The sequence below is a fragment of the Rhizobium zaerense genome, from assembly GCF_051810725.1.
GTDB classification, from domain to species: Bacteria; Pseudomonadota; Alphaproteobacteria; order Rhizobiales; family Rhizobiaceae; genus Rhizobium; species Rhizobium leguminosarum_I.
This window is the reverse complement of record NZ_CM132690.1, coordinates 3,002,382-3,115,920: the sequence shown is the minus strand read 5'-3', so window position 1 is coordinate 3,115,920 and position 113,539 is coordinate 3,002,382. Positions and strand designations below refer to the sequence as shown.

General features: G+C 60.6%; 103 protein-coding genes and 4 pseudogenes (1 of these 107 running past the window's edge). 64 read left to right on the top strand and 43 right to left on the bottom strand.

From position 1 onward, the window contains the following. Together ACS4RR_RS15080 and ACS4RR_RS15075 are read right to left on the bottom strand one after the other, a co-directional pair. On the bottom strand, positions 1-534 hold the 5' portion of the coding sequence (locus ACS4RR_RS15080; RefSeq protein ID WP_456188974.1) for an oxidoreductase. 282 nt of this gene lie to the left of the window's left edge; 534 of the gene's 816 nt are visible here — the first part of the coding sequence; the start codon lies at positions 532-534; its stop codon lies off the left edge, out of view. A 222-nt stretch (positions 535-756) separates the two neighbouring features. Further along, positions 757-1,350, bottom strand: coding sequence for a TetR/AcrR family transcriptional regulator (locus tag ACS4RR_RS15075; RefSeq protein ID WP_017964199.1), 594 nt, complete (start codon positions 1,348-1,350; stop codon positions 757-759). Positions 1,351-1,449: 99 nt separating this feature from the next. On the opposite strand from ACS4RR_RS15075, the gene ACS4RR_RS15070 reads away from it, so the two are divergent. From ACS4RR_RS15070 to ACS4RR_RS15060, 3 genes are read left to right on the top strand one after another with little or no spacing between them, the layout of a single operon-like run. Then, positions 1,450-2,565: an efflux RND transporter periplasmic adaptor subunit gene (locus ACS4RR_RS15070; protein WP_017964200.1), complete on the top strand. Its 1,116-nt coding sequence runs from the start codon at positions 1,450-1,452 to the stop codon at positions 2,563-2,565. Continuing rightward, positions 2,565-5,675, top strand: coding sequence for an efflux RND transporter permease subunit (locus tag ACS4RR_RS15065; protein WP_456188973.1), 3,111 nt, complete (start codon positions 2,565-2,567; stop codon positions 5,673-5,675). Before ACS4RR_RS15070 ends, ACS4RR_RS15065 begins: the two co-directional genes overlap by 1 nt. A gap of 8 nt (positions 5,676-5,683) precedes the next feature. Then, positions 5,684-6,415 (top strand): TetR/AcrR family transcriptional regulator, encoded by a 732-nt coding sequence (locus tag ACS4RR_RS15060; RefSeq protein WP_456188972.1) that lies wholly within the window; start codon positions 5,684-5,686, stop codon positions 6,413-6,415. A gap of 285 nt (positions 6,416-6,700) precedes the next feature. On the opposite strand, the gene ACS4RR_RS15055 is transcribed toward ACS4RR_RS15060, so the two are convergent. Continuing rightward, entirely contained in the window at positions 6,701-6,901 is a 201-nt protein-coding gene (locus ACS4RR_RS15055) for a hypothetical protein (protein ID WP_017964203.1), read from the bottom strand. A gap of 91 nt (positions 6,902-6,992) precedes the next feature. After that, positions 6,993-7,229, bottom strand: coding sequence for a hypothetical protein (locus tag ACS4RR_RS15050; protein WP_085991555.1), 237 nt, complete (start codon positions 7,227-7,229; stop codon positions 6,993-6,995). 103 nt (positions 7,230-7,332) lie between these two features. Between ACS4RR_RS15050 and ACS4RR_RS15045 the strand changes: the two genes are divergently transcribed. After that, positions 7,333-7,560, top strand: a complete 228-nt coding sequence (locus ACS4RR_RS15045; RefSeq protein WP_017964205.1) for a hypothetical protein — start codon at positions 7,333-7,335, stop codon at positions 7,558-7,560. A gap of 416 nt (positions 7,561-7,976) precedes the next feature. On the opposite strand, the gene ACS4RR_RS15040 is transcribed toward ACS4RR_RS15045, so the two are convergent. After that, on the bottom strand, positions 7,977-8,195 hold the full coding sequence (locus ACS4RR_RS15040; protein WP_017964206.1) for a hypothetical protein: 219 nt from the start codon (positions 8,193-8,195) through the stop codon (positions 7,977-7,979). Between the two features lie 24 nt (positions 8,196-8,219). Then, complete coding sequence (locus ACS4RR_RS15035; RefSeq protein ID WP_020486083.1) at positions 8,220-10,151, bottom strand: membrane protein; 1,932 nt, start codon at positions 10,149-10,151, stop codon at positions 8,220-8,222. 685 nt (positions 10,152-10,836) lie between these two features. On the opposite strand from ACS4RR_RS15035, the gene ACS4RR_RS15030 reads away from it, so the two are divergent. Further along, complete coding sequence (locus ACS4RR_RS15030) at positions 10,837-11,040, top strand: CsbD family protein (RefSeq protein ID WP_026154138.1); 204 nt, start codon at positions 10,837-10,839, stop codon at positions 11,038-11,040. A gap of 74 nt (positions 11,041-11,114) precedes the next feature. Here ACS4RR_RS15030 and ACS4RR_RS15025 read toward each other — a convergent pair whose 3' ends face one another. Next, positions 11,115-11,342 (bottom strand): hypothetical protein, encoded by a 228-nt coding sequence (locus ACS4RR_RS15025; protein WP_017964209.1) that lies wholly within the window; start codon positions 11,340-11,342, stop codon positions 11,115-11,117. A gap of 658 nt (positions 11,343-12,000) precedes the next feature. On the opposite strand from ACS4RR_RS15025, the gene ACS4RR_RS15020 reads away from it, so the two are divergent. Then, on the top strand, positions 12,001-13,494 hold the full coding sequence (locus ACS4RR_RS15020) for an FAD-dependent monooxygenase (protein WP_456188971.1): 1,494 nt from the start codon (positions 12,001-12,003) through the stop codon (positions 13,492-13,494). An 18-nt stretch (positions 13,495-13,512) separates the two neighbouring features. On the opposite strand, the gene ACS4RR_RS15015 is transcribed toward ACS4RR_RS15020, so the two are convergent. After that, the gene (locus tag ACS4RR_RS15015) at positions 13,513-14,250 is read right to left on the bottom strand and encodes a hypothetical protein (protein WP_456188970.1); all 738 of its coding nucleotides are present in this window, start codon (positions 14,248-14,250) and stop codon (positions 13,513-13,515) included. Positions 14,251-14,525: 275 nt separating this feature from the next. Between ACS4RR_RS15015 and ACS4RR_RS15010 the strand changes: the two genes are divergently transcribed. After that, positions 14,526-15,005 (top strand): LBP/BPI/CETP family protein, encoded by a 480-nt coding sequence (locus tag ACS4RR_RS15010; protein ID WP_026154139.1) that lies wholly within the window; start codon positions 14,526-14,528, stop codon positions 15,003-15,005. Positions 15,006-15,864: 859 nt separating this feature from the next. After that, positions 15,865-16,155, top strand: a complete 291-nt coding sequence (locus ACS4RR_RS15005) for a DUF982 domain-containing protein (protein WP_017964215.1) — start codon at positions 15,865-15,867, stop codon at positions 16,153-16,155. 282 nt (positions 16,156-16,437) lie between these two features. On the opposite strand, the gene ACS4RR_RS15000 is transcribed toward ACS4RR_RS15005, so the two are convergent. Further along, complete coding sequence (locus ACS4RR_RS15000) at positions 16,438-17,265, bottom strand: nickel-binding protein (RefSeq protein WP_162118661.1); 828 nt, start codon at positions 17,263-17,265, stop codon at positions 16,438-16,440. Positions 17,266-17,705: 440 nt separating this feature from the next. Between ACS4RR_RS15000 and ACS4RR_RS14995 the strand changes: the two genes are divergently transcribed. From ACS4RR_RS14995 to ACS4RR_RS14985, 3 genes are all read left to right on the top strand, one after another. Then, positions 17,706-17,963: a DUF982 domain-containing protein gene (locus ACS4RR_RS14995; protein ID WP_017964218.1), complete on the top strand. Its 258-nt coding sequence runs from the start codon at positions 17,706-17,708 to the stop codon at positions 17,961-17,963. A 127-nt stretch (positions 17,964-18,090) separates the two neighbouring features. Beyond that, entirely contained in the window at positions 18,091-18,261 is a 171-nt protein-coding gene (locus ACS4RR_RS14990; protein WP_162039352.1) for a hypothetical protein, read from the top strand. Next, on the top strand, positions 18,261-18,527 hold the full coding sequence (locus ACS4RR_RS14985) for a hypothetical protein (RefSeq protein WP_017964219.1): 267 nt from the start codon (positions 18,261-18,263) through the stop codon (positions 18,525-18,527). Before ACS4RR_RS14990 ends, ACS4RR_RS14985 begins: the two co-directional genes overlap by 1 nt. A 97-nt stretch (positions 18,528-18,624) precedes the next feature. Here ACS4RR_RS14985 and ACS4RR_RS14980 read toward each other — a convergent pair. After that, positions 18,625-18,959 (bottom strand): annotated as a pseudogene (locus ACS4RR_RS14980) (FAD-dependent monooxygenase); the annotation flags it as partial. Between ACS4RR_RS14980 and ACS4RR_RS14975 the strand changes: the two are divergent. Both ACS4RR_RS14975 and ACS4RR_RS14970 read left to right on the top strand, forming a co-directional pair. Beyond that, positions 18,948-19,037 (top strand): annotated as a pseudogene (locus tag ACS4RR_RS14975) (MarR family transcriptional regulator); the annotation flags it as partial. The pseudogenes ACS4RR_RS14980 and ACS4RR_RS14975 sit on opposite strands and share 12 nt — an antisense overlap. 135 nt (positions 19,038-19,172) lie before the next feature. Then, a complete protein-coding gene (locus ACS4RR_RS14970) occupies positions 19,173-19,649 on the top strand; it encodes a DUF2938 domain-containing protein (RefSeq protein WP_222383912.1) in 477 nt (158 codons plus the stop codon). A 186-nt stretch (positions 19,650-19,835) separates the two neighbouring features. Here the strand turns inward: ACS4RR_RS14970 and ACS4RR_RS14965 are convergent, their stop codons facing one another. From ACS4RR_RS14965 to ACS4RR_RS14955, 3 genes are read right to left on the bottom strand one after another with little or no spacing between them, the layout of a single operon-like run. After that, positions 19,836-20,477 carry a ThuA domain-containing protein gene (locus ACS4RR_RS14965; RefSeq protein WP_017964223.1) on the bottom strand — a complete coding sequence of 214 codons (642 nt, stop codon included), beginning with the start codon at positions 20,475-20,477 and terminating at the stop codon, positions 19,836-19,838. A gap of 18 nt (positions 20,478-20,495) precedes the next feature. Next, entirely contained in the window at positions 20,496-21,596 is a 1,101-nt protein-coding gene (locus tag ACS4RR_RS14960) for a Gfo/Idh/MocA family protein (protein ID WP_456188969.1), read from the bottom strand. Positions 21,597-21,629: 33 nt separating this feature from the next. Then, positions 21,630-22,829 carry an ROK family transcriptional regulator gene (locus tag ACS4RR_RS14955; protein WP_017964225.1) on the bottom strand — a complete coding sequence of 400 codons (1,200 nt, stop codon included), beginning with the start codon at positions 22,827-22,829 and terminating at the stop codon, positions 21,630-21,632. A gap of 198 nt (positions 22,830-23,027) precedes the next feature. On the opposite strand from ACS4RR_RS14955, the gene ACS4RR_RS14950 reads away from it, so the two are divergent. The 6 genes from ACS4RR_RS14950 to ACS4RR_RS14925 all read left to right on the top strand — a co-directional run bounded on the left by ACS4RR_RS14950 (position 23,028) and on the right by ACS4RR_RS14925 (position 28,954). After that, positions 23,028-24,332 (top strand): ABC transporter substrate-binding protein, encoded by a 1,305-nt coding sequence (locus ACS4RR_RS14950; protein ID WP_170258051.1) that lies wholly within the window; start codon positions 23,028-23,030, stop codon positions 24,330-24,332. 79 nt (positions 24,333-24,411) lie between these two features. Further along, a complete protein-coding gene (locus tag ACS4RR_RS14945; RefSeq protein ID WP_162118655.1) occupies positions 24,412-25,350 on the top strand; it encodes a carbohydrate ABC transporter permease in 939 nt (312 codons plus the stop codon). Beyond that, a complete protein-coding gene (locus ACS4RR_RS14940) occupies positions 25,343-26,191 on the top strand; it encodes a carbohydrate ABC transporter permease (RefSeq protein ID WP_018241950.1) in 849 nt (282 codons plus the stop codon). The genes ACS4RR_RS14945 and ACS4RR_RS14940 overlap by 8 nt, the downstream gene beginning before the upstream one ends. Before the next feature lie 22 nt (positions 26,192-26,213). Continuing rightward, positions 26,214-27,287 carry an ABC transporter ATP-binding protein gene (locus tag ACS4RR_RS14935; RefSeq protein ID WP_456188968.1) on the top strand — a complete coding sequence of 358 codons (1,074 nt, stop codon included), beginning with the start codon at positions 26,214-26,216 and terminating at the stop codon, positions 27,285-27,287. 321 nt (positions 27,288-27,608) lie between these two features. Then, entirely contained in the window at positions 27,609-28,367 is a 759-nt protein-coding gene (locus ACS4RR_RS14930) for an alpha/beta hydrolase family protein (RefSeq protein ID WP_222383915.1), read from the top strand. An 86-nt stretch (positions 28,368-28,453) separates the two neighbouring features. Then, positions 28,454-28,954 carry a GFA family protein gene (locus ACS4RR_RS14925; protein WP_130688225.1) on the top strand — a complete coding sequence of 167 codons (501 nt, stop codon included), beginning with the start codon at positions 28,454-28,456 and terminating at the stop codon, positions 28,952-28,954. A gap of 270 nt (positions 28,955-29,224) precedes the next feature. Here ACS4RR_RS14925 and kdgD read toward each other — a convergent pair whose 3' ends face one another. The 3 genes from kdgD to ACS4RR_RS14910 all read right to left on the bottom strand — a co-directional run bounded on the left by kdgD (position 29,225) and on the right by ACS4RR_RS14910 (position 31,934). Beyond that, positions 29,225-30,151, bottom strand: a complete 927-nt coding sequence (kdgD, locus tag ACS4RR_RS14920; protein ID WP_456188967.1) for a 5-dehydro-4-deoxyglucarate dehydratase — start codon at positions 30,149-30,151, stop codon at positions 29,225-29,227. 32 nt (positions 30,152-30,183) lie between these two features. Beyond that, positions 30,184-31,158 carry a mannonate dehydratase gene (locus ACS4RR_RS14915; RefSeq protein ID WP_260110799.1) on the bottom strand — a complete coding sequence of 325 codons (975 nt, stop codon included), beginning with the start codon at positions 31,156-31,158 and terminating at the stop codon, positions 30,184-30,186. 65 nt (positions 31,159-31,223) lie between these two features. After that, positions 31,224-31,934 (bottom strand): FadR/GntR family transcriptional regulator, encoded by a 711-nt coding sequence (locus ACS4RR_RS14910; RefSeq protein WP_260110800.1) that lies wholly within the window; start codon positions 31,932-31,934, stop codon positions 31,224-31,226. A gap of 134 nt (positions 31,935-32,068) precedes the next feature. On the opposite strand from ACS4RR_RS14910, the gene ACS4RR_RS14905 reads away from it, so the two are divergent. From ACS4RR_RS14905 to ACS4RR_RS14885, 5 genes are read left to right on the top strand one after another with little or no spacing between them, the layout of a single operon-like run. Then, a complete protein-coding gene (locus tag ACS4RR_RS14905; protein WP_260110801.1) occupies positions 32,069-33,664 on the top strand; it encodes an ABC transporter substrate-binding protein in 1,596 nt (531 codons plus the stop codon). A gap of 20 nt (positions 33,665-33,684) precedes the next feature. Then, the gene (locus ACS4RR_RS14900) at positions 33,685-34,713 is read left to right on the top strand and encodes an ABC transporter permease (RefSeq protein ID WP_260110802.1); all 1,029 of its coding nucleotides are present in this window, start codon (positions 33,685-33,687) and stop codon (positions 34,711-34,713) included. Continuing rightward, positions 34,710-35,612: an ABC transporter permease gene (locus ACS4RR_RS14895; RefSeq protein ID WP_170258059.1), complete on the top strand. Its 903-nt coding sequence runs from the start codon at positions 34,710-34,712 to the stop codon at positions 35,610-35,612. Before ACS4RR_RS14900 ends, ACS4RR_RS14895 begins: the two co-directional genes overlap by 4 nt. Continuing rightward, complete coding sequence (locus ACS4RR_RS14890; RefSeq protein WP_260110803.1) at positions 35,599-36,444, top strand: ABC transporter ATP-binding protein; 846 nt, start codon at positions 35,599-35,601, stop codon at positions 36,442-36,444. The genes ACS4RR_RS14895 and ACS4RR_RS14890 overlap by 14 nt, the downstream gene beginning before the upstream one ends. Beyond that, positions 36,441-37,184, top strand: a complete 744-nt coding sequence (locus tag ACS4RR_RS14885) for an ABC transporter ATP-binding protein (RefSeq protein WP_017964236.1) — start codon at positions 36,441-36,443, stop codon at positions 37,182-37,184. Before ACS4RR_RS14890 ends, ACS4RR_RS14885 begins: the two co-directional genes overlap by 4 nt. Positions 37,185-37,454: 270 nt before the next feature. On the opposite strand, the gene ACS4RR_RS14880 is transcribed toward ACS4RR_RS14885, so the two are convergent. Further along, entirely contained in the window at positions 37,455-38,510 is a 1,056-nt protein-coding gene (locus tag ACS4RR_RS14880) for a LacI family DNA-binding transcriptional regulator (protein ID WP_260110804.1), read from the bottom strand. A 186-nt stretch (positions 38,511-38,696) separates the two neighbouring features. On the opposite strand from ACS4RR_RS14880, the gene ACS4RR_RS14875 reads away from it, so the two are divergent. The 5 genes from ACS4RR_RS14875 (at position 38,697) to ACS4RR_RS14855 (ending at position 45,767) form a co-directional block, all read left to right on the top strand. Then, entirely contained in the window at positions 38,697-41,219 is a 2,523-nt protein-coding gene (locus ACS4RR_RS14875; RefSeq protein ID WP_456188966.1) for a hypothetical protein, read from the top strand. 65 nt (positions 41,220-41,284) lie between these two features. After that, complete coding sequence (locus ACS4RR_RS14870; protein WP_260110806.1) at positions 41,285-42,544, top strand: ABC transporter substrate-binding protein; 1,260 nt, start codon at positions 41,285-41,287, stop codon at positions 42,542-42,544. Positions 42,545-42,555: 11 nt separating this feature from the next. Then, on the top strand, positions 42,556-43,593 hold the full coding sequence (locus ACS4RR_RS14865) for a carbohydrate ABC transporter permease (protein ID WP_017964240.1): 1,038 nt from the start codon (positions 42,556-42,558) through the stop codon (positions 43,591-43,593). Then, on the top strand, positions 43,590-44,639 hold the full coding sequence (locus ACS4RR_RS14860; protein ID WP_017964241.1) for a carbohydrate ABC transporter permease: 1,050 nt from the start codon (positions 43,590-43,592) through the stop codon (positions 44,637-44,639). Before ACS4RR_RS14865 ends, ACS4RR_RS14860 begins: the two co-directional genes overlap by 4 nt. Positions 44,640-44,687: 48 nt before the next feature. Beyond that, positions 44,688-45,767 carry an ABC transporter ATP-binding protein gene (locus ACS4RR_RS14855; protein WP_260110807.1) on the top strand — a complete coding sequence of 360 codons (1,080 nt, stop codon included), beginning with the start codon at positions 44,688-44,690 and terminating at the stop codon, positions 45,765-45,767. A gap of 115 nt (positions 45,768-45,882) precedes the next feature. On the opposite strand, the gene ACS4RR_RS14850 is transcribed toward ACS4RR_RS14855, so the two are convergent. Then, the gene (locus tag ACS4RR_RS14850) at positions 45,883-46,065 is read right to left on the bottom strand and encodes a hypothetical protein (protein ID WP_017964243.1); all 183 of its coding nucleotides are present in this window, start codon (positions 46,063-46,065) and stop codon (positions 45,883-45,885) included. 378 nt (positions 46,066-46,443) lie between these two features. On the opposite strand from ACS4RR_RS14850, the gene ACS4RR_RS14845 reads away from it, so the two are divergent. The 5 genes from ACS4RR_RS14845 to ACS4RR_RS14825 all read left to right on the top strand — a co-directional run bounded on the left by ACS4RR_RS14845 (position 46,444) and on the right by ACS4RR_RS14825 (position 50,435). Then, positions 46,444-46,653 carry a hypothetical protein gene (locus tag ACS4RR_RS14845; RefSeq protein ID WP_260110808.1) on the top strand — a complete coding sequence of 70 codons (210 nt, stop codon included), beginning with the start codon at positions 46,444-46,446 and terminating at the stop codon, positions 46,651-46,653. Between the two features lie 9 nt (positions 46,654-46,662). Then, complete coding sequence (locus tag ACS4RR_RS14840; protein ID WP_170262558.1) at positions 46,663-47,037, top strand: GFA family protein; 375 nt, start codon at positions 46,663-46,665, stop codon at positions 47,035-47,037. Positions 47,038-47,221: 184 nt separating this feature from the next. Next, on the top strand, positions 47,222-48,514 hold the full coding sequence (locus ACS4RR_RS14835; protein WP_260110809.1) for an efflux RND transporter periplasmic adaptor subunit: 1,293 nt from the start codon (positions 47,222-47,224) through the stop codon (positions 48,512-48,514). 12 nt (positions 48,515-48,526) lie between these two features. Further along, a complete protein-coding gene (locus ACS4RR_RS14830; RefSeq protein WP_456188965.1) occupies positions 48,527-49,243 on the top strand; it encodes an ABC transporter ATP-binding protein in 717 nt (238 codons plus the stop codon). After that, positions 49,233-50,435 carry an ABC transporter permease gene (locus tag ACS4RR_RS14825; RefSeq protein WP_222383927.1) on the top strand — a complete coding sequence of 401 codons (1,203 nt, stop codon included), beginning with the start codon at positions 49,233-49,235 and terminating at the stop codon, positions 50,433-50,435. Before ACS4RR_RS14830 ends, ACS4RR_RS14825 begins: the two co-directional genes overlap by 11 nt. Before the next feature lie 15 nt (positions 50,436-50,450). On the opposite strand, the gene ACS4RR_RS14820 is transcribed toward ACS4RR_RS14825, so the two are convergent. The 5 genes from ACS4RR_RS14820 to ACS4RR_RS14800 all read right to left on the bottom strand — a co-directional run bounded on the left by ACS4RR_RS14820 (position 50,451) and on the right by ACS4RR_RS14800 (position 56,331). After that, positions 50,451-51,677, bottom strand: a complete 1,227-nt coding sequence (locus ACS4RR_RS14820; RefSeq protein ID WP_260110810.1) for a MalY/PatB family protein — start codon at positions 51,675-51,677, stop codon at positions 50,451-50,453. A 143-nt stretch (positions 51,678-51,820) separates the two neighbouring features. After that, on the bottom strand, positions 51,821-52,960 hold the full coding sequence (locus ACS4RR_RS14815) for an amino acid ABC transporter permease (protein WP_222383929.1): 1,140 nt from the start codon (positions 52,958-52,960) through the stop codon (positions 51,821-51,823). Position 52,961: 1 nt separating this feature from the next. Next, complete coding sequence (locus tag ACS4RR_RS14810) at positions 52,962-54,149, bottom strand: amino acid ABC transporter permease (RefSeq protein ID WP_222383930.1); 1,188 nt, start codon at positions 54,147-54,149, stop codon at positions 52,962-52,964. A 50-nt stretch (positions 54,150-54,199) separates the two neighbouring features. Continuing rightward, the gene (locus ACS4RR_RS14805; protein WP_222383990.1) at positions 54,200-55,213 is read right to left on the bottom strand and encodes an amino acid ABC transporter substrate-binding protein; all 1,014 of its coding nucleotides are present in this window, start codon (positions 55,211-55,213) and stop codon (positions 54,200-54,202) included. A 164-nt stretch (positions 55,214-55,377) separates the two neighbouring features. Then, positions 55,378-56,331 (bottom strand): LysR family transcriptional regulator, encoded by a 954-nt coding sequence (locus ACS4RR_RS14800; protein ID WP_260110812.1) that lies wholly within the window; start codon positions 56,329-56,331, stop codon positions 55,378-55,380. Between the two features lie 252 nt (positions 56,332-56,583). On the opposite strand from ACS4RR_RS14800, the gene ACS4RR_RS14795 reads away from it, so the two are divergent. Then, positions 56,584-57,198 carry a GntR family transcriptional regulator gene (locus ACS4RR_RS14795; protein WP_260110813.1) on the top strand — a complete coding sequence of 205 codons (615 nt, stop codon included), beginning with the start codon at positions 56,584-56,586 and terminating at the stop codon, positions 57,196-57,198. Positions 57,199-57,248: 50 nt separating this feature from the next. Here ACS4RR_RS14795 and ACS4RR_RS14790 read toward each other — a convergent pair whose 3' ends face one another. Beyond that, entirely contained in the window at positions 57,249-58,061 is an 813-nt protein-coding gene (locus tag ACS4RR_RS14790; RefSeq protein ID WP_017964255.1) for a ferredoxin--NADP reductase, read from the bottom strand. Between the two features lie 352 nt (positions 58,062-58,413). Here ACS4RR_RS14790 and pcsA point away from each other — a divergent pair, with 352 nt between their 5' ends. From pcsA to ACS4RR_RS14720, 14 genes and pseudogenes are all read left to right on the top strand, one after another. Beyond that, complete coding sequence (gene pcsA / locus ACS4RR_RS14785) at positions 58,414-59,142, top strand: phosphatidylcholine synthase (RefSeq protein WP_222383931.1); 729 nt, start codon at positions 58,414-58,416, stop codon at positions 59,140-59,142. A 10-nt stretch (positions 59,143-59,152) separates the two neighbouring features. Continuing rightward, the gene (locus tag ACS4RR_RS14780; RefSeq protein WP_456188964.1) at positions 59,153-60,133 is read left to right on the top strand and encodes a quinone oxidoreductase family protein; all 981 of its coding nucleotides are present in this window, start codon (positions 59,153-59,155) and stop codon (positions 60,131-60,133) included. 39 nt (positions 60,134-60,172) lie between these two features. After that, a pseudogene (locus tag ACS4RR_RS14775) lies at positions 60,173-61,740 on the top strand (ABC transporter ATP-binding protein). Continuing rightward, entirely contained in the window at positions 61,730-62,815 is a 1,086-nt protein-coding gene (locus tag ACS4RR_RS14770; RefSeq protein ID WP_260110816.1) for an ABC transporter permease, read from the top strand. Before ACS4RR_RS14775 ends, ACS4RR_RS14770 begins: the two are co-directional and overlap by 11 nt. Continuing rightward, complete coding sequence (locus ACS4RR_RS14765) at positions 62,812-63,732, top strand: ABC transporter permease (protein ID WP_017964260.1); 921 nt, start codon at positions 62,812-62,814, stop codon at positions 63,730-63,732. The genes ACS4RR_RS14770 and ACS4RR_RS14765 overlap by 4 nt, the downstream gene beginning before the upstream one ends. Before the next feature lie 52 nt (positions 63,733-63,784). Continuing rightward, positions 63,785-64,861 (top strand): BMP family ABC transporter substrate-binding protein, encoded by a 1,077-nt coding sequence (locus ACS4RR_RS14760; RefSeq protein WP_170262549.1) that lies wholly within the window; start codon positions 63,785-63,787, stop codon positions 64,859-64,861. A gap of 144 nt (positions 64,862-65,005) precedes the next feature. After that, on the top strand, positions 65,006-65,968 hold the full coding sequence (gene ytfQ / locus ACS4RR_RS14755; protein WP_162118623.1) for a galactofuranose ABC transporter, galactofuranose-binding protein YtfQ: 963 nt from the start codon (positions 65,006-65,008) through the stop codon (positions 65,966-65,968). Positions 65,969-66,192: 224 nt separating this feature from the next. Beyond that, entirely contained in the window at positions 66,193-67,716 is a 1,524-nt protein-coding gene (gene ytfR, locus ACS4RR_RS14750) for a galactofuranose ABC transporter, ATP-binding protein YtfR (RefSeq protein ID WP_222279571.1), read from the top strand. Next, a complete protein-coding gene (locus ACS4RR_RS14745) occupies positions 67,713-68,717 on the top strand; it encodes an ABC transporter permease (protein WP_456188963.1) in 1,005 nt (334 codons plus the stop codon). Before ytfR ends, ACS4RR_RS14745 begins: the two co-directional genes overlap by 4 nt. Positions 68,718-68,722: 5 nt before the next feature. Continuing rightward, entirely contained in the window at positions 68,723-69,691 is a 969-nt protein-coding gene (gene yjfF, locus ACS4RR_RS14740; protein WP_162118620.1) for a galactofuranose ABC transporter, permease protein YjfF, read from the top strand. Between the two features lie 16 nt (positions 69,692-69,707). Next, entirely contained in the window at positions 69,708-70,493 is a 786-nt protein-coding gene (locus ACS4RR_RS14735; protein WP_170258081.1) for a FadR/GntR family transcriptional regulator, read from the top strand. Positions 70,494-70,657: 164 nt separating this feature from the next. Continuing rightward, positions 70,658-72,019, top strand: coding sequence for a bifunctional UDP-N-acetylglucosamine diphosphorylase/glucosamine-1-phosphate N-acetyltransferase GlmU (gene glmU / locus ACS4RR_RS14730; RefSeq protein ID WP_456188962.1), 1,362 nt, complete (start codon positions 70,658-70,660; stop codon positions 72,017-72,019). Positions 72,020-72,128: 109 nt separating this feature from the next. Next, a complete protein-coding gene (gene glmS / locus ACS4RR_RS14725) occupies positions 72,129-73,955 on the top strand; it encodes a glutamine--fructose-6-phosphate transaminase (isomerizing) (protein WP_456188961.1) in 1,827 nt (608 codons plus the stop codon). Between the two features lie 135 nt (positions 73,956-74,090). Further along, positions 74,091-74,798 carry a DUF502 domain-containing protein gene (locus tag ACS4RR_RS14720; protein WP_456188960.1) on the top strand — a complete coding sequence of 236 codons (708 nt, stop codon included), beginning with the start codon at positions 74,091-74,093 and terminating at the stop codon, positions 74,796-74,798. A gap of 81 nt (positions 74,799-74,879) precedes the next feature. Here ACS4RR_RS14720 and recG read toward each other — a convergent pair whose 3' ends face one another. Next, positions 74,880-76,985: an ATP-dependent DNA helicase RecG gene (gene recG, locus ACS4RR_RS14715; protein ID WP_456188959.1), complete on the bottom strand. Its 2,106-nt coding sequence runs from the start codon at positions 76,983-76,985 to the stop codon at positions 74,880-74,882. Between the two features lie 92 nt (positions 76,986-77,077). On the opposite strand from recG, the gene ACS4RR_RS14710 reads away from it, so the two are divergent. From ACS4RR_RS14710 to ACS4RR_RS14695, 4 genes are all read left to right on the top strand, one after another. After that, complete coding sequence (locus ACS4RR_RS14710) at positions 77,078-77,383, top strand: FAD assembly factor SdhE (protein WP_012757428.1); 306 nt, start codon at positions 77,078-77,080, stop codon at positions 77,381-77,383. Continuing rightward, positions 77,380-80,880: a transcription-repair coupling factor gene (gene mfd, locus ACS4RR_RS14705; protein ID WP_456188958.1), complete on the top strand. Its 3,501-nt coding sequence runs from the start codon at positions 77,380-77,382 to the stop codon at positions 80,878-80,880. The genes ACS4RR_RS14710 and mfd overlap by 4 nt, the downstream gene beginning before the upstream one ends. Before the next feature lie 50 nt (positions 80,881-80,930). Continuing rightward, the gene (locus ACS4RR_RS14700; RefSeq protein WP_456188957.1) at positions 80,931-81,398 is read left to right on the top strand and encodes an OsmC family protein; all 468 of its coding nucleotides are present in this window, start codon (positions 80,931-80,933) and stop codon (positions 81,396-81,398) included. Between the two features lie 71 nt (positions 81,399-81,469). Continuing rightward, on the top strand, positions 81,470-81,706 hold the full coding sequence (locus ACS4RR_RS14695; protein ID WP_456188956.1) for a DUF6881 domain-containing protein: 237 nt from the start codon (positions 81,470-81,472) through the stop codon (positions 81,704-81,706). A gap of 95 nt (positions 81,707-81,801) precedes the next feature. Here the strand turns inward: ACS4RR_RS14695 and ACS4RR_RS14690 are convergent, their stop codons facing one another. Together ACS4RR_RS14690 and ACS4RR_RS14685 are read right to left on the bottom strand one after the other, a co-directional pair. Beyond that, on the bottom strand, positions 81,802-82,473 hold the full coding sequence (locus ACS4RR_RS14690) for a DsbA family oxidoreductase (RefSeq protein WP_162118611.1): 672 nt from the start codon (positions 82,471-82,473) through the stop codon (positions 81,802-81,804). Between the two features lie 64 nt (positions 82,474-82,537). Further along, positions 82,538-84,340, bottom strand: a complete 1,803-nt coding sequence (locus ACS4RR_RS14685) for an extracellular solute-binding protein (protein ID WP_456188955.1) — start codon at positions 84,338-84,340, stop codon at positions 82,538-82,540. Between the two features lie 285 nt (positions 84,341-84,625). Between ACS4RR_RS14685 and ACS4RR_RS14680 the strand changes: the two genes are divergently transcribed. After that, positions 84,626-85,288 (top strand): invasion associated locus B family protein, encoded by a 663-nt coding sequence (locus ACS4RR_RS14680; protein ID WP_222383945.1) that lies wholly within the window; start codon positions 84,626-84,628, stop codon positions 85,286-85,288. A gap of 114 nt (positions 85,289-85,402) precedes the next feature. Here ACS4RR_RS14680 and hspQ read toward each other — a convergent pair whose 3' ends face one another. The 3 genes from hspQ to ACS4RR_RS14665 all read right to left on the bottom strand — a co-directional run bounded on the left by hspQ (position 85,403) and on the right by ACS4RR_RS14665 (position 87,719). Then, entirely contained in the window at positions 85,403-85,732 is a 330-nt protein-coding gene (gene hspQ, locus ACS4RR_RS14675; protein ID WP_222383946.1) for a heat shock protein HspQ, read from the bottom strand. A 160-nt stretch (positions 85,733-85,892) separates the two neighbouring features. Beyond that, positions 85,893-87,302: a type I glutamate--ammonia ligase gene (gene glnA / locus ACS4RR_RS14670; protein WP_017964276.1), complete on the bottom strand. Its 1,410-nt coding sequence runs from the start codon at positions 87,300-87,302 to the stop codon at positions 85,893-85,895. 78 nt (positions 87,303-87,380) lie between these two features. Next, positions 87,381-87,719 (bottom strand): P-II family nitrogen regulator, encoded by a 339-nt coding sequence (locus ACS4RR_RS14665; protein ID WP_015339877.1) that lies wholly within the window; start codon positions 87,717-87,719, stop codon positions 87,381-87,383. 343 nt (positions 87,720-88,062) lie between these two features. Between ACS4RR_RS14665 and ACS4RR_RS14660 the strand changes: the two genes are divergently transcribed. Next, positions 88,063-89,535 carry an NAD(P)H-hydrate dehydratase gene (locus ACS4RR_RS14660; protein ID WP_222383947.1) on the top strand — a complete coding sequence of 491 codons (1,473 nt, stop codon included), beginning with the start codon at positions 88,063-88,065 and terminating at the stop codon, positions 89,533-89,535. Between the two features lie 256 nt (positions 89,536-89,791). Next, positions 89,792-90,814, top strand: a complete 1,023-nt coding sequence (locus ACS4RR_RS14655) for a DUF808 domain-containing protein (RefSeq protein WP_456188954.1) — start codon at positions 89,792-89,794, stop codon at positions 90,812-90,814. Positions 90,815-90,844: 30 nt separating this feature from the next. Here ACS4RR_RS14655 and ACS4RR_RS14650 read toward each other — a convergent pair whose 3' ends face one another. From ACS4RR_RS14650 to uvrA, 3 genes are read right to left on the bottom strand one after another with little or no spacing between them, the layout of a single operon-like run. After that, positions 90,845-91,651, bottom strand: a complete 807-nt coding sequence (locus tag ACS4RR_RS14650; protein WP_222383949.1) for a DUF72 domain-containing protein — start codon at positions 91,649-91,651, stop codon at positions 90,845-90,847. A gap of 24 nt (positions 91,652-91,675) precedes the next feature. Beyond that, positions 91,676-92,137: a GNAT family N-acetyltransferase gene (locus ACS4RR_RS14645; RefSeq protein ID WP_260110827.1), complete on the bottom strand. Its 462-nt coding sequence runs from the start codon at positions 92,135-92,137 to the stop codon at positions 91,676-91,678. Then, positions 92,134-95,055: an excinuclease ABC subunit UvrA gene (gene uvrA / locus ACS4RR_RS14640; protein ID WP_222383951.1), complete on the bottom strand. Its 2,922-nt coding sequence runs from the start codon at positions 95,053-95,055 to the stop codon at positions 92,134-92,136. Before uvrA ends, ACS4RR_RS14645 begins: the two co-directional genes overlap by 4 nt. A 283-nt stretch (positions 95,056-95,338) precedes the next feature. Between uvrA and ACS4RR_RS14635 the strand changes: the two genes are divergently transcribed. After that, on the top strand, positions 95,339-95,848 hold the full coding sequence (locus ACS4RR_RS14635; protein ID WP_222383952.1) for a single-stranded DNA-binding protein: 510 nt from the start codon (positions 95,339-95,341) through the stop codon (positions 95,846-95,848). A gap of 120 nt (positions 95,849-95,968) precedes the next feature. Here the strand turns inward: ACS4RR_RS14635 and ACS4RR_RS14630 are convergent, their stop codons facing one another. Continuing rightward, positions 95,969-96,616: a MarC family protein gene (locus ACS4RR_RS14630; protein ID WP_017964283.1), complete on the bottom strand. Its 648-nt coding sequence runs from the start codon at positions 96,614-96,616 to the stop codon at positions 95,969-95,971. A gap of 236 nt (positions 96,617-96,852) precedes the next feature. Between ACS4RR_RS14630 and gyrA the strand changes: the two are divergent. Further along, positions 96,853-99,689: pseudogene (gyrA, locus tag ACS4RR_RS14625) on the top strand (DNA gyrase subunit A). 174 nt (positions 99,690-99,863) lie between these two features. Here gyrA and ACS4RR_RS14620 read toward each other — a convergent pair. From ACS4RR_RS14620 to ACS4RR_RS14610, 3 genes are all read right to left on the bottom strand, one after another. After that, positions 99,864-99,998 carry a hypothetical protein gene (locus tag ACS4RR_RS14620; protein WP_260298902.1) on the bottom strand — a complete coding sequence of 45 codons (135 nt, stop codon included), beginning with the start codon at positions 99,996-99,998 and terminating at the stop codon, positions 99,864-99,866. 36 nt (positions 99,999-100,034) lie between these two features. Beyond that, entirely contained in the window at positions 100,035-100,190 is a 156-nt protein-coding gene (locus ACS4RR_RS14615; RefSeq protein WP_003539654.1) for a hypothetical protein, read from the bottom strand. A 123-nt stretch (positions 100,191-100,313) separates the two neighbouring features. Next, positions 100,314-100,595 (bottom strand): hypothetical protein, encoded by a 282-nt coding sequence (locus tag ACS4RR_RS14610; RefSeq protein ID WP_222383953.1) that lies wholly within the window; start codon positions 100,593-100,595, stop codon positions 100,314-100,316. Positions 100,596-100,685: 90 nt separating this feature from the next. On the opposite strand from ACS4RR_RS14610, the gene coaD reads away from it, so the two are divergent. The 5 genes from coaD to tgt all read left to right on the top strand — a co-directional run bounded on the left by coaD (position 100,686) and on the right by tgt (position 104,628). Beyond that, a complete protein-coding gene (coaD, locus tag ACS4RR_RS14605) occupies positions 100,686-101,180 on the top strand; it encodes a pantetheine-phosphate adenylyltransferase (RefSeq protein ID WP_017964286.1) in 495 nt (164 codons plus the stop codon). Positions 101,181-101,227: 47 nt separating this feature from the next. After that, positions 101,228-101,800, top strand: a complete 573-nt coding sequence (locus ACS4RR_RS14600) for a peptidylprolyl isomerase (protein WP_017964287.1) — start codon at positions 101,228-101,230, stop codon at positions 101,798-101,800. Between the two features lie 29 nt (positions 101,801-101,829). Further along, on the top strand, positions 101,830-102,339 hold the full coding sequence (locus ACS4RR_RS14595) for a peptidylprolyl isomerase (RefSeq protein WP_003559389.1): 510 nt from the start codon (positions 101,830-101,832) through the stop codon (positions 102,337-102,339). Between the two features lie 75 nt (positions 102,340-102,414). Then, positions 102,415-103,497, top strand: a complete 1,083-nt coding sequence (gene queA / locus ACS4RR_RS14590; RefSeq protein ID WP_017964288.1) for a tRNA preQ1(34) S-adenosylmethionine ribosyltransferase-isomerase QueA — start codon at positions 102,415-102,417, stop codon at positions 103,495-103,497. After that, positions 103,498-104,628 (top strand): tRNA guanosine(34) transglycosylase Tgt, encoded by a 1,131-nt coding sequence (gene tgt / locus ACS4RR_RS14585; protein ID WP_222335200.1) that lies wholly within the window; start codon positions 103,498-103,500, stop codon positions 104,626-104,628. A gap of 1 nt (position 104,629) precedes the next feature. Here the strand turns inward: tgt and ACS4RR_RS14580 are convergent, their stop codons facing one another. From ACS4RR_RS14580 to ACS4RR_RS14555, 6 genes are all read right to left on the bottom strand, one after another. Further along, positions 104,630-105,715, bottom strand: coding sequence for an acyltransferase family protein (locus ACS4RR_RS14580; RefSeq protein WP_222383955.1), 1,086 nt, complete (start codon positions 105,713-105,715; stop codon positions 104,630-104,632). Positions 105,716-105,823: 108 nt separating this feature from the next. Then, a complete protein-coding gene (locus tag ACS4RR_RS14575) occupies positions 105,824-106,252 on the bottom strand; it encodes a DUF4864 domain-containing protein (protein ID WP_222383956.1) in 429 nt (142 codons plus the stop codon). 82 nt (positions 106,253-106,334) lie between these two features. Continuing rightward, a complete protein-coding gene (gene fabF / locus ACS4RR_RS14570; RefSeq protein ID WP_017964292.1) occupies positions 106,335-107,600 on the bottom strand; it encodes a beta-ketoacyl-ACP synthase II in 1,266 nt (421 codons plus the stop codon). Between the two features lie 13 nt (positions 107,601-107,613). Continuing rightward, positions 107,614-108,120: a winged helix-turn-helix transcriptional regulator gene (locus ACS4RR_RS14565; RefSeq protein ID WP_407768272.1), complete on the bottom strand. Its 507-nt coding sequence runs from the start codon at positions 108,118-108,120 to the stop codon at positions 107,614-107,616. 105 nt (positions 108,121-108,225) lie between these two features. Then, complete coding sequence (locus tag ACS4RR_RS14560; protein ID WP_456188953.1) at positions 108,226-108,528, bottom strand: hypothetical protein; 303 nt, start codon at positions 108,526-108,528, stop codon at positions 108,226-108,228. Between the two features lie 232 nt (positions 108,529-108,760). Continuing rightward, on the bottom strand, positions 108,761-110,887 hold the full coding sequence (locus ACS4RR_RS14555; protein WP_407766416.1) for a calcium-binding protein: 2,127 nt from the start codon (positions 110,885-110,887) through the stop codon (positions 108,761-108,763). A 261-nt stretch (positions 110,888-111,148) separates the two neighbouring features. Here ACS4RR_RS14555 and ACS4RR_RS14550 point away from each other — a divergent pair, with 261 nt between their 5' ends. After that, positions 111,149-113,521: an alpha-amylase family glycosyl hydrolase gene (locus ACS4RR_RS14550; protein ID WP_456188952.1), complete on the top strand. Its 2,373-nt coding sequence runs from the start codon at positions 111,149-111,151 to the stop codon at positions 113,519-113,521. The last annotated feature ends 18 nt before the right edge of the window (positions 113,522-113,539 follow it).

Sequence of the window (113,539 nt, the reverse complement as noted above, 5' to 3'; positions counted from 1 at the left end):
GTAGGCTGGCTCGACCAGCGAAACGCGAATGCCGAAGGCGCGCAATTCGTGATCGAGTGATTCGGAATAACCCTCGATGGCATGTTTGGTCGACGAGTAGAGCGCGAAATAGGGAGCGGGGATGAACCCCTGTACCGAGCTCAAATTCACGATTCTGCCCTTCCCTTGGCGTCGCATTACCGGCAACACCGCATTGGTCACACGGAAAACGCCGAAGACGTTCACGTCGAACAACGACTTGGCCTGGGCCATTGAGGACTCCTCCGCGCCACCAAGCAGCCCCACGCCAGCATTATTGACAAGAAGATCGATGCGGCCGGCCTCTGCGAGCACGTAGTCAACCAGTTTCGCCACCGACGCGTCGTCGGTCACGTCGCATGTCAGCATGGATACACCGTCGCTCCTTTGGGTTGCGGGGCGGCGGCTGGTTCCGAACACGCGAAAGCCCGCGTTCTGCAGGGCTGCGGCCGTTGCATACCCGATGCCGGTGGATGCCCCAGTCACCAAGGCTACGCCAAGATTGTTCTCGTTCATGGAAATCACTTCTTTCTGTGTGATGAACTGCTGCTTGTAAAACTCGGGTAGGCTGTCTGCGACTGACGTGCAAAAGGGAGGTATCCGTCTCAGGCAGTCGACGGATACCGCTTTGGCCTGTTCTCTAAACTTGCGGCTTATGCAGGAGCCTTAGGACACACTCACCTTGCCGGGCGGGAGCTAAACTTCGGCACTTTTCGGCGCCAGCTCATTGAACCCGGCTTAGCCTTCAGCGACATCGTCGCCGCGCGCAATGCGCCTGACTTCGCCAGCCGCTGCGTTAAGGATGCCTCGTGAAAGGTCCTCGTCTTCCATGATCCGCGACAGCGTAACGGCGCCCACCATGAGAGACAGTATGGCCATCGCCCCGCCGCTGGGACTAGAGCTCGTGTCGCTGGCCATCAGTTCATCCAGAACCTCGAAGTGAGCCCGGATCCCGTCTTCAAATGGGCGCCTGACCTCTTTGCTCTGGCGAGCCGCGTCCGATCCCAGCGCCACAAGTGGGCAGCCTTCTGACTTTTCACCTCTGTGGTCCGATGAAAGATAGAACGCCATGACTGCCTCAAGGGGATCGGAGCTGTTTGCCGCCGCTGCAGACCATCTCCGTGTGGCGCTTTCCATCGCACGCCGCGATGCTAGTGCGGCAAGGTCGTCCTTCGACGCGAACTGCTTGTAGAAACCGCCCTGGGTCAGGCCGGCCCCTTTCATCAGATCTTTTAGCCCAATTCCATCGAAGCCATGTTCTCGGAACAGACGGCTTGCGACGTTGATCACAGTTTCGCGATTCTCTTCAGCCTGTGCCCGGCTCACTCTCATATCGACCTCCGGTTAGATTTTGTTTGACATCTATAACAAAAATAGATTTAGATCGCAATCTAAATTATCCGTGTCGTCCGTCAAGAAGAGAAACTCAAAATGAAACGCAAACTTGTCCTGACTTTCGTAGGTCTCGTGGCAGCGGCCGGCGCAGCCGGGGCCTTTTTCGTGGTTTTTGAACCCAGCAAGCAGGAAGCGGTGGCCGCTGATCCAAGAACAGCGTCACCGCTCGTAAGAGTGGTGGAGGCAACGACCACCGGTGCGGCTGAGCGCTCTTTCACAGGCACTGTCGCTTCCCGGGTGCAAAGCAACCTTGGTTTTCGTGTTCCCGGCAAAATCGTCGAGCGGATGGTCGACGTCGGGCAGCAGGTGAGGCAAGGCCAGGCGCTGATGCGCATTGACGAGACCGATCTCCAACTCGCGCTGACAGCAAAGCGTAATACCGTTACCGCAGCACGTGCTGTCTTGGTTCAGGCGCAAGCAGACGAAAAGCGCTATGCGGCGTTGGTAAAAAATGGCTTGGCAGCTACTCCGCAGCGTTATGAACAGGCAAAAGCAGCACTCGACACAGCCTCTGCTCAGCTTGCTGCGGCAGAAGCCGACGCCAAGGTGGCCGAAAATGGGACTGCATACACGCTTCTTGTTGCCGACGCTGATGGAACCATAACCCAGACCCTTGGAGATCCGGGACAAGTCGTGGCAGCGGGCCAGACGGTCGTCCAACTGGCGCAGGCGGGCCCGCGCGAGGCTGTTATCTGGCTTCCGGAGACCCTGCGGCCCAAGATTGGCTCCGAAGCGCAGACCAGCGTCTATGCAGGCGGAAGTTTAAGCGGAAAGGCCAAACTTCGGCAGATCTCGGATTCCGCCGATCCGCAAACCCGTACCTACGAGGCGCGTTATGTTCTCGAAGGCGATGCGGCTTCCGCCCCGCTTGGCTCGACAGTGACGATTGGAATTCTCGATGCTGACCGCCAGTCGGAGGTTGCTATACCAGTGGGCGCAATTCTGGATGACGGTAGTCGCACTGGAGTGTGGGTCGTCAACGGCACAACATCAACGGTGAAGTTCACTCCGGTCAAAGTTCAGCAGATTGGCGAGGAGATGGCATTCGTCACGGGAATTGGAACTGGAGAGCAAGTTGTCGCGCTGGGCGCGCATCTCCTCGCCGACGGCGCGGTCATCAGGATTGCCTCGCAGCAAGAGGTAAAAAAGTAATGAACTTCAATCTGTCAGCCATCGCCGTTCGCGAACGTGCCATCACCCTGTTCTTTATTGTGCTGCTGGCCGCCGCTGGCGCCTACGCCTTCGTCAAGCTGGGGCGCGCCGAAGATCCGTCTTTTACAATCAAGACCCTAACTGTTACTTCGGTCTGGCCAGGTGCCACTGCCCGTGAAATGCAGGACCTTGTCGCCGAGCCGCTTGAAAAGCGCATTCAGGAACTCACATGGTACGACCGCGTCGAGACGACAACCCGACCGGGCTACGCTTTCCTGACGGTCACCCTCAAGGATAACACCCCGGCAAGTGCCGTGGCAGAAGAATTCTATCAGGCGCGCAAGAAGCTTAGTGACGAAGCCCGCAATCTCCCTCCGGGCGTCATCGGGCCATTTGTCAACGATGAATACTCCGATGTGAGTTTCGGTCTCTATGCATTGAAGGCAAAGGGACTGCCAATGCGCGATCTCGTGCGGCAGGCAGAGGTCATCCGGCAGGACCTGCTGCATGTTCCTGGTATCAAGAAAATCAACATCGTCGGGGAACGTCCCGAACAGATTTTCGTCGAGTTCTCCTACGCGAAGCTCGCGACACTCGGCATATCGGCGCAAGATATCGCTGCTGCTTTGCAGCGACAGAACACGGTCACACCCGCCGGCTCGATCGACACCAGGGGGCCACAGGTATTCATCCGGTTCGACGGAGCTTACAACAGTGTGCAGGCCGTTGCCGACACGCCGATCGTGGCCGCTGGCCGTACTTTGAAACTCTCCGATATCGCGGATGTACGGCGCGGTTATCAAGATCCTGCCACCTACCTTATCCGCCATGAAGGCGAGCCGACAATTATGTTGGGTGCCGTAATGCAGGCGGGATGGAACGGACTCGATCTCGGAAAAGCGCTTGAGGCTCGATCCGCCACGATCGCGGAGACACTGCCGCTGGGGATGACGCTCACCAAGGTCAGCGATCAGGCTGTCAACATCGAGGAGGCCGTCGGCGAGTTCATGCTCAAGTTCGCCATGGCGCTTGGCGTCGTGCTGTTCGTAAGTCTAGTCGCACTCGGCTGGCGCGTTGGCATTGTCGTCGCGCTTGCCGTGCCGCTCACACTTGCCGTGGTCTTTCTCATCATGCTGGAAACCGGGCGCTTCTTCGACCGCATCACGCTCGGCGCTTTGATCCTTGCGCTGGGCCTTCTTGTGGACGATGCCATCATCGCCATTGAGGTGATGGTCGTGAAGATGGAAGAGGGCATGGACCGCATCAAGGCGGCCGCCTATGCCTGGAGCCATACTGCGGCGCCAATGCTGTCGGGCACGCTGGTGACGATCATCGGGCTGATGCCCGTGGGGTTCGCAAAATCAACGGCCGGCGAGTATGCCGGTAACATCTTCTGGGTCGTCGGTTTTGCCCTGACCGTATCCTGGATCGTGGCTGTTACCTTCACGCCCTACCTTGGCGTCAAGATGCTGCCGAACATCAAGCCGGTCGAGGGCGGTCATCACGCCATCTACGACACGCCGAACTACCGTCGTCTGCGTTCCGGCATCGAGTTCGCTGTCCGCCATAAGTTCATGGTCTGCGCCGTGGTAGGCATCACCATGGCCGTTTCGGTTGTTGGGATGGGCGGCGTGAAGCAGCAATTCTTCCCGACATCGGATCGCCCGGAGGTCCTGGTTGAAGTGCGCATGCCCGAGGGCACCAGCATCGAGGCGACGACATCCGCGGTGAAGAAGGTTGAAGACTGGCTACAGACCCAGCCGGAGACCAATATCGTCACAAGTTACGTAGGGCAGGGCGCACCCCGGTTCTTCTTTGCTATGGCACCGGAATTGCCGGATCCCGCCTTCGCCAAGGTCGTCGTTCTCACGCCCGACGCCCATGCGCGCGAAGAACTGAAACACCGCCTTCGTGCCGCTATTTCGGAGGGTCTTGTTCCCGAAGCTTCTGTGCGCGTCACTCAACTCGTGTTTGGTCCGTACACGCCGTTCCCGGTCGAGTTCCGGATCATGGGGCCTGATCAGGATGAACTCTATAAGATTTCCGAGCAGGCTCTGGCGATCATGAAGACCGTTCCCGATGTCCGCCAAGCCAACCGTGACTGGGGCAACCGAACACCTGTTCTGCGATTTGTCCCCGACCAGGAGAGGCTCAATCTGATTGGTCTTTCTCCATCGGAGGCTGCCCAGCAGCTGCAGATGCTGCTCACGGGCATCCCTGTCACGCAGGTGCGCGACAACATCCGCAACGTGCCTGTCGTTGCTCGAAGTGCTGGCGAAAACCGCCTCGACCCGTCACGACTTGCCGACTTTTCGCTGATGAGCCGGGATGGCCGCCAGGTTCCCCTCGATCAGATCGGGCATTCCGAGATCAGGTTCGAAGAGCCGATCTTGAAGCGTCGTGACCGGACCCCGGTCATCACTATAAGGTCTGATATCAACGAGGCGACGCAGCCACCGGAGGTGTCGCAACAGGTAATGAAGGCCCTCCAGCCGCTGATCGCATCGCTTCCCGTTGGATACCGTATCGAGATGGGCGGCAACATCGAGGAGTCATTGAAAGCCAATGTTGCGCTTGCGCAGGTTTTCCCGCTGATGATTGCTGCCATGTTGATCATCATCATCCTGCAGGTTCGCAGTCTCTCGACAATGACAATGGTGATGCTGACCGCACCGCTTGGTCTTGCCGGGGTGGTTCCGACCTTGCTGCTGTTCAATCAACCCTTCGGTTTCAACGCCATCCTCGGCTTGATCGGGCTCGCAGGCATACTGATGCGAAACACGCTTATCCTGACAGAGCAGATCAAGGAGAACCAGGCGGCAGGGCTCGACGACTACCATGCCGTGATCGAAGCGACCGTCCAGCGAACAAGACCTGTTATCCTGACTGCACTCGCGGCGATCCTGGCATTCATACCTCTAACCCACTCAGTGTTCTGGGGGTCGATGGCCTATACCCTGATCGGCGGAACGGCGGCAGGCACCGTGATGATCCTGCTCTTCCTTCCGGCCCTCTATGCTGTGTGGTTTCGGATCAAACCACCCAAAGCAGTTGAGAAAGAGGAAGCGGCCGAACATCAGGCGCGGCCGATAGCGCTGGCGGCAGAATAGGGGCGTCCGTGCCACGTATCGTGATCCCACAGGGCCGCTCGGGCACTGAAGTCGAAATGTGGCGCGAGCGTATCCTCGATGTGGCGGAAGAGCATTTTCGCCGCATCGGTTACCAGAAGACATCTGTCGCAGATATCGCATCTTGCCTCGGGATGAGCAGTGCCAACATCTACCGGTTCTTCCCGTCGAGGGCAGCGATCAACAAGTCGATCTGCGGCCGGTTCATCGAGAAAGCTGCTCGGTTGGCGGATGCAGTCGCCCGGCAAGAGGCGCCGGCTCACGAGAAGCTCGAAAGTCTTTTCAAGCTGCTCCATGAGGAGAGAAGAAAGAACTTCGTTGAAGAGAAGCCGGTCCATGACTTGATCGTCGCTGCAACGGTGGAGAGCTGGCCAGTTATTAGCGCCCATAGCGCTCGTCTTGTGGCGATCATCGAAAATATTATCGAAGAAGGGGCAGACGCCGGCAATTTTAATGTCATCGATGCAGCCATAGCTGCCCGAAGTGCGATGAATGCGTTCGTGCCTTTTTACCACCCGGTCCTCGTCGAGGAGCGGGTTCGAAACGCCGGGAATGCTGAAGAGGGCCTTGGTGAACAGATCTCGTTTATCCTGCAAGCACTTGGTGGGAATGACGAAAGTCGCTGCTCGCGCGACCAACAAAGGCGACCTACATGCGCAGCATCGCACGAGGGAATACGTCGCTCAGGCGATGTGCCTGGTGGGACTGCACACCTCGTTTGAAGCAATCGCCAATGGCGAACGCATCACCTTGAATACACCTGCCACTGGCGATATCGAGCACCCCACGACCAAGCCGAGGCATCCGCGGTCAAGTCGAGAGTATGAACCGAACCATCAAGGCCTCACCCCTACGAGTTCATTTGCAAAGCACGGGCTTCACAACTCCAGCGCTTCACCTTCGATCCGCGCCATCAAATGCCGGGACACTAAACATCTAGGAAATTTTTTGGGGTTCGAACCCCGACGCTTCCACCTTTTCTAGTCATCAAGATAGTTGCCGCAATCTCAGATTAACAGTCGTAGCAACGCGCCCTCGTCCTTCACCCCATGCTGGTACGAATGGATCACCCGCCGAGCCAGATCTTCGCGCTCGGTATCCGTTGTGATTTGTCGCACCGAGCTGATGTGGTCAAATACTCTCTGGCAGAGGGCTATTTCTTCGTCGCTCAACACGGTTTGTGCGTCGGCTATCTGGGATCGGATCATGATCGCTCTCACTTCTTTCGGAACGATAATGGGATGGAACATCTCCTTTTAAAGGGCATGAAGGGAGACACAAGCTCGTGAGGTCTCATCTCTATTTTCCGGATAGGTCTTTGTTCCCATCCGACAACCAGTGTTCGTTCGGGCCGCTCCACACATATGCAGAAGCCGGCTTTCTCCAGGCATTCCAGATCACTTCGTACCCTATCATCTCAAGCGAGAGTAACGCGCCAAGGCCTTCTTCATCCGACAGGCTCCGCAGAGAAACGTTAAGCGGGTCCAGGCCGTGGGTATTTTTGACGTGGGCAGCGGCCTTGCGTCTTTGCCGCAGCAATTGAGCTTCCCTCTGTCCTATACCGCACATTGAAGTCTCCGGAAGTTGGCATAAAATCAGTTCGTTGTTACGTGTCACGTCAGCATCTGGGAGGATTGCGATGTTTCAAGGTATGCACGGCTCCAAGTCGGCGCTGGGTCCAGAAGACCTCGCAATGATCGAGGACATCTATGACGAATGGTGCGCCGCACGCTGCTGCCCCAAGGATAGCCTAAGTGCGATCAAAGCAGCTCAAGAGTTGATCTCCATGTTCGAACATGGAGTACGATCAAAAGATGATCTCCGCATTATGGTCGGCACCATAGGTACCCATTTGCTCAAACACTGAAGTGGAGGAGGCTGAAAGGCATCTCAGGGGAAGACCAGTGAAGGATCGATGATCAGTCACACCAGTTGTCCCGCTGCTTCGGAAGGCCCTCGGAAGAGATTGAAGCCGCCGGCGATCAGCCGCTGGCGAGCGCTTGCGAGCATGGCCTGGAATGTCGTTTACGTGCGTCGGTGCAGGATAACGCGACGCTTGATGAAGTCGGCTAAGACACAGGAACCAACTTCCACGTGGCAATGCCTGAACAAAAACCCGGTGAAAGCCGGGTTTTTGTTGTCGAAGAAACTAAGGCGCTTCCAGCCACCTCGGGTGCTCCTGGTACGGCCAAGCGCCGTCGGATGCCATGAATATCGACCACTTGAAGCCTCGTTCCAGCGTGCTGCCGCCCTCCAGCCTCACGCCGCTAAGGTTATCGGCGTTCAGCCATCATAATGGCCCGAAAGTGCTGCCTCCGCAGATTTGACAACCACGGCGATATTCACGCCCTTCGTCAAGGTTGTCCCGGTCGCGCGAAGATCGGTCACCACTTTCAGGCCGCCTGATTTGGGCTCCGGGAGCGGCACGACGGTGCCGTTGTCCAGATCAGCGATCCAGAGTTCGTCTCGGCCGTCAACACTAATAATAACAACTGTAGCCATGGTTTTCCCTCCAACGATTGATGTTTAAAATCCAGCTTTCTTCAGGCCTTCACGATAAAGATCTTTATGCCACTGCTCTTTACTTGGAACAGCAGACAACCACTTGTCCACATCGAAGGCCGGGTTGCCTTCGCGAAACCTCCTGACGAAGACCCGCGCCTTGTCCTGACGGCCCAGCATAGCCCAGCTTGCGGCAGATAGCCTATCCGCGAGACTCGGATCGGCCATCTGCCCGATGTAATCCAGGGACTCTTCAAAAGCTCCGAGGGCGTAGTTCGCTCCCGCGGCGGTCCAAAAATAAGTGTCGGGAGCAAGCGGGTTCAACTCGATTGCCCGCTCGATCTTTCGCAAGGCCATCGCGGGGAGCGAACAATGAACCAAGGTGTCTGCATAGTCGGCAATCACGTCGGCATAGTGTGGAGCAAGGCTCTCGGCCACTTCCATTGCCTCGGCGCTTTCGTCAAATGCCCCCTGTAACAGTTTGGCGACCCCGAACTCGCGATATCCATCAGCGAAGTCCGGACGCGTTTCGGTGGCCTGCTTTGCCAAAATCTCCGCCGATTGCAAAAGATCGGCATCACCCCTGGCCGTCAACAACCATTCCTTCGAGTAGGTCCGGGCCATCGAACTCAGCGCCGGCGCGAAATCGGGGCTGACGCTGAGTGCGGCTTTCATTTCCTTGCGCGCACGCCGCAGATTCGGAAGCGTCAATCGCGCCAGGTGCCGCCTGCCGACAAGATATCGATGGTAAGCGATCGGGTTCAGATCTTCGCGCAACGTCTCATGGCGCTCGATTTCACTGGACACCGAGAGAGCGATCCGTCGGGCGACAGTTCTCCGATCTTTGACGAGATCCATATGATCAAGGCTGAATCTTTCCGCCCAAACTATTTGATTTTGGTCGAAAAAGATCAGTTGGGCGAACAGGGTGACGTCATCGTCCGTGTTGCTGATCCGGGTATCGAGAATATAATTGACGCGATGCCGTTCAAAGAAGGCTTTCTGCGTCTCCATGTGGTGGCCGATTTGAACCGCCGAATAGGGGGCTATGACCTCCAGGCTGTTGAAGGCGCAAAATCCGATTGTGATATCTTCCACCAAAGATGCGGCTAAAAAACCGGCTTGGGGTCGCGCGGATTGGTTCTTGGGCGGAAGCAGCACCAGGCGGGGAATTGCAATCCGGATATCTTCGGGCTCAACGGGAAGAGCGGCCTCGAGTTTCGGCTTTGCAGGCGCTGATGTCGGACGGAGGGATTTTGCGTCATCGTCACCGGATCTGGCGCGCGCGGCGATTCCTCGCAAAATCGAATTCCGCCGCTGTTCAAAATGGTTCCGAAGGGACGCAACTTCCTCTTCCGCCTGGAATATCTGTATGAGCATTTGCAGTGTATCGGGATCCTTCGGCTCCGTCCGAAAGAGGATAACTGCAGCCTTCCTCAGGAGTTCGGATTCCTTCTGCGACTGCGGCAGTCGGGACGCCGTTCTCAATGTATTACCGAGAAGCTCGATATGGCAAATTTCTCGCTCGGCGAGCCACCGTTGAAACTGACGGCTATGACTGTGAACCGGCCCCAGAAAAGGCTGGTTCATGAGCTTCACGAGATGCTTGAGCCGGGAGAACGGTTCAACCTCTTCCTCTGTCCCGGATAGCAGAATGTCGGAAGACAGAGACTCCCGGTCGAGGGTGACCATGTTGCCCTGGGATGAAAGGATATTTATCCCGAGTTCAATTTGACGGGCCTTCATTCTCGAAATCAACTTACGCAAAGTCGCAAGCGTATCGTCCCTATCGGCGTCGCCCCACAGAAAGCTCACTAATGTTGTTCGATCCGCCGAACCTTGGTCGGTGGTGAGCAAATAGGCGAGAAGCAGCAGGCCCTTCTCCGGAAACGCGACCCCATTCCCGTCCTCGTCAACGAGCTGCAACCTACCGAAGGTCTTCAGAACAAGCGCCATTTTGCCCTTCAAGTCATCACATCTCTGCGTCTGCACGAAAGCGCAGTGTGTGTATTGCGCCAGCAGAAGTCGCACTCGCGGCGGACGTTTTCCCAATGCGCCATGAAATTCAATAGTACCTGGAAAACGTATGCTACGTTTTCCAAGTTAACGGCAGAAACGAATTTCGCAATCGGCTTGGCCAAATTATCTTTAAAGAGAATTCCATATAAGATGATGATTATAGATGCACTCACTGGCACCGCGATGGCTGGAAAACGCGAATCGGAGGGCTCCTGCGCTGGGCCCCTGGATTGCCCAATGGCGGGTCAAAGCGACAGCCTGAGCCGAGGGACTTTCTTGCCTGCTACGGCTTTCGCCGCCGCGGTCAAAAGATGATCTCCGCATTAGAGTCGGCACGATAGGTCCCATTTGCTCAAACGCCGAAGTGCAACAGGATAAAAGGCGTCGCAGGGCGGCGGCAAGTGAAGGATCTATAATCAGTTAGGCAGTCGTCCCGCTGCTTCGGGAGGCTCTCGGAATAGATTGAGGCCGATGGCGATCAACTGTTGGCGAGCATGGCCTTGGATGTCGTCTACGAGCGTCGATGCAGATAGCGCGATGGTTTATGAAATCGACTATGACACAGGAACCAAATTCCGCTGCGCTCCGTTTTCTCCTCATCAACAGACGGGAGAAATCGACCATGGATTGGAATCGTGTCGAAGGAAACTGGAAGCAGGCGAAGGGCAAGATCAAGGAGCAGTGGGGCAAACTCACTGACGATGATCTCGACCAGATCGCGGGCAAGCGCGAGCAGCTGGAAGGCAAGATCCAGGAGCGGTATGGCCTCCAAAAGGATCGTGTCAGACGCGACATCGATGACTGGACCAGTCGCCAGACTTGGTAGTGCCTGAACAAAAACCCGGTGAAAGCCGGGTTTTTGCTGTGGAAGGAGCTAGTGCCGTCAAGGGTTGTCGGATGTCATGAATATCCGCCAAAAGCCAGAAGAAGTGCGCCGATCGCGATTATGGCCAGCGCTGGCCAGTTTTGCGACACGCCGAGGAATCTGAGGCCCTGGCGTCGTGGTTCCAGCGTGGTGCCGCCTTGCGGCATTTGATGCGGATTACTCGGTCTTCGACCAAGCGCCGACGTAAAGAGAAAAAGAAGTCCGCCGATGATGAGTGCGGCTCCGGTCAGGATTGCCCACATGATGGCCTCCGCTAGCGATGAGCATATTGGTTAAACCAGATCCGGACCTGATCGTTCCGTGAGTGGCTACTCACCTGAACAACCTCCACCTCGGAACCAACAGCGCCCGCATTGAATTTGACCGTTGAGTAATCCTGGAGATCCCCAATGGACGAGACACCAAAGACGGCAATCCGTAGCATGATGTTGTACGTAGCCGCGCTCCTCCTTTTGGGGGTGCTGGCGGGGGCCGTGTACACAATCTATGGCCATCCCGCTGATCCGTCTGAGCGACCAGCGGCCGATACGATTCCGCAAAAAGCTCCGGCTCCGCAGTAAGATACGTCGTTCCGCAATTGATTGATCCCCTTCGAGAGGAACGACCCCGGGTGGGCGCCTGCCAGATCCGGCGCCCACCCGGTCAGGTCGTATTGAAAAGCTCAAGCTCCACAGCAAGAGACCTGCAAGTGGCAAAGAACATGGCTTTAGAGAGCAAGCCAGGAATCCTGTCGCAAGTCCTTCCAACCAGTATGAGGTTTATAATTATAGGTAGAACAACCTGCGACAGAGAAAATCGCCAGCTGCGCAGGACCGATGAGATCGGGGTGGTGCAGTGAGATGAGGTCTCATTAGACCCTGAGAGATCGCATTGGAACAATTGAAATAAGGGAGTCTGCGGATGAGGGAACATGCAGTCGTGGTATCAGGGGCAGGGCCGACGGGCCTGATGCTGGCAGGCGAGCTTGCCTTGGCAGGCGTCGACGTCGCCATTGTCGAGCGCCGACCCAACCAGGAGCTTGCCGGTACGCGTGCCGGCGGTCTGAGTGCGCGCACGCTCGAGGTTCTCGATCAGCGTGGCGTTGTCGACCGGTTCCTTGCGGAAGGGCAGATAGCCCAGGTCACGGGGTTCGCGGTCACACGTCTGGACATCAGCGATTTTCCGACCCGGCACAATTACGGGCTGGCGTTGAGGCAGAAGCATATCGAGCGCATTCTGGCCGGCTGGGTCGGCGAGCTCGAGGTGCCGATCCATCGCGGCCTTGAGGTAACGGGTTTTGCGCAGCACGACACCAGCGTCACCATTGAGCTATCCAATGGCGCTTCGCTCAAGGCACGCTATCTCGTCGGCTGCGATGGGGGCCGCAGTCTAGTTCGCAAGGCTGCCGGCATTGCGTTTGAAGGATGGGATCCGACGACCAGCAACATTCTCGCCGAAGTGGAGATGGAAGAGGAGCCGCCATTGGGCATCCATCGCACGGCCCTTGGCATTTATGCCTTTGGCAGGGAGGAGTATGAAATCCACGACGGCAAGATCATCTTTGCCAAGGAAGGTCCGGTCGGCGTGATGGTGCCGGAGAAGAATGCCGGCGCCAGGACCGAGCCGACCCTCGGGGATCTCAGGGACGCACTTATCGCCGCCTTCGGAACGGATTACGGACTCCATCGCGTCAACTGGATTTCCAGGTTCACCGACATGTCCAGGCAGGCAACGGCCTACCGCAAGGGCCGGGTACTCCTCGCCGGCGATGCCGCCCATGTGCATTCTCCGGTCGGCGGACAAGGCCTGAATACCGGTGTGCAGGATGCCGTCAATCTCGGTTGGAAGTTGGCCCAGGTGGTAAAAGGCACGTCGCCCGAAGCCTTGCTCGACACCTATCACGCCGAGCGGCATCCGGTTGCCGCCCGCCTGTTGCGCACGACGATGGCGCAGGTCGCGTTGCAGCGGACCGACGATCGCACCGAAGCCTTGCGAGACATCGTGACGGAGCTGCTTGGCATGGAGGAACCGCGCAAACGGATCGCGGCCGAAATGTCGGGACTTGGTATCCATTACGACCTCGGTGAGGGGCATCCGCTGCTCGGCCGCCGCATGCCTGACCTTGACCTCACCACACCTGATGGTCCTCTGCGTCTCTTTACGCTGCTCCAAGATGCGCGGCCTGTGTTCTTGAACCTCGACGCGCCCGGCAGCTTCGACATCGCGCCGTGGTCTGACCGCATCAAGCTGGTCGACGCCGGATATGACGGTGCATGGGAGCTGCCTGCGCTGGGTGCGGTCTCCGCGCCCACCGCAGTGTTGATCCGGCCCGATGGATATGTGGCGTGGGCGGGTAACGGGATGCAGGATGGATTGCAAGAGGCTGTGAATAGCTGGTTCGGACCACCCTGCTAAAGGCCGAGAAGCTCCGACCTAGGCGGCGAGCGAGATCGAACCGCAATCCGATATCGTCGCAGGATCCGGCATCGGTTTGCCGCGACGTTCCCACGTCCGGCGGCTGATGCCGAAAGCCTCCCCGGGGCGCGCTGCACTCAAAGAATGGGCGAGATAATCGGCTCTGGAACGCGCGCCGACGGCACGGCGCTGCTCCTCTTTCCGGCTTCGGTCTCGCTGCCGCCGCTTTTCCTTTTGCAATTTTTCTCGCTTCCGCTTCGGCACATCGAAGGCACCGATGGTGCGGATATTGAGGGCGCTCCGTTCTACGTAGCTTAGGTGCAGAGCATGACCGAGAGCGTCGGCGGACAACGGGGAAAAGCGCACCTTTGTCCGCTCGTAGATGACCTCCTCAATGTCGCCTTTCCCAGCCCAGGGAAGCCATCGGGCCGCCCAGCCGAGCACGACGTCGACGAATTCTTCCTTGAATTCGACGAGGGCGAGCCCGGCGATCACCTCGACATAGATCAATGCGTCGTCGGCCTCGGGCACAATGTCTCCGTGACGATGCCTGATCAGTTTTTCGATCTCGCGCATCCGGCCGCGGAAATGGTTCCAACGGCTGGCCCGCATGCGGCGCTGGACGGCCTTGTAACCCAGCAGACAGTCGCCGATCTTGATGGCCGCAACATCCCGCGCCAAGCCCTCCGGCCGATCCGCTTTCTCAGCCCGCTTCTCCGATTGCGTCGCTTCATCTGTGCCAACAAGGCGATCCATCGATTTTCCTTCACGATCTGCCTCGGGAGGCCGAAACGACTAATGATAAAGGAAGGCCGCGGGGGTGATCATCTACTTTTGGCGCTGCTTACACGTCATTCTGTGGATTTTCGAAATGGCGGTTCGTCGCGGGTTGCGCCGGCCGTGTCGGTCAATTTGCCAGGGGTGTCGGGTGTGTCGCGGCGACCGGCATTGCTTTGCCGATGGCCTGTTCCACGCTTATGATGCGGTGCGTCCGCGGACTGCTCATCGGACTATACGGAACGGAGAAAGAGATGCGTAATTGGCTGGGCCTGCTTGCGGCAGGTGCTCTTGTCTTGCAACCGCTCACAGTCTCACAAGCGCAAGCAGCAAATGCGCTGGAGCGGGCGATCGCAGAAGCGCAACCTTGCAGGTCGCTCAAGGCGAAGGTCTCGAGTTTTGGGATTACCGTGCAGGTCGGCGTCGACAAGCTCGATTCCGTGAAGATCGAAAACCTCCAGGTGTCGGTGAATGGCGACGCTGCGGAGGCCAGTGCCCGAGGCACGCTGGCCTGCAAGACATCGGACGAAGCTCTCGTCAAAGGCGGGTTCTCGGCGACCGCGGAAGTCCATCTGCAGGTCGACCTTGCGACTTGCAAGACCGCCGAGAGTTCGATCGAGATCGTGCAGACTGGCGGTCGCTTCGGCGATGTTGTCAAAGGACTCCAGACCGAGATTTCCGACGCGCTGCGCCGAAGTCTCGAGAAGAACATCGCGAAGATCTGCGAGAGGTAATCGACGACTTTGACGCCGCTCAAGCCTTCCGCGGTTTGAGGCGCTCCCACTCCCTGTCGATCATCGGCGCGGAGGAGTTCGTCGTCCATCCGATCGCCGGGTAGGGAAGGCGCGGTTCAGTCGCCACATTCCATCAGCACGTCTGCATTTAGCGGAATCCGAAGAAACTCAAAATCGCGAGCACGATAACGACAGCGCCGACGAGCCAGATCAAATTGTTCATGGGAAACCGTTCTCCTGTTTGAGATCGGGCCAACTGTGGCCCGATCACATAACGGTGAAGCAGGTTAGGAGTTCCCGAACGGCCCATTGCTGTCGCGTGCCGCCCCTGGTGCAAAACCAATTTCGGTTCTAAATCTTTCAATAGCTGCACGAGCGAGCATTGCCGGGTCTGAACCCATCCGCGCATGCCGGGTTTACCGATGTATTCCGCTGATATTGATAATCCTGGTGATCCTGCCTTGCAGGCGACGTACAGGAAGACGTGATCGCGGATACGCCGATCAGCACTCCCGCTACCAACGTAAAAAATTGGTTCATCTGAACGTCTCCTCGCAAGGTTGTCATGGTGGCAATCTACCATGCCAACACGAGCCTATGCGAAAACTTCTGGGGCGCTAGACGCACGCTCAGCTGAGCCGAAACATTCGTATGATTGATCAACCAATCTCAAATCGTGATGGGTCGAACCTCAGCCGATGATCAACTTCGCTTCAGTCTAGTCTGATCGGGCTATTCTGCCGTTATGGAAGTAGTTGCGTGGCCGTTAATAGTCAGGCGAATTTGATTTTGACTTGAATAAATCGGGGTTCTTCAGTAGAATTACGCCATAAAATAGTAATATAAATGGGAGGATACTATGTCGTCAACTCGGTTTGATCCGATTCTGCTGCATCGTCAACATTTCATCGATGAGGTCACGTGCCTCGATGAAATCTTCGATGTTCTGGAGGAGTGGCCGGAGGACAAACGGGGTTTGGCATATGAAACGCTGTTGAAGGCGTGCAGAGATACCGCCAACGGGCGTTTCCCGCTGAGCGCTGCACGCGAGAATTTCCGTCGGTTCCTCAAGATGTCGGGCGTGCTGGCGAAGGTCGAGGGTGGCCCCAAATTCGAGCGGCTGATGAACGAGCATATGGGCAATGCTTAGCAAGACAGGCTTTTGACGAGGCTATCCGATAGCAGACGAGAACGCGCCGCCACTTTGCGGTGCGTTCTCGTCTCAACGTCTGCTGGCCTGAAGTGGTCGCAAACTCCAGATTCGCTCTTCGTCTTCAGCTCTTTGTTTTCACGCATGTCGCTGTCGCAAAATCGCGGCACAGTTTTGCGCCCTGTGCTTTGATGATCGCCTATTTCTTCGCCACCAAGCGCGCGGCGCGGCAAGCCCTGCCAAGAGGCAGATGCCTGTTCGGGTGTTGGATCTCGACAAATCTTAGCCAAGGCCGGCGCTGGCCCAATCGCATCGGAAGACCAGCATGGGCTTCGAAAACCCCTTGAACCGTCGGCGAGCTACGTGAGCGAAGAGATCGGCGGCGCCGTATTCGCGAAAAATGTTCTCCGAGACGAGGATCTGGTCGCTGGAGGCTGCCGCACAGAGACGCGCGGCAAGTTGCACGGTCGAGCCGAAGAGGTCGTTGCTGTCCTCGACCGGTTCGCCGCAGTCCAGTCCAATGCGGATGTGGATCGGTTCGGTGTTACCGCCGTTGTAACGCTTGAATTCCCGCTGGATCGCCATTGCGCATTCGACGGCTGCTGTTGTCGCGGCGAAGGCCGCCATGATGCCGTCGCCGGTGTGTTTCACTTCGCGGCCCGAATTCTGGCTGAGGCATCGGCGCACGATGGCATCATGGGCTCTGACCATTTCGGTCGCAATCCGGTCGCCGAGGCGCGATGTCATCGCTGTCGATCCGACGATGTCGGTAAAGAGGATTGCTCGGTGGCCGGGATCGACGTCGCTGGACGACTGACCGGGTGCCGGCTCAGGATCGTGAATTCGGCCGAGAAAAGCCTCGACCGCCGACAAGGCAACCTCGACGATCTCGGCGGCGACGAAGCCGTGCGCTTCGCGATGCACACATTGCGCGGTTTCGGCATCCGGTGCATCCACGAGGCAAAAGGCGGTCCCGCGCCGCTGATCGAACCAGTAGGTCAGGAATTTGACGCCGTACTTGTCCTGGATATCGAGATCCATGCGATGCGCCCTGGCAACGTCGGCGGCTGACGTTCCTTCAAGAAAGTGCCGGTCCATGAAGATAGGCATCGCGCGCTCCTCCCAGATCCGCCGCGTGCAGGATAGATGGCATTGTACGACCCGGATGAAACTCCGTCCACCTCTGGGACAATCCATGAATGATTATAGGGGTTTTTGCTTCCGGCAATGCATATGAGTTGCTGTAATCCTTGTAGAGTATAAAAGGAAAGACTGAGTTTTAATCAGCAGGCCTGGGAGGGGAAGCCCGATATTTACCATAATCAGTCGCTTAATGACTGATCGCAGGATCCCAGTTCAGGCTCCATGTTCTCAAAAGCAGCGGCTGCAGGGGATCTGGAGGGGACGAAAGGAACGCCTACACTGCGAGCATCGCTGACCAAGATCAAATCCCGTGAAGCCACCCTTCGGCTGGTGACGCGGCCTACCAACGGCACGCAACTTGCATCGTACCCATGAGCTCCACTGAAATTGGGAAAAGCTGTAGCAAAGTGAGACAGACGGCACATTTTCGACCGGTTGGCTTGGCCTCAATGGGGATCGGCCATTATGCCGTTATTAACTCCGTGTGGGACGCCGCGCGCACGCTGCTGCGCGACTGGCCGGTAGACGACGGTGAAGAGTATTTCGAGGCCGTCAAGTCGTGCCTAGATGCGATCATCGGCGATCTCCCACCGGAACACGTGCGGGCGGCCTTCATCAGGGCAGCACAGGAGGCCGGCATCGCCGTCATAGAAGCGGCCGACTGAGTATCTGGCTCGCCTCGACCCCAGCCTCCGCCTGACCACACCCGTCCTCAAAGCCATATCATCCAAACGCTTGACTTTTCCTGCCGAAGTTCTAACGTAGAACAAAACAGGAACATTGGAGATGATCATGACGCACACGGAACAGGTGATCGCCAACGCCCTCGCGCTCGTCGAAGCGTCCCGCGCAGCCCGCGAGCGGGATCAACAGCGGCGCGCCGCCTGGCAGAGAAAGGTCGAACTCAGCCGGCCGCTGCCGCCATTGCCGCGCCCTGTGCAATTGCCGTTGGCGCTGAACTGATGCAGCCGGCAAAAGTCTTGGAACCCCATCGGCCTCGACCCGAACAAACTGGACCTGATCAAACCTGGCCCGATCAAGCCTGGCCAGATCAAGCTTGGGAAGTCGAAGCCGTGCTTGCCTGGCATGACGACAATGCCAAGGCGGCGATACGCTCGCTGCTCGATGACTGCAAACATCTCCGCCAGCAATTGGCGCTGGCGGAAAGCGTGATGAGCCGCGGGATGGCCCGCGGATGGGCGCCGCGATACGAGCGGGATGCCCTCTAAAGATCCGTGTGCCCCGTTTATAGCGCGGCACCTCTAACGCTCCTCATCCTTATACGTTGCCCATCGGGCGGAGCCTCGAAGGATCTGCCGCAACGCTTTCGAACGGACGCGTCGGCTGGCCGGCGACAGCTTTGAGCGGCGCATCGGGCGCACGGTCGCCCGCAAGCAGGCCGGCGTTCCGCTCCGGCTTTTCCAGCGCGAGGGAGGAATTGGGATAGCCGATATCGAGTTGATGCACATCACGGCCGCGCCCGCATATTGCCGCGCTTCATGGCGTCGAGAAGATTGGTCGCCAGACCGAGCACGGCGGCGGCGCTCTTCCTCATAGCTGTCGAGCAGCGCGTCAGGGGCGCTGGCAGCAACCGCCGCCAGTTTCCATCCGAGATTATAGGCGTCCTGAACGCTGGTATTCAGGCCCTGTCCGCCGACCGCCGCGTGCGCGAGGCGGTCATCAGCCCGAAGGGCAAGGCAATGACCGATCGCATCGATATCGCCCGCGAGCGGATGGGCGAGGGCGAACCGCAGGCGGATTAGCCTCTGAATCACTCCGGAATGTGGCCTTTGAATTCATCGGAGCCATTGCGCCGGCGCGTCGGCGATGATCTTGTAGCGTCGTGCAATCGCAACGTTTTCCGGTGATTCCCAATGTTCGACATTCTGTGGCGCGGCCTGGTGATCGGCGCCGGCGCAACCATCCTGATGGACCTCTGGGCGATCCTGCTCACCCGGTTCGGCCAGGCGGCGCCCAACTGGGCACCTGTGGGACGCTGGTTCTGGCACCTTGGCCGCGGCAAGGTCTTTCACGAGAGCATTGCCGATGCCGAGCCCTATGCCCAAGAACTGGCGCTCGGCTGGATCAGCCACTACGCCGTCGGCATCCTCTATGGGGTGATCTTCGCCATCATCATGGGCTCGGCCTGGCTGGCCGCCCCGGCATTTCTACCCGCCTGGATCTTCGGCATTATCACCGTCGGGGCAGGGTGGTTCCTATTGCAGCCGGGCCTGGGCATCGGCTGGGCCGCTTCCAAACATCCGACCCCGAACAAGGTCCGGTGCTTCAATCTGCTGGCTCACACTGTTTTCGCGCTGGGGCTTTATGGGACGGCGTTGATCATCGGCTGAGATCAGCCAAAACCCCTCCCCAACCCCTCCCCACAAGGGGGAGGGGCTAAGACTGCCGCACCCGCTTTCTAGATCTGCGACGTTTCAAGAAGAACGAGGTGGGCGCTCCGGGTTAGTCCCTCCCCCTTGTGGGGAGGGGTTGGGGAGGGGCCTTTCTTGGATACCCACGAACCGAACAGCCTCGCCTCACCGCGCCGCCCAGTTGGCGCCGCGGCGGAAGATGGTCTTCATCTGGGGAACGTCGAATTCCTTGGCCTGATGGCCGAGCGAGGAATAGAAGACCCGGCCCTTGCCGTATTTCCGCTTCCAGACGACGGGCATGACGACGCCGTCGATCCAGTAGGCATGTTCGCCGGTGAACTTCGTCGTCGCCAGAACCTCATTCGAGGGGTCGACATGCATGTAATATTGCTCTGATGTATAGGGGAAATCGGCGATACCCTCCATCAGCGGATCGTCAGCCCGGGTGATGTTGACGGTATAGTCGATGATGTTGCCGGGGTGAGCCACCCACTGGCCGCCGATGATGAACTGGTAGTCGACGGAATCGCGGAAGGCATCGCCCGCGCCGCCGTGATAGCCGGCGATGCCGACGCCGCTTTCGATCGCCGTGGCGAGGTTCTTGACCTCCTCCTTCTCGATCTTCGACATCGTCATGATCGGCACGACGAGGCTGAGATCATGGACGGAAGGGTCGGCAAGCGCCTCGGTGCCGTGTTCGAGATAGACCTTGAAACCGTCTTCCTCGAGCATGGTCTTGATGATTTCGGCGCACTCCTGCGGCTCATGCCCGCTCCAGCCGCCCCAGACGATCAGTGCTTCACGCATAGTCTTTCCTCCTGAAACTTATTTCGCCAGCCGTCCGTCGACGATGGAATCGGACAGCGGGGCAGGGCGCTCCGTCGCCGTGGTGATCGCGACCGTTCGGCCGGTCGCGGCGGCGATGTGGAACGCTTCCATGACTTCGAGCACATGCAGCGCCAGGTCGCCATTGGCGCGGTGCGGCCGGTTGGAGCGGATCGCATGCGCCATGTCGGCGACGCCGAGCGAGCGGTAGTTGCCGTCGGCATAGGGCGCGGTGACCGGTTGGTCCTCGAACGGCCCACCCTTCTTCAGATATTCCACCGGGCCGGCGAACTTGTTGGGATCGGGAACGATCAGCGTGCCTTCGGTGCCGTAGACCTCAAGCGGCACATGCTTGTGGCCGGCGACATCGAAGCTCATGGCGATCTGGACGACGGCGCCGTTGGCAAAGGCCATCATGCCGGCGACATGGGTCGGCACATGCACGGGAATGCGCTCGCCATTGCGCGGTTCGCTGGTGATCAGCCGTTCGGCGCGCGGCGTCGTCGCAAAACCCGCAACTTGCGAAACCGGTCCGAGAAGATTGACGAGATCGGTGATGTAATAGGGACCCATGTCGAGCATCGGCCCGCCGCCGACTTCGTAATAGAAGTCCGGGTTCGGATGCCAGCGCTCATGGCCCGGGCACATGAAGCTCGCCGAGCCGCCGACCGGCTGGCCGATGACGCCCTGGTCGATCAGCGCGCGGGCCGTCTGGTGGCCACCGCCGAGGAAGGTGTCGGGGGCAGCACCAATGCGCAGATTCCTCGCCTTGGCGGCATCCGCCAATTTTTTCCCTTCCGCGAAATTAATCCCGAGCGGCTTTTCCGAATAGGTATGTTTGCCGGCCTCGAGCGCCTGCAGCGCGACCGCGACATGGGCTTTCGGGATCGTCAGATTGACGATGATCTCGACCTTCGGATCGGCGAAAAGCTCTTCGATCGATCGGGCGGGAACGTTGAATTCCTTAGCCTTCGCCTCGGCCAGCTCCCGATTGAGATCGGCAACGCCGCGAATATCGAGAATGGGAAAGGATGCCATCGCCGTGAGATAGGCGCCTGAAATATTGCCGCATCCGACGATGCCGATACCGACTCTCTCCATGAATTCCTCCATTGATTGTGATTGTGGCGCCCGTCAGAGCGCCGGCCCGGTCGTGCTCCAGGGCGATTCGTAAAGCTCGTAGAGCGCCACGGCAGCCGCGCCCTGCGCCCAGAAATCATCGCTCGAATCGTCGAAGACGAGTTCGCTCACCCCCTTCAGCGACGGCGGAATGGCGAGCGCATAGGCATCGCGCAGGCTGTTCAGAAAGGGTTCGCCAAGCGCCAGGCTCGAGCCCACAAGGATGACGCGGGGCGGCGCAAACAGCGTGACGATGTTGGCGATGGTCAATCCCACCGCTTCGCCGGCGCGGATGGCGGCGCTTATCAGCCGGTCGTCATCGGCCTTGATCAGCGCCTGCGCATGGTTCATGCCGCGGCCGAGCCGGATCGCTTCGGCAAAACGCCCGTCGGCTGGTTGTTCGCCGAGGATGGCGCTTTCGCCGGCCTGGCTGAAAAGCCGGATGACGCCGTTCGGCCCCATGCCGAGCACGAGGTCGCCGAGATTGTGGCTGAGGCCGCCGGCGCCGCGAAACAGGCCGTTGCCGTGCAGCACGCCGAGCCCCAACGTTTGTTCCAGCGAAATCAATACCATATCCTCGAGATCACGCGCCTTTCCGAACCAGTGATGGCCAAGCGTGATGGCGTGCGCATCACTTTCGACGATGGTCGGCGTTGCCAGCCGCGTCGACATCTCGGCGGCGAAATCGACGTTGGTGTCGCGAAAGATCGGGCTGCTTCTGATATAGCCGGTGCGGTGCTCGATGACGCCGGGAAAGCCGAGGCAGACGCTGTCGACATCCTCGAGCGACAGCCCGGCATCGACGACGCAACGCCTGACGCCGTCCTCGACGAGATCGGCGATGACGCCGATCGGCTGCCGGTCGATGCGGATCGGCAAGGCGAGCTTCGACAGCACGTCGCCGCGGAAATTGGTGACGACGAAGACCATCCTGTTGGCGGCGATCTTGGCGCCCACCACGCGGGCGGCATCCGGATTGAGCTCCAGCGCCACGCGCGGCCTGCCGCGCACCGCCTCGTTGCGGATGTCGCCTTCATGGCGCGGCAGGATCAGCCCGTCGTCGAGCAGCGACGCGGTGATGGCGGAAACGGTGGTGGTGGAAAGCTCGGTGCGTTCGCTGATCTCGATGCGCGAGATCGGACCATGGCGCCGGATGGTATCGAGCACGTTCAAGCGATTGATCGCGCGCATCAATTCTGGATCTGCGGTCTTCATAAAAACTAGCCGGCATCGTTTGTTGGGCGGAACCCAATATTTTTAACGGGTTACGAAATAAATAGCAGGCAATCCCGTGGGCCTGTCAAGCGTATTTGGTAAAAATAGCAGCGATTGGGTTGACATCCGGGCAAAGCTCCGCTGAATTAATCCGCATAGGGGAAAAATTGTGAGGATAGACCCCTGGGAGGAAAATCAATGAATTTTATGCTGAAGAACGCCGCTTTCGGCGGCAGGCGCATTGTATCCATGGCTGCGGCAGCCGGCCTGTTGTTGGCGGGAGCGGGCGCCGCCTCGGCGACGACGGTGGTGAAATGGCTGCATCTCGAGCTCGACCCGAAAAACGTCGCGGCCTGGGAAGACATCGTCAAGAAATACGAAGCCCAGCATCCCGACGTCGACATCCAGATGCAGTTCCTCGAAAACGAGGCCTTCAAGGCCAAGCTTCCGACATTGCTCCAGTCCGACGACGTGCCGGATTTCTTTTTCAGCTGGGGCGGCGGCGTGTTGAAGCAGCAGTCCGAGACCGGCGCGCTCCAGGATGTGACGGCAGCGCTTGATGGCGATGGCGGCAAGCTGCGCAGCGCCTATACCCCGTCTTCGGTCGATGGCCTGACTTTCGACGGCAAGACCTGGGCCATTCCCTACAAGGTCGGTCTCGTCAGCTTCTTCTACAACAAGACGCTGTTTGCCAAGGCGGGCGTCAAAGCCGAAGACATCAAGACCTGGAGCGATTTTCTCGCCACGGTTCAGAAGATCAAGGCGGCCGGCATCGTGCCGATCGCCGGCGGCGGTGGTGAGAAATGGCCTATCCATTTCTACTGGAGCTATCTCGTCATGCGCGAGGGCGGCCAGAAGGTGTTCGAAGCGGCCAAGAACGGCGAGGGCGAAGGTTTCCTTGATCCGGCTATCATCAAGGCCGGCGACGACCTCGCCGAACTCGGCAAGCTCGAGCCGTTCCAGCCCGGCTATCTCGGTGCGACCTGGCCGCAAACGCTCGGCGTTTTCGGCGACGGCAAGGCTGCGATGATCCTCGGCTTTGAAGCGACCGAGGCCAACCAGCGCAAGAATGCCGGCGACGGCAAGGGGCTTTCATCAGACAATATCGGCCGTTTCGTCTTCCCGACGGTCGAAGGCGGCGCCGGCAAACCGACCGATACGCTTGGCGGCCTGAACGGCTGGGCCGTCACCAAGAAGGCCTCCAAGGAAGCGCTCGATTTCCTCGCCTTCCTCACCAATGCGGAAAACGAGCGGGCAATGGCCAAGGCCGGCATGTTGCTTCCCGTTGCCGTCGGCGCCGATGACGGCGTCGTCAATCCGCTGCTGGCCGAATCGGCCAAACAGCTTGCCGGTTCGACCTGGCATCAGAACTTCTTCGACCAGGATCTCGGCGCGGCCGTCGGCCGTGTCGTCAACGACGTCTCCGTGGAAATCGTCTCCGGCCAGATGAATTCCAAGGACGGTGCCCAGATGATCCAGGACGCTTTCGAGCTGGAACAATAACCAGCGCCCGCAGAGCCTTCCCGGCGCTCTCGATCAAGTGGAGCGCCGGCATTGCTGCCGACGAACGAAAGCAGGACCCATGGCCAATATTTCAGTACCCTCGGTAACATCGGCCGCGAGGCCGGCAAGACGGGCCGCAAACCGGAAAAGCTCGGTCGCCCACGACCGGCTGACGGTGCTGCTCATCTTTCTGCCGCCAGCGCTGCTGCTCTTCACGCTCTTCGTCATCATGCCGATGGGCGAGGCGGCCTGGTATAGCCTGTACAAGTGGAACGGCTATGGCACGCCGACCGAGTTCATCGCGCTGCGTAATTTCCAAGTTCTGTTCCGCAATGCGGCCTTCACCCAGGCGCTGGTCAATAACGGCCTGATCATCGTGATCTCGATCTGCATCCAGGTGCCGCTCGCCATCTGGCTGGCCACCATGCTGGCGCACCGCATTCCGGGTGTCGTCGGTTACCGCCTGATCTTCTTCCTGCCCTATGTGCTGGCGGACGTTGCCGCGGGCCTCATCTGGCGCTTTGTCTATGATGGCGACTATGGCCTGTTTGCCGCCGTTTCCAACTTCTTCGGCTTCGCCAACCCTTACGTGCTCGCCGACAAGGACGTGGCGATCTATGCCGTGCTTGGCGTTATCGTCTGGAAATATTTCGGTTTCCACATGATGCTGTTCATCGCCGGCCTGCAATCCGTCGACAAGAGCGTGCTGGAGGCAGCCGAAATCGACGGCGCCACCGGCTGGCAGAAGTTCCGTTATGTCACCCTGCCGCTGCTCGGCTCGACCTTGCGTCTTTCGATCTTCTTTGCCGTCGTCGGCTCGCTGCAGCTCTTCGACATGATCATGCCGCTGACCGGCGGCGGGCCGTCCAACTCCACCCAGACGATGGTCACCTTCCTCTACACCTACGGCGTCATGCGCATGCAGGTCGGCCTCGGCAGCGCCGTCGGCGTGGTGCTCTTCATCATCTGCGTGACGCTCGCCTTCGGTTACAAAAGGATATTCATGCGCCATGACTGATATGAGCTCCTCCATCCGCATGAGCACGTCAACACGCGTCTATCTCTACGCGTCGCTGAGCCTGATTGCCGCGATCGTGCTCGTACCGCTGCTGACGACCGCACTCGGTGGCTTCAAGACGCTGGGCGACCTGCGCACCAATCCCTTCGGCCTGCCGACGGAGTGGCAATGGGCGAACTACACAGATATTCTCTTCGGTGAACGCTACTGGCTGCAGATCGGCAATTCGCTGGTGATCGCGTCGCTCACCGTCCTCCTGACGCTGATCGTCTCGTCGATGGCGGCTTTCGCCTTTGCCCATGTCCGCTTTTTCGGATCGTCCTTCCTGCTCAATTATTTCCTGCTCGGCCTGATGTTTCCGGCGGCGACCGCGATCCTGCCGCTGTTCATTCGCATCCGCGATCTCGGCCTGCTCGATACCTATTGGGGCGTGGTGCTGCCGCAGGTGGCTTTCGGTCTCGGCATGAGCATCCTGCTGTTTCGAAACTATTTCCGCAATCTTCCGGAAGAATTGTTTCAGGCGGCCTTCGTCGACGGCTGCGGTTATCTCCGCTTCTTCTGGCATATCTCGCTGCCGCTCTCCCGCCCGATCGTCGCCACCGTCAGCATCATTTCCTTCGTCGGCAGCTGGAACAGCTACATCCTGCCGCTGATCATGCTGAACTCGGAATCGAAATATCCCTGGCCGCTCGGCATCATGGTCTATCGCGGCGAGTACGGCACGGAATGGCAGCTGGTGCTGGCCTTCATCACGCTGACCATCCTTCCCACCATCATCGTCTTTTTCGTCGCCCAGAGACACATCATCGCCGGTCTGACCGCCGGCGCCGTGAAGTCCTGAGCCGAACCGTTGGAGTGCAATCATGGCATCCGTTGAACTCACCGATATCAGCAAGACCTATGGCGCCGTCGACGTTATTCACGGCATCTCGCTTCATATTGAGGATGGCGAATTCGTCGCCCTCGTCGGGCCGTCCGGTTGCGGAAAATCGACACTGCTCAGAATGATCGCCGGCCTTGGGGAGATCACCGATGGTGAGATCGCCATCGGCGGCAAGGTCGTCAACGCCATGACGCCGCGGGAACGCAACATCGCCATGGTCTTCCAATCCTACGCGCTCTATCCGCACATGACGGTGGCGGAAAACATGGGCTTCAATCTGAAGCTCGCCGGCGTTGCCAAACCGCAGATCGAAGCCCGGGTGGCCGAAGCCGCCCGCATGCTGGATCTCGGCAATCTGCTCGACCGCAAGCCGGCCCAGCTCTCCGGCGGCCAGCGCCAGCGCGTCGCCATGGGCCGTGCCGTCGTGCGCAATCCCGCCGTCTTCCTGTTCGACGAGCCGCTGTCCAACCTCGATGCCAAGCTGCGCGTACAGATGCGCTCGGAAATCAAGACGCTGCACCAGAAGGTCAGGACGACCTCGATCTATGTCACCCACGACCAGATCGAAGCGATGACGCTTGCGGACCGCATCGTCGTGCTCAATCAGGGCAGGGTGGAGCAAGAGGGAACACCGCTCGAACTCTACAGGAAACCCGCCAATCTCTTCGTCGCCGCCTTCATCGGATCGCCGGCGATGAACATGCTCGAAGGCACGGTCGACGGCGAAAATGGTGAACCCGCCGCCCGCCTCGGGGACGGTACGGCAATCCGCATCGCGCCCGACCGCAAGGTCAAGGCCGGCCAGGCCATCACCATCGGCCTGCGCCCCGAACATCTCGTTCCCGGTGTTGCCGCCGGCACGGCGCTTGCCGGCCGGACGATGCTGGTGGAACCGACAGGCGCCCAGACCCATGTCGTCTTCGACCTCGCCGGACAGCAGGTGACCGCCATCGTCGACGGCGAATACCCCGCCCGTTACGGCGCCGTCTTCGAGGCAAGCATCACCAGCGATCAGGTGCACGTCTTCGACCGCGGTACTGGTGTGGCGCTTTAGGCACAAGAACCGCTAGGGCATGCGAATCCTCGGTCCAGGAGATCGTCGACACCAGTCCCTCATCCGGTTTGCTGCCACCTTTGCCGTGGGTGATCGCGACCATTTCTGGGATGAACAAATCCGATGGTTTCGCGCATACAGGTGATGCCGATAGGGCCGCCGGGGGAATCGGCCGCGTTGCTCCCTACTGGGGCCAATGAATAGGGCGGATAGCCAGCACCTACCTGCTCAAAAGACCGAAACAGCCGCCGCCGCCGGACGTTGCCAATGCCACAAGTTGCACTATTGTCTGTCCGGCACGCGAAAACCTGATGGTGGTTAATGCCGGTAGTAACTCGACATCTCATTGACCGGGGGGACGGAGCCACGGTCGAGCTTTTTCAAGCTCAAGCCGCAAGCGAAACGCCCGCAGGAGCAATCCTATTTGTCCACGGCAATCAGGGTGGCCGTCTGCTTGGAGGGATAGAGACGGTCAACAGCGGCGCGTTGCTTCGGTTCTGTTCTGGTTTGAATATTACTGCTGCGGCAGTCTCGCAGCCCGGTTTTGGGGCGTCAGATGGCCCTTCAGATTTCTGCGGTCCCAAAACCCAGCAAGCGATCATAGCTGCTCTCGCCTTCCTGCGGGACCAGCCTTCCGTCGATCCTAACCGAATTGTTCTCTGTGGAAACAGTCGTGGTGCCGTTGCATCGGCAATGGTCGCCACCCAGGTTTCTGATCTGCGAGCAGTCATTCTATCCAGCGGCGTCTACGATCTTGAAGTCGCTTATCACGAGAGTTCAGACGGTTTGCGGTGGGCTATCGAGAAAGAGGCGGGCCTATCGAGAGAGGCCTTTCTGGCTCGCTCTGCTTTGCATTGTGCGCCCGAAGTTCGGTCTGAGACGCTATTGCTGCATGGAAAGCATGACGACCGTGCTCCGGTTGCCCATGCCGAACTCTTCTCAAAAGCTCTGTCCAATGCCGGAGTCCTGGCGACGCTTCACGTCTTTGAGTGTGGACATCAAATTCCGAGGAACCACATGCAGGCAGCTCTCAGGCCCTTCCTGCAAAGGGTGTTCAATCCCGTCGTGACGTACCACTAAGGCCGCAAGACAGCTTCGGGCAGCGGGAAAGTGACGAAAACCTAAAAGAGGTAAGCCCAAACCCGCCTCTTGAAGGAGGAGAAAAAATGAAACGCATCGAGATGGAGGTGAGCGGCGGCTGCCAGTGTGGTGCCGTGCGCTACCACGCAACCGCTATGCTTGACAATTCGCATCTCTGCCATTGCCGCATGTGCCAGAAAGCCTCGGGCAACATCTTTGCCGCGCTCGTCGCCGCGCCCGATGATGCGCTCAGCTGGACACGCGGCAAGCCAAGCATCTGGAAGAGTTCGGAGATTGTCGAGCGCGGCTTCTGCGCCAATTGCGGCACGCCATTGTTCTTCCACCACCTCGAAAACGGTCGCACCAACCTGATGATCGGTTCGCTTGACGATCCGCACGCCTTCGCGCCGCTTGCCAGTACCTGCACCGAGAACATGGTGGCATGGTTCGATACGATCACGGGCATAGAAAATACCGGTGCGACCGAAAACAACGGCGCCGACTGGGCCGCGGCGATCAAGGAGAGCAACAACCAGCACCCCGATCATGATACCGCCTCATGGGCGGTGAGGGGGCGTGATGGCTGAGTCCTGATCCGGCGGTCGCCAGTGCGGCGCTGTCCCTTGCCGCTATTTCGAAAGGCCCTCGTGCCGGAAACCAACGACAGCGGCAACAGCTTACTTTCAAGATTATGCACGCAGGGCGCCTAAAGATTTGCTCTTTAGCTATTTCGGGCCTCGACGCAGCCCGTCAGTTCCGGCCCTGTAGCGGTCGTCCATCCGAGCCGAGCCGATGTCCGTTGTTGGTGCGAACGGGACAGCCGCCGGGCCATCCCGGCGGCCGATTGCCGCGATATATTATTCCGCCGCGACACGTGTGACGCCGTTGGCCTGGATGATCTTTTCCAGCAGCGCCAGTTCTTCCTGGGTAAGATCCGTCAAAGGCGGGCGCACGGGGCCGGGATTCTGCCCGAGGACGCGAAGGCCGGCCTTGATGATCGAGACGGCATATCCCTTCTTGCGGTTGCGCAAGGCGACGAAGGGGAAGAAGAAGCCTTTGAGGATCTCATCGACGGTTGCCTGATCGCCGGTGCGTAGGGCACCGTAAAAGCGCTGGGCAAGCGCGGGCACGAAGTTGAACACGGCCGATGAATAGGTCGTCACGCCGGCGGCAAAATAGGCCTGGGCATAAACCTCATGGGTCGGCATGCCGCCGACATAGACGAGACGATCGCCAAGCAGGGTGGTGATCTCGATCACCTTGTCGACATCGCCGACGCCGTCCTTGAAGCCGATCAGGTTCGGGCATTCCTCCGCCAGGCGCGCGATGCTGTCGGCGGTCAGGACGGCGTTGTCGCGGTTATAGACGATGACGCCGATGCCGACCGATTGGCAGACCGCCTTGACGTGGGCGATGAGACCCGCCTGCTCGGCAAACATCAGATAGGGCGGCAGCAGCAGCAGCCCGTCCGCGCCGGCCTTCTCGGCCGCGACTGCGATCTCGATGGCGAGCGAGGTGCCGTAGCCGGTTCCCGAAATGATCGGCGTCTTGCCCGCCGACGCCTTGGCCGCCCGGATCACCTGCGGAATCTCGGCAGGATTAAGCGAGAAGAATTCACCGGTGCCGCCGGCGGCAAACAGTGCAGCAGCGTCATAACCGGAAAGCCACTCGACATGACGGCGGTACTTCGCTTCGTCAAATTTCAGTTGGTCGTCGAAATGCGTAATGGGGAACGACAGGAGACCACTACCGACGGCCTTCTTCAATTCAATCGGGTTCATCATGAAGTCCTATTCTTGACGTGTTGAAAACCGGCTCACTCGCTGTCGAGCACTTGCAGAAGTGCGGCGATATAGCCGTAGCAGAAGGCAAATGCGGTGGCGGTTGGATCCTTGCCGCTGACGGTCGGCACATGGTCGGGCATCAGCATGTATTTGAAGCCCACCTCCTTGTAGATCCTGGCGGAGCGGACCATGTCCATGTCGCCTTCTTCAGGGAAGGTCTCCATGAAGGACAGCTTGCCGCCGCGAATATTGCGGAAGTGAACATTGAAGATCTTGCCGCGCTGGCCGAACCAGCGGATGACATCGTCGATTTCCTTGCCGGGATTTTCCAGCATCTCGCCGATCGAACCCTGGCAGAAATTGAGGCCGTGATACGGGTTTTCACGCATCAGCACGAATTTCTTCAGACCTTCCACCGTACCCAGCACCCGCGTGACGCCGCGATAACCCGGCGGCGTATAAGGATCGTGCGGATGGCAGGCGAGCCGGACGCGGTTGCTTGCAGCGACAGGAACGACGCGTTCCAGGAAATAGTCGATCCGCTCCCAGTTTTCGTCCTCGGAAAGCACGCCGGCAAGGCCGGGCTCGGCCTGCTGATCCGTCTTGTCCCAGCGGAAGCTGGCATTCAGCGATCCGCCGCGTCCCGGTTCATCCGGCGTGCGGGGAATGCCGATCAGGTTGAGATTGTACTTCACCGCAGGAATGCCGGCGGCTGCGACATTCTCGATCAGCTTGCAGACGGCGTCGATCTGTCTGTCGCGCTCGGGGCCGGCAAGCAGGATATCGGGATAGGAAGCCTTCTCGATTGGCTGCGAGGGCAGCGGCAACTGGATCATGTCGAGAATCAGGCCGAAGCTTTCGACCTTGTCGCGATGCTGTTCGAGATCGGAGAGCGTCCAACTGCTCGGCTTTCCCGGCGGGTCGGCGTTGATATGCTTCACACCCAGTTGCGCGAAGATACGATAGTCGTCGTCATCCCGCGCTGCGACCTGTGTTCCCAGATACATTTGAGTCTCTTTCGAAATTATCCAACGTCATATGACATAATATGAATTTTGAAGGGTGTCGAGCCCTATTGCTGCTCCGCGAGCATGCGGTAGCGGCGCTGGCTGGCCAGCATATGGGCGCGCATCGCCTGGCGGGCGCGTTCGGGATCCTGATCGGCGATTGCCGAGAGGATTTCGACATGTTCGGCATAAACCTTCTGAAGATAGTCGCGGTCATTGGCTTCCGGCAGCGTCGGAAATTGGCCGCGGGGGATAGCTCTGGGGCCGAAATGGCGTAGGACATCGACATAGAATCGGTTGTTCGTAGCGGCGGCAATCGCCATGTGGAAGGCGTAATCCGCTTCCACCGTTTGCTGTCCGGTTTCGATCAGGTTCGCCATTCTGCGGTTGGCGTCGCGGATTGTCGCCTCTTGCTCGGCGGTGCGGCGATAGGCGGCGATCGCCGCCGCTTCACCCTCGGCGGCCATGCGAAACTCCAGCAATTCCAGGGTTTCCGGAATGCTTTTGATTTCCACCGGCGTCAGCGACAGGACCGAATGCGCCTTCGGATCCGCGACAAAGACGCCTTTGCCCTGGATCGGCTTGACGAAGCCTGCCGATCTCAGATCGGCAATGGCCTCGCGCACCACGGTGCGGCTGACGCCGAATGTCGCTTCAAGCTGCGGCTCGGTCGGCAGCTGGTCGCCGACGCGCAGCTTTCCCGTCTCGATTTGCGCCCGCAGCTGATCGATAACCTGTTGCGCCAGTCTTTGCCGGCCACGGCTGAGTGTCGTCATTTCGGCTCCCCCAATCCCCTCGGACCAAGTCTCTGCCGCCCGGGTCTTGTCAATCTTATCGGACTTCGTTAAATCATAATACGACATACGGGCGACATAATATGTTTCCTATAGTAATCCAGGGAGGAGTGACAATGAAGCATTTTTCTAAGAGCTTGTTCGTCGGTGCCGTCATCGGCGCCCTGACGATCGCTGCACCGCAAATGCAGGCCGCCACGCCGCAAGACCAGCTGGTGGTCGGCACTTCGCTGGCGCAGGTTCTGTCGCTTGATCCGCAGCAGGCGACCGAAGGCAAGGCGGTCGAGATCATGTCGAATCTGTACGATCGGCTGGTCGCCAGCACGGCTGATGGCAAGATCCTTCCGCAGCTGGCGGAAAGCTGGAAGATCGACGACAAGGGCATCACCTTTACGCTGCGCAAGGCCAATTTCGCCTCCGGCAACCCGGTCACCTCGACGGATGTCGTCTACTCGCTGGCGCGGCTCCTGAAGATGGACCAGGCCGCCGCCGCCAACCTTAAGCGCGTCGGCTACGACAAGGACAATGTCGAAAAGCTCGTCAAGGCCGTCGACGATCAGACGGTGCGGATCGATCTCTCCGACCAGGTGACGGCAGAGCTTCTGCTCTACCGGCTGACAACGACGACCACCAGCGTGGTCGACAGCGTCGAGGTCGAGAGCCACGCCGTCGACAACGACTACGGAAACGCCTGGATGCGAACGCATTCTGCCGGCTCCGGTCCGTTCACCCTCAATCGCTGGTCTCCGAACGAACTGGTGATCCTCGACGCCAACAAGGATTATGTGACCGGCGCGCCAAAAATGCGTCGCGTCATCGTCCGGCATGTGCCCGAAAGCCAGGTCGAGCGGCTGATGCTCGAGCGCGGCGATATCGATATTGCCAGCGCCTTGACCGCATCGGATCTCGCGACCTTCCAGAGCAAGAAGGGATTTGCCATCCAGCGTATTCCGACGGGCGGCTTCTACGTGCTGTCGATGAATGCCGGCAACAAATACCTCGCCAATCCGAAGGTTCGCGAAGCCATCGCCTACGGCATCGACTACAAGGGCATCGAAAAGACCATCATGGGCCCTTACGGCCGGGCGAGAAACGTTCCCGTTCCGGAGAATTTCGACTACGCCATCCCCAACCCCGATTGGCATCTCGATGTCGAAAAGTCCAAGCAGCTGCTGAGCGAGGCAGGCTTCAAGGACGGCTTTTCGCTGACGCTGAAGACCATCGCGCAAACGCCGCGCATCGATCTGGCTACCGCCATCCAGGCATCGCTGGCCCAGATCGGCATCAAGGTCGACATCCAGCAGGGCAACGGTTCGGAAATCATCGCCGCCCATCGCGCCAGGGATTTCGATCTGCTGATTCCGCAGACCAGCGCCTACATGCCGAACGTGCTCGGCTCGATGGAGCAGTTTTCCTCCAATCCCGACAACTCGAAGGAAGCCAACAATGCCGGCAATTTTGTCTGGCGCTCGGCCTGGGACATCCCGGAACTCACGGCCCTGACGGCCAAAGCATCGATGGAGCCGGACGCCAAGAAGCGTGGCGAACTCTATGTTCAGATGCAGAAGATGTTCGTCGAACAGAAGCCCGCGGTGCTTCCGCTCTTCGAGCGCTTTGAGCCGATCGTCCTCAACGGCAAGGTCGAGGGATATGTGGGGCATCCGTCTCAGCTGACGCGTCTCGAGAACGTGACCAAGGTCGAAACCCAGTAATACTCCCAGGACAGCCGATCATGAAGGAACTCTCCGTAGCCGAATTTGGCCGACGCCTGGCGCATTTGCTGGTCAGCCTGTTCATCCTCTTATGTGTGACCTTCGTGATCGGCCGCGTCTTGCCCACCGATCCGGTCGGCGCAATCGTCGGCGAGCTCGCCGATCCCGCTGCCTATGCGGCGATGCGGGCGCGCCTGGGGCTCGATCTGCCGATCTACCAGCAGTTTTTCCTCTACTTGAACGGCTTGGCGCATGGCGATTTCGGCACGGCCGTCCTCACCGGCAATCCCGTCTCTTCGGACCTTGCCCAGGCGTTTCCGGCAACATTCGAACTGGCGACGTTGGCGGTGATCATTTCGACCTTCGTCGGTGTCCCGCTCGGGCTGGTCGCAGCACTCTTTCGCGACAGCTTCATCGACAAGACGGCCCGCGTTGTCGCGCTCGTCGGTCATTCGATCCCGGTTTTCTGGTTCGGCATCGTCGGGCTCGTCATCTTCTACGCCGGCCTCAATTGGGTCGGTGGGCCGGGTAGGATCGATGTCTTTTACGAAGGCCTCGTCATGCCGCAAACCGGGCTGTTGTTGATCGACAGCCTGCTGCAGGGCGAGACGGAAATCTTCTGGAATGCGCTCGGCCATATCATTCTGCCAGCCGTCATCCTTGCCTATGCGGCGATGGCCTACATCACCCGCATGACGCGCAGCTTCACCCTGGAGCAGTTGAGCCAGGATTATGTCATCGCGGCCCGAGCCAAGGGTGTGAGCCCGCTCGGCACGATCTGGCGCCATGTGCTACCGAACATTGCGGTGCAGCTGATCACCATTCTCGCCATTTCCTATGGCGGTCTGCTCGAAGGCGCTGTCGTGACCGAGATCGTTTTCTCCTGGCCGGGCATTGGCCAGTACATGACCAATGCGCTGATGATCGGCGATATGAACGCCATCGTCGCCGGCACCATCATTGTGGGATTTATCTTCATGTTGTTGAACTTCCTGGCCGACGTCGCTTACGCCGTCTTTGATCCGCGCATGCGGGAGGCGGTGCGATGAGCGACGTTATCCGCAGCGAAATTCAGATCCGCCCTCCAAGTGTGTCGACCCGTATCGCGGCGTCGTTTGCGCGCGCCGGCCGCAAATTGGCGGCCGAGCCGCTTGGTCTTGGAGGGTTTGTCATCCTCGGTCTGCTTTGCTTGATCGCGATCTTCGCGCCGCTGCTGGCGCCTTACGATCCGGCGATACAGGCGCTTGGCGATGCGTTGCAGCCGCCGAGCCTCGCGCACTTGGCAGGCACGGACGAATTCGGCCGCGACATCTTGAGCCGGCTCATCTTCGGCACGCGCATCACCATCCAGACCGTGCTGTCGATCTCGTTGATCGTTGGGCCGATCGGCCTGTTGATCGGCGTTGTCGCCGGCTTCTTCGGCGGGCGCACCGATGCGCTGCTGATGCGCGCCACCGATATCGTCCTGTCGTTCCCGTCACTGATCCTGGCTCTGGCTTTTGCTGCGGCACTCGGTGCGGGCTTGACCACCGCAATCATCGCGATCTCGCTGACCGCATGGCCGCCGATTGCCAGACTCGCGCGCGCCGAGGCGCTTGTCGTCAGAAACGCCGATTATGTGGTCGCCGCCCGCCTTTATGGCGCCTCGCCGATGCGCATTCTTCTCCTCTATATCGCCCCGATGTGCGTCCCGTCCGTCATCGTTCGCCTGACGCTCAACATGGCGGGTATCATTCTGACGGCCGCTTCGCTTGGCTTTCTCGGGCTTGGCGCCCAGCCGCCGGCGCCGGAATGGGGCGCGATGATCTCCAGCGGCCGCAAGTTCATGCTCGATTATTGGTGGGTTGCCGTGATGCCGGGTATCGCCATCCTCCTCACCAGCCTTGCCTTCAACATCGCCGGAGATGCTCTGCGCGACATTCTGGATCCTCGCCATGCAAGATCGTGATCTGCAGCCCGTTCTTTCCGTCGAAGGTTTGAGCGTCCGTTTCGGCCGAGGCGCCGTGCCCGCCGTCTCCAATGTCAGTTTCGACGTCGGGCGCGAACGTGTCGGGATTGTCGGAGAATCCGGTTCCGGCAAATCGACGACCGGTCGCGCCATCATGCGCCTTCTGCCGCCGGCTGCAGTGGTCTCGGCCGAGCGTCTGGATCTCGCCGGCAGTTCGTTGCTTGCAAAGAGCGAGCGTCAGATGGGAGCGCTTCGCGGCAAGGACATCGCGCTGATCATGCAGGATCCGCGCTATTCGCTGAATCCGGTGCTCTCGATCGGTAAGCAGATCGCCGAAGCCGCCCGCCTTCACCTCGGTCTTCACAAGAAACAGGCGCATGAGGCTGCCCGCGCCATGCTGGAGCGCGTGCGCATCAGCGATCCGGATCGGGTCATGGCGCTTTATCCGCATCAGATCTCGGGCGGCATGGGCCAGCGCGTGATGATCGCCATGATGCTGCTGGCGCGGCCGAAGCTTGTCATCGCCGACGAGCCGACCTCGGCGCTTGATGTCAGCGTCCGCAAGGACGTGCTGCTGTTGCTCGATGAACTGGTCCGCGAGAACAATTCCGGGCTGCTGTTGATCAGCCATGACATACGCATGGTGGCAGCCTTTTGCGAGCGCATCATCGTCATGTATGCCGGCCGGATCGTGGAAACGCTGACCAGTCTCGAGGACGCCAGTCATCCCTATACCCGTGGGTTGATCGCTGCGCTGCCCGACCCAAGGAATCCGGCTCGCCGGCTCGCGGTCCTCGACAGGACGAAACTCGATCTGGAGATGGCGCAATGATCAATGTGCGTGACCTCGATGTCGTCTTTGCCTCCGGCAAATCAAGCAACCATGTCGTCAGGGGCATCACTTTTCAGGTTGGCCAGGGGGAGACCCTTGGCATTGTCGGTGAATCCGGATGCGGCAAATCGACGGTGCTGCGTTGCCTTGCCGGCATGGAGGCCGGTTGGACCGGTCACATCGAGCTTGGCGGCAAACCGATCGGCAAGAAGCGCTCCCGCGAGGAGCTGAAATTCGCGCAGATGGTGTTTCAGGACCCTTACGGATCCCTGCATCCGCGCCATCGTATCGGCACCGCCCTGGCGGAACCGCTGCGCGCCATGGGCCATTCCGAGATCTGGTCCAAGGTCGAAAAGGCATTGATCCAGGTCGGTTTGCCGGCGAGCTTCGCAAACCGTTTTCCGCACGAGCTTTCCGGCGGTCAGCGGCAGAGGGTGGCAATCGCCCGGGCTCTCATCCTGTCGCCGCCCATCCTGTTGCTCGACGAGCCGACCTCGGCGCTCGATGTCTCGGTCCAGGCCGAAATCCTCAACCTGCTGGCCGATCAACGCGAGGAAAAGGGCCTGACCTATCTGCTTGTCAGCCACGACCTCGCAGTCATCGCCCATATGTGCGACCGGGTGCTGATCATGAAGAACGGTTGCTTTGTGGATGAGCTCACTAAAGCGGATCTGCAGGCCGGCACCACGCATGATGCCTATGCGCGCGAACTGTTCGAAGCGAGCTTTATCGAGGCTTGATATCCTCGATCGCGGTGGCGTGGAATTGCCCGGTTTGCGCTAATGGTTGCCCCTCACCCTAACCTTAGCGGGGTCGAGCCACTGGTCTCGACCCGTCCTGCGGACCCCCGTAAAAACGGGGCGAGGGGACGTGCCCTGCGAGAGCGAGGAGGGAGCGGAGAGGTCGCGGCATGGTCCCTTCGCCCCGTTTACGGGGAGAAGGTGGCGGCAGCCGGATGAGGGGCTGCCATCGACAATCTCCAGAGCAGACTATCCTCCGGCATAGAATCCTCAGCGCTCTTCCGTCACGGCACCGACATGCCTGACCGCCGCGACGCTGCCCCTTTCGACGAGATGGCAGGCAAGCTCGACCCGCCGCCGTGGGGCCGCAAGGCCGAGCATCATGTCGCGCAGCAGATCGAGCGCGGTGGCGCCGAGTTCGCGCATCGGAATATGCACCGTCGAGAGCGGCGGATTGAGAAAGGCCGACTGTGGCAGGTCGTCTATGCCCATCACCGAGATGTCCTGCGGCACGGCATAACCCATCGCCTGCAGTCCGCGCACCGCGCCGTTGGCCAGACTGTCGCCAGCCGTCAGGATGGCGGTGAAGGAGAGGCCTTTCTCGCGGATAAGACGGGTGACCGCTTCGGCGCCGAGTTCCGGCAACCAGTCTTCAACCTCGAGCACCAGATCGGCATCGGCGGCCAGCCCATGATGCTGCAGGGCATCGCGCCAGCCTTCGAGGCGCCGCTCGATCGTCCGCCGTCCCGGCCTCAGCATGAACAGGATGCGTTCATGCCCGGCCTTGATCAGCCGCTCGGCGGCGATGAAGGCGGCCGAGCGATTGCAGGGCGTCACACTCGAAAGCCGCATATAGGGATCGTCGCTGTTGACCAGCACGACGGGCTTTCCGAGATCAGCGGCCGCCGCCAGCATCTCCTCTTCGTCGACGGTCAGGATCAGCATGCCGCCGAAGCTGGGATCATCCCGCATCTCGGCGAGGACGCGGACCTCATCCCCGTTGTCGGCGACCGGCCGTATCGCCAGTTCGACGCCGAGGACGGCGGCACGCGCGTTCAATCCTTCGAGCACATAGAGCGTGAACTGGTTGCGGACATAGTCGATCATCGCCGCGCCGGAGGCGACGAGCATGACCTTCTTGCCGGCAACGCTCGCCGGCAGCGCGTAGCTGACGGCGCTTGCCGTTTCCAGCACCAGCTTGCGGATCTCCGGCCTGACGCCCTTTTCGCCGGCCAGCGCACGAGACACCGTGCTGATCGAGACGCCGCATCTGGCCGCAATGTCGTCGAGGCGTGTCCGCCTGCCTTTTTTCTCTTCCGCCGCCATGTCGTCTCCTCGCTCCCAGCTACTATGCAAAAATCTTTCAGATTGCGCAAATGGAATGCCTATGCACAATTGTCCTTGAGGAGTCCGCGACAAGCGGCAGAGCAGGGAGGCTTTGAAATGTGGCAAGACGGCCAGTCCAAGCGTCGGTGTTTTACCCGGCGTCCCAAGGCTTGAGCGGGCTGAAATATGACCGCTGAGCAGCAATCCCATCTCCGCCGTTCAACGGCGAAGGCCAGCCCGATCGTCTACTGGCAGCTCGCCCATCTGTGGCAGCAGCGCTACGACGTCGCCGATCGTCCGATGGAAGGCAGCATGGATCCGTTCTTCTTCGTCACCAAGACGAAGAATTTCATCCCGCATGAATATCCCTGCCGCACCGAATTCAAAAAATCCTTCTCCGGCCGACGGCCGCAGCCGGCTGCCGAATTCGAGGCCGTCCGCTGGTGGCTTCCTTTTGCCTCCCCGCGCGTCGATCTTTCCGGCTTCTGGTTTCGCCCGACACGCATCGGCTGCTGGGCGCGCACCTTCCTCGATGCCCGCTCGGCGGGGTCTGCCACGCTTCGCCTGTCGACCTGCGGCGGCGCGATCCTCTTCGTCAATGGCCGCGAGCAGGGCTTCATGGCGCCTTATGCGCGCAATCTCGAAGCCCAGCAGCTCTTCGAGGTCGATCTGGTCGCCGGCCTCAACGAGATCCGCGTCTATTTCGACGATCTCGCCGAGCGCGACGCCCGTTTCTATTTCCAGCTGGATTATGTCGAAGGGCCGGAAGTTGAAACTGCCCTGCCTGTTCCCGTTGCCGCCGGTAATGCGGATGTGCTGGAGGCGATCCTCGAAGGCATGCGCTTCGACCGCACCGCCTATCTCGGCGAAGACGTGACGATCCTTTTCCCCGCGCCGCTGCCGGTGGCGCTAAGCAGCCATGTCGAGATCGAAGGCGACTTCATGTCGATCGAGCGCTTCGATTATGATTTCGAGCTGGAAGCGGGAGCAACGAAACTGACGCTCGGAACCTCGGCTGATATGCCCGCCGATTTCCGCCATTTCCGCATCACCTTCACAACAGGCGCGCTTTCGCTCAGTCGCACGCTCGGCGTCGAGATCTGTCATCCCGAGCGCCAGGGGGAGGCACCCGCCGCCCTTGAGGACCGCGTCGCCGAGGCGCTGGCCGAGGTTGCCGCCCATTCCGAACCCGATACGGTCTGTGCTTTCGCCCGTCTTGCGCTGGGGCAGGGCGGCGAGGAAACCGAGGCGATGATCTCGGCCATGCTGCCGGTCATCGAGGATTGTCACGACTGCGCCGATTTCGTGCTGGTGCCGCTGCTCTTTGCCTATACCCGCTGGAGCGATCTGCTATCACCGGCGCTGCGCGACAGGATCGAGCACGCCGTCCTCAATTACCGCTACTGGATGGATGAGCCCGGCAACGACGTTCAGTGGTATTTCTCGGAAAACCACGCGCTTCTCTTCCATACGGCCGCCTATCTCGGCGGCAGGTTGTTCCCCGATGCCGTCTTCGTCCGTTCCGGCCGCACCGGCGCCGAGCAGATGCGGGTCGGCGAAGAACGTGTCCGCGCCTGGCTCGATCACTTCGAGCGCTGGGAAATGGCCGAGTGGAATTCCGTTCCCTATTTCCCGATCGATCTCAAGGGGCTGACGGCGCTCGCCGCCTGCGCGTCGGATGAGACGATCCGCAACCGGGCAAGTTCCAGCATCGTCCGCCTGATGGAGATCGTTGCCCGCTCGGCCCATCACGGCATGCTGACCGGCAGCCAGGGCCGTTCCTACGAACATACGCTGCGCCCCGGCCGATCGGTCGAACTCTCCGCCATCGCCCGGCTGCTCTGGGGCCGCGGCTGGTACGGCCGGCGTGTCCACGCTTTGCCGCAGCTGGCCGTCTGCATTCGCGATCATGGCCTGCGTTTTCCAGAAGCGCTGGCCGAAATCGCCGCGCATCAGTCGGACGATGCGCAGGAATGGACCTTTTCCCAGGGCGAGAACCGTTTCGCCGCCCTCTACCACTATAAGACCCGCGACACCGCGCTCGGCACGATCGCCTATTATCGTCCCGGCGCCTGGGGCTACCAGGAGACGGTGCTGCATCTGCGTCTGGGAACCCGGCCGGAAGCGCAGATCTGGATTAATCATCCCGGCGAAACCATCCAGTTCGGGTATGGCCGGCCGAGCTTCTGGGGCGGCTGTGGAACACTGCCGCGCGTGCATCAGTATCGCGATCTGGCGATCCTCGATTTCGAGATCCATGAGGGCCAGCCGGATTTCACCCATGCCTGGTTCCCGCTCGAGGCTTTCGACGACACGGTGGTTGACGGCAATCTGGCGCTCGCTCGGTCGGGCGACGGCATTGCGATGCTGATCGGCAACGGCGCGCTGGAGCCGGTAAGGCAAGGGCCGACGACGGATATCGAGCTGCGGCTGTCCGGCCGCAAGGGCCGCTGGATCGTCCGTCTCTCCGATCTCGGGCGCGAGGCTGATCTTGACGGCATGCAGGCGCGTTTCGCCACGCTCTCGGCCCGCCGCGACGACGAGGGCGCCTTGATCGTTATCGATCCGGATTATGGCCCGGTCGTCTTCGAAGAGAACGGCACCGTGCGCGCCGAAGGCCGCATTCTTCGTCCGACGGACTGGCCGGTGCGGGGAGACGCGGTACATCTGAAGATACCGGGCAGGCAGCCTCGGCGCGCGGCCTCGTAGACGACGTGTCCGGCAGGTGGAGGACCGGCCGGACACAGGAATTCATCGGTCAAGAGGAGGAGAAAATGACCAGAATGAAATCGATCGGCGCGGCTTTTGCTGCAGTTCTCTTGAGTTCCGTTGCCGCCCATGCCGGCGACGTGCGCATCATGTGGTATTCCGACGGCGGCGAAGGCGAGGTGATCAAGGATCTGCTTTCGCGCTTCTCGAAGGCCAACCCCGACGTCAACGTCATCCTCGACGAAGTCTCCTACAATGTCGTCAAGGAACAGCTGCCGGTGCAGCTTGAAGCCAGGCAGGGGCCGGATATCGCCCGTGTCACCAACCTGAAGGCGCCGGCGCAGCACTGGCTCGATCTGCGCCCCTACCTCACCGACGCGAAATATTGGGACGATAATTTCGGCGCCCAAGCTGACTGGATGCGTCCCGATGGCTCAAATGCCATTACCGGCTTCATGACGCAGCTGACGCTGACCGGGGGCTTCGCCAACAAGACACTGTTCGAGCAGGCCGGCGTTGAAATTCCCGGTCCGAAGGCCACCTGGGACGACTGGGCGGCAGCAGCCAAGAAGGTCGCCGACAGCCAGAAGGTCTTCGCCATGGCGATCGACCGCTCCGGCCACCGCGTCTCCGGCCCGAACATCTCCTACGGCGCCAACTACATCGCCGCCGACGGCAAGCCCGCGCCGCTCGATCAGGGCGCCAAGGACTTCCTCAGCCGCTTCGTCAAGTGGAACGAGGAGGGCATCATCAACAAGGACGTCTGGGTGAGTGCTGCCGGCTCAACCTACCGCTCTGCTGCCGAGGACTTCATCAATGGTGGCCTCGCCTATCTTTATTCCGGCAGCTGGCAGGTTTCGGGCTTCGCCCAGAAGATCGGCGATAATTTCGACTGGGTCGTGACGGGAAGCCCCTGCGGCCCGGTGGCATGCTCCGGCATGCAGGGTGGTGCGGGTCTGGTGGCCGTCAAGTACACGAAGAACCCGAAAGATGTCGCCAAGGTGATGGATTACCTGGCAAGCGCCGATGTGCAGAAGGAATTTGCCGAGCGCAGCCTGTTCATCCCGGCGCACAAAGGCGTCGCCTCCGGCCAGCTGGACTTCAAGACCGACAATCCGCATGTGCAGGCGGCGCTGAAGGCCTTCGTCGAAGCGGCCGGCCAGACGGCGGCACCGGCCATGAAGCTGCCGGGCTGGAAGTGGTCGGATGCCTATTACAGCGCCATCGTCGCACGCATCAGCCAGGTGATCGCCGGTGAAATGAAGCTCGACGACGCCTATGCCCGCATCGACGAAGACATCAAGGCCAAGGTCGCCGGCAACTGACGGAAAAGCAGATGACGGCGAAGACGGTTTCTTCCGAACCACCGGTGAAAACCGGTCTACAGCAGGCACTCTCGGCGTCTGTCCGGCTTGTCATGGGGCTCATCGACATTCCCATGCGCGCCTGGCAGAAGCTGACGGGGCTGAATGGCATGGCGGGCGTCTTTTTGGCGCCCAACATGCTGATCTTTTCTGTTTTCGTGCTCTTGCCGCTGGTCATCAACTTCATCTATTCGACGACGGGCGGCAGCGCCATCTTCCTGCCGAACAGGACCTATGTCGGCGCCGACCAGTACCGCATTCTCTTCGATTGCCGTTCGTATCTCGATCCCTCGACCTGCGCGGCCGACACTTTCTGGGCGGCCGTGCGCAACACCGCCGTCTTCGTCGTTTTCCAGGTGACAGCGATGCTGATTGCGGCGCTCGCCACAGCTTTGATTCTCAACCGCGAGCTTTCCAATCGCGGCTTCTGGCGCGCCGTCTTCTTCTTCCCGGTGCTGCTGTCGCCCGTCGTCGTCGGCCTGATCTGGAAATGGATCCTGCAGCGCGAGGGCCTGTTGAACTATGCGTTGAGCCCCTTCGGCTTCGAACCCATCTCCTGGCTCAGCGATCGTTTCTGGGCCTTCTTCTTCGCCGTCTTCGTCTCGGTCTGGGCGCATATGGGTTTTTATGCGCTGATCCTGCTCGCCGGCCTGCAGGCAATCCCGCGGGACCTCTACGAAGCGGCGGCAATGGACAAGGCGAGCCCCACCCGCATCTTCCGGCGGATCACCCTGCCGCTGCTGATGCCGAACCTCATCGTCGTCCTGGTGCTGGCGCTGATCCGCGCCGTGCAGATCTTCGACGAGGTCTTCGTGTTGACCGGCGGCGGGCCGGGCACCAGCACCATGTACATCACCCAATATATCTACGAGACCGGCTTTGCGAGTTCGCTGCGCAATCCGGGACTGGCTTCTGCCGCCTCGATCCTGATGGGCATCGTGCTCGTCATCCTGACGCTGGTTCAGCTCGGCGTCAGTAGCCGCAACGAGAAGAAGGGAGCACGCCAATGAGCGCTGTCTCTGCATTTCTGCTCCGCCGCCGCGGCCGAGGCTGGCATTGGACCGATGTCGTCACCTGGATCTGGCTGGTCTCAGGCGTCTTCCTGATGTTCGGGCCCGCCGTTTGGCTGGTCTTCTCTTCCTTCAAGACGCCGGCCGCCCTTGCCGAGTTCCCGCCGTCCTTCCTGCCCTACGTCACCGAACAGGCGGTGGTGCCGGGCTACGACAAGCCGTTGCCGCTCTATAATGTCGCAATGCCGGATGGCAGCACGCGTGTGCTCGCCGAAGTGCGCCGCATCGGCATCATGGGGCAGATGGTCGATCCGAAACAGCCGGGTGAAATCGTCAAGGTCAATATCAAGGACCGCACGCCGGTCCGTGAGGTCGAATTCGCCGGCGGCAACTACACCGAACCTTTCCAGCGCTTCGATTTCTTCCTGTTCCTACGCAACTCCGTCTTCGTCACCGTCATGGCGACGGCGATTACGCTGCTCGTCAATTCCATGGCCGCCTTCGCGCTGTCGAAATACCAGTTCCCCGGCCGCACCGCCGTCATGCTGATGATCCTGGCAACGCTGATGGTGCCGCTCTCGGTCATCGTCGTACCGCTCTATTCCGTCATCGGCACGTTGAACCTCTTCGACAGCCTCTGGGGCGTCATCCTGCCGACCGTCGCCACCCCGACGGGCGTCTTCCTGCTCAGGCAATACATGCTGACGATCCCCGACGAATTGCTCGACGCTGCGCGCATGGACAAGGCCAGCGAATGGCAGATCTACTGGCGCATCATCCTGCCGCTGTCGGCGCCGGCTCTCGCCGTGCTGGCGATCTTCTCGGTGGTCTGGCGCTGGAACGACTTCCTCTGGCCGCTGATCGTGCTCTCGCGCAAGGAACTCTATACGCTGCAGGTCGGCCTCAACGTCTATGCCGGCGAACTCAATGTGCAATGGCACTATATCCTCGCCATGACCGTCGTCTCGATGATCCCGGTCGTGCTGATCTTCGTCTTCCTGCAGCGCTTCATCACCACGGGCATTGCCGGCTCGGGGCTCAAATAGGCCAGCTATAATGAAAGAGGCCAGCTTCCATATGAAACAGGAGAATGCATGAGCGGGCTCGAGCTCAGGAACATCGTCAAGAATTTCGGCGCCGTCGAGGTCATTCGCGATGTCTCGCTTGAGGTCAACGACGGCGAGTTCGTCGCTTTCGTCGGCCCTTCCGGCTGCGGGAAATCGACGCTGCTGCGCCTGATTGCCGGCCTCGACAAGCCCACGGGCGGCAGCATCGCCATTGACGGCAAGGATGTTACCGCTATCAGCGCCGCCGATCGCGGCTTGGCCATGGTCTTCCAGTCCTATGCGCTCTATCCGCATATGAGCGTCAGGGAAAACCTCGCCTTCGGTCTCGAAAACACCAAGGTGGCGAAAGCCGAGATCGAAGCGCGCATTACCGACGCCGCGCGCATGCTGGAGATCGAGCCTTTCCTGCAGCGCCGCCCGGGCCAGCTCTCCGGCGGCCAGCGCCAGCGCGTCGCCATCGGCCGTGCCATCGTGCGGCGGCCGGATGCCTTCCTGCTCGACGAGCCGCTGTCCAATCTCGACGCCGAACTCAGGGTCAGCATGCGCGCTGAGCTGGCCGCCCTTCACGCCCGCCTGAAGGCGACGATGATCTACGTCACCCATGATCAGGTCGAGGCAATGACGCTGGCCGACCGCATCGTCGTGTTGAGAAGCGGCAAGATCGAGCAGGTAGGAACACCGCTGGAACTGTACAATAGGCCGGCCAACCGCTTCGTCGCCGGCTTCATCGGCGCGCCGCACATGAATTTCCTCGAAGGCGCGGTTGTCGGTCACGAGGACGGTTTGGCCGAGGTCGAAACTGCCGGCGGCCATCGCCTTTCCGTCATTGCCAAGGAGGCACGCCCGGCGGGCGAAAGGGTCAGCATCGGCATCCGCCCGCAGCATATCACCCTTGCCGATGCGGCCTCAGCAAGCCGGCTGGATACAAGCGTCACTCTTGTCGAGGAACTGGGCTCGGAGACCGTCGTCCACGCCGACGCAGGCGGGAAAAAGCTGATTGCGGTCTTTGCCGGCCAGCAGCGGATGAAATCGGGCGACAGCCTGCCGCTGCATCTCGACCCCGAGGTACTCCACCTCTTCGGCGAGGACGGCAGGCGTTTATCCTAAAGCATGGCGCGCAAAAGTGTGCAGCGGTTATGCGATAACGACATGCGTGGAACAATGAGCCGGACAAACAAAGGCCCGCGCCGCAGCGCGGGCCGAATTTCATATCAGCACAACGTTATTGGCTGTTCTTATGGCTTTGTTGACCAGCCTTTACATGCTGCTCATGGCTGCCGCCGCGGGTTCCGCTGGACTGCGCGTCGCGGCCGCTTGAAGAGGCGCTGCGGGTATTGGAGTCATTCTTGTGACTCTGCTGTCCAGCCTTGACGTGCTGTTCGTGGGTTCCACCTTGGTTTGCCATTTGGTTTCTCCTTGGATTTTGAACTGAGGCCACGTCGACCTCGGGTGGACAACCTCGCTCTGGTACATGCGTTCCGCATTTTAACATTTCGTGATCGCCGCTCGAGCCGAGGAGCGAGGAAGCAGGCCGGGCGGGCAGGGAGCTCGCCTGCCATTTCGTTGGCCATCGGGAGAAAGCGGAAAAATCCCGATGTTCTCCAGCACCGCCGCGTCCGCTTGGCGCGGCCCGCAACCTCGATCTGAAATGCGCATATCGGCGAAAAGGTTCCAGGAAAACAACCGCATCCACCCGCGCCGGAAGCTTCGATGCGGCTCGCCGGCTCTTTTCAAATCGACAGCTCGCTCTACCTTAAAAGGGACGTGACGAAAGGAGAAAACCATGACCGACGCACCGAATACGGCGACCCCGGCGCGAAGAGTGTTGCGTGGCCGCCCCTACAGCATCGGCGAATTTGCCAGGAAATACCGGTTGGATGACAAGGAGGCAAGGCGCCTCTACGACAAGTTCGGCCCGTCGGCTACCGAACTCGACCTGTTGATGGCGGCAAAGCGGCGCCCGCCTCGCCTGCCGACCAATCTCGACGCCTGACGGTCCGACATGAAGATCCGAACCGGAAGCTGCCTTTGCGGGGCGGTGGCCTACAGGGTGGAAGGCGAACCGCTTCGCACGGGCCTTTGCCACTGCGCCGATTGCCGCAAATCGAGTGGCTCCGCCTTCACCTTCTTCGCGGTCTGGCCGCGCCAGGCTTTCTCCCACAGCGGCGAGGTCGCCACTTTCTCCGGCCGCAGCTTCTGCTCCGTCTGCGGCAGCAGGCTTTTCTGCCTTAGGGATGACGAGGCGGAAATCCGTCTGGGCTCGCTTGACAGCCCGCCGACGGATCTTGCGCCTGGCTATGAAGTCTGGATCAAGCGGCGCGAACTGTGGCTGCATCCCTTGCCCGGCGCGGGCCAATTTGCCGAGGATGCGAACTGACGGGCGCTAAAGCGCGTCGCCATCGAGATCAAACGCACCGAAACTTGACTTTCCTTACCAATATTTCATTTCACCCATCTGCAATTCCGTGCCAGTTCGGCGGCAACGCTAATCGCCGGTTCATCTGCGCTATGATTATTTCGCCGCAGAGGCCGCAAGCGGTCACTGACGGATCGAGGACGACATGAACAAAATCGTAAGCGGCAGCGAGACCGGAGAAAAGACAGGCGCAGCGTCCGATCTCGCAGCGGTCCTTGCCGCATCGGGACGGCAAGGCAAGCGCAGCCGCTGGCGCGGACGCCTGATCATCCTGCTGATCCTCATCGCTGCCGCAGCGGTTGCTGCCTATTTCTATGTGGGCCGCGGGCAAAGCGAAGTGAACTATGCTACCCAGCCGGCAAGACGCGGCGATCTGACGGTGCTTGTCACCGCCACCGGTTCCGTGCAGCCGACCGAGCAGGTGGATATATCGAGCGAGCTGTCCGGCACGGTCCGCGACGTCAACGTCGATTACAACAGCACGGTCAAGTCAGGCGAAGTGCTCGCCCTTCTCGATACGAACAAGCTCGAGGCCGATGTGAAGAGCTCGCGCGCCAAGCTCAATTCGGCCAAGGCGAACGTCGTCAAGGCCGATGCCGATATGCAATCGGCAAGCACCTCGCTCGAGCGGTTGAAGAGCCTGGTCAGGAGCAACGTCTCCACCCAGCAGAGCCTTGATGATGCCAGCTACAAATATGATTCCGCCGTCGCCGCCAAACAGATCAACGAGGCCGAGGTCCTCGCCTCGGAGGCCGACCTGCAGCTTGCCGAAGTCAATCTCGCCAAGGCGAAGATTATCTCGCCGATCGACGGCGTCATCCTCACCCGCTCCGTCAATCCGGGCGCCACGGTCGCAGCCTCGCTTTCGGCACCGATCCTTTTCACCATCGCCGGCGACCTGAAGAAGATGGAACTGCAGGTGGATGTCGACGAGGCCGATGTCGGCCAGATCGCCGTCGGCCAGAAGGCGAAGTTCACGGTCGACGCCTATCCCGACCGGACATTTCCCGCCGAGATCGAGCAGATCCGCTTCGCCTCCGAAGTGGTCAACAATGTCGTGACCTATAAGGCGGTCCTGTCGGTCGACAATGCCGATCTGCTGCTGCGTCCCGGCATGACGGCGACGGCCGACGTCACCGTCGAGGCTGTCAAGGATACTCTGATGGTGCCGAACGCCGCGCTACGCTATGCGCCTGCGCAGGCGGAAAGGCGCGGCCGCGGCATTTTCGGTATCTTCGGCCCGCCCCGCCAGCGGAACAACAATGCCGGTTCGGCGCTGACGGGCACGCAGCGCCGCGTCTGGGTGCTGCGCAACGGCCGCCCGGTGCCTGTTGTCATCCAGATCGGTTCATCCGACGGCCAGTTCACTCAGGTCGTCTCCGGCGACATCAAGCAAGACGACGCTTTGGTGATCGACGCCACGGCGCGTGCGAACTAGGCGGAGAGACGGATGGCAAGCCCGCCGCTCATCGAATTCAGACAGGTCTCGAAAGTCTATGGCGAGGGCGAGGCGGCGATCCGCGCGCTCGACCACGTCGATCTCGCGATCAACGCCCATGAATTCGTCGCGATCATGGGCCCATCAGGCTCCGGCAAGTCGACGGCGATGAACATTCTCGGCTGTCTCGACGTGCCGAGCGCCGGCGACTATATCTTCGAGGGCATTCCGACCAGCGGCTTCGACCGCAGCCAACTGACGCTGCTGCGCCGCCACATGCTCGGCTTCGTTTTCCAAGGCTTCAACCTCCTGTCGCGCACCTCGGCCGTCGAGAATGTCGAACTGCCGCTGATCTATCGCGGCATGGCGGTGCGCGAGCGGCGCGAAAGGGCCCGCGAAGCCCTGGCGCTGGTCGGGCTGTCCGGTCGCGAACATCACAAGACGCAGGAGCTGTCAGGCGGCCAGCAGCAGCGCGTCGCCATTGCCCGCGCCATCGTCACCGAGCCGGCCTTGCTGCTTGCCGACGAGCCCACCGGCAATCTCGACACGAAGACCAGCGTCGAAATCATGAATCTGATGACACGGCTGAACCGCGAGCAAGGCATCACCATCGTCATGGTCACCCACGAGCCAGATATTGCCGCTTATGCGCAGCGGCTTCTGCGTTTCGTCGACGGCAAGCTGGAGACTGAGGTCGAGCATCGGAGGAGGTCGGATCATGTTCTTTGAGACGCTGAAGCTGGCGCTGCGCGCCATCAGCCGCAACATGCTGCGCTCGTTCCTGACCGTGCTCGGCGTCGTCATCGGCGTTGCCGCCGTCATCGCGCTGGTGACGATTGGCAATGGCACGACCGCGGAAGTCTCGACCGAGCTGTCGCGGCTCGGCACCAACATGCTGTTCGTCCGTCCCGGCCAGTTCGGCCCCGGCCGGGCGAGTTCCGAGGCCAAACGCTTCGGCATCAAGGACGTCGCGGCGATCCGCGACCAGATCACCGGGTTGAGGGCGGTGGCACCGCTCAACCAGTCCACCGCGACTGTGATTTTCGGCGGCCAGAACCATTCGACAAGCGTCTCCGGCACCACTAATGATTATTTCATCGCGCAGGACTGGAACCTGGCGCTTGGACGCAATTTCACCCCTGCCGAGGAACGCGGCCAGGCGCGCTGCATCATTGGCGAAACGGTGCGGTCGCAGCTCTTCGGCAGCGCCGACCCCACCGGCCAGCAGATCCGCGTCGGCAAGGTCTCGTGCCCCGTCATCGGCGTGCTTGCCAAGCGCGGCCAGTCCGGCATGGGCAACGACCAGGACGATGTCGTCATCATGCCGGTCAAGGTGTTCCAGCGGCGCATCAGCGGTAACAGCAACGTGCCGCAGATCATCATCTCGGCGCGCGACGGCGTCTCCACAGCCAAGGTGCAGTCCGATGTCGAAAATCTCCTGCGCGAGCGCCGCAAGATCGTGCCCGGCCGCCAAGACGATTTCAACGTCAACGACATGACGCAGATCGCTGAGGCGATGACCGGCACGACGACGCTGCTGACTGGCCTGCTTGGCGCCGTCGCTGCGATCAGCCTGCTCGTCGGCGGCATCGGCATCATGAACATCATGCTGGTCTCCGTCACCGAGCGGACCCGCGAGATCGGCATCCGCCTGGCGATCGGCGCGCTCGAAAACCAGGTGCTCACCCAGTTCCTGGTCGAGGCGGTGGCGCTGTCGCTGTTCGGCGGCGTCACGGGCATCGTGCTGGGCTTGAGCCTCGGCTTCGGCGCCGTGACGCTGCTGAAAGTCCCCTTCGTCTTCAGCCCCCTGATGGTCGCCGTCGCCTTCCTCTTCTCCGCGGCGATCGGCATGATCTTCGGCTATTTCCCGGCGAGAAGGGCAGCGCAGTTGAACCCCATCGAGGCGCTGCGGCACGAGTAAGAGACGCCGCAAGCGCTATAGCGCTGCGAGGGCGCGTGCCATGCGTCCGAGCGCTTCCTTGAGGATTGAGCGCGGACAACCGACGTTTAGGCGGATGAATCCTTCTCCACCCGGCCCATAGACGCGCCCGTCATAGAGGTTGACCCCGGCCCGTTCGACGAAGAATCGATGGATTCCTTCCACCTTTTCGTCCAACTCTCGCGCGTCGAGCCAGACCAGATATGACGCGTCGGGTCGCATCGGTGTGATACCCGGAAGATTGTTGCCGGCTACGCTCGAGACGAGATCGACGTTCTCGCGAACATAAGGTGTAAGGCTGTCGAGCCATTGATCGCCCGAGCTATATGCGACTTCAAGAGCCAGCCGTCCGAAATAATGAGCGTTCAGCATGAACGATGCTTGCATGACCTGGAACAGCTCCTCCCGACGTTTCCGGTCAGCGACGGAAACTGTAGCCGCAGGTACACCGGCCAAATTAAATGTCTTGGTCGGTGCTGTGCAGATGAAGGATTTTGCCGCCGCGGCGTCACCGAGAGAGGAGAATACGATATGAGGACGATCGCTTAGTCGAATGTCGCAGTGAATGTCGTCGGAGATGACCAGGATGCCGTAGTGCTCACATATGGCGTCAAGGCTCTTCAGCTCCTCACGTGTCCAGGCCTTTCCGGCAGGGTTGTGCGGATTGCACAATAAAAACGCGCGGGCGCCGTTCGCAGCTTGCCGTTCGAAATCCTCCAGATCGAGCTCGTAGGCACCGTTCGCAAGTCTCAGGCGGTTGATCAGGAGCTTCCTGCCATTCTCGCGGACGACTTGGAAATATGGAGAATAGACTGGTGCCTGGACGATGACGCTGTCACCAGCTTGGGTAAAGGTCCGCAAGATAGCTGCGACGGAGGGCATGATTGCCGGAGCAGGAAGCAGCGTCTCGACATCCACATTCCAGCCGTGGCGGCGCTTGAACCAGGACTTTATGATTTCGTAATGGTGCGGATCGCGCTTGGTATAGCCATAGATGCCGTGATCAACGGCCTCGCGCAGGCGTGCAATCACCGGTTCCGGCGCACGAAAATCCATGTCGGCCGTCCAGAGCGATATCAATCCGTCGCCCTGGACGCGGGGAGAGAATTCGTCCCACTGATTGGCCCATTTCGCCGAACCGAATTGGCTGCGGTCATGAACAACGTCAAAATTCGTCTCCTCGGCGCCCAGTTTCCTGGTCGCCGGTGCATGGAACTGTGTCATCGTTTGAGTCCTAGTATTTGTGTGCGCGAGCCGCGCATTGAAAGAGCGGGACAATCACCTCAGGATTTGTCGCAGGAACTGCCCGGCGGCGGCTGTGATGTCGCCAGCGGCGTTTACTTCGGATTGTTCAACATCCGCACTTCCTATGATTTGTGAGCGCGCGCGAGATGACTTTCCACGGACATGGAATAGCGAGACATCCCGAAACAGAAGATCCAGTAGATAACCGCCGCAAAAAGATAACCGGTTGACGAGATAGTCGGTCCCGCCCAGTTCGGATCGATACGGGCGGTTTCGACTGCTCGCAGAAAGTCTGCTATGCCGACGATTGCGACGAGCGTCGTGTCCTTGAAAAGTCCAATGAACGTCGAAACAATGCCGGGAATGACGATCGCGAGCGCTTGAGGCAGGATGACGAGCCTCATGCTCGTGAAGTACCCGACGCCCAGGGCCTGAGCCCCTTCATATTGGCCGTTGGGGATAGCCTGCAGCCCGGCACGAATTACTTCCGCCATGTAAGCCGCCGAGAAGAGGGCAGTGCCGATCATTGGGCGCAAAAGTCTATCGGGCGTTAGTGCCTCAGGCACAAACAGAGGCATCATGAAGTTCGCCATGAAGAGCACGGTGATAAAGGGTACGCCTCGGACAATCTCGATATAGAAGACACAGACGGCCTTGACGATTGGAAGCTCAGAACGTCTGCCGAGTGCGAGGATGATCCCAAGCGGGAGCGAAAACACGATCCCTACAACGGACATCAAGAGCGTGATCATCATTCCGCCCCATAGCGTTGTGTCTATGACCGTCAGACCAATCGTTTCCACACCACGAAGCAGCGCAAACGCAACAATGGGATAAATTCCGAAGAACAGCAGTGCTGCGATGTTGCGACATGGGGCGCTCCGCCATAGGAGCCACCCGACCAAGGCAGCACCAATCAGCTGCGTTACGTCGACCCGCCAGCGCTCGGTTGCCGGATATGCGCCGTACCTTAGATAGTTCAGTTTAGCGGCGACAAACGACCAGCATGCGCCGTCTGGATTGGCACGGCAGGTTTCGCTGTCACCGCTCCACACGGCATTTATCAAGGCAAAGCTCAGGAATTGCCAAACGAGCCAAACCGCCAGCCCGGTGAAACACACGGTTAAAAGGCATGAGAAGGGACTGGAGAACAGGTTCTTCTGCGCCCAAGTCATAGGGCCGGGCTGGATTCCGGGCGGCGGAGCGACAGCAGGAATGTATTCATATCGATATGCAGCCGGCACATGAAGAGTTTCATTCATCTTATCGCTCCACGAGCGCAAAACGTTGGTTGAAGCCGTTCATGGCGGCCGATGTGCTCAAGGAGATGACGAGATAGACCCCGAGCGTTATGGCCATCACCTGCACCGCCGCCCCCGTTTGGTTGAGTACGGAGCCGGCAAAGACCTGAACGAGATCGGGATAACCAATGAAAACGGCAAGCGACGAGTTTTTGATCAAGTTCAGATATTGACTGGTCAAAGGCGGGATGATGATCCGCAAAGCCTGCGGGATGACAATCAGTCGCAATGTTTTGCCCTGTGGGAGACCGAGCGCGTGGGCCGCTTCTGTCTGTCCTTTGGAAACGGCTTGAATGCCACCGCGAACGATTTCCGCGATAAATGACGCCGTGTAGACAGAAAGGCCGATGAGCAGGGCCGCGAACTCAGGGTAGATCTGCTGGCCCCCACGGAAGTTGAAACCCCTCAGCTCCGGATAGGTGAAGGTCCAGGGGCTGCCCACGGCTACACAAGCAAGCAGTGGCGGCCCGACGAGAGCGAGTATCGTGACAAGGAGGACCGGAAGCTGCTTGCCTGTTCGCTTCTGGAGCGTCAGCGCGCAGGCTCCGAACGCAATCGCGACAGCCACCCCGGCGACGATTGCCACACCTACCCAGCCGGCGCCCGCCTGAAGCTCAATCGTGGGCATTATGATCCCACGATTGTTGAGGTAGATTCCCCCGGGAAGGGAGATCGATGCCTTTGGCGCAGGCAGCGGCTTCAGGACTGCGTTGTACCAGAACAGAAGCTGAAGCAGCAGCGGGATATTTCGAATGACTTCGACATAGGAGGTCGCGACCTTGGCGGCTATCCAGTTTTTGGAAAGGCGTGAAATGCCGATCAGGAAACCAATGATTGTGGCAAGTACGATTCCCACTACGCTGACCAGGAGTGTGTTTGCCACGCCAACCCAAAATGCCTGTCCATAGGTGGACAGGGTGTCGTAGGGGATCAGCGTCTGATTGATCTGGAAGCCTGCAGTCTGTTTCCAGAAGTCGAAGCTAAGAGGAATGCCGCGCCGTTTCATGTTCGAAACAGTTTGGGTTGTAACCGCCGCGAGCACCACCGCCAAGCTTACAGCCAAAGCAGCTTGATAGACGATCCCGCGAAGCTTTTTGTCATAGATAGAGAAGGTGCTACGCACATGCATAGGCAGAGAAATGTCAACCATTGGTTCCTCCCAACTACGAAGAGGCCGCCGATTCTCCTAGCGGCCTCGTATCAACGGATGGGAGGTGCGTATTGAAGGCCGCCGGCATTCCAGAGCGCATTCACACCACGTTCTATCTTCAAGGGAGATTCCTTGCCGATCGAACGCTCGAAAACGTCGGAATAATTGCCAACCTGCTTGATGATGTCCTGAGACCAGGTCTCTCCGAGCCCGACGTCTTTGCCGAAGCTTCCTTCGACGCCCAGGAGGCGGCGAATATTCGGATCGGCGGAATTTTTCTTCTCGTCGACGTTTTTCGAGGTGATGCCGAACTCTTCTGCGGCAAGCATGACATTGAGAGTCCACTTGGCGATGTTCAGCCACTGGTCGTCACCTTGGCGGACGGCGGGCCCCAGCGGCTCCTTCGAAATGATTTCCGGGAGCACGACGTTCTCGTCGGGCTTCGCCATACGGATACGCGCAGCGTTCAGGCTCGAAGTGTCTGCGGAGAAAACGTCACAACGTCCTTCCTCATAAGCCTTGATGACAGCCTCTTCATCAGCAAAACCGACGGCACTATAGGTCATGCCGTTGATGCGGAAATAGTCGGCCAGATTCAATTCGGCGGTAGTCCCCTGCGAAACGCAAATTGATGCGCCGTCCAGACCCTTGGCGGACTGAATATTCTCCGACTTGCGAACCATGAAGCCCTGGCCATCATAAAAATAAGTGCCAGCGAAGATGATGCCGAGGGAAGTGTCTCGCGAGGACGTCCACGTCGCATTATGAGCCAGGATGTCGATCTCGCCGGATTGGAGCGCGGTAAACCGGTCCTTGGCGTTGAGCGGGATAAACTTGACCTTCGTTGCATCGCCGAGAACGCCAGCGGCCACGGCGCGGCAGTAGTCGACGACGAAGCCTGTCCACTTCCCATCGTTGTCAGGAACGCTGAAACCCGCCGTTGCCGGATTCGTTCCGCATGTGAGGAAGCCCTTTGCTTTGACATCGTCCAAAGTTCCCGCCCAAACGGGATATGCAGAAGCGGCAATTGCCGCGCCGAGAATACCGGCGATTAAATTTCGCATTGAAGGATCCCCTTTTTTGAATTCTGCCAAAGAGGGTGACTGGCTGAAGGCCAATCTGTCAAATTGATTGTCGACATCCAATTTATGAATGAAATTCATACAATATCAGAGCACTGGAATCCGGATGAATGCGTCAAAACTGACTGCCTAGTTGGCATTCCTCGTCACGCGATTACGTTGGTTGCCAATATGGCTTCATTTTTGCTGATCTGGGCCGCGTGATACAGTTCAGTTATAAGGCGACGCAGCCAAAGGATTCCCTGATCGGCAGCCATCTGCCGGTGAACCACGAGATTTGCGCTGACGGAAGGAATGGGTATGGGCGGCGAGAGAAGTGTAATCTCGTTTGCTTCGTCAAGAATCTGAAAAATGCCGTCGCCACAATGCGTGATCAGGTCCGTCCCCCTGAGCGCCAACGGCATCACTAAGTAGTTTGAAATGGTTGCGACGACCTTTCGCCTAAGCCCACGCTCTTTAAGTGCACCATCTGCCAAACCCTCAGATAGACCATCGGCGGAAATTTGAAGGTGAGATGCCGAAAGATACTGCTCCAAACCTAATGGAGACCTGGCGATCTGGCTACCACTCCAAACAGCGCACAGGATTCTGTCCTGTCCGAGCTCGGTTTTAGTCAGGTTGGGGTCGTCCTTCAGACTCGCGCCCGTCAAAGTGCAGTCGACTTGGCGGAAGTAGTCTGCGCTTTCAGCTTCAGCCCGGTTGGCGGGTATGACATTCAGGGTCGCATATGGCGCCTGTCTGGAGAATTCTCGAATAAGGCCTGGGATGAAGATCATCGCATGATAGTCAGTGAGCCCCACGCGAAACTTTCGTTCTGTCGTTGCAGGGTCGAAGACATTATACCGCCCAATCAAACTGCGAATTTTTCCGAGAGAGTCAGATAGGTCCCCGATAAGCTCCAATGCGCGAGGCGTGGGCCTCATCAATCCGCCGTCGCGTGTGAACAGCTCGTCCTTAAATATGATGCGCAACTTCGAGAGCGAGTGACTGACCGCGGATTGGGTCCGGCCCAATTGATCGGCAGCGCGCGTAACGCTCCTCTCCCGCATCAGCACATCCAAGACGCGCAGGAGATTAAGGTCAACGTTGTCGGGAGACATTGCGAGCTCCATGAAACCGGTTCATGAGGAGCATCGAAGCATTTCGCCAGGCGCATGACAACCGTAAGGTGACAAGGGGTCAAATTCTGTTCGAGATTCAATGGCGCGGACCGCCGATCCGCGCTGCCACGAAGAACTCCCCTTCCTCGGAGCACTCAATCTTGAGACCCTCCATTCATTTATCAGTACGGCTTGCCGTGCGGTTTCCAGCATGCCAGGATTTGATATATCAGTGGGGGAGCGGTTGTTTGCATGCAGACGTCACAGAGCCATCTTGCCTATCTGGCGCTGGAGCATCTGATCGTGACGCTGGCGTTGAAGCCCGGCGCGCTGGTCACTGAGAAGCAGCTGATCGATATGGCGGGCCATGGGCGTACGCCGGTGCGCGAGGCGATCCAAAAGCTCGCTTGGCAGGGGCTGATCCTGGTCAAGCCGCGCGTCGGGCTGCAGGTGGCCGAGATCGCGCCTGAGGATCATCGCAATGTCATGCAGGTGCGCCGCGAGTTGGAGCCGATCGCGGCAAGACTCGTCGCCGAACATGCGAGCGACGAGCAGCGCGCGCGCCTCCTCGACTGCGCCCGCGCGATGGAGGAATGCGCTGTCAGCGCCGATCTCGCCGGCTTCTTTGCCGCCGACAAGGCCTTCGACGAAGTCCTCGAAGATGCCTGCCCGAACGGCTTCATCACGGCAGCGCTCGGCCCGGTGCAGACGCATTCGCGTCGCCTCTGGTACTCCAAGGCAAACCCGGAGCGCATGGATCGTGCCATCGCGCTGCATGTCGCCGTCATTCGCGCCATCCATCAGGGCAGGCCGGATGAGGCGCGCGCTACCACGGCGCTGCTGATCGATTATCTCAGCCACGCGTAGAAACGGCTCCGTTTCCGGAGCCGTTGACAGATCAGATTGTTAGAAATGCTTTAGCCGACGAAAGCGCGCTCGATGACGAATTCGGCGGGCTTGCTGTTGGCGCCTTCATTGAGGCCGGCCTTCTCGAGCAGTTCCTTGGTGTCCTTCAGCATGGCCGAGGAGCCGCAGATCATGCCGCGGTCGATCGCCGGGTCGAGCGGCGGCACGCCGAGATCGGTGAACAGCTTGCCGGAAGAGATCAGATCGGTGATGCGGCCGCGATATTCGAAATCCTCGCGCGTGACGGTCGCATAGTGGCGCAGCTTGTCGCCGACGACTTCCTTCAGCAACTCGTCGTTCTGGATCTCGTGCACAAGGTCGAAGCCGTATTTCAGCTCGGCGACATCACGCGTCGTATGGGTGAGGATCACTTCCTCGAACTTCTCATAGGTCTCGGGATCGCGGATCAGGCTGGCGAAAGGCGCAATGCCCGTTCCCGTCGAGAACATGTAGAGACGACGGCCGGGCGTCAGCGCATCGAGCACCAGCGTGCCCGTCGGCTTCTTGCGCATCAGCACCTGGTCGCCCGGCTTGATCGCCTGCAGATGGGAGGTGAGCGGACCGTCCGGCACCTTGATCGAGAAGAATTCAAGCTCTTCGGCCCAGGCGGGGCTGGCGATCGAATAGGCGCGGAACACCGGCTTGCCCTCGACCATCAGGCCGATCATCGCGAATTCGCCGGAACGGAAACGGAAGCCCTGCGGCCGGGTCATCGTGAAGCGGAAGAGCCGGTCGGTATAGTGCGTGACATCGAGCACCGTCTCGGCATAGACGCCGGCGGGGATGGACGAGGCGAAGTCTTCGGTCTTTGCAGGCGCGTTCATTTCGGTAGCGGATCCCGTTTCGTCGGATGAACTTTCGAATGCGAGCGAGATATTACAAATCCGGCCGGAATTAAAGGCATTCCATTCCACGCGACGCTTCTAAAGGGAAATATGCATGTCATGGTCAGGATTCAATGGCCGGGAGGCGGGCGGAGAATGTCGTATTTCCCGCTGGCGAAGCCCGGCAAAGGATGCATATTAGAGCAGCACGCCGGAAACGGATGCCGGTTTTCGGCAAAAATGATGCGACAACAAACACCTACGACGTCGAACCCGTCAGCAACAGGGTCCGGCGATGGTGGTGAAAAAAAGATGCTTGCCGGGGCGAGCGCGATAGGGCGGTCGGGGGAATATGAAGATTTTCAACTACAAGCGTGTTCCTTATGCGGAGATGCGCGCTTTTTCCGTCCATATTCTGACGGCCTCCGGCTCCTTCCTTGCCTTTCTCGGCGTCGTTGCCGCCGCCGAGCACCGCTTCATCGACATGTTCTGGTGGCTGGGTCTCGCCCTTCTCGTCGACGGCATAGACGGGCCGATCGCCCGCAAGGTGCGTGTCAAGGAAGTGCTGCCGAACTGGTCGGGCGATACGCTCGACAATATCATCGATTACGTCACCTATGTGCTTCTGCCGGCCTTCGCGCTCTATCAGAGCGGCATGATCGGCGAGCCCTGGTCCTTCGTCGCCGCCGGCATGATCGTCGTCTCCAGCGCCATCTACTATGCCGATATTGGCATGAAGACGGATGAGTATTTCTTCTCCGGTTTCCCCGTCGTCTGGAACATGATCGTCTTCACGCTGTTCGTCATCGATGCCAGCGCCACGACGGCGCTCACTGTTGTCATCGTCTCGGTGGTGCTGACCTTCCTGCCGATCAATTTCCTTCACCCAGTCCGGGTCAAAAGGCTGCGCCCGCTCAATCTTGGCGTCTTTTTCCTGTGGTCTGCGCTCGGCATTTTTTCGCTGCTGATGCATTTCGACACGCCCGAATGGGCGCTCATTCTCTTTATCGTGACCGGAGCCTATCTTTACGTCATCGGCGCGGTGCTGCAATTCTTCCCCGCCCTTGGACGCGAAGCATAGGACAGGCAAGATGACCAAAACGCAGGCTGTTTCATTTTCGAAGACGGGCGGGCCGGAGGTTTTCGACTATGTCGAGATCGACCTTCCGCCGCCGTCGGCGGGCGAAGTGCAGATCAGACAGGCGGCGGTCGGGCTTAATTTCATCGACGTCTATTTCCGCAACGGCACCTACAAGACCCCGCATCTGCCCTTCGTCACCGGCAAGGAGGGCGCCGGCACCGTGACGTCGGTCGGCCCCGGCGTCGAGGATTTCAAGGTTGGCGACCGTGTCGCCTATGCCGGCGCCGACGGTGCCTATAGCGCTGAACGCAATATCGAGGCGCGTCATCTGGTGCATGTGCCGGACGGCATAGAACTTAAAACGGCGGCGGCGATGATGCTGAAGGGCATGACCACCGAATATCTCTTGAACCGCACCTTCAAGGTCGGCTCTGAGACGGTGCTGCTGTTCCATGCGGCTGCCGGCGGGGTCGGCTTGATCGCCGGCCAGTGGGCAAAGGCGCTCGGCGCCACCGTCATCGGCACGGCAGGCTCTGAAGACAAGATCGAGCTGGCGCTCGCCCATGGCTACGACCACGTGATCAACTACAAGAGCGACAGCTTCGTCGACCGTGTTCGTGAGATCACCGGCGGCAAGGGCGTCGATGTCGTCTACGATCTGATCGGCCGGGATACTTTTCCACAGTCGCTCGATTGTCTGAAGCCGCGCGGCCTTTTTGCCTCCTTCGGCCAATCCTCCGGCCCGATCGAGAATTTCACCCTGGCGATGTTGGCGCAGAGGGGTTCGCTCTTTGCGACGCGGCCGACACTCTTCACCTACATCGCCGCGCGCCAGGAGCTGATCGACAGTGCGAAAGCGCTATTTGATATTGTGCAAAGCAACAAAGTGCGTATCAATATCAATCAAACCTATCCGCTGCGTGACGTTGGGCAGGCTCACGCGGATCTGGAAACAAGAAAAACAACAGGAACGACGCTGCTGATTCCATGAGATCCGAACGGACCGGTTGGCAGAAGAAATGAGGGGAACGTGTCGCCATTGAATGTGCCGGATTCCGGTGCGTTATTATCGGTTCAGAAGCTGACGAAGTTCTTCGGTGGCTTTGCTGCCTGCAATGAAATCGATCTCGATATCGCGCCGGGCGAAATTCATGCGCTTCTCGGCGAAAATGGTGCGGGCAAATCCACCCTGGTGAAGATGCTGTTCGGCGTTCTCGAGCCGACGGACGGGCATATCCTCTGGCAGGGCCAGCCGGTGGCGATCACATCGCCTGGGGAAGCCCGCAAGCTCGGCATCGGCATGGTCTTCCAGCATTTCTCGCTGTTTGAGGCGCTGACGGTTGCCGAAAACATCGCCCTGTCGCTCGATGACGCCATCCCGATCGACAAAATCGCCGAGGAGGCGAGAGCGCTGTCGGTCGCCTACGGCCTGCCTCTCGATCCGCATGCCCATGTCGCCGATCTCTCGGTCGGCGAGCGCCAGCGTATCGAGATCGTCCGTGCGCTGCTGCAGAACCCGAAGCTCATCATCCTCGACGAGCCGACCTCGGTGCTGACGCCGCAGGAGGCCGACAAGCTGTTCGAGACGCTGTTCAAGCTGCGCGCCGAGGGGCGTTCGGTTCTTTATATCAGCCACCGCTTGGAAGAAGTGCAGCGTATCTGCGATCGCGCCACCGTGCTGCGCCATGGCCGCGTGACCGGCGCCTGCGATCCGAAGCGGGAAACGCCGGCTTCGCTCGCTCGCATGATGGTCGGCAGCGAGGTGGCGACCGTCACGCATCCGGAGCGCAGCGACAAAGGCGAGGTGCAGCTTGCCGTCGCCAACCTTTCCGTCGCGCCGCGCACCCCTTCGCCATGCCCCTGCGTGATGTGTCGATGGCGGTGCGCTCCGGCGAGATCCTCGCCATATCAGGTGTCGCGGGCAACGGGCAGAGCGAGCTTTTCGACGCACTGTCAGGCGAATATCCCGTCGCCTCGGCCGAGGCGATCGTCATCCGCAAGAAGCACGTGGGCAATCAGGGTATTACCGCCCGCCGTCTTCTCGGCGCCGGCTTCGTGCCGGAGGAGCGCCATGGCCATGCCGCCGTCTCCGCCATGAAACTGTCGGACAATCTCGTCCTTGCCCGCAGCCAGTCGGACCGCAAGGCGTTTCTGGGCCTGCTCGGCATCATCCGCCACGCTGCGGTGAAATCCGCCGCAAGACGCATTTCCGAGGCGATGGATGTCCGCAAGAGCGGCGATGACCCGGCCGCCGGCTCCTTATCAGGCGGCAACCTGCAGAAGTTCATCGTCGGCCGCGAGCTCGACCGCCAGCCGGCGGTGCTCGTCGTCAACCAGCCGACCTGGGGCGTCGATGCCGGGGCGGCAAGCCGCATCCGCCAGGCGCTCGTCGATCTCGCAAGAGCTGGTTCGGCCGTCGTCGTCATCAGCCAGGATCTCGACGAGATCTTCGAGGTGGCGACCGATATTGCCGTCATCTGCGAAGGCCGCCTTTCCCGCCCGTTCCCGGCGGGCGAACTGACACGGGAAAGGATCGGCCTGCTGATGGGCGGCCTGCACGAGAGCGGCTCTGCTCCGGAGGCGCCCCATGCGCATTGAACTCGAAAAACGTCCCGACGTCTCGAAGCTCTTCGCCTTCGTCTCGCCGCTCTTGGCCCTTGTCCTGACGCTGGTGTTCGGCGCCATCATGTTCGCCATGCTCGGCAAGGACCCGATCGCCGCACTCGACGCCTTCTTCGTCGAGCCGCTGCTCGAGGTCTGGTCGCTGCACGAACTGGCGATCAAGGCCGCGCCCCTGATCCTGATCGCCGTCGGCCTGGCCGTCTGTTATCGCTCGAACAACTGGAATATCGGCGCCGAAGGCCAGTTCACCATCGGTGCCATCACCGGCTCCTATCTGCCGATTGTCTTCTACGACTGGCATTCGCCGCTCGTGCTGCCGCTGATGCTGATATTGGGCGCGCTTGGCGGTGCGCTTTTTGCCGCCATTCCGGCGCTGCTGAAGGCGCATTTCAACACCAACGAGATCCTGACGTCCCTGATGCTTGTCTATATCGCCCAGCTCTTCCTCGACTGGCTGATCCGCGGCGCCTGGCGCGATCCGAAGGGCTTCAACTTTCCGGTTTCCCATGATTTCGCACCGGAGGCCGTGCTGCCGGCGATATGGGAAGAGTCCGGCCGCGCCCATTGGGCCTTCATCTTCGCCATTGTCGCCGCATTCGGCGTCTGGTTCATGCTGCGCTATACGCTGAAAGGCTTCGAGATCGTCGTGCTCGGCCAATCGGAGCGGGCAGGGCGCTTTGCCGGCTTCTCGTCGAAGAAGATGATCTGGTTCAGCTTTCTCTTCTCGGGCGCTCTTGCCGGCCTTGCCGGGATAGCCGAGGTCTCGGGCTCGATTGGCCATTTGCAGCCGGCGATCTCGCCGGGCTACGGCTTCACCGCCATCATCGTCGCCTTCCTCGGCCGCCTCAATCCGCTCGGCATCATCGCATCAGGCCTGGTGCTGGCGCTGACCTATCTCGGCGGCGAAGCGGCCCAGCTTTCGCTCGGCGTTTCCGACAAGGTCACCCGCGTCTTCCAGGGCCTGCTGCTCTTCTTCGTGCTCTCCTGCGATACGCTGATCTATTACAAAATCCGCATTGTCTGGTCGCGGCTAAGGGGCAGGGTGGCATGAGCATCTTCGAAGCGATTCTGCTGACTGTCATCACCGCCTCGACGCCGCTCGTCATCGCCGCACTCGGTGAACTCGTGGCCGAGCGTTCCGGCGTTCTCAATCTCGGTGTCGAGGGCATGATGATCATGGGCGCTGTTGCCGCCTTTGCCGGCGCGCAGATCTCGGGCTCGCCCTATGTCGGCATCGTCTGCGGCATTGCGGCAGGCGCGCTTTTCTCTCTTCTGTTTGCCTTCCTGACGCTGACCCTGGTGGCGAACCAGGTGGCGACCGGTCTGGCGCTCACCCTTCTCGGCCTCGGCGCCTCAGGCATGCTTGGCGAAGCCTATGTCGGCATGCCCGGCATCCGGCTGGGAGAGATCGTCATTCCGGTCCTGTCGGATCTTCCGGTCGTTGGCCATGTTCTCTTCAGGCAGGACCTGATCTTCTACCTGTCGATCGCGCTCGTGGTCGGCGTCAGCTGGTTTCTGTTTCGCAGCCGGACCGGGCTGAAGCTCAGGGCGATCGGCGATAATCACGGTTCGGCTCACGCGCTCGGCATTCATGTCATCCGCACGCGATATCTGGCGGTGATGTTCGGCGGTGCCTGCGCCGGTCTTGCCGGCGCGCAGCTTTCGCTCGTCTACACCCCGCAATGGGCCGAGAACATGTCGGCCGGCCGCGGCTGGATCACGCTGGCCCTGGTGGTCTTCGCCTCCTGGCGGCCGTGGCGGGTCTTTGCCGGCGGTTATCTCTTCGGCGCAGTCACCATCCTGCAGCTTCACGCGCAGGCCTTCGGTCTCGGCATTCCCTCGCAGTTTCTTTCGATGCTGCCCTACGCCGCGACTATTGTGGTTCTCATCATCATTTCCCATAATCGCCGCACGACGTTGATCAATACGCCCGCGTCGCTCGGAAAAGCCTTCGTTCCGGAGCGATAAAGCAACAACAAAAACGGGTTTCCGCAATAACTTCAAACCAACAGGGGTTCCCATGAAGAAGTTAGCATTCACACTTGCCGCCTCGGCTGCCGCCGTGATCGGCATCTCATCCGCCGCTCACGCCGCGGACAAGACGAAGGTCTGCTTCGTCTATGTCGGTTCGCATACCGACGGCGGTTATTCGCAGGCCCACGATCTCGGCCGCCAGCAGGTCCAGGCCGAGTTCGGCGACAAGATCGATACGCCTTATCTCGAAAACGTGCCGGAAGGCCCGGATGCCGAGCGCGCCATCGAGCGCCTTGCCCGTTCCGGCTGCAAGCTGATCTTCACGACGTCCTTCGGCTTTATGGATGCGACGGTGAAGGTCGCCGCCAAGTTCCCAAAGGTCAAGTTCGAACATGGCACCGGTTACAAGACCGGCCCTAACCTCGCGACCTATAATTCGCGCTTCTATGAAGGCCGCTACATCCTCGGCCAGATCGCCGCGAAAACCTCGAAGAATCACGGGGCAGCCTATATCGCCTCCTTCCCGATTCCTGAAGTCGTCATGGGCATCAACTCCTTCGAGCAGGGCGCCAAGTCGGTCGATCCGAGCTTCAAGCTGAAGGTCATCTGGGTCAACACCTGGTTCGACCCCGGCAAGGAAGCCGACGCCGCCAAAGCAATGGTCGACCAGGGCGTCGACGTCTTGACGCAGCACACCGACACGACCGCGCCGATGCAGGTTGCCGAAGAACGCGGCATCCACGCCTTCGGCCAGGCGTCCGACATGATCGCAGCAGGCCCGAAGGCTCAGCTGACGGCAATCGTTGACACTTGGGGGGCCTACTACTCCAAGCGCGTTCATGCTCTTCTGGATGGCACCTGGAAGTCCGAGCAGAGCTGGGACGGCCTGAAGGACGGCATCCTGAAGATGGCGCCCTATACCAACATGCCCGATGACGTGAAGAAGATGGCCGAGGAAACCGAAGCCAAGATCAAATCAGGCGAACTGCATCCCTTCACCGGACCGATCAACAAGCAGGACGGAACGCCCTGGCTGAAGGCCGGCGAGAAGGCCGATGACGGCACCCTGCTCGGCATGAACTTTTATGTCGAAGGCGTCGACGATAAGCTGCCGGGTAAATAGTCCCGTAGCCATCTCGCAAATGCGAAGAGCGCCCTCGTGGGCGCTCTTTTTTTGCTGCAATGCATCCCAAGATTCCGATTTACAAAAGTAATACTATATGATTTTTTGACCCTGCGCCGCGAGATGCGGCATTGGGAGGAAATCATGAAATTGAAGACTGCACTTTTGAGTGCCACGATTCTGGCTGCCTGCATGTTCGGTTCGGCTTCGGCCGGTGGTTTGACTGTCGGCTTTTCGCAGATCGGCTCGGAATCGGGCTGGCGTGCGGCTGAAACGACCGTGACCAAGGAGCAGGCCAAGAAGCGCGGCATCGATCTGAAGTTTGCCGATGCGCAGCAGAAGCAGGAAAACCAGATCAAGGCTTTGCGCTCCTTCATTGCTCAGGGCGTCGATGCCATTCTCATTGCTCCGGTCGTCGAAACCGGCTGGGACGACGTTCTCAAGGAAGCCAAGGAAGCCAAGATTCCGGTCATCCTTCTCGACCGTACCATCAAGGCTCCCGACGATCTCTACCTGACGGCTGTTACGTCGGATCTGGTCCATGAAGGCAAGGTCGCAGGCGACTTCCTGGTCAAGACCGTCGGCGACAAGAAGTGCAATGTCGTTGAACTTCAGGGCACCACCGGTTCATCGCCGGCCATCGCCCGCAAGAAGGGCTTCGAAGAGGCCCTTGCCGGCCACGACAACCTCAAGATCGTTCGCAGCCAGACCGGTGACTTCACCCGCACCAAGGGCAAGGAAGTCATGGAAAGCTTCCTAAAGGCCGAGAATGGCGGCAAGGATATCTGCGCTCTCTACGCCCATAACGACGACATGGCCGTCGGCGCCATCCAGGCGATCAAGGAAGCCGGCCTGAAGCCCGGCAAGGATATCCTCGTCGTCTCGATCGACGCCGTGCCCGATATCTTCAAAGCCATGTCCGAAGGCGAGTCCAATGCCACGGTCGAGCTGACGCCGAATATGGCAGGTCCGGCCTTCGATGCGCTCGAAGCCTATCTGAAGGACAAGAAGGCTCCGGCGAAGTGGATCCAGACCGAGTCGAAGCTCTACACGCCTGCCGACGACCCGATGAAGGTCTACGAAGAGAAGAAGGGCCAGGGCTACTGATCTGATTTGACACTGCGCATAATTCCTGAGGTCTGAATCGATTTCAGGATAGATCATGCAGCAATTCAAAGCGCTACAGCGTCGGTGCGCGTCTGAAAAGACGAGGGGCGCTGTAGAACCGCACCGGCCCGTCATGGACCGGTGCGGAACTGCCTCGCCGCCTTGGGACATCATGTCCGGCCGCGGCGCGGCTTTTGCCGTCAATATCAGGAAAACTGACCCTTATGACTCACGATTTCGAGAACGTTCTCGCGGCCTCCGGAATATCGAAATTCTTTCCCGGCGCGGTGGCGCTGGATAAGGTCGATTTCACGCTCCGCAGAGGCGAGGTGCACGCATTGCTGGGCGAGAACGGCGCCGGCAAGTCGACGCTGATCAAGTGCATCACCGGCGCCTATCATCGTGACGAGGGCAGCCTGGCGCTCGACGGCCAGGAAATCAATCCGGCCAATACGCTCGCCGCCCAGAAGCTCGGCATCGGCACCGTCTACCAGGAGGTCAACCTGCTGGCCAATTTAAGCGTCGCCGAAAATCTCTTTCTCGGACGCCAGCCAAGACGGTTCGGCATGACCGACATGCGCGCGATGAACCGCCAGGCGCGCGATCTGCTCACCGGTTACGGCATCGATATCGACGTTACCGCCGAACTTGGCCGTTTTTCCGTCGCCGTCCAGCAGGTGGTTGCCATCGCCCGCGCCGTCGATCTCTCAGGCAAGGTGCTGATCCTCGACGAGCCCACGGCAAGTCTCGACAACCAGGAGGTCGCGCTGCTCTTCCGCATCATCGAAGACCTGAAGAAGCGCGGCCTGGGCATCGTCTTCATCACCCATTTTCTTGAGCAGGTCTATGCGATCAGCGACCGCATTACCGTGCTGCGCAACGGCAAGCTCGTCGGCACCCGTGATGCCGTCGATCTGCCGCGCCAGGGCCTGATCGCCATGATGCTCGGCCGCGAACTGGCGCATGTCGAAGAGACTGTCAGGGAACGCAGCCTTGCGGCAGGCGAGGTTCGATATCGTTTTTCAGGCTACGGCAAACGCGGCAAGGTCAAGCCTTTCGACCTTGAGGTGCGCGCCGGAGAGGTGGTCGGCGTCGCCGGGCTGCTCGGCTCCGGCCGTACCGAAACCGCCGAACTGCTCTTCGGCGTTGAACACGCCGACAGCGGCAGCGCCACGATCAACGGCCGGCCGGTGACGCTCTCCAGCCCGCGCGCCGCGATCGGAAAGGGTTTCGGCTTCTGCCCCGAGGACCGCAAGACCGATGGCATCATCGGCGACCTGTCGATCAGGGAGAACATCGCCCTTGCCCTGCAGGCGCGCCGCGGCTGGACCCGGCCGCTCTCGCGCGCCGAGCAGAATGCCCTTGCCGACCGCTACATCAAGGCGCTCGATATCCGCACCACGGACCGCGAAAAGCCGATCCGGCTGCTCTCCGGCGGCAACCAGCAGAAGGCGATCCTCGCCCGCTGGCTGGCGACCAATCCCAAGTTTCTGATCCTCGACGAGCCGACCCGTGGCATCGATGTCGGCGCCCATGCCGAGATCATCCGGCTCATCGAACAGCTCTGCGCCGAAGGCATGTCATTGATCGTAATTTCATCGGAACTTGAAGAGCTTGTCGCCTATAGCTCACGTATCATCGTGCTTCGCGACCGGCAGCATATCGCCGAATTGACGGGCGAACGTATCACCGCCGCCGGCATCGTCGATGCCATCGCTGCCGCCGAGCACAAGACGGAGGAAGCATGAAGTCCTCCCGGAATGCGCTGGCCTATCGCCTGGCGCCGCAATTGATCGCGCTCGTTGTCATTCTCTTGTTGAATTTCATAACGTCGCCGCAGTTTTTTAATGTCGTGGTTCAAAACGGGCGCCTCTATGGCAGCCTCATCGACGTGCTGAATCGCGGCGCGCCGGTGGCGCTGCTGGCGATCGGCATGACGCTGGTCATTGCCACCAAGGGCATCGACCTGTCCGTCGGGGCGGTCGTGGCTATCTGCGGCGCCGTCGCTGCATCGTCGATTGTTTCAGGAAATTCAGTGGCCTACACTATTTTCCTGACATTGGCGATCGGTATCGCCTGCGGCGTCTGGAACGGTTTCCTGGTGGCCGTGCTCAATATCCAGCCGATTATCGCCACGCTGGTGCTGATGGTCGCCGGTCGCGGCATCGCCCAGCTGATCACCGAGGGCGCTATCCTGACCTTCAACGATGATGGGCTGACCTTCTTCGGCAGCGGTTCCATGGCCCTGCTGCCGATGCCTGTCGTCATCTGGTTTCTCGTCGGCCTGCTCGTCATCCTGCTCGTCCGCCGCACCGCACTCGGCATGCTGATCGAGGCCGTCGGCATCAATCGCCGCGCCAGCACGCTGTCTGGAATTCAAACGCCGGTGCTGCTGATGGCCGTCTATATGCTGAGCGGGCTGTGTGCCGCGATCGCGGGCATCATCGTCGCCGCCGACATCAAGGGCGCCGATGCCAACAATGCCGGTCTCTGGCTGGAACTCGACGCGATCCTCGCCGTCGTCGTTGGCGGCAATTCGCTGCTCGGCGGCCGCTTCAGCATTCTCGGATCGCTGATCGGCGCAATGATCATCCAGGCTGTGAATACCGGCATCCTGTCTTCCGGTTTCCCGCCTGAATTCAACCTGATCATCAAGGCAGTCATCATTATCGTCATCCTCGTCATCCAGTCGCCGGCGGTGCAATCGCTGGCCATCTTCGCCAGCCGCCGGCAGGGCGGAAGGGAGTAGCCGAAATGAACTCCAAATACCTGCCGCTGCTGGCGACCGTCGTCATCTTCGTGCTCGCCTATGCCGGCTGCACGCTGCAATATCCGAACATGCTGTCGACGCGCGTCATCGGCAATCTGTTGACCGACAATGCCTTTCTCGGCATCGCCGCCGTCGGCATGACCTTCGTCATCATCTCCGGCGGTATCGATCTGTCGATCGGATCGGTCATTGCCTTCACCGGCGTCTTCCTGGCGGTCATCCTGCAGAAGACCTCGATCCATCCGCTGCTTGCCTTTACGATTGTGCTCGTCATCACCACCGCCTTCGGCGCGGTCATGGGCGCAATCATCCACTATCTCGAAATGCCGGCCTTCATCGTCACACTCGCCGGCATGTTCCTGGCGCGCGGCATGGCCTTCGTGCTCTCGATCGACAGCATCCCGATCGATCACGAATATTATTCGACGTTGACGAGCCTCTATTGGCGTCTGCCCGGCGGCGGGCGGCTGACGCTGATCGGCGGTATCATGCTTCTGGTTTTTGCGGTCGGCATCTTCATCGCCCAGCGCACCCGCTTCGGCACCAACGTCTATGCACTCGGCGGCGGCGCGCAGACGGCGCGGCTGATGGGTGTGCCGGTCGGTCGCACGACAATCCAGATCTATGCGCTGTCGGGATTTCTTGCAGGCCTATCCGGGATCGTTTTTTCGCTGTACACCTCTGCTGGATATTCTCTTGCAGCAGTCGGCGTCGAACTCGATGCTATCGCGGCGGTGGTTATTGGGGGGACGCTGCTGACCGGAGGAGCGGGATTCGTGGCGGGAACTTTGATCGGTATCCTGATCCAGGGGCTCATTCAGACCTACATCACCTTTGACGGCACGCTGTCGAGCTGGTGGACCAAGATCCTGATTGGCCTTCTGCTGTTTGCATTCATCCTGATGCAGAAAGCCATCCTGTTCGTTTCCAGTCTGAACAAGAGGTACGCCTGAGGGGGAGACGGATCGCTTGCGCTACAAATTGGACGAGACACGCAAGACGGGGCGCAGAACCCGGACGAGCCACGCCCAGGTCGTCGACGAACTCGGCAAGGCGATCGTCGCCGGCACCTATCCCGTTGGCTCGATCCTGCCGGGCGATACGGAACTGGCGCAGCGTTTCAAAGTGTCCCGCACCGTCTTGCGTGAGACGATGAAGACGCTTGCCGCCAAGGGCATGGTCGTCGCCAAGGCGCGGGTCGGCACGCGTGTGACCGAGAAGAACCTCTGGAACATGTTCGACAGCGAGATCATCGCCTGGCACTTCGACAACGGCGTGACGGAAGAGTTTCTGCTGCAGCTCTACGATATTCGTCTCGCATTCGAACCCTTCGCCGCCGGGCTCGTCGCCGAGCGGGCGAATGCCGAGGATATCGAGATGCTGCGCGGGCTGGCGCTCGAGATGGCGGCGGCTGGTCATACGGCCGACAGCCTGGCACTCGCCGACCTTCGTTTTCACCTGGCGATCGCCGAAGCCTCGCATAATCCCTTCATGCGGACACTGGGCAGCCTCATTGAAGCAGCCCTCGTCGGCATGTTCCGGATGAGCACGCCGCCAACCGAAAACGGCTTCGCCAATATCGCCGACACCCATATGCGCATCGTCGATGCGATCGTGTCCGGCGATAGCAGTGCTGCGCGCCGCGCGATGGAGGACGTCATCCTGGACGGCCGCCATCATGTGCATGAAGCCTTCGCGGCCCGCGGCTCCGAGCCCGTCACAGGGTCGATTTCGAGCGCAATTTCACCTTTGTGAAGGCTGTTCTTGTCTGCAGCGCCGCGCATCTTTTCGAGAGGCGCAAAGGACGCTGCAGCGCTTCGAATGGCTGCATAATTTATCCTTAAATCGATTCCGATTTAGGGAATTATGCAGTATGAGGCGATAAAGCCGCCTCGTGGCGCGGATTCGCGGAGCAAATCATGGAACGCACTTGTCTTGCCGTCATCCTTGCCGCCGGTGACAGCACGCGGATGAAATCCTCGAAATCGAAGGTGCTGCATCCGGTCGCCGGACGGCCGATGATCGCCCACGTGGTCGAGGCAGTCGCCTCTGCCGGCATCTCGTCCGTTGCCCTTGTCGTCGGCCGTGACGCCGAGGACGTGGCAAAGGCGGCAAGCGTCGCCGGCATCAGCATCGAATCCTACCTGCAGAAGGAACGCCTCGGCACCGGCCACGCGGTGCTGGCGGCGCGCCAAGCGATTGCCAAGGGCTATGACGATATCCTCGTCACCTATGGCGACGTGCCGCTGCAGACCGACGCACCGCTGAAGGCCGCCCGCCAGGCCCTTGCCGATGGCAGCGATGTCGTCGTCATCGGTTTCCACACCGACCGGCCGAGCGGCTACGGCCGCGTGCTCGTCAAGGACGGCGAACTCATTGCCATCCGCGAGGAAAAAGACGCGACCGATGCCGAGCGCACCGTCACATGGTGCAACAGCGGGCTGATGGCGATTAGCGGTAGCAAGGCGCTCGATCTTCTCTCGCGCATCGGCAACGCTAACGCCAAGGGTGAATTCTATCTGACCGACCTCGTCGAGATCGCTCGTTCGCTCGGCGGACGCGTCACCGCGGTCGATGCGCCTGAGATCGAGATGACCGGCTGCAACACCCGGGCCGAACTCGCCGTCATCGAGCGCTTCTGGCAGGAGCGCCGCCGCCACCAGATGATGCTTTCAGGCGTCACCATGATCGCACCGGAAACGGTGTTTCTCTCCTACGATACCGTCATCGGCCAGGACACGCTGATCGAGCCGAATGTCGTCTTCGGTCCGGGTGCTGTGATCGACAGCGGCGCCGTCATTCACGCCTTCTCGCATATCGAAGGCGCCCATGTCAGCCAGGGCGCGACTGTCGGTCCCTTCGCGCGGCTGCGGCCGGGCGCCGATCTCGCCAGCGGCGCCAAAGTCGGCAATTTCTGCGAGGTCAAGAACGGCCGGCTGGGCGAGGGCGCCAAGGTCAACCACCTGACTTATATCGGCGATGCCGACATCGGCGCCGGCAGCAATATCGGCGCCGGCACGATCACCTGCAATTATGACGGCGTCAACAAGAGCGAGACGGTGATCGGCGAAAACGCCTTCATCGGTTCCAATTCCTCGCTGGTCGCGCCGGTGACGATCGGCGACGGCGCCTATATCGCCTCCGGCAGCGTCATCACCGTCGATGTTCCGGCCGACGCGCTGGCGCTCGGCCGCGCTCGGCAGGAGATCAAGCCCGGCCGTGCGACGCTGCTGCGCGAGCGTGCGCTTGCCACCAAGGCGGCGAAGAAGGCGAAAGCCTGACCGGCCTTGCGTAACCGGCGGAAATTGAAAGTGACCGCCGAGGTGATTGAGAAATAAGCAGGAATCGTTAGGACTGGCCTCGTCATCGAAGCCTTCATGGGGATACTATATGTGCGGCATTGTGGGGATCGTCGGAACTGCGCCTGTTGCCGGGCGCCTGGTCGATGCGCTGAAGCGTCTCGAATATCGTGGTTACGATTCCGCCGGTGTCGCCACCATCCATGACGGCGTGATGGATCGCCGCCGCGCCGAGGGCAAGCTGTTCAATCTGGAAAAGCGCCTCGACAGCGAACCGCTGCCCGGCACCGTCGGCATCGCCCACACGCGCTGGGCGACCCATGGCGTTCCGAACGAGACCAATGCCCATCCGCATTTCGTCGAGGGCGTCGCGGTCGTCCATAACGGCATCATCGAGAACTTCTCCGAGCTTCGCGACGAACTGACGGAAGAGGGCTCGGTCTTCGAAACCCAGACCGATACCGAAGTGGTCGCCCATCTGATGGCGAAATACCTGCGCGAAGGCCTGGAGCCGCGCGCCGCCATGCTGAAGATGCTGAACCGGGTAACCGGCGCCTATGCATTGGCCATCATGCTCAAGGCCGATCCCGGCACGATCATGGCCGCCCGTTCCGGCCCGCCGCTTGCCGTCGGCTATGGCCGCGGCGAGATGTTCCTCGGCTCGGATGCGATCGCGCTCTCGCCCTTCACCAACGAGATCACCTATCTGGTCGACGGCGATTGCGCTGTCCTCACCCGGGATGGTGTCTCGGTGCTCGATTTTGCCGGCAAGCCGGTCAAGCGCGCCCGGCAGACCTCGCAGGCGACCGCCTATGTTGTCGACAAGGGCAACCACCGCCACTTCATGGAAAAGGAAATCTACGAGCAGCCGGAGGTGATCTCTCACGCGCTCAGTCACTATGTCGATTTCGCCGAGAACACCATCGGCGCCAACGCCGCCGGGATCGACTTCAAGGCGGCGACCGGCCTTGCCATCTCTGCCTGCGGTACTGCCTATCTCGCCGGCCTCGTCGGCAAATACTGGTTCGAGCGTTATGCCCGCCTGCCGGTCGAGATCGACGTCGCTTCCGAATTCCGCTACCGCGAAATGCCGCTGTCGCCGTCGCAGGCTGCGCTCTTCATCTCGCAGTCCGGCGAGACCGCCGATACGCTGGCATGCTTGCGCTATTGCCGCGAGAACGGCTTGAAGATCGGCGCCGTCGTCAATGTCCGCAAATCGACGATCGCGCGTGAATCCGACGCCGTCTTCCCGATCATGGCCGGCCCCGAAATCGGCGTCGCCTCGACCAAGGCATTCACCTGCCAGCTTGCCGTGCTGGCAGCGCTGGCGATCGGCGCCGGCAAGGCGCGCGGCACGGTGAGTGCCGAGGAGGAGAGGGCGCTGGTGCGCCATCTCGCCGAAATGCCGCGCATCATGAGCCGGGTGCTGAACCTGATCCAGCCGCAGATGGAAAGTCTGTCGCGTGAGCTGTCGAAGTGCAAGGACGTGCTCTATCTCGGCCGCGGCACCAGTTTCCCGCTCGCCATGGAAGGCGCGCTGAAGCTCAAGGAAATTTCCTATATCCACGCCGAAGGTTATGCCGCCGGCGAATTGAAGCATGGACCGATCGCGCTGATCGACGAGAACATGCCCGTCATCGTTATTGCCCCCTACGACCGTTTCTTCGAAAAGACCGTCTCGAATATGCAGGAGGTCGCAGCCCGCGGCGGCCGCATCATCTTCATCACCGACGAGGCCGGTGCGGCTGCCTCGAAACTGCCGACGATGGCGACGATCGCCCTGCCTGTGGTCGACGAAATCATCGCGCCGATGATCTTCTCGCTGCCGATCCAGCTGCTCGCCTATCACACCGCTGTCTTCATGGGCACCGATGTCGATCAGCCGCGCAACCTGGCGAAATCGGTGACTGTGGAATAAGCCTGTAACGCAGCGACCGTGCCGCCGAAACATATTGTGCGACGCCCAGAATTCTGGCAGTTTTGGTCTGCGGACAAGGGGGAAGGGCCGGCGTTCCGGCCCGTCCAGGACTGAGATGGAGTTCATCTGGAAACGATGGCCGACAACGCCCCCAGAATGCCGGTCGCGACCCGGCTGAGGAATAATTTTCTCGCAGGTTTGATCATCTGCGCCCCGATCGCGATCACTATCTGGCTGACCTGGACCTTCATCCATTGGTCGGACAGTTGGGTCCGGCCCTATATTCCGGCACGTTGGAATCCGGAAAGCTATCTCAATTTCGCTATTCCCGGTTTCGGCCTGCTGACAGCCGTTATCCTGATCACCGTCGTCGGCTTTCTCGGCAAGAACCTCATCGGCCAGAGCATCGTCGGTTTCGGCGAATCCGTCGTCCAGCGCATGCCGCTCGTACGGACGATCTACAGAAGCGTGAAGCAGATTTTCGAAACCGTGTTGAAGGAGCAGTCGAACTCCTTCAAGAAAGTCGGGCTCATCGAATATCCAAGTCCCGGTCTCTGGGCGCTGGTTTTCGTCGCCACCGACGCCAAAGGCGAAATCGCTTCGAAGTTCAATGCGATGAGCCAGGATATGGTCGCGGTCTTCCTGCCGCCAACGCCGGTGCCGACGGCTGGTTTCCTCGTCTTCGTACCGCGTGAGAAGATCGTGGTGCTCGACATGTCGCCGGAGGATGCCGCCAAGTTCCTGATTTCGGGCGGTCTCGTGGCTCCTGAAATCCCCCAGCCAGAGCCGAAGCAGAAGCACTTGCCGCGGCCGAAGCCGGTGGCGGTTTCCAAGGCCGAATGATGCATGTCGCCCAAAAGTGTTCAGCGGTTTTGGGATAACAACATGCATGGAAGGAAGACTTAAAGCGCGCCGCGGCGCGCTTTATCCCGCTCTAAGAAAACGGATCGCCTCGTCGCGGCGGAAAAGATAGAGCAGGGTGCGGATCGCCGTGCCTCTCTCGGTGGTCAATTCCGGATCGCGCTCGACGAGGTAAGCCGCATCCTTGCGGGCAATCTCCAGCAGGTCGGCATGCGCCTCCAGGCTGGCGATGCGGAAACCCGGCGTGCCGGATTGCCTTGTGCCGAGCAATTCGCCTTCACCGCGCAGCTTCAGGTCCTCCTCGGCAATGCGGAAGCCGTCCTCCGTCTCCCGCATGATCGAAAGCCTGGCATGGCCGGTCTCGCCGAGCGGTCCCTTGTAGAGCAGGATGCAGGTTGAGGCCTCGTCGCCGCGCCCGACGCGGCCGCGCAGCTGATGCAATTGCGCCAGGCCGAAGCGTTCGGCATGTTCGATCACCATGATCGTCGCATCCGGCACGTCGACACCGACCTCGACGACGGTGGTGGCGACGAGCAGCCGGGTCTCGCCGTTCTTGAACGCCATCATCGCCGCGTCCTTCTCCGGTCCGCTCATGCGGCCGTGGATCAGGCCGACATCAGGGCCAAGCGCTGAGACCAGCGTCGCATGCCGCTCCTCGGCCGACATCAGGTCGAGCTCTTCGGATTCTTCGACCAGCGGGCAGATCCAGTAGGCCTTCTTGCCCTCGGCAATCGCGCTTTGCAGCCGCCCGACGATTTCGCCGGTCCGCTCCATCGGCACGGTGATCGTCTGGATCGGCTTGCGACCGGCCGGTTTTTCGGTGAGCTTGGAGACGTCCATGTCGCCGAAGGCGGCGAGCACCAGCGTGCGCGGGATCGGCGTCGCCGTCATGACAAGCATGTGCGGCGAGAGGCCCTTGGCGGTCAGCCGCAGGCGCTGATGCACGCCGAAACGGTGCTGCTCGTCGACGACGGCAAGCATCAGATTGGCGTAGGCGACGCTATCCTGGAACAGCGCATGCGTGCCGATGATGATCTGGGCAGCACCCGAGCCGATGCGCTCCAGGATTTCCTCCCTTTCGCGTCCCTTGGTGCGCCCGGTCAGCACCTCGATGCCGAGCCCGGCGCCTGCGGTGAATTTCGAGATCGTCGCGTGATGTTGCCGCGCCAGGATTTCGGTCGGCGCCATCAGCACGGCCTGGCCGCCGCTCTCGATCACCGCTGCCATCGCCATCAGCGCCACCAGCGTCTTGCCGGAACCGACATCGCCCTGCAGCAGCCGCAGCATGCGCTCGTTGCCGGCCATATCCTTCAAAACCTCGGTGATTGCCTCGTTCTGGCTTGATGTGAGCGAGAAGGGCAAAGTCTTCAGGATCTTGCTGCTGATGGCGCCGGTGGCATGCACCGGCTGGCCCGCCACCTTGCGCAGCCTCTGCCGCACCAGGCTCAGCGACAGCTGGCCGGCGAGGAATTCGTCATAGGCAAGCCGCCGCCGGGCAGGGGCCTGCGGGTCGATATCGGTGGGATCGCGCGGCTCGTGCAGCATGTGGAAGCTGTCGCGGATCGACGGCAGGCCCTGTTTCTCTGTCAACGCCAGGTCGATCCATTCCGGCAGCTCGGGAAAACGCGGCAGGCCGGCGTCGATGATCTTGCGCAGCGTCTTCGGTGAAAGTCCTGCCGTCAGCGGATAGATCGGCTCGACCAGCGGCAGGCTCTCCGTCTCGTCGGCCCTGACGATATAGTCGGGATGCACCATCGAGGCGCGGCCGTTGAACCAGTCGATCTTGCCGCTGACGGTCACCTCCGCGTCAACGGGCAGCTGCTTTTCCAGCCAGGCCGCCTGTCCGCGGAAAAACACCAGCGTCAGCTCGCCGGTCTCATCATGCAGGAAGACGCGGTAAGGGATATTGCTTTTGCCGCGCGGCGGCACTTGGTGCCGGTCGACGCGCGCCGTGATCGTTACGATCGCACCCTGTGGCGCGCGGGCGATGCCCGGCTGGTTGCGCCGGTCGATCAGCGAGAAGGGCGCGTGGAAAAGCAGATCGATGACCCGGCAATCCTCCAGCGTCTCGCGCCCGAGCAGCTTGACCAGCAGGTCGGCGATCTTCGGTCCGACGCCCGGAAGGCCCGAAATAGGGGAGAACAGCGGATCGAGAATGGCGGGGCGCATGCGGCCAAAATGCGATGAACAATGCGGCCTTGGCAAGGCTGACAAGCCGCTTTCCAGGGTCTATAGAGGCGCATCAACAGGAAGGTAATGCCATGACAGGTGTCACGCTCACCAGTGCCGGTCTCGACCCGCGCCGCCGCCGGATCCTTTTCCGCTGCTGGCATCGCGGCATCCGCGAGATGGATCTGGTCTTCGGCCAATTCGCCGAAGCCGAGGTCGCCAGACTGTCGGAAGCCGAGCTCGACGAGTTCGAGACGATCATGGCGGAAGAGGACAATGATCTCGTCCGCTGGATCATGGGAACATGGCCGGTGCCTGAGCGTTTCCAGACCCCGATGTTTGCCCGCATCGCCGCCTACAAGCCCGATTTTGACAAGCCCCTCAGGACGCCGGAATGATCCCTGGTTTCGATGCGAAGAAGCTTGCGGCCATTGCCGAGCCGCTGACGATCGGCAATGTGCCGGCAGGCCTTGAAACGCTGCTGCTCGCCGAGCTCGCGCGAACGGGAGAGCCGGTCGCCTATGTCATGTCCGACGGCCACCGCATGGCCGATCTCGAACAGATGCTGGGCTTCGTCGCCCCCGACATTCCGGTTCTCACCTTGCCGGCCTGGGACTGTCTGCCATATGACCGCGTCTCGCCGAGCGCCGATACCTCGGCTCGCCGGCTGGCCGCACTCGGCGGCCTCATCGCCCATCGCAAGAAGCCGCATGCGGCAATCGTGCTCGTCACCGCCAATGCCATGCTGCAGAAGGTGGCGCCGCAGGATGTCATCGAAAGCCTGAGTTTTTCGGCCCGACCCGGTAACCAGCTGCGCATGGACGATCTCGCCGGCCGCCTGGAGCGCAACGGCTTCGAGCGGGTCGCCACCGTTCGCGAAGTCGGCGAATATGCCGTGCGCGGCGGCATTCTCGACGTCTTCGTGCCGGGTTCCGAAGAGCCGGTCCGCCTCGATTTCTTCGGCGACACGCTGGAAAGCATCCGCAGCTTCGATCCGGCCAGCCAGCGCACGATCGGGCAGGTGCGCTCCCTCGATCTCAACCCGATGAGCGAGGTGACGCTGACCCCGGATACGATCAGCCGTTTTCGCAAGAATTACCTCTCTGCTTTCGGTGCGACCACGCGTGACGACGCGCTGTATCTCGCCGTCTCCGAAGGCCGCCGTTACCCCGGCATGGAGCACTGGCTGCCGCTTTTCTACGAGAAGCTCGATACCGTCTTTGATTATTTGAGCGGCTTCCGGTTCGTCATCGATCATACGGTCCGCGAAGCAGCCGAAGAGCGCTCCAAGCTCGTTTTTGACTATTACGACGCCCGCCTGAATTCCGGCCAGCCGGTCAAGGGGATGACGCAGGGCACGCCTTACAAGCCGGTGACGCCGGGCCAGCTCTATCTCGACAGCAAGCTTTTCGTCAAAACCCTCGATGCGCTCGGCGCGATCCGCATCAGCCCCTTTAACGAGCACGAGGGCGAGGCGCGGCGGGTCGTCAACATCGACGCCCGCCAGGGCCAGCGCTGGGCTCGTTCGAATGCCGAAGGCGGCGGCGATGCCGAACGCATCAATATCTTCGACGTCGTCGTCAAGCATATTGCCGATCGCCGCGCCGCCGGCGCGAAAGTGCTCGTCACCGCCTGGACCGAAGGCTCGCTGGAACGCCTGCTGCAGGTGCTGAACGAACATGGCCTGGAAAAGGTCAAGTCGATCGAGGCGCTGAAGGATGTCGGCTCGCTGGCGAGAGGTGAGGCGGCTGCTGCCGTGCTCAGCCTCGAAGCCGGCTTCGAGGCCGGCGACCTCGTCGTCATCGGCGAGCAGGATATATTAGGCGACCGCATGGTGCGCCGCTCCAAGCGCCGCAAGCGCGCCGCCGATTTCATCTCGGAAGTCGCGGGCCTCGACGAAGGCTCGATCGTCGTCCATGCCGAACATGGTATCGGCCGCTTCATCGGGCTCAGGACCATCGAGGCCGCAGGCGCGCCGCATGCCTGCCTCGAGCTGCAGTATGCCGACGAGGCCAAGCTCTTCCTGCCGGTCGAAAACATCGATCTTCTCTCCCGTTACGGCGGCGAGGGCACCGAAGCCCAGCTCGACAAGCTCGGCGGCGGCGCCTGGCAGATGCGCAAGGCCAAGCTCAAGAAGCGCCTGCTCGATATGGCCGATGCGCTGATCCGCATCGCCGCCGAGCGCCTGACGCGCCATGCGCCGATGCTGACGACGCCGGAAGGCCTTTACGACGAATTCGCCGCCCGCTTCCCCTATGACGAGACCGAGGACCAGGAAAACGCCATCGAGGCGGTGCGCTCCGATCTCGGCGCCGGCCGGCCGATGGATCGCCTCGTCTGCGGCGACGTCGGCTTCGGCAAGACCGAAGTGGCGTTGCGCGCCGCCTTCGTCGCAGCGATGAACGGCGCCCAGGTCGCCATCGTCGTGCCGACGACGCTGCTGTCCCGCCAGCATTTCAAAACCTTTTCCGATCGTTTCCGCGGTCTGCCGGTGCGCATCCAGCAGGCCTCGCGCCTCGTCGGCGCCAAGGAGCTGGCGCTGACCAAGAAGGAGGTGGCGGAAGGCAAGACCGATATCGTCGTCGGCACCCATGCGCTGCTCGGCGCCGGCATTAAATTCGCCAACCTCGGCCTGCTCGTCATCGACGAGGAGCAGCATTTCGGCGTCAAGCACAAGGAGCGGCTGAAGGAGCTGAAGAGCGACGTGCACGTGCTGACGCTGTCGGCAACGCCGATCCCGCGCACGCTGCAGCTTGCCATGACCGGCGTGCGCGAACTGTCGCTGATCACCACACCGCCGGTCGACCGCATGGCGGTGCGCACCTTCATCTCGCCCTTCGACAGCCTGGTCATCCGCGAGACGCTGATGCGCGAGCATTATCGCGGCGGCCAGAGCTTCTATGTTTGCCCTAGGCTTGCCGACCTCGAGGATGTGCATGCCTTCCTGCAGTCGGATGTGCCGGAGCTGAAGGTCGCCGTCGCCCATGGCCAGATGCCGGCCGGCGAACTCGAAGACATCATGAACGCCTTCTATGAAGGCCGCTACGACGTGCTGTTGTCCACAACCATCGTCGAATCCGGCCTCGACGTGCCTACAGCCAACACGCTGATCGTCCACCGCGCCGACATGTTCGGCCTTGCCCAGCTCTATCAGCTGCGCGGCCGCGTCGGCCGCTCGAAGGTGCGCGCTTTCGCGCTCTTCACCCTGCCGGTCAACAAGGTGCTGACGGCCACCGCCGAACGCCGGTTGAAGGTGCTGCAGTCGCTGGATACGCTCGGTGCCGGCTTCCAGTTGGCAAGCCACGACCTCGATATCCGCGGCGCCGGCAACCTGCTTGGCGAGGAGCAGTCCGGCCACATCAAGGAGGTCGGTTTCGAGCTTTACCAGCAGATGCTGGAAGAGGCGGTCGCCGAGGTCAAGGGTGTCGACGAGATCCACGACACCGGCTGGTCGCCGCAGATCTCCGTCGGCACGACGGTAATGATCCCGGAAGGATACGTTCCCGATCTGCACCTGCGCATGGCGCTCTACCGCCGCCTCGGCGAAATCACCGAGCTCAAGGAGATCGACGGCTTCGGCGCCGAGATGATCGACCGCTTCGGCCCGATGCCGATCGAAGTCCAGCATCTGCTGAAGATCGTCTACATCAAGTCGCTCTGCCGCACCGCCAATGTCGAAAAACTCGATGCCGGCCCGAAGGGTGTCGTCGTGCAGTTCCGCAACAAGGAATTCCCCAATCCGGCCAACCTCGTCGGTTATATCGGCAAACAGGGCACGATGGCGAAGATCCGTCCCGACCACAGCCTGTTCCTGACCCGAGACCTGCCGACGCCGGAAAAACGCCTGCAGGGGGCAGCGGTCATCATGACGCAACTGGCCGAACTCGCGAAATAGGGCAATTCGAGTAAAAGCGTCCGGAACTGCGTGGAAAAGGGAGATTGAGAATGGCGACATACGGCGCAACGATCGCCTGGCAGCGCAAGGGCGAGACCTTCACCGACAACCGCTACAGCCGCGCCCACCGCTGGAGTTTCGACGGTGGCATCGAGGTGAGGGCATCCTCTTCCGCGCATGTCGTTCCGCTGCCCTATTCCGCCGAAGATGCCGTCGATCCGGAAGAGGCTTTCGTCGCCTCGCTCTCCAGCTGCCACATGCTCTGGTTCCTGTCGCTCGCCGCCAAACAGCGCTTTTGCGTCGACAGCTACACCGATGCCGCCGAAGGCGTGATGGAAAAGAACGCCGACGGCCGCCTCGCCATGACCGTCGTGACGCTCCGTCCGCATGTCGTCTTCATCGGCGAGAAGCAGCCTTCATTCAGCGAGCTCGAAGCCCTGCATCATCGCGCCCACGACGAATGCTTCATCGCCAATTCGGTGAAGACCGAGGTGCGATGTGTTCCGGTTCCGGGCTGATTGCAGCGGAAAGGTGCCTCGACAATGAAATATATTAAGGTGAAGTGGTGCACTCGTCGCCGGATACACCCGTGCTGCTCTACAGCGAATTGGACTCTGATATGTGGGAGGTTCGAAAGGTCGAGGCCTACGCCGATGGCAGGAAGGACTTTGCAGACCGCAATGAGATGTCGGGCAGCACTAGGCTGGGTATCGAACCTTTCCCTTCCTTGGAGATCATTGCGGCTGACCCCGAGTTCAAACCAGAGGTGATATCGAGAGAAGAGTTCGATACGATCTGGCAACACGCAAAAGGGACGGCAAGATAAAGGAGTGCCTCCCTGTCTGCACATCTATGGAGACAAGCGGCACCGTTGCTAAGAGTTTAGTGCGCCATTTAGACTCATAAAATCCACCCGATGTCCTAGTTGAGGCCGGATCGCGCCTCGGCTTTCGCCTTGGCGATATCGCGCAATGCATTCGCGAGCACATCAGGCGTCTGGGCGCCGCTGACGGCATATTGCTGGTCGAAGATGAAGAACGGCACGCCGTTGACGCCCATCTCCTGGGCCGCCTTGATCTCGGCGACGATCAGATCGCGGTCGGCATCGGAGGCAAGCAGCGAGGCGATGACTGAGCGGTCGAGGCCTGATTTTTCGGCGATATCGAGCAGCACCGCATGATCGCCGACATTGCGGCCTTCCTCGAAATTCGCCTTGAACAGCGCGTCAACGACCTTGTCCTGCTTCTCGCGGCCTTCGATCATCGCCCAGTGGATCAGTCGATGCGCATCGAGCGTGTTCGGGCCGATCTTGATCGCCTCGAAATTAAAGGCAATGCCGACCTCGCGGCCATAATCGCTGAGCATCTTGTGCGCTTGCGCCACGCGCTCCTCGCCGCCGAGCTTCTCGGCCAGCGCCTTCTTCTGGTCGACGCCTTCCTTGGGATAGTCGGGATTGAGCCGGTAAGGCCGCCAGTTGATGTCGACGCCGATTTGGTCCTGCACCTCGGCGATGGCGAGTTCCAGCCGCGCCTTGCCGAGATAGCACCAGGGGCAGACGACATCCGAGACGACGTCGATGGTGATACGCTCCATGATGATTTTCCTTATTCTATGGGTCTCCAAGGGAGACATGTAAGCCGGGCGGTTCGGCTGCTTCTTATTGGGCGCTCGTATCCCACCAGAGCGGCAGCTGGTAGCCATAGAGTGGCACCGTGTCGGGATGGCCGATGCGTTTGCTGCGCGCCACCCATTGCTGATCCATATGATAGAGCGGCAGCACGTAATGGCTGGACAGCAGCAGCCGGTCATAGGAGCGCACCGCTGCGGTGAAATCCTCGGCCGAGCGCGCCCGGAGCAGGTGATCGATCAGCGTATCGAGATCGGGGTCGGCAGCGCCGGCGAAGCTGTCGCTGCCCTCGCGGGTCTTCGCGGCCGAAGACCAACGGCCGAGCTGTTCGTTTCCTGGCGATAGCGACGACGTGTAGGACTTCATGATCATGTCGTAGTCGAAGCTGTTCGTCCGGCTCTGATACTGCAAATCATCGACCGTGCAGATCGAAGCGGCGATGCCGATCGTCTGCAGCGAACGCTGGTAGGCGACGGCGAGCTTCTCCTGGTCGGCATTCTGCGTCATGATCTCGAAGGCGAGCTGGCGGCCGGAGGCATCGAGCATCTTGCCGCCCTGAATCGTATAGCCGCCCTGTTTCAGCAGCTCGACGCCCTGTTTCAGCACATTGCGGTCGCGGCCGGAGCCGTCGGTGACTGGCAGCTTGTAGGTGCCGTCGAGAATCTCCGGGGCAATTTTGTCCTTGATCGGCCCGAGCAGGGCAAGCTCGGCCGCATTGGCGGGGACGCCAAAACTCGACAGCTCGGAATTCTGCCAGAAACTCTGCGTGCGCTTGTAGGCGCCGGAATAGAGGTTCTTGTTCGCCCATTCGAAATCGAACACCAGCGACAGGCCTTCGCGCACCTTGAGATCGGCAAAGATCGGCCGGCGCGTATTGAACACGAAGCCGAGCATGCCGCTCGGCAATTTCGGCGTGAACACGTCCTTGACCACGGCCCCCGAGGTGGCGGCGGGGAAATTATAGGCATTGGCCCAATGGCCGGGATTGCCATCCGGATAGATGTCGACATCGCCCTTCTTGAAGGCCTCGAACAGCGTCGTATCCTGCAGGAAATACTGGACGGTGATCTGGTCGTAATTGTCGGTGCCGACCTTGGCGGGAATGTCCTTGCCCCAGTAGTTGGGGTCGCGCTCATAGGTGATGCTCTCGCCGGGCTTCACCGTCTTCACCTTGTAGGGACCGGACCCGACCGGCGGCGTCAGCGATGAACGGTCGAAGGTTGCCGGATCGATCGCATGTTTCGGCAGCACCGGAAACAGACCGAAAATCAACGGCGTCTCGCGGTCGGCCTTGTCGTTGAAGGTGAAGCGCACGCTGTGCTCGCCGACCTTCTCCATCTTGGCGACGACGTTGAGGCGGTTGGCGAAGGGCACGCGGCCCTTGTCGCGCATCAGCTCGAAGGTGAACATCACGTCTTCCGGCGTCACCGGCTGGCCATCGGCCCATCTCGCCTTCGGATTGAGGTTGAACTGAATGAAGCTCCGATCGTCGTCCCATTCGACCGACTCGGCAAGCAGGCCGTAGAGGGTGAAAGGCTCGTCCCTGGAGCGCTGCATCAGCGATTCGTAGACGAGATTGCCATAGTCCGGATCCCACATGCCGCGCGCCGTCGTGCGCATGCTCTTCAGGATGAACGGGTTGAGGCTGTCGAAGGTGCCGACCACGCCATAGGTGATCTTGCCACCCTTTTTCACGTCGGGATTGACGTAAGGGAAGTGCTTGTAATCAGCCGGCAGGGCAGGCTCGCCGTGCATCGCGATGCCGTGCAGCGGCTCGGCGGCGACCGTGCCGCACAGCAGCGAGAGGACGAGGGGGACGACGATACGGAGCATTCGGCAATCCTTGATCCGTGAAAACGGGGCATGATTCACCGCCAAGATTATCATGGGGTCGACCGATTCCAACACGGAGCGGCGATTTCTTTGGCATCGCGACGAAATGCGCGTCAAATTGCCAAAGAAGTGCTGGATATCTTGCACGCTGCGATGTAACAGGTGAACCCGAAGTTTAGGGGTCATGCATTTGCCTTATTTTTTTAAGAGGTGGAGTGCCGAACGACCCGATGGTTGGGGCGGCAAGACGTTGCCCCGAACGGATATCAGGAGACGGAATTCGTTATGATGTTCAAGTCTGAAAAGAAAATGCGGGCAGCACTGTCCGTTCTGGCAGTGGTGTTCGGCGCTTCGGCTCCGGTCTCCTCCTTCGCGCAGAATGCGGCGGCACAGGCTCCGGCCGATGCCCCGGCACAGGCCGCAGGAGCGCCGAAGCTCGGCTGGTACAAGACCTGCAGCAAGCAGGAAGACAACGACATCTGTGTTGTCCAGAACCTGATCCTCGCCAATGGCGGCCAGCTCGTCACGGCCGTCGGCCTGATCTCGGTTTCCGGCAAGATTAACCGCAAGCTCCTGCAGGTCTCGGTTCCCACGGCACGCCTCGTCCCTCCCGGCGTCCTCATGCAGATCGACGGCGGCAAAGGCCAGAAGCTCGACTACGCCGTCTGCCTGCCGGACAAGTGCACCGCTGAAATCCCGCTGACCGACGCGATGATCGCCAGCCTCAAGAAGGGCAGCGACGTGATCTTCACCTCGATCAACTTCCGCCGCGCCCCGAACCCGATCAAGATTTCGCTTGAAGGCTTCACCGGCGCTTATGACGGCGAACCGGTTTCCGAATCCAAGCTCGTTGAAAGCCAGCGCAGCCTCCAGGAAGGCATGCAGAAGAAGGCCGAAGAAGCCCGCAAGAAGCTGGAAGACGCCCAGAAGGCAGCCAAGGCGCAGTAATTCTGTCACCTCCTTTGAAACAGAAACCCGGCTTCACGCCGGGTTTTTTGTTGCGTAAAGAAAAGGCCTCGCCGGGAGAAGCGAGGCCTTGATTCAACGATCGGCACCAGTGAGTTAGTGGGCGAAGCTCATCTTGGGTTTGAACTGCCCTGACGGGGCCTGATCGAAAATCTGGTAGATCTGCGGGTTGCGAAGCGGCGTGCCGCTTTCGTCGTTCATCAGGTTTTGCTCGGAGACATAAGCGACATATTCGCTTTCGTCATTCTCGGCGAGCAGGTGATAGAAGGGCTGGTCCCTGCTCGGGCGCACCTCGGCGGGAATGGAATTCCACCATTCCTCCGTATTCGCGAACTCCGGATCAACGTCGAAGATGACGCCGCGAAACGGAAAAACCTTGTGCCGAACCACTTCGCCGATACTGAACTTTGCTGTTCTTTCTTTCATGGTACGACTTCCTTTCATCACCGAATTTGGTGATTGGTGTCGCGCAAATCAAGATTTTTGCGCGAGTTCGTCACATGAACGTCACATCCTCACCATTTGCCGTTCATGACCAGGGAGGCGAAAGCCCCGGCAAGCCGGGACTTTCCATGTTCTGAGCCGATCAGGCCGAATAGTACATGTCGTATTCGACCGGATGCGGCGTCATTTCGAAACGCATCACCTCAGCCATCTTCAGCTCGATGAAGGCATCGATCTGATCGTCGTCGAAGACGCCGCCGGCCGTCAGGAACTTGCGGTCCTTGTCGAGGCTTTCAAGCGCTTCGCGCAGGCTGCCGCAGACGGTCGGGATCTTCTTCAGTTCCTTCGGCGGCAGGTCGTAAAGATCCTTGTCCATGGCCTTGCCGGGATGGATCTTGTTCTTGATGCCGTCGAGGCCGGCCATCAGCATGGCGGCGAAGGCGAGATAGGGGTTGGCGGTCGGATCCGGGAAGCGGACTTCGACGCGTTTGGCCTTCGGGTTGGATCCGAACGGAATGCGGCAGGAAGCCGAGCGGTTACGCGCCGAATAGGCGAGCAGCACAGGGGCTTCGTAACCCGGGACGAGACGCTTGTAGGAGTTCGTCGACGGATTGGTGAAAGCGTTGATCGCCTTGGCATGCTTGATGATGCCGCCGATATAAAACAGGCAGCTCTCGGAAAGGCCGGCATATTCGTCGCCGGCAAAGGTCGGCTTGCCGCCCTTCCAGATCGATTGGTGCACGTGCATGCCCGAGCCGTTGTCGCCGAAGATCGGCTTCGGCATGAAGGTCGCCGTCTTGCCGTAGGCGTTGGCCACTTGGTGGACGACATATTTGTAGATCTGCATCTTGTCGGCGTTGCGCACCAGCGTATCGAACTTGATACCGAGTTCGTGCTGGGCGGCCGCGACTTCATGGTGATGCTTTTCGACGACGACGCCCATCTCGGAGAGCACAGTCAGCATTTCCGAACGCATGTCCTGGGCGCTGTCGACGGGGGGAACCGGGAAATAACCGCCCTTGATGCGCGGGCGATGGCCGAGGTTGCCGGTCTCGTAATCGGTGTCGTCGTTCGACGGCAGTTCGGTCGAATCGAGCTTGAAGCCGGTATTGTAAGGATCGGCCTTGTACTTGACGTCGTCGAAGACGAAGAATTCGGCTTCCGGCCCGACAAAAACCGTATCGCCGATGCCGGATGCCTTGAGGTAGGCTTCGGCCTTCTTGGCGGTGCCGCGCGGATCGCGGTTATAGGCCTCGCCGGAGACCGGATCGAGGATGTCGCAGACGATGACCATGGTCGACTGGGCGAAGAAAGGGTCCATATGCACCGTTTCGGTGTCGGGCATCAGCACCATGTCGGACTCGTTGATGGCCTTCCAGCCGCCGATCGAGGAGCCGTCGAACATCACGCCGTCAGCGAACATGTCTTCATCGACGCAGACGACGTCCATCGTCACATGCTGCAGCTTGCCCTTCGGGTCGGTGAAACGCAGATCGACGAACTTAACGTCGTTCTCCTTGATCTGCTTCAGAATTTCGCTTGCGGTCGCCATTAAGTAGTTTCCTCCGATTTGCTATGACGGTGTGGCTCGGCGATGACGGTAACGGACTTTGCGCGATTGGCAAAGTGGTCAGATGGCATCAATGCCGGTCTCGCCGGTGCGGATGCGGATAACCTCTTCGACGTTGGAAACGAAGATCTTTCCGTCGCCGATGCGGCCGGTCTGCGCCGCCTTGCGGATCGCTTCGATGACGGCTTCCGCGTTCTCGTCGGCCAGTACAACCTCGACTTTTACCTTCGGCAGGAAATCGACGACGTACTCGGCTCCGCGGTAGAGTTCCGTGTGGCCCTTCTGACGGCCGAAACCCTTGGCTTCCGTGACCGTGATACCCTGCAGGCCGACTTCCTGAAGGGCTTCCTTCACTTCGTCCAGCTTGAAAGGCTTAATGATCGCTTCGATCTTTTTCATGAGAAAATGTCTCTCCGCTTCTCCTGTTATGGCAGGAATTTTCCCGCTCGCCGAATATGATGCAGATATCGTGCCAGTTTGAAATCCATCTTATCGAAAAAAGACGTCGATTCTGTCAAAACCGGCACGTTTGCCGGGAATTCTATGTGGTTTTGGTGGCAGAACGGATGAAAAAACATTGTCTCCGATCAAAATCACACCCGAAACGGAAAAAGTCAGGTATTTTCGCAACTGCGAATACACCTCTCGCGATGATGAAAAGATAGGCAAATGCTTAAATGTCGTTCTTCTCTTTGGTATTTCAGGCGGTTGTTTTTTAGGCGTTTTTTGATTGAATAGGGTGATGATCAAAAACCTGTCCGACCTTCTTCTCACGCCGGCCGAAATGGCCGCCGTCGATACGGCCGCAGCCGCGTCCGGCATCGATTCCTTCGCCCTGATGGAAAGGGCAGGCGCCGCGGTTGCCGCCGCGGCTCTGCGCCTCCATCCCGGAGCGCTGCGCTTCGTCGCGCTTTGCGGGCCCGGCAACAATGGCGGCGACGCCTATGTCGCAGCACGTCATCTGCAGCAGAGCGGGGCGAGGGTGGCGCTCTTCCACCTCGGCGATCCCGTGAGGCTGAAGGGCGATGCCGCCCGCGCCCGCAGGAGCTGCGCATTGGAGGGACAAGGACTCGACCTCTATCGGCCCGAAACCGGCGACGTCGTCATCGATGGCCTGTTCGGGGCGGGGCTTGGTCGCGCGGTGTCGGCCGATGTGCGCGCGCTGATCGGCCGCGTCACGCAGGCCGCTATTCCCGTGCTCGCCATCGATCTGCCCTCCGGCCTCGATGGCCGCACCGGCAAGGTGCTGGGTGCCGCCTTCCGGGCCTGCAACACCATCACCTTCATGACCCGCAAGCCCGGCCATCTGCTGATGCCAGGCAGGGAGCTTTGCGGTGAATTGGAGGTCTTCGACATCGGTATCCCCGCTCGTATCGTCAGGGCTGAAGCGGGCGGTGCCATCGCCGAGAACACGCCGGATGCCTGGAAGCGCGTGTTGCCGGTCGAGCAGTTGGAAACCCACAAATACAAGCGCGGTCATCTGGTCGTCTTCTCAGGCGAGGCCGACAAGACGGGTGCCGCGCGCATGTCGGCGATCTCGGGTCTGAAGGCCGGCGCCGGCCTGGTGACGATCGCCGCCCCCCGCGCGGCGATGACCGCCAATGCGGCGCATCTCACCGCCGTCATGCTGCATGCCATCGACGACGAGGCCGACCTTGGCGACTGGCTCTCCGACAAGCGGCTGCAGACCTTCGTCCTCGGCCCCGGTTTCGGCATCGGCGCCAGGGCGCGCGGCTTCGTCTCGGCCCTTGCCGATCGCCATCTGGTGCTTGATGCCGACGGCATCTCTTCGTTCAAGGACGATCCGCAACAGCTGTTTGATCTTTTCGAGGGTGAGCCGCGGCTGGTGCTGACGCCGCACGAAGGCGAATTCGCGCGGCTCTTTCCCGATATCGGCGGCGACGAAGCGCTCGGCAAGGTGGCCAAGGCCTTGGCCGCCGCCCGCCGCGCCAATGCCGCGATTATCTACAAAGGCGCCGATACCGTCATCGCCGCGCCAGACGGCCGTGCGCTCATCAATACCAACGCTCCCGTCTGGCTTGCCACCGCCGGTTCCGGCGACGTACTTGCCGGCATCATCGGCGGATTGCTCGCCCAGGGCCTGCCGGCCTTCGAGGCCGCGGCTGCCGGCGTCTGGCTGCATGGAGAGGCAGGTCAACGCGCCGGCAAAGGGCTGACGGCAGAGGAGCTTGCTGCCGAAGTATTGCCGTTTTAAAACGTCGCTGCGCGTCCTTTCGGAGGGCGGATGCCGCCATCCGGCGGCGGATCTGCCCGCTGCTGGTCTTCTGCACCTTGAACGCAGAATCTGGACCGTCATCCGACATGTCTGACTGTGGCACAGTCTGAATGCCGGCTGAATGACGGCCATTGTCGTCGCGACCCTTGCGTGGCATCTTCCGGCCGGAGGATTCCGCGTCTCGTTGACGGGCTTTCCGTTTTTTGCGTAAGTCTGTCTTTCGACGGAGGCTCGAATGAGTATTGGCCTGATCGCCCTACTTGATGATATCGCGGCATTGGCCAAGGTGGCTGCGGCGTCGCTCGACGATATTGCCGGCCAGGCTGCCAAGGCGGGCGCGAAAGCGGCCGGCGTCGTCATTGATGATGCGGCCGTCACACCCCGCTACGTCACCGGATTTTCGGCAGCACGCGAATTGCCGATCATCGGCAAGATCACGCTCGGCTCGCTGAAGAACAAGCTTCTGATCCTGCTTCCGGCAGCACTGATCCTGAGCCTTGTCGCACCGCAGTCGATCACGCCGCTGCTGATGATTGGCGGGCTTTATCTCTGCTACGAGGGTGTGGAAAAAGTCTACGAACTGGTGCTGCCGCATGCAGCCCATGCCCATGAATCGGCACTCGAGACGACAAGCCTCGATGCCAAATCGCTAGAAGACGAGAAGGTTGCTGGCGCAATCAAGACGGATTTCATCCTGTCGGCCGAAATCATGGCGATTACGCTCGCCGCGGTGCCCTCAGGCAGCATGTTCACGCAAGCCGTCATCCTTGCCGTTGTTGGACTGGGTATCACGATCATGGTCTATGGCGGCGTGGCGCTTATCGTGAAAGCCGATGATCTGGGTCTGATGCTGGCGCGTGTGCGGACGGCATCTCCGATGGGCGCCGCCTTGCGTTCGATCGGGGAGGGGCTTGTCACAGGCATGCCTTATTTTCTGAAAGTGCTCGGCATCGTCGGAACGGCCGCCATGATCTGGGTCGGCGGCGGCATCATCGTTCATGGCCTCGAAGCCTATGGCATCAGCGGCCTTGCGCATCTGATCCACGAGGCCGGCGAGGCGACTGCGCATGCGGTTCCCGTTCTGGCATCGGTGCTGCGCTGGGTCGTCGAGGCCGCAGGCGCGGGTATCGTCGGTAGCGTCGCCGGCTTGATCGCGATTCCGGTCACAGGCTACGCCGTCTCGCCGATATGGCGGTACCTCAAATCGCTCCTGCCGCGCCGACGGCGGAAAGAGGCGCTGGCGAACGGGAAGAAATGAAGCTTGCGGCTATCGGCGGGCAAGCCTCGCCTATTTCGCCAGCGCCTGCTGCAGGGCGATTGCTCCATGCGGTGCATTGACCTTGCCCTCATGGATCATGAAGGCGAAGACGTCGCGCGGCTCGACCTTCACCTTGCGATCTCCATCGATCAGCGGCAGGTCGTCAGGAACCTTGCCCTCGGCCCAGGTCTCCAGCCGGTCTGCCCAGGCCTTCAGGTCCTTTTCCGGATAGCAGGTCGGGATATCGTCCGATCCCTTCTGCAGCCGCGCATAGACGAAATCGGCCGTGACGTCGGCGATCATCGGATATTCGAAATGTTCGGCGCAAACAGGCGCCACGCCGTATTTTGCCAGCAGCGCGACGAACTCCGGCACCTTGAAGGAATCGTGCCGCACCTCGACCACGTGGCGGAGCGTCAACCCGTCCTGCTTTGCAGGCAGCAGCTTCAGGAAGGCTTCGAAATCTTGCGGATCGAACCTCTTGGTCGGCGCGAACTGCCAGAGCAGCGGCCCGAGATGATCGCCGAGTTCGCTAATGCCCGATGACAGAAACCGCTCCATCGATTCACCGGCTTCGGCAAGCACCCGCCGGTTGGTGACGAAACGTGTCGCCTTCAGCGAAAAGATGAAACCGTCCGGCACGTCAGCCGCCCATTTGGCAAAGACCGCGGGCTTCTGCGTGCTGTAATAGGTGCCGTTGACCTCGATAACCTTCAGCTGGCGGCTGGCATAATTCAGCTCGTCCTTCTGCTTCAGGCTCTCGGGAAAGAAATGCCCGCGCCAGGGCTCGAAGGTCCAGCCGCCGATGCCGGTGCGGATAGTGCCGGATTTCGTCATGTCGTCCTCCCCATTCGCAGCCGCTCAGGCCGCATTGATCTCTTTCGTCATGTAGACGAGCGTCCATCCTGGCCGATAAGGGTTCGGTCGGCGACCCGTTTCCTGAAATCCGAAGGCGCTGTAGAGCGCGATATTCGGCTCCATCCGCGCATTCGTGTAGAGCCGGATCTCCGGCACGGCCAATTCCCGCGCCTTGCCCTCCAGCCAGCGCAGCATCGCCAGCCCATGTCCGGCACCCTGAAAGGCCGGCGAAACGGCGATGATGAACAGCATGAGGTGATCGGAATGCCGTTCGACGACCGCCAGACCGGCCGTTTGCCCGCCGATCTCGCGCAGCCAGACCTCGCCGCGTTCGATCCGCGGCGCGTAATCCTCCGTCACCGGGATCGGCGGAGCGCCGAAGAGTTCGGTATAGGGCCGATAGGCGGCTGTTGTCAGCGTCGCGATCGTTTCCAGATCATCGGGCGACGCTGGCCTCATCGTCATTCCGCCGCAACCGCCTTCTTCACCGGGCGCCGTTCCAGCAATTCCTTCAGGAACTGTCCGGTATAGGACCGCTTTTCCCTGACGATTGCTTCCGGCGTGCCGGTCGCGACGATCTCGCCGCCGCCATCGCCGCCTTCGGGGCCGAAATCGAGCACCCAGTCGGCCGTCTTGATGACTTCGAGATTGTGTTCGATCACCACCACCGAATTGCCCTGGTTGACCAGTTCGTGCAGCATTTCGAGCAGCTTGGCGACGTCGTGGAAATGCAGGCCGGTTGTCGGTTCGTCGAGAATGTAGAGCGTGCGTCCCGTCGAGCGTTTCGACAGTTCCTTGGCAAGCTTGACGCGCTGCGCCTCGCCGCCCGAAAGCGTATTCGCCTGCTGGCCGACCTTGATATAACCGAGGCCGACATCCTTCAATGATTGCAGCTTGTCGCGCACGGCAGGCACCGCCGTGAAGAAATCGACGCCTTCCTCCACCGTCATGTCGAGCACGTCGGCGATAGACCTCTGTTTGAAGGTGACGTCGAGTGTCTCGCGATTGTAGCGCTTGCCGTGGCAGACGTCGCAGGTGACGTAGACATCGGGCAGGAAGTGCATCTCGATCTTGATGACGCCGTCTCCCTGGCAGGCCTCGCAGCGTCCGCCCTTGACGTTGAAGGAGAAGCGGCCCGGCTGGTAGCCGCGGGCCTTTGCCTCCGGCAGACCGGCGAACCAATCTCGGATCGGCGTGAAGGCGCCGGTATAGGTCGCCGGGTTCGAGCGCGGGGTGCGGCCGATCGGCGATTGGTCGATATCGATCACCTTGTCGATATGCTCGAAGCCGTCGATGCGGTCGTGATCGGCTGGGTTTTCACGCGCGCCCATGACGCGCCTTGCCGCCGATTTATAGAGCGTTTCGACCAGGAAGGTGGATTTGCCGCCGCCGGAAACGCCGGTTACCGCCGTAAACACCCCGAGCGGGATCGACGCCGTGACGTTCTTGAGATTGTTGCCACGCGCCCCGACTACCTTGATCTCGCGGCCCTTCTTCGGCTTGCGGCGCTCATTGGGAACCGGAACGCCGAGCTCGCCCGACAGATATTTGCCGGTCAGCGAGTTTGGATTGTCCATGATATCCTGCGGCGTGCCGTGGGCGATCACCTGGCCGCCGTGAATGCCGGCTGCCGGGCCGATATCGACCACGTCGTCGGCCGATAGGATCGCATCCTCGTCATGTTCGACGACGATGACGGTGTTGCCGATGTCGCGCAAGTGCTTCAGCGTGTCGAGCAGCCGGGCGTTGTCGCGCTGATGCAGGCCGATCGACGGCTCGTCGAGCACGTAAAGCACGCCTGTCAGCCCCGAGCCGATCTGCGAGGCAAGCCGGATGCGCTGGCTTTCGCCGCCCGACAGCGTGCCGGAATTGCGCGACAGGCTGAGATATTCCAGGCCGACGTCATTGAGGAAGCGCAGCCGGTCGCGGATTTCCTTGAGGATGCGCACGGCGATCTCGTTCTGCTTGGCGTTGAAGCTTGCCGGCAGCGTCTCGAACCAGTCACGGGCGACGCGGATCGACATCGCGGTCACTTCGCCGATATGCAGCGTGTCGATCTTCACCGCCAACGCCTCCGGCTTCAGGCGGAATCCGTTGCAGGAAGGGCAGGGGGCAGCCGACATGAAGCGTTCGATATCCTCGCGCGCCCAAGCGGAATCGGTCTCCTTCCAGCGGCGCTCGAGGTTGGTGATGATGCCTTCGAAATTCTTCTGCGTCGTATAGGAGCGGGCGCCATCGGCATAATGGAATTCGATCTTGTCGTTGGTGCCGTTGAGGATGACGTCCTTGGCCTCGTCGGAGAGATCGTTCCAGCGGGTGCCGAGCTTGAAGCCGTAATGTTTGCCGAGCGCTTCCAGCGTCTGGTTGTAATAGGGCGAGGTCGACTTGGCCCAGGGCGCGATCGCCCCGTCGCGCAGCGTCCGTTCGGGCTCGGGCACGATCAGATCCGCATCGATCTTCTGTTGGGCGCCGAGGCCGTCGCAGGTCGGGCAGGCGCCGAACGGGTTGTTGAAGGAGAAGAGCCTGGGTTCGATCTCGGGAATGGTAAAGCCCGAGACTGGGCAGGCGAATTTCTCCGAAAACAGCACGCGTTCATGCGTCTCGTTCAGCGACTTGTTGGCCGAACCGCCGGCCGACGTCTCTTCCGGCGGCAGCGGCTTGTCGGCGAATTCGGCAACCGCCAGCCCGTCGGCGAGCTTCAGGCAGGTCTCCAGACTATCCGCCAGGCGTGCCGAGACATCCGAACGCACGACGATGCGGTCGACCACCACGTCGATGTCGTGCTTGTATTTCTTGTCGAGCACCGGCGCCTCGGCGATCTCGTAGAACTGGCCGTCGACCTTGACGCGCTGGAAGCCCTTCTTCATCAGCTCCGCCAGTTCCTTCTTGTATTCGCCCTTGCGCCCGCGCACGAGCGGCGCAAGGATATAAAGCCGGGTGCCCTCGCCGAAATCGAGGATACGGTCGACCATCTGGCTGACGGTCTGGCTCTCGATCGGCAGGCCGGTTGCCGGCGAATAGGGAACGCCGACGCGGGCAAAGAGCAGGCGCATATAGTCGTAGATCTCGGTGACGGTGCCGACCGTCGAGCGCGGGTTACGCGAGGTGGTCTTCTGCTCGATCGAGATCGCCGGCGACAGCCCGTCGATCTGGTCGACATCGGGCTTCTGCATCATCTCGAGGAACTGCCGGGCATAGGCCGACAGGCTCTCGACATAGCGCCGTTGGCCCTCGGCATAGATCGTGTCGAAAGCAAGCGAGGATTTGCCGGAACCCGAAAGCCCGGTCATGACGATCAGCTTGTTACGCGGCAGATCGAGATCGATGCTCTTGAGATTATGCTCGCGCGCGCCGCGGATGGAGATCGTCTTCAGTTCGCTCATCGTCTCTGCTTTGGTTTTCTGGATAACAGCCCTTATTTAGTGATGCCGACGGGCGAGTCGAGGCTGAATATCCGCAAGGGCTCAAGGTTTTCGATTCTGTTGACAGGATCATACGGATAACCTAGAACAAATAAAGAACAAAAATCCTGATGGATGCATGCGGCGTTCTGATGGATAAACATGTGGATTAAATGCCGCCCATGCGCATCGGCGGTCCGTGATGGTTTAAGGTGCGCCGATCGATTAAACGCCGCCGGGCAGGGCGGCAGGCAGGGTGAGAAGCATGGCTGGTAGTGTGAATAAGGTAATTCTGATTGGAAACGTCGGCGCGGACCCGGAAATCCGCCGCACTCAGGATGGCCGGCCGATCGCCAATATCCGTCTTGCAACCTCGGAGACCTGGCGCGACCGCAATTCCGGCGAGCGCCGCGAAAAGACCGAATGGCACGCGATCGTCGTCTTCAACGAAGGCCTCTGCAAGGTCGTCGAGCAATATGTGAAGAAGGGCGCCAAGCTCTATATCGAAGGCCAGCTGCAGACCCGCAAATGGCAGGACCAGCAGGGCCAGGACCGTTACAGCACGGAAGTGGTGCTGCAGGGTTTCGGTTCGACGCTGACGATGCTCGACGGCCGCGGCGAAGGCGGCGGTGCGAGCGGCGGCCGTGGCAGCGCCGGTGGCGGCAACGATTATGGCGACGACTACGGCGCCCCGGCTCCCTCCTCATCACCCAGCCGCGGCGGTGGCGGCGGCGGCAACTTCTCGCGGGATCTCGACGACGACATCCCGTTCTGATCGTTAGGCTTTCGCAGTTTTGTGAAAGACTGGAGAGCATGACGTCCATAACGGCGTCATGCTCTTCTTTGTTCTCGCGGCAGATCGTTCAGACCGCGGCCTCAATCGTCTACGGCCGTTTCAGTGCGGCGTCGCGCTGATCAGATTGAACGCCGACTTAGCCCCGTCGACGACGAACTGTGCGGCAAGGGCGGCCAGAATGACGCCGAGGAGCCGTGTCAGGATGGCCCGGCCGGTGACGCCGAGGAAACGGTCCAGCCTTTCGGCGATGAGCAGCATGACGAAGGTCAGCAGCAGATTGGCGGCAAGGACGCCGATCAGCTGGGCTTTCCCGATCGAGGTGGCGAGCGTGCCGGCTAGCAGGATCGTCGCCGAGATCGCACCCGGACCTGATATCAGCGGCAAGGCGAGGGGAAAGACGGCGATATTCTCGATATGATCCTTGGTGATCGCCGCCTCGGTCGCCTTCTCCTTGCGCTCCTGCCGCCTCTCGAACACCATCTCGAAGGCGATCCAGAACAGCAGCAGGCCGCCGGCGATGCGGAAGGCGCCGATCGAAATTCCGAGCACGCCTAGCACGCCGGCGCCAAACAGCGCGAAGACGGCAAGGATGATGAAGGCGATGACCGAGCCGCGCAGCGCCACCTGCTTGCGCTCGGTCCGGCTCATGCCTGTCGTCAGGCCCAGAAAGATCGGCGCAAGCCCCGGTGGATCGATGGTGACGAGCAGCGTCGTGAAGGCGTTGATCAATTGGTCGGCGCTTGCCATCGGCTCTCCGGAACCCCATATGGGTGCGTGGTTCAAATGATTGTGAAGCGGGGATTTCGATTTGGCAAATATCCCGCGGCGGCCCGCGGCGGATTTGTCCGGTCCGGCCGCGAAACTTGCATGTTTTACCCTCTTTAAGCCGCAAAAGCCTGTTCAAAACGCGCTGTGAAATTGGCGCGGCAACAGGCTTTCCGCTATAAATCTTCCAGTGATTCTAGAAGAGATCGTGATCTGTTTTGACTGAGCAAACACCCCCCGGCGGCGGGAAGCTCCCGCCAGGCATCGAGCCCATCTCCATCATGGAGGAAATGCAGCGGTCGTATCTCGATTACGCCATGAGCGTCATCGTCAGCCGCGCGTTGCCCGACGTGCGCGACGGCCTGAAGCCCGTGCACCGGCGCATCCTCTACGGCATGTCCGAGCTCGGCATCGACTGGAACAAGAAATACGTCAAATGCGCCCGCGTCACCGGTGACGTGATGGGTAAATTCCATCCGCACGGCAACTCCGCGATCTATGATGCGCTCGCCCGCATGGCGCAGCCCTGGTCGCTGCGGCTGCCGCTGATCGACGGTCAGGGCAATTTCGGCTCAGTCGATGGTGATCCGCCAGCGGCCGAACGTTACACAGAATGCCGCCTCGAAAAGGCTGCTCATTCGCTGCTCGACGATCTCGACAAGGAAACCGTCGATTTCCGCGACAACTACGACGGCACGCTGTCCGAACCGGTCGTGGTCCCTGCCAAGTTCCCGAACCTGCTCGTCAACGGCGCCGGCGGCATCGCCGTCGGCATGGCGACCAACATCCCGCCGCACAATCTCTCCGAGGTCATCGACGGCTGCGTCGCGCTGATCGACGATCCGGCCATCGAACTGCCGGAACTGATGCAGATCATTCCCGGCCCCGATTTCCCCACAGGTGCGAAGATCCTCGGCCGTGCCGGCATCCGCTCCGCCTATGAGACCGGCCGCGGATCCGTCATCATGCGCGGCGTCGCCGCTATCGAGCCGATGCGCGGTGACCGCGAGCAAATCATCATCACCGAGATTCCCTATCAGGTGAATAAGGCAACGATGATCGAGAAGATGGCCGAGCTGGTGCGCGACAAGCGCATCGAAGGCATCTCCGACCTGCGCGACGAATCCGACCGCCAGGGGTATCGCGTCGTCGTCGAGCTGAAGCGCGATGCCAATGCCGAGGTCATCCTCAACCAGCTTTATCGCTATACGCCGCTGCAGACCTCCTTCGGCTGCAACATGGTGGCGCTGAACGGCGGCAAGCCCGAACAGCTGACGCTGCTCGACATGCTGCGCGCTTTCGTCTCCTTCCGCGAAGAAGTCGTTAGCCGGAGAACAAAGTTCCTGCTGCGCAAGGCGCGTGACCGCGCTCATGTGTTGGTTGGTCTCGCCATTGCGGTCGCCAATATCGACGAGGTCATCCGCGTCATCCGCCAGGCGCCCGATCCGCAGTCGGCTCGTGAGGAGCTGATGACCCGCCGCTGGCCGGCGGAAGATGTCGAAAGCCTGATCCGTCTGATCGACGATCCGCGCCATCGCATTAACGAGGATCTCACCTACAACCTCTCGGAAGAGCAGGCCCGGGCCATCCTCGAACTGCGCCTTGCCCGCCTGACGGCCCTTGGCCGCGACGAAATCGGCGACGAACTCAACAAGATCGGCGAGGAAATCAAGGATTACCTCGATATCCTCTCCTCGCGCGTCCGTATCCAGACTATCGTCAAGGACGAACTTATCGCTGTCCGCGACGAGTTCGGCACACCGCGCCGCACCGAGATCGTCGATGGCGGTCTCGAAATGGACGACGAGGATCTGATCGCCCGCGAAGACATGGTCGTCACCGTCTCGCATCTCGGTTACATCAAGCGCGTGCCGCTGACCACCTACCGCGCCCAGCGCCGCGGCGGCAAGGGCCGCTCCGGCATGACGACCCGCGACGAAGATTTTGTTAGCCGGCTATTCGTCGTCAACACCCATACGCCGGTGCTGTTCTTCTCCTCGCGTGGCATCGTCTACAAGGAGAAGGTCTGGCGCCTGCCGATCGGCACGCCGACCTCACGCGGCAAGGCGCTGATCAACATGCTGCCGCTCGCACCCGGCGAACGCATTACCACCATCCTGCCTTTGCCCGAGGACGAGGCGAGCTGGGACAATCTCGACGTCATGTTCTCGACGACGCGCGGCACGGTCCGCCGCAACAAGCTGTCGGACTTCGTCCAGGTCAACCGCAACGGCAAGATCGCTATGAAGCTCGAGGAGGAGGGCGACGAAATCCTCTCCGTCGAGACCTGCACCGAACATGACGACGTGCTGCTGACGACCGCACTCGGTCAGTGCATCCGCTTCTCCGTGGACGATGTCCGGGTCTTTGCCGGCCGCAACTCGATCGGCGTGCGAGGCATCAATCTCGGCGATCGCGACCGCATCATCTCCATGACGATCGTTGGTCATGTCGATGCCGAGCCGTGGGAGCGCGCTGCCTATCTCAAGCGTTCCGCCACTGAACGCCGGGCGACGGGCGTGGATGAAGAGGATATTGCGCTGGTCGGTGAAGAAGTCACCGAGGAGGGACAGCTCTCCGACGAGCGCTATGAAGAGCTGAGAGCACGCGAACAATTCGTGCTCACCGTCTCCGAAAAGGGCTTCGGCAAGCGTTCGTCCTCCTACGACTTCCGTATCTCCGGCCGCGGCGGCAAGGGCATCCGCGCCACCGATACGTCCAAGACCGCCGAGATCGGCGAGCTGGTCGCGGCCTTCCCGGTCGATGACGGCGACCAGATCATGCTGGTCTCCGATGGCGGCCAGCTGATCCGTGTGCCGGTCGGCGGCATCCGCATCGCCAGCCGCGCCACCAAGGGCGTCACCATCTTCTCGACGGCCAAGGACGAGAAGGTCGTCTCGGTCGAGCGCATCAGCGAGCCGGAGGAGGAGGAGACGGAGGAGGCTGTCGAGGTCGCCGGAAGCGCCCCTACTACCGACGAAGGTGCTGCCGGCAAAGTGGCGGCGGCGAGGCGCCGATTGCCGATGGCGATCCGGCCGGGCCTGCCGAGGAATGATCAAGTGAACGGGGCGGCTTCGAGCCGCCCTTTTCTTTTCACGCGGGCCATTTTCTTTTCAAGTCGGATAGTGGTTTAGGACTACGCCCAATGAAAAAGCCGGACGCTGGTGCATCCGGCTTTGACTGGCCCTGGCGACGGAAGGGTGTCGCTCAAGGTGGGAAGAGAGGAATGTCAGAACGCTCTATGTTTTTCGTTCAGCGCCTTCACCTCTTCGCCTTCGCGCCGGAGCGCTGAAATCGTCGAGGCCACAGACACGATGAACATGACGCTGATAAGGGCTGTGAGCATTGTCAAGATCGTGAACATAGGCATTCCTTTCCTGGGGAGTTGCGTTCTCGCCCCTCAGTATTGGCCCAGCACGGCCGTCCGGGCCGAAGCATAGGGACCATAAACCTTGGACGTATCAACCTTCTGATCATAGAGAGCGACAGTTGCGGTCAGCATGCCCGTGACCATTACCATCCACAGCACGTTAATCATCGTAATCTTGCCGGGCATTTTTATTCCTTCCGCGCCGCATCTATGTATCGGTTGAATGAACGCATCCGTCTGAAAATGGTTCCGCCGGATGTTGATCGGGTGTTTACCAATGGCGATCTGAAGCGACCTTGAATGTCGCGTTCATCTGGCGTTCAGATTCGAAGCTTCGCGCAGCCGACCCTGGGCGCGCACGATCGCCGCATGCTCGGCGAGCTCCGGCCGTACCCAGCTCACCTCGTATTGATCGGCGAAATAGCCATAGACCATCTCGGCGGCGAGAGAGAAAACGACGGCAAGTGCAACGAGCACGATCAGCATGGACTTGGTCTTTCGGGGAGCGCCGGATGCCGGAATGGCAGCGGCTGCCTTGATGATCCAAGTTAAGCAGATCCCGTCTGAAACCGCCTTGAACGGCACATTCATCCGCCGTTCAGTCGTCCGGAACGACTGGCCAAATCACTTGCGGCAAGCCGGCATCCGTGACAAAAGGCGTCAAACCAACGGCCGGACCAGATGACGACAGCTTTTTATCCGGGGTCCTTCGACCCGATCACCAATGGGCATGTGGATGTTCTGGTCCAGGCGCTGAACGTCGCCGAGAAGGTCATCGTCGCGATCGGCATCCATCCCGGCAAGGCGCCGCTCTTCTCCTTCGAAGAGAGAGCAGAGCTGATCCGCCGTTCGCTGGCCGAGGCGCTGCCCGGCAAGACCGGCGACATCGCCGTCGTCGCCTTCGACAATCTGGTCGTCGATGCCGCCCGCACCCATGGCGCGACGCTGTTGATCCGCGGTCTTCGCGACGGCACCGATCTTGATTATGAAATGCAGATGGCCGGCATGAACCGGACGATGGCGCCCGATATCCAGACCATCTTTTTGCCGGCGGGCACGGCCTCGCGGCCCATTACCGCCACATTGGTCCGCCAGATCGCCGCCATGGGCGGCGATGTCAGCGCTTTCGTGCCGGCCGCCGTCTTGCAGGCCCTCACATCCAAGCGCTCAAACTAGTAAGAACAAAGCAAAGACTAGGCGGAACCCGCCGCAATGGAGCTCACATGAAACTCTTTTATCTCGCATTTGCCGGCGTGTTGTATCTCGCCTCCTTCGCGGGGGATGCTTTTGCCCAGTCGGCCGATCACTATCTCACCATCCAGCTGAAGAACGGCCCTGTCGTCATCCAGCTCATGCCTGAGGTGGCGCCGAAGCATGTCGCCCAGATCGAGGCGCTGGCTAAGAAGGGCGAATATGACAACGTCGCCTTCCACCGCGTCATCGACGGCTTCATGGCTCAGACAGGCGACGTCAAATACGGCAATATGGAAAAGGGCTTCGATGCGAGCCTCGCCGGCACCGGCTCCTCGGATATGCCCGATATCCCGGCCGAATTCTCCAAGACCCCGTTCGTGCGCGGCACGGTCGGCATGGCCCGCTCGCAGGATCCGAATTCCGCCAATTCGCAGTTCTTCATCATGTTCGCCGACGGTTCCTTCCTGAACGGCCAGTACACCGTCGTCGGCAAGGTCGTCTCCGGCATGGAAAACGTCGACAAGATCAAGAAGGGCGAAGGCCAGAACGGCGAAGTCAAAAGCCCAGACCGGATGATCAAGGTCACCCTGGGCAAGAAGTAAGTTACGAGAGAAACAAGAGGAGAAGGCAAATGGCCGAGATCAAGGATCCCGAAAACACCGTCATTCTGGAAACCACCAAGGGCAAGGTTGTCATTCAGCTTTTGCCACAGGTCGCCCCGGAACATGTCGCCCGCATCAAGGAACTCGCCCGCGAGAAGGCCTATGACGGCGTCGTCTTCCACCGCGTCATCCAGGATTTCATGGCCCAGACGGGAGATGTCGAATTCGGCAAAAAGGGCTCGGAAACCTTCAATCCCGGCCGCGCCGGCATGGGCGGCTCTTCGAAGCCGGACCTGAAGGCTGAATTCTCGGCGACCACGCATACGCGCGGCACCTGCTCGATGGCCCGTTCGCAGAACCCGAACTCGGCCAATTCGCAGTTCTTCATCTGCTTCACCGACGCGCCCTGGCTGAACAAGCAGTATTCGGTCTGGGGTCAGGTCATCGAAGGCATGGACAATGTCGACAAGATCAAGCGCGGCGAGCCGGTTTCCGATCCGGACTCGATCGTCTCCATGCGGGTTGCCGCCGACGTCTGATTGTGATTTCTGCTGAAACCCGCCCTTGCGCATTGCTGCGCGGGGGCGGGTTTCGCTTTGCCTGAAAGTGCCCTGATGCGCGTAGACCTTTTCGATTTCGACCTGCCCGATGAACGCATCGCGTTGAGGCCCGCTGAACCGCGCGACGGCGCGCGCCTGCTCGTCGTCGATCCGAATGCGGAAAGCCGCCTGTCTGATCATCGCGTCGGCGATCTCATGTCGTTCCTGCGGGCCGGCGACGCGTTGGTTTTTAACGATACCAAGGTCATTCCCGCCCAACTCGAGGGCATCCGCCATCGCGACGGCGCCGGCGGCCAGCAGGTTTCCGCAACGCTGCACATGCGCGTGGGCGCCAGCCGCTGGAAGGCGTTCGCCAAGCCGGGCAAGCGTATCAAACAGGGCGATCGCATCTCCTTCGGCCATTCCGGCGAAAGCTGTTTCCTCGGTTCGCTCGATGCCACCGTCGAGGAAAAGGGCGAGGCCGGCGAGGTGACGCTGCTGTTCGATCTCTCAGGACCTGCGCTCGACGAGGCGATCGCCGCCGTCGGCCATATTCCGCTGCCGCCCTATATCGCCGCCAAGCGCCCCGAGGACGAGCGCGACCGCGAGGACTACCAGACGATCTATGCCCGTGAGGAAGGCGCCGTCGCCGCGCCGACAGCCGGCCTGCATTTCACGCCCAGGCTGTTCGATGCGCTCGATAGCGCCGGCATCGAACGCCATTTCGTCACGTTGCACGTCGGCGCCGGCACCTTCCTGCCCGTCAAGGCCGACGATACCGCCGATCACAAGATGCATCTCGAAAGCGGTTATGTAAGCGCCGAGATTGCGGCCCAGTTGAATGCCGTGCGGGAAAGAGGCGGGCGCATCGTCTGTGTCGGCACGACCTCATTGCGGCTCATCGAGAGTGCCGCCGAGGAAAGCGGAGAGATTATGCCCTGGGCCGGCGCTACCGGCATCTTCATCACGCCTGGTTACCGCTTCAAGGCGGTCGATATGCTGATGACCAATTTCCACCTGCCGCGTTCGACGCTCTTCATGCTGGTCTCGGCCTTTTCGGGCCTCGATACGATGCGTGCCGCCTATGACCACGCCATTCAGGCGGGCTACCGCTTCTATTCCTATGGCGATGCCAGCCTTCTCTTCCGGAAAGCCTAGATGACCAACACCTTCCAATTCACGCTTGACAAGACCGATGCCGGCGCACGCCTCGGCCAGATCTCCATGCCGCGCGGCGAGATCCGCACGCCGGCCTTCATGCCGGTCGGCACCGTCGGCACGGTTAAGGCCATGTATCTCGACCAGGTGCGCGAGACCGGCGCCGATATCATCCTCGGCAATACCTATCACCTGATGCTGCGCCCGACGGCCGAGCGCGTCGCCCGTCTCGGCGGTCTGCATAAGCTCATTCGCTGGGAGCATCCGATCCTGACGGACTCGGGCGGTTTCCAGGTGATGTCGCTATCCGGCCTGCGCAAGCTCGACGAGCAGGGCGTCACCTTCAAGTCGCATGTCGATGGCAGCCTGCACCATATGTCGCCGGAGCGCTCCATCGAAATCCAGGGGCTGCTCGGCTCCGACATCCAGATGCAGCTCGATGAATGCGTGGCGCTGCCGGCCGAGCCGAAGGAGATCGAGCGCGCCATGGAAATGTCGTTGCGCTGGGCCGAGCGCTGCAGGGTCGCCTTCGGCGAGCAGCCCGGCAAAGCGATGTTCGGCATCGTCCAGGGCGGCGATATCCCGGCGCTGCGCATCCGCTCGGCCGAGGCGTTGAGCCAGCTTGACCTCAAGGGTTATGCGATCGGCGGCCTGGCGGTCGGCGAACCGCAGGACGTCATGCTGGAGATGCTGGAAACGACACTGCCGGTACTTCCTCTGGAAAAGCCACGTTACCTCATGGGTGTCGGCACGCCGGACGATATCCTGAAATCGGTCGCCCGCGGCATCGACATGTTCGACTGCGTCATGCCGACCCGTTCAGGCCGTCACGGTCTGGCTTTTACCCGCCGCGGCAAGGTCAATATCCGCAATGCCCGCCATGCCGAAGATATGCGCCCGCTCGACGAACAGTCGAACTGCCCGGCCTCGCGCGATTATTCGCGTGCCTATCTGCACCATCTCGTCCGCTCCAACGAGGCGCTCGGCGGCATGCTGCTCTCCTGGCACAATCTCGCTTATTACCAGGAACTGATGCAGGGCATCCGCAAGGCGATCGCCGAAGGCCGCTTCGCCGATTTCATGGCGGAAACACAGGAGGAATGGGCGAGGGGTGATCTCGAACCGGTGTAAGCTACTCCGCTCCCGCGTTGCTTGCCGAGGGGACCGCAGACGCCGGGTTTGGTGCAACCATCGTCTTGAGCTTTTTGCGCGCTGGCTCGTCGAAGCGAATGGCAACGATCCCAGCCGCAATGAAAATCGCTATCACGACGACCATACCTGATGCCGGAGAGGCCGGAAGGTCAAAGCCCTTTTGCCGCAGTGACTGCAGCAGGCTGAAGATTGGCCCGTGTAGAATATAAATCGGATAGGAAAGCCTCCCCAGCCAACGGAATAGCAGCTCGACCAAACCGGTCTGCCTTGTGCGCATCGCGAGCCAGACAATGGCCGGAAAGACCACGAGGCATATTGAGAAATCAAAATACGGGAAACCGAAGAACGTGCTGGCCGATATGCCTGTGATGAAGATCAGACATCCACACAGACAAAGGCCGACAATGTTGCCGTTATTGGCCGTAGTCGGGTTCTGGATATCATAGAGCCTGTAGAGGCAGATCCCGAGCGAGAACGAGAACAGCACCCTTGAAAAGCCAAATATGAAGTAGCCAGGCTGGTGGCCGATGTCGAGGTTGCCTCCGACCAATGCCCCGCACATGGTGATGCCCGCAGTCCCCAGGGCGATGGCGAGCAAGCTGCTGAGTGACAGTCGTGTCAGAAGGACGGAGAACAACATCCCCGCCCAGAGCTCGAAGAAGAGCGACCAGCTAGGCCCATTGAAAGGAAAGAGACTTTCAAGATTTGTGCTTGGAACGAACAGGATCGCCTTCAGCAGAAGGCCTGCCAGGGTGAAGTAGTCCAACCCGTTTTGAAGTGCATAGTTGAAAAGGCCAATCGGAAGCGAAAGAAGATAAAGAGGATAAAGCCGAATGATACGCTGCAGCAGAAATCCGGCGGGCGAAATCTGTCCCGTCGTCAGTTGCCTCTCATATGAATTTGCAAGAACGACGCCGCTCAATAGAAAGAAGAGGTCAACGGCAAGGTAACCGATATTCGCCGGCATCGGACCCAGCGTGCCACCGGTATGAAGGAACATGACCACGACGGCCGCAATTCCTCGCAACGCCTCAAGAGCTGTGAAAAATTGTTTGCCAGCGTTCAATATAACAACCCTCCGTTGGTAGTTTGTTACTCCAGGAGGATTTCTAAATCGTTAGCGCAACGAGGCCGTGTAATCAATTGGGTCCCGTCGAAGAGAGGAGACAGCGCGTTAGATGCCCTTGCTGTCCGCGTCCGACATGATCTGCACGCCATTGATCCTGTAGCTGCCGTCCGGCTGGCGGGTGATCTGGTAGATCGCCGTCCAGTCCTTGCCGTCGCGGCCCGAAATCAGCACCTCGTGATAGATCAGCGCGCCGTTGTCGATCGAGCGGCAGCGCCCGAAGGCATAATTGCCTGGGTGATAGACCGGCTCGTAGCTCTTCTTCACCATGGCGAAAAACAGGTTCTTATCGGGATACATCGCCCTGATGCCGGGCGCGGCGAAGGAATAGGCGGTCTCGGCATCGTCCTTGAGGAAGGCCTTGATCTGTTCCTCGATCATAGTCCGCGTCGTGTCGATCGGATCTTCGGCGCGGGCCGATACGGAGGAGAGGGCGGATGCGGCACACAGGATGAGAACTGCGAAGAAGGCGCGCATGGATTGATCTCCGGCTCTGTCAGGGAAACGATCCCCCGACAGGCAGAAGTGTAGGCGATTTCTGGCGCAAGAAAAGCGGACTTTACGACCAGCGCCGGAAGAGGGCGCTGGCATTCACCCCGCCGAAGCCGAAACCGTTGGTGATCGCATAGTCCATTGCCAGCGGCCGCGCCGTCTTGCCGACGATATCGATGCCGTCGGCGGCTGGATCGGCCTGATCCAGGTTGCGGGTCGGCGGCGCGATCTGGTCGCGCAGCGCAAGGATGGTGAAGATCGCCTCCAGCCCGCCGGCGGCACCGAGCAGATGCCCCGTCGCCGATTTGGTCGCACTGACGGCAATGCCGCCATTGCGGCCGAAGATTGTGCCGATCGCCGCGATCTCGCCTCTGTCACCGACCGGCGTCGAGGTCGCATGCGCGTTGAGATGCTTGACCTCGGAGGCGGGGATCTTTGCCTGCCGCAGTGCCGCGTCAATCGCCCGGCGGGCGCCGTCGCCATCTTCAGGTCCTGAGGTCATGTGGTAGGCGTCTGCCGCCGTGCCGTAGCCGACGAGCTCGGCGAGTGGTGTGGCGCCGCGGGCAAGCGCGTGCTCGAGCGTCTCAATGACCAGGATGCCGGCGCCTTCGCCCATGACGAAACCGTCGCGGGCCGTGTCGAAGGGCCGTGACGCCAGCTCCGGCGTCTCGTTGAAGCCGGTGGAAAGGGCACGTGCAGCGGCAAAGCCGCCGAGGCTCACCTTGTCGATGCAGGCCTCGGCACCGCCGCAGATCGCCACATCCGCTTCGCCGGAGCGGATCAGCCGCGCCGCGTCGCCGATTGCCTGGACGCTGGCCGCACACGCCGTCACCGGGGCCCCGAGCGGCCCCTTGAAGCCGTAGCGGATGCTGACCTGGCCGGCGGCGAGGTTGACGAGGAAGGCGGGCACGGTGAAGGGCGACAGCCGCCGCACGCCGCGCGTTTCGCCGATCCGCACCGCTTCGGCGATCGCCGGAAAGCCGCCAACCCCCGACGCGATTATCGTTGCCGTGCGCTGGCGCTCGGCTTCGTCGGTCGGCATCCAGCCGGCCTGTTTTACTGCTTCCTCCGTCGCCGCCATGGCGAAGTGGATGAAACGGTCCATCTTCTTCTGGTCTTTCGGCGGGATGTAACGATCGGGATCGAAGCCGGCCTCAGCATCTTCTGCGATACCGGGAACGATGCCGCCGACCTTGGCCGAGAGCTCGCCGACGATATCCTCCGCCAGCACCCTCAGCCCCGAACCGCCGTCGAGAAGGCGCTTCCAGGCCGGATCGACGCCGGTGCCGAGTGGCGAGACCAGTCCCATGCCGGTGACAACGATACGGTCCATTTCGCTTTCCTTTCTATGCGTCGATGCCGAGATACCAGGCGCGCATGCGGGCGATCCGCTCATGCACTTCGTCATCGGCGGCGGGGCCTGCAAGCAGGCTGGTGTTCTCGGGTGTCACCTGTTCGCCAGTCTGCGCATCGACCAGCATCGTCTCGCGCTCCCTGCCGGAAGCGGCATCGCCCAAGAGAAAGGCGAGATCCTCTTCCGGGATGTGCCGGTTTCCCCAGGAAAACAGCGTCATCAGAACAGGAAAGAAATCACGGCCCTTGTCCGTCAGCAGATATTCGTAGCGGGCAGGGCGTTGCTGGTAGAGCCGCCGTTCGAACAGTCCCTTTTCCGTCAGGTGTTTGAGGCGCCGCGTCAGGATGTTCGGCGCCACGCCGAGGCTTTTCTGGAATTCGTCGAAGCGTGAAAGCCCCTGGAAGGCGTCGCGCAGGATCAGCATGCTCCACCAGTCGCCGACGCTGTCGAGCGCGCGCGCCGCCGGGCATTTGAAATCGCTGAAGCTGGTTCGTTGCATGATCGATGTAACTATAGCAGTGACTATCATCATGCAAGTTACTTTTGGCAGTGTAGCAAAAAGTGCGCAGCGGCTTTGCGTCCGGAATGCGTATCAAGAAATGCGCTAAACGGCGTCGCTCTCGAAAATCCGGGCGAGCAGCATGCCAGTGACGAGCATGCCGACTACTACGAAGATCGTATCGCCCGGCGTGCCGATATAGAGCGGCCCGACATTGGCAAACAACAGGAAGGCGATGAGGAAGTTCGCCCAGCCCCAGACGACATTCGCCGTCGGCGAGCCGAGCTTCGCCCGCGGCGCGAAAGGGATGCGGAACGGCCTGCCGCTGACGCCGTTGACGAAATGTGGGACGCCGTTGGTCAAAAATGCCGCGGCGATGAAATGGGCGATATAGGCGATCCAGGGCAAAGGCTTCTCCGTTGCGGCACGGGTGGCGTCAACGGAGAATGTGGCCGGGATTTTCATGCCGGCAAGAGGAGGCTAAAGCATGTCGCGCAAAAGTGTGCAGCGGTTTTGCGGCAACGACATGCGTAAAAACAAAGAGTTAAAGCGCAAGGAGCGAATCTGAAAGATCGCGACGCGCTTTAGAAACGCACCTGGTGCGGCAGCCCGCCGTCGAATAGCGACGGGCCTGCCAGGGTCAGATCAGCACGAAATCCTTGAAGTGAAGCGCCGGAGAATTGTCGAGATCGGCGACATGGATTGCCGCACCCGCGGCACTTCCATCCGCATCAAAGGATAGAATGCCGCTGGCCTGGTCGTAGATCAGTCTATCGTCTGCTTCGAGCGCTTTCGTTCCGACAACGAAATTCTCATCCGAAAATCCGGATAGGCTCAGTGCGGCGAAAATCGAATGGTCGAGCAGCAGCTTGTCGCCGGCCGCCGAGGAGAAATCCCGGATCTTGTCGACGCTCACATTGTCGGGCTTAACGTCGAAAACGAAGGAATCGGCCCCTCCGCCGCCGGTCAGAATGTCTGCGCCGGCTTTACCGATCAGCTTGTCGTTGCCGAGCCCGCCGCTCATCTGGTCGGCGCCCTTGCCGCCATTGAGACTGTTGCTGCCGTCGTTGCCTGTCAGCACGTTGGACGTGTTGTTGCCCGTCGCGCTGAGATTGGCCGTCCCGGTCAAGGCAAGGTTCTCGATCGTCCCGGCCGTGCGCTTCAGATCGGCCAGGCTGAAGGAAGTCGAAGCCTTGACGGTATCCTTGCCGGATCCGCCTGTCTCATCGGCAAAATCGCCGGCATTGTCGACCACATATGTATCGTTGCCGGCGCGCCCCGCCATGTGGTCGGCGCCGGTGCTTCCATCGAGGATATTGTTGCCGGAATTGCCGACGAGAACATTCACCAGGCCATTTCCGGTGCCGTTCAGATTGGCGGTGCCGGTCAACGTCAGATTCTCGACATTTCCGATCGTATGCGCCGTATCCTTGAGGCTGAAGCTGATCGACGACATGACGGTATCCGTTCCGCCGCCCCGGCTTTCGTCGACGATTTGATTCGCATTGGTCACGGTGAAGGTGTCGTTGCCGGTGCCGCCGTAAAGATGGTCGGTGGCCGGCGGCGGTGTGCTGGCGCCGGTGCCTGCTACCTCGACGATAACGGGATGGTCGACGACATCGAGCGTCAGCGATGAGACGTTGCTGAGGCTTTTGATCGCCGTCGTTCCGGTCAGCGGGTCGAAGACCTTCACGGAGCCGAACGAGGCGCCGAGATTGACTTTGACGGCCGTGTCCGCAGCCTGAATGGCGGTATCAGTGGACTGGTTCCAGATATCGGGCTCATTCCAGATGGCGATCTGGTAGCTTCCGTCCGATTTTTCCGTCAGCAGGCTGCCGGCCGAGGACGGCAGACCGTCGATCGAATAATTGAGGGTCCCCGGGCTGAAGCTCGCCTTCGCGGCGCCGTCGTCCGCAAGGATTTCGGTCAGATTGTGGATCGCCGTCGCGGCCGGCTTGGCGGAATAGTCGAGATGAAAAAGGCCGAAATGCTTTTCCTGATTGGCGCCCTGCGGATCGGAATAGGCGTCCAGCAGCTCGTAGATGAATGTCTGTTTCGATCCGAGTGCGGCGCCGTCCATCAGCGTATTGAGCAGGAGTTTTGCCTGCGTCGCTTCACTGACGCCTTCCCAGCCGCCATTGGTATCGGCGGTGAGCGAGGTGTGGTAACCGGTCTCGGTGATCGCCAGTGGCTTGCCCGGATCGGCAGCGCGCTGAACGCCGGATTCTCGGGAAAGCCATGAATATGGCTGGTCGCCATCCTTCGCATAGGTGTGGATCGTCGTGTAGTCGGAGGCCGACGCGACCGTATATCCGGTAAAGCCGAGAACGGGGATATTCTTCAGCAAGGGATCGGCGTTGACCGCGGCAGACAGGTCCTTCTGATAGGCGACCGCTGCGGCCTGGCCGCTCAGGCCGTGATAGCTGACCGGCCAGTTGTTGACTTCGTTCGGTCCTTCGATGCCGACGACCGATCCAGGATGGGCCTGCACGAAATCATGCAGCCGCTGGGCCACGGTGGCGGGGTCGACTTCCCGCTGGGCGCTGAAGACGAATTGTACGCCGGCTTCGGCGGCATCGCCGAGATGCATTTGGCCGTTAGGATCGGAGGCGGAGTTGGGGGCGTGATCGCGAACTGTATCAAGGCCAAGATAGTCGAGAGCCTTAACCACTTCTACGACGTTGGAATATTTTCCGTCGGTGTAGTCGATATGCGTGTCAATTCCAAAGGAACGAATAATATCGTTTATTCTAACGGCTTGAACCATAAGCTTTTCTCCCGGTTTACGAGGGAAGTGGCAATGGAAATGAATCCCCATTTATTGGTGCCAATTCGATTTAATACACGAGGAGGATCGTGCGGCGATGACTCGTTATCCATGATATATTGTTGCGAATGTGGCTCAATTCGGATTGTATTTATTATGTAATCTGCGCTTGCATTTTTTCGTTCGGCCGGCTGATCATGCCCGAGTGGGACGGCCCATAGTCAGAGTCTGGCGAAATCCGACATGGTTTTGGAGGATCCGATGACCGTCAATGTTCAATTCCGGTTTCGCAGCGGCCTGCCCTCGATGGCGTTCGACAATGTCCGCCTTCGCGGCAGTTGGGACGAGCAAGGCCGCCCCTCGAACGAGTGGACGTCTGTTCCTATGCAGCGCTCTCGTGACGAGGATGGCTATGATGTCTTTGTCATCAGGGTTCCCTTTCCCGATGACGCGATCGGCACGCATTTTCGCTGGGGGATCGAACTCGATCGACCCGGCGTTTCAAGCCTTTGGGCGATCGCCGCCGAATTGGAGGACGAGGCCTCGGCGCTTCGCGAACGCTCCTTCGATCTCCAGCAGGACTTGGCGCCGCAGACCTATTATCTGACATGGATCGGCCGTCTGGGGGCGAACCGGGTTGAAAGGCGCGACGGTGGAGACGGCATTCGTTTTTCGGTCTGGGCGCCGAACGCCAGGGCCGTTTCGCTCGTGCTTGCCGATCCCGCCGTCGGTTACATCGCCGATGACGGGACCGGAGCGGTCGCAACCATCAGGATGCGAAGGACCGTTGACGGATTCTGGAGCGTTGAAACCGGCGAGGACCACGGACTTTCCGATTTCGACCGCATGGTCGGCACGCCCTATATGTACCGCGTCACCAGGGATGACGGATCGCTCGCCTACCGCACCGATATCTGGTCCCTCATGCAGATCGGCGCGGGAGACTTCGATCCCGATGGAGCGATCTATCACGGATCGCCGGCGGCATTGGACGGACCGCAAAGCTGTTCGGTGGTCTGCGACCCGAAGCGGGTGGTGCTGCCGTCGGGGGAGGAGCTTGCCGCCGAGGCGTTCTGGGCCGACGAATTCGCCGGCGGTCGAAAGCTTCCGGATCGGCTCGAGGATCTGGTGATCTATGAACTGCATGTCGGTGCCCTCGGTTTCGGTAAGGCCGCGCCCGGCACGCTTGATGATGCCATTGCCTTCGTCGAGCATCTTACCGAGCTCGGCGTCAACGCTGTGGAACTGCTGCCGATTGCGGAATTCGAGACGCGGGCCAACTGGGGTTACGGCACGTCGCATTTCTTTGCCGCCGATCAGGGGGCTGGCGGTACCGACCGGCTGAAGATGTTCGTCAAGGTCTGCCACCAGCGCGGCATCGCCGTCATCCTCGATGTCTGTTACAACCACTTCGATCCGGATGGCGAGCGGGCGCAATGGGCCTATGATTCCAACGATCACACCCGCAATGTCTATTATTGGTACGAGGGACGCCCCCGCGATTACGCCGACCCGACAGGCGGCTATATCGACAACATCTCCACGGGATGGGCGCCCCGCTTCGACGAGGAGGCCGTGCGCCAGCTTTTCATTTCGAGCGCGGCATTTCTCGTCTCCGTCTGCCATATCGATGGTTTCCGGCTCGATCAGACAAGTTCGATCCATCAATATCCGGTGCTGCATGCCGATGGCCGGCGCGCCGATCGCGCCGCTGCCTTCGGGGCCAAGTTTCTGAAGCAGTGGACCCGCACGATGCGGCTGATCAAGCCGCAGCTTTTCCTGACGGCCGAGGATTATTCGGACTGGTCGGCGATGACGGAGCCAAGCCTGACCGGCAACGGGCTCGGCTTCGATGCGACCTGGTACGGTGATTTTCATCACAACCTCGTCGAATACCACGGCGGCGCACAGGCGCAGCTGTTGAAGAATGCCGGTTTCGGGGACAAGCGGGCGCTGACCATGTCGTCTCTTGCCGGCGCATTGCAGACGAGCGCGCGATCCAAGGTGGTCTACAACCAGTCGCATGACGATTGCGGCAATCGTGAAGGATCGGCACGGACCGCTGTTATCGCCGTCAATTTCGCGCCTGTTGTCGGCGAGACCAGGGCGTGGGCAGAGGCGAGATCCCGTTTCGCGGCTGCGATGACGCTGCTATCGCCGGGGACGCCGATGTTTTTCATGGGCGAGGAAATCGGAGCCCAGAAGCCCTATCGCTACAATGATTTCCTCGAGAACCGGGAGAATATTCTCGGCGAAGCTGATGGCAGTGGGGCAGGGATGCTCAGCTGTTATCGCGATCTGATCGCGCTCAGCATCCGCCAGGATGCCATTCGCTCCCGCAACATCTCCATTCCCCTGGTTCATGATGAAAATCGAGTGATCGCGTTTCATCGATGGAATGACGGCGAGGATTTCCTTGTCGTGGGGTCGCTGAACGACGCTCCCTTCGAACACGGCTATCGGTTGCACAGCGAACGGCTGGAGGACGACCTCTGGGAGGAGATCTTCAATAGCGATGCTCGCACATATGGCGGTTGGAACGTCGGCAATGGCGGCGGGAGAATCAGAGCCACGGCCGGAGTGCTGAATGCCGTGCTGCCGGCATCGGGCGTTCTGGTCTTTCGTAGGCTATGACGCTTCCGACGTCCGGTA

Excerpts from the sequence above, each read along its gene's own strand:
- ACS4RR_RS15075 (WP_017964199.1), bottom strand. The coding sequence starts at position 1,350 with ATGAGAGTGAGCCGGGCACAGGCTGAAGAGAATCGCGAAACTGTGATC.
- ACS4RR_RS15070 (WP_017964200.1), top strand. The coding sequence starts at position 1,450 with ATGAAACGCAAACTTGTCCTGACTTTCGTAGGTCTCGTGGCAGCGGCC.
- ACS4RR_RS15065 (WP_456188973.1), top strand. The coding sequence starts at position 2,565 with ATGAACTTCAATCTGTCAGCCATCGCCGTTCGCGAACGTGCCATCACC.
- ACS4RR_RS15055 (WP_017964203.1), bottom strand. The coding sequence starts at position 6,901 with ATGATCCGATCCCAGATAGCCGACGCACAAACCGTGTTGAGCGACGAA.
- ACS4RR_RS15045 (WP_017964205.1), top strand. The coding sequence starts at position 7,333 with ATGTTTCAAGGTATGCACGGCTCCAAGTCGGCGCTGGGTCCAGAAGAC.
- ACS4RR_RS15040 (WP_017964206.1), bottom strand. The coding sequence starts at position 8,195 with ATGGCTACAGTTGTTATTATTAGTGTTGACGGCCGAGACGAACTCTGG.
- ACS4RR_RS15035 (WP_020486083.1), bottom strand. The coding sequence starts at position 10,151 with ATGGCGCTTGTTCTGAAGACCTTCGGTAGGTTGCAGCTCGTTGACGAG.
- ACS4RR_RS15030 (WP_026154138.1), top strand. The coding sequence starts at position 10,837 with ATGGATTGGAATCGTGTCGAAGGAAACTGGAAGCAGGCGAAGGGCAAG.
- ACS4RR_RS15025 (WP_017964209.1), bottom strand. The coding sequence starts at position 11,342 with ATGTGGGCAATCCTGACCGGAGCCGCACTCATCATCGGCGGACTTCTT.
- ACS4RR_RS15020 (WP_456188971.1), top strand. The coding sequence starts at position 12,001 with ATGAGGGAACATGCAGTCGTGGTATCAGGGGCAGGGCCGACGGGCCTG.
- ACS4RR_RS15015 (WP_456188970.1), bottom strand. The coding sequence starts at position 14,250 with ATGGATCGCCTTGTTGGCACAGATGAAGCGACGCAATCGGAGAAGCGG.
- ACS4RR_RS15010 (WP_026154139.1), top strand. The coding sequence starts at position 14,526 with ATGCGTAATTGGCTGGGCCTGCTTGCGGCAGGTGCTCTTGTCTTGCAA.
- ACS4RR_RS15005 (WP_017964215.1), top strand. The coding sequence starts at position 15,865 with ATGTCGTCAACTCGGTTTGATCCGATTCTGCTGCATCGTCAACATTTC.
- ACS4RR_RS15000 (WP_162118661.1), bottom strand. The coding sequence starts at position 17,265 with ATGCCTATCTTCATGGACCGGCACTTTCTTGAAGGAACGTCAGCCGCC.
- ACS4RR_RS14990 (WP_162039352.1), top strand. The coding sequence starts at position 18,091 with ATGACGCACACGGAACAGGTGATCGCCAACGCCCTCGCGCTCGTCGAA.
- ACS4RR_RS14985 (WP_017964219.1), top strand. The coding sequence starts at position 18,261 with ATGCAGCCGGCAAAAGTCTTGGAACCCCATCGGCCTCGACCCGAACAA.
- ACS4RR_RS14970 (WP_222383912.1), top strand. The coding sequence starts at position 19,173 with ATGTTCGACATTCTGTGGCGCGGCCTGGTGATCGGCGCCGGCGCAACC.
- ACS4RR_RS14965 (WP_017964223.1), bottom strand. The coding sequence starts at position 20,477 with ATGCGTGAAGCACTGATCGTCTGGGGCGGCTGGAGCGGGCATGAGCCG.
- ACS4RR_RS14960 (WP_456188969.1), bottom strand. The coding sequence starts at position 21,596 with ATGGAGAGAGTCGGTATCGGCATCGTCGGATGCGGCAATATTTCAGGC.
- ACS4RR_RS14955 (WP_017964225.1), bottom strand. The coding sequence starts at position 22,829 with ATGAAGACCGCAGATCCAGAATTGATGCGCGCGATCAATCGCTTGAAC.
- ACS4RR_RS14950 (WP_170258051.1), top strand. The coding sequence starts at position 23,028 with ATGAATTTTATGCTGAAGAACGCCGCTTTCGGCGGCAGGCGCATTGTA.
- ACS4RR_RS14945 (WP_162118655.1), top strand. The coding sequence starts at position 24,412 with ATGGCCAATATTTCAGTACCCTCGGTAACATCGGCCGCGAGGCCGGCA.
- ACS4RR_RS14940 (WP_018241950.1), top strand. The coding sequence starts at position 25,343 with ATGACTGATATGAGCTCCTCCATCCGCATGAGCACGTCAACACGCGTC.
- ACS4RR_RS14935 (WP_456188968.1), top strand. The coding sequence starts at position 26,214 with ATGGCATCCGTTGAACTCACCGATATCAGCAAGACCTATGGCGCCGTC.
- ACS4RR_RS14930 (WP_222383915.1), top strand. The coding sequence starts at position 27,609 with ATGCCGGTAGTAACTCGACATCTCATTGACCGGGGGGACGGAGCCACG.
- ACS4RR_RS14925 (WP_130688225.1), top strand. The coding sequence starts at position 28,454 with ATGAAACGCATCGAGATGGAGGTGAGCGGCGGCTGCCAGTGTGGTGCC.
- kdgD (WP_456188967.1), bottom strand. The coding sequence starts at position 30,151 with ATGATGAACCCGATTGAATTGAAGAAGGCCGTCGGTAGTGGTCTCCTG.
- ACS4RR_RS14915 (WP_260110799.1), bottom strand. The coding sequence starts at position 31,158 with ATGTATCTGGGAACACAGGTCGCAGCGCGGGATGACGACGACTATCGT.
- ACS4RR_RS14910 (WP_260110800.1), bottom strand. The coding sequence starts at position 31,934 with ATGACGACACTCAGCCGTGGCCGGCAAAGACTGGCGCAACAGGTTATC.
- ACS4RR_RS14905 (WP_260110801.1), top strand. The coding sequence starts at position 32,069 with ATGAAGCATTTTTCTAAGAGCTTGTTCGTCGGTGCCGTCATCGGCGCC.
- ACS4RR_RS14900 (WP_260110802.1), top strand. The coding sequence starts at position 33,685 with ATGAAGGAACTCTCCGTAGCCGAATTTGGCCGACGCCTGGCGCATTTG.
- ACS4RR_RS14895 (WP_170258059.1), top strand. The coding sequence starts at position 34,710 with ATGAGCGACGTTATCCGCAGCGAAATTCAGATCCGCCCTCCAAGTGTG.
- ACS4RR_RS14890 (WP_260110803.1), top strand. The coding sequence starts at position 35,599 with ATGCAAGATCGTGATCTGCAGCCCGTTCTTTCCGTCGAAGGTTTGAGC.
- ACS4RR_RS14885 (WP_017964236.1), top strand. The coding sequence starts at position 36,441 with ATGATCAATGTGCGTGACCTCGATGTCGTCTTTGCCTCCGGCAAATCA.
- ACS4RR_RS14880 (WP_260110804.1), bottom strand. The coding sequence starts at position 38,510 with ATGGCGGCGGAAGAGAAAAAAGGCAGGCGGACACGCCTCGACGACATT.
- ACS4RR_RS14875 (WP_456188966.1), top strand. The coding sequence starts at position 38,697 with ATGACCGCTGAGCAGCAATCCCATCTCCGCCGTTCAACGGCGAAGGCC.
- ACS4RR_RS14870 (WP_260110806.1), top strand. The coding sequence starts at position 41,285 with ATGACCAGAATGAAATCGATCGGCGCGGCTTTTGCTGCAGTTCTCTTG.
- ACS4RR_RS14865 (WP_017964240.1), top strand. The coding sequence starts at position 42,556 with ATGACGGCGAAGACGGTTTCTTCCGAACCACCGGTGAAAACCGGTCTA.
- ACS4RR_RS14860 (WP_017964241.1), top strand. The coding sequence starts at position 43,590 with ATGAGCGCTGTCTCTGCATTTCTGCTCCGCCGCCGCGGCCGAGGCTGG.
- ACS4RR_RS14855 (WP_260110807.1), top strand. The coding sequence starts at position 44,688 with ATGAGCGGGCTCGAGCTCAGGAACATCGTCAAGAATTTCGGCGCCGTC.
- ACS4RR_RS14850 (WP_017964243.1), bottom strand. The coding sequence starts at position 46,065 with ATGGCAAACCAAGGTGGAACCCACGAACAGCACGTCAAGGCTGGACAG.
- ACS4RR_RS14845 (WP_260110808.1), top strand. The coding sequence starts at position 46,444 with ATGACCGACGCACCGAATACGGCGACCCCGGCGCGAAGAGTGTTGCGT.
- ACS4RR_RS14840 (WP_170262558.1), top strand. The coding sequence starts at position 46,663 with ATGAAGATCCGAACCGGAAGCTGCCTTTGCGGGGCGGTGGCCTACAGG.
- ACS4RR_RS14835 (WP_260110809.1), top strand. The coding sequence starts at position 47,222 with ATGAACAAAATCGTAAGCGGCAGCGAGACCGGAGAAAAGACAGGCGCA.
- ACS4RR_RS14830 (WP_456188965.1), top strand. The coding sequence starts at position 48,527 with ATGGCAAGCCCGCCGCTCATCGAATTCAGACAGGTCTCGAAAGTCTAT.
- ACS4RR_RS14825 (WP_222383927.1), top strand. The coding sequence starts at position 49,233 with ATGTTCTTTGAGACGCTGAAGCTGGCGCTGCGCGCCATCAGCCGCAAC.
- ACS4RR_RS14820 (WP_260110810.1), bottom strand. The coding sequence starts at position 51,677 with ATGACACAGTTCCATGCACCGGCGACCAGGAAACTGGGCGCCGAGGAG.
- ACS4RR_RS14815 (WP_222383929.1), bottom strand. The coding sequence starts at position 52,960 with ATGAATGAAACTCTTCATGTGCCGGCTGCATATCGATATGAATACATT.
- ACS4RR_RS14810 (WP_222383930.1), bottom strand. The coding sequence starts at position 54,149 with ATGGTTGACATTTCTCTGCCTATGCATGTGCGTAGCACCTTCTCTATC.
- ACS4RR_RS14805 (WP_222383990.1), bottom strand. The coding sequence starts at position 55,213 with ATGCGAAATTTAATCGCCGGTATTCTCGGCGCGGCAATTGCCGCTTCT.
- ACS4RR_RS14800 (WP_260110812.1), bottom strand. The coding sequence starts at position 56,331 with ATGTCTCCCGACAACGTTGACCTTAATCTCCTGCGCGTCTTGGATGTG.
- ACS4RR_RS14795 (WP_260110813.1), top strand. The coding sequence starts at position 56,584 with ATGCAGACGTCACAGAGCCATCTTGCCTATCTGGCGCTGGAGCATCTG.
- ACS4RR_RS14790 (WP_017964255.1), bottom strand. The coding sequence starts at position 58,061 with ATGAACGCGCCTGCAAAGACCGAAGACTTCGCCTCGTCCATCCCCGCC.
- pcsA (WP_222383931.1), top strand. The coding sequence starts at position 58,414 with ATGAAGATTTTCAACTACAAGCGTGTTCCTTATGCGGAGATGCGCGCT.
- ACS4RR_RS14780 (WP_456188964.1), top strand. The coding sequence starts at position 59,153 with ATGACCAAAACGCAGGCTGTTTCATTTTCGAAGACGGGCGGGCCGGAG.
- ACS4RR_RS14770 (WP_260110816.1), top strand. The coding sequence starts at position 61,730 with ATGCGCATTGAACTCGAAAAACGTCCCGACGTCTCGAAGCTCTTCGCC.
- ACS4RR_RS14765 (WP_017964260.1), top strand. The coding sequence starts at position 62,812 with ATGAGCATCTTCGAAGCGATTCTGCTGACTGTCATCACCGCCTCGACG.
- ACS4RR_RS14760 (WP_170262549.1), top strand. The coding sequence starts at position 63,785 with ATGAAGAAGTTAGCATTCACACTTGCCGCCTCGGCTGCCGCCGTGATC.
- ytfQ (WP_162118623.1), top strand. The coding sequence starts at position 65,006 with ATGAAATTGAAGACTGCACTTTTGAGTGCCACGATTCTGGCTGCCTGC.
- ytfR (WP_222279571.1), top strand. The coding sequence starts at position 66,193 with ATGACTCACGATTTCGAGAACGTTCTCGCGGCCTCCGGAATATCGAAA.
- ACS4RR_RS14745 (WP_456188963.1), top strand. The coding sequence starts at position 67,713 with ATGAAGTCCTCCCGGAATGCGCTGGCCTATCGCCTGGCGCCGCAATTG.
- yjfF (WP_162118620.1), top strand. The coding sequence starts at position 68,723 with ATGAACTCCAAATACCTGCCGCTGCTGGCGACCGTCGTCATCTTCGTG.
- glmU (WP_456188962.1), top strand. The coding sequence starts at position 70,658 with ATGGAACGCACTTGTCTTGCCGTCATCCTTGCCGCCGGTGACAGCACG.
- glmS (WP_456188961.1), top strand. The coding sequence starts at position 72,129 with ATGTGCGGCATTGTGGGGATCGTCGGAACTGCGCCTGTTGCCGGGCGC.
- ACS4RR_RS14720 (WP_456188960.1), top strand. The coding sequence starts at position 74,091 with ATGGCCGACAACGCCCCCAGAATGCCGGTCGCGACCCGGCTGAGGAAT.
- recG (WP_456188959.1), bottom strand. The coding sequence starts at position 76,985 with ATGCGCCCCGCCATTCTCGATCCGCTGTTCTCCCCTATTTCGGGCCTT.
- ACS4RR_RS14710 (WP_012757428.1), top strand. The coding sequence starts at position 77,078 with ATGACAGGTGTCACGCTCACCAGTGCCGGTCTCGACCCGCGCCGCCGC.
- mfd (WP_456188958.1), top strand. The coding sequence starts at position 77,380 with ATGATCCCTGGTTTCGATGCGAAGAAGCTTGCGGCCATTGCCGAGCCG.
- ACS4RR_RS14700 (WP_456188957.1), top strand. The coding sequence starts at position 80,931 with ATGGCGACATACGGCGCAACGATCGCCTGGCAGCGCAAGGGCGAGACC.
- ACS4RR_RS14690 (WP_162118611.1), bottom strand. The coding sequence starts at position 82,473 with ATGGAGCGTATCACCATCGACGTCGTCTCGGATGTCGTCTGCCCCTGG.
- ACS4RR_RS14685 (WP_456188955.1), bottom strand. The coding sequence starts at position 84,340 with ATGCTCCGTATCGTCGTCCCCCTCGTCCTCTCGCTGCTGTGCGGCACG.
- ACS4RR_RS14680 (WP_222383945.1), top strand. The coding sequence starts at position 84,626 with ATGATGTTCAAGTCTGAAAAGAAAATGCGGGCAGCACTGTCCGTTCTG.
- hspQ (WP_222383946.1), bottom strand. The coding sequence starts at position 85,732 with ATGAAAGAAAGAACAGCAAAGTTCAGTATCGGCGAAGTGGTTCGGCAC.
- glnA (WP_017964276.1), bottom strand. The coding sequence starts at position 87,302 with ATGGCGACCGCAAGCGAAATTCTGAAGCAGATCAAGGAGAACGACGTT.
- ACS4RR_RS14665 (WP_015339877.1), bottom strand. The coding sequence starts at position 87,719 with ATGAAAAAGATCGAAGCGATCATTAAGCCTTTCAAGCTGGACGAAGTG.
- ACS4RR_RS14660 (WP_222383947.1), top strand. The coding sequence starts at position 88,063 with ATGATCAAAAACCTGTCCGACCTTCTTCTCACGCCGGCCGAAATGGCC.
- ACS4RR_RS14655 (WP_456188954.1), top strand. The coding sequence starts at position 89,792 with ATGAGTATTGGCCTGATCGCCCTACTTGATGATATCGCGGCATTGGCC.
- ACS4RR_RS14650 (WP_222383949.1), bottom strand. The coding sequence starts at position 91,651 with ATGACGAAATCCGGCACTATCCGCACCGGCATCGGCGGCTGGACCTTC.
- ACS4RR_RS14645 (WP_260110827.1), bottom strand. The coding sequence starts at position 92,137 with ATGACGATGAGGCCAGCGTCGCCCGATGATCTGGAAACGATCGCGACG.
- uvrA (WP_222383951.1), bottom strand. The coding sequence starts at position 95,055 with ATGAGCGAACTGAAGACGATCTCCATCCGCGGCGCGCGCGAGCATAAT.
- ACS4RR_RS14635 (WP_222383952.1), top strand. The coding sequence starts at position 95,339 with ATGGCTGGTAGTGTGAATAAGGTAATTCTGATTGGAAACGTCGGCGCG.
- ACS4RR_RS14630 (WP_017964283.1), bottom strand. The coding sequence starts at position 96,616 with ATGGCAAGCGCCGACCAATTGATCAACGCCTTCACGACGCTGCTCGTC.
- ACS4RR_RS14620 (WP_260298902.1), bottom strand. The coding sequence starts at position 99,998 with ATGTTCACGATCTTGACAATGCTCACAGCCCTTATCAGCGTCATGTTC.
- ACS4RR_RS14615 (WP_003539654.1), bottom strand. The coding sequence starts at position 100,190 with ATGCCCGGCAAGATTACGATGATTAACGTGCTGTGGATGGTAATGGTC.
- ACS4RR_RS14610 (WP_222383953.1), bottom strand. The coding sequence starts at position 100,595 with ATGAATGTGCCGTTCAAGGCGGTTTCAGACGGGATCTGCTTAACTTGG.
- coaD (WP_017964286.1), top strand. The coding sequence starts at position 100,686 with ATGACGACAGCTTTTTATCCGGGGTCCTTCGACCCGATCACCAATGGG.
- ACS4RR_RS14600 (WP_017964287.1), top strand. The coding sequence starts at position 101,228 with ATGAAACTCTTTTATCTCGCATTTGCCGGCGTGTTGTATCTCGCCTCC.
- ACS4RR_RS14595 (WP_003559389.1), top strand. The coding sequence starts at position 101,830 with ATGGCCGAGATCAAGGATCCCGAAAACACCGTCATTCTGGAAACCACC.
- queA (WP_017964288.1), top strand. The coding sequence starts at position 102,415 with ATGCGCGTAGACCTTTTCGATTTCGACCTGCCCGATGAACGCATCGCG.
- tgt (WP_222335200.1), top strand. The coding sequence starts at position 103,498 with ATGACCAACACCTTCCAATTCACGCTTGACAAGACCGATGCCGGCGCA.
- ACS4RR_RS14575 (WP_222383956.1), bottom strand. The coding sequence starts at position 106,252 with ATGCGCGCCTTCTTCGCAGTTCTCATCCTGTGTGCCGCATCCGCCCTC.
- fabF (WP_017964292.1), bottom strand. The coding sequence starts at position 107,600 with ATGGACCGTATCGTTGTCACCGGCATGGGACTGGTCTCGCCACTCGGC.
- ACS4RR_RS14565 (WP_407768272.1), bottom strand. The coding sequence starts at position 108,120 with ATGCAACGAACCAGCTTCAGCGATTTCAAATGCCCGGCGGCGCGCGCG.
- ACS4RR_RS14555 (WP_407766416.1), bottom strand. The coding sequence starts at position 110,887 with ATGGTTCAAGCCGTTAGAATAAACGATATTATTCGTTCCTTTGGAATT.
- ACS4RR_RS14550 (WP_456188952.1), top strand. The coding sequence starts at position 111,149 with ATGACCGTCAATGTTCAATTCCGGTTTCGCAGCGGCCTGCCCTCGATG.